The organism is Pseudomonas sp. NPDC089408 (assembly GCF_044749445.1).
Lineage (GTDB): Bacteria > Pseudomonadota > Gammaproteobacteria > Pseudomonadales > Pseudomonadaceae > Aquipseudomonas.
Genome location: NZ_JBIVHY010000005.1, coordinates 265,300 through 360,590, shown reverse-complemented (window position 1 = coordinate 360,590; position 95,291 = coordinate 265,300). Strand labels below are relative to the sequence as shown.

The 95,291-nt window shown below is 61.7% G+C and carries 85 protein-coding genes and 6 pseudogenes (1 of these 91 running past the window's edge); 45 read left to right on the top strand and 46 right to left on the bottom strand.

From position 1 onward, the window contains the following. Positions 1-129 precede the first annotated feature (129 nt). The gene (locus ACIP02_RS11635; protein WP_400616423.1) at positions 130-1,068 is read right to left on the bottom strand and encodes a LysR family transcriptional regulator; all 939 of its coding nucleotides are present in this window, start codon (positions 1,066-1,068) and stop codon (positions 130-132) included. 148 nt (positions 1,069-1,216) lie between these two features. On the opposite strand from ACIP02_RS11635, the gene ACIP02_RS11630 reads away from it, so the two are divergent. After that, complete coding sequence (locus ACIP02_RS11630) at positions 1,217-2,044, top strand: amidohydrolase family protein (protein ID WP_400616421.1); 828 nt, start codon at positions 1,217-1,219, stop codon at positions 2,042-2,044. Between the two features lie 32 nt (positions 2,045-2,076). Here ACIP02_RS11630 and ACIP02_RS11625 read toward each other — a convergent pair whose 3' ends face one another. Together ACIP02_RS11625 and ACIP02_RS11620 are read right to left on the bottom strand one after the other, a co-directional pair. Further along, positions 2,077-2,493 (bottom strand): RidA family protein, encoded by a 417-nt coding sequence (locus ACIP02_RS11625; protein WP_400616419.1) that lies wholly within the window; start codon positions 2,491-2,493, stop codon positions 2,077-2,079. Next, entirely contained in the window at positions 2,493-3,812 is a 1,320-nt protein-coding gene (locus tag ACIP02_RS11620) for a flavin-containing monooxygenase (protein ID WP_400616417.1), read from the bottom strand. The genes ACIP02_RS11625 and ACIP02_RS11620 overlap by 1 nt, the downstream gene beginning before the upstream one ends. A gap of 338 nt (positions 3,813-4,150) precedes the next feature. Here ACIP02_RS11620 and ACIP02_RS11615 point away from each other — a divergent pair, with 338 nt between their 5' ends. Continuing rightward, positions 4,151-4,828 carry a DUF1028 domain-containing protein gene (locus ACIP02_RS11615; RefSeq protein WP_400616415.1) on the top strand — a complete coding sequence of 226 codons (678 nt, stop codon included), beginning with the start codon at positions 4,151-4,153 and terminating at the stop codon, positions 4,826-4,828. Next, entirely contained in the window at positions 4,821-5,981 is a 1,161-nt protein-coding gene (argE, locus tag ACIP02_RS11610) for an acetylornithine deacetylase (RefSeq protein ID WP_400616413.1), read from the top strand. Before ACIP02_RS11615 ends, argE begins: the two co-directional genes overlap by 8 nt. Positions 5,982-6,095: 114 nt before the next feature. On the opposite strand, the gene ACIP02_RS11605 is transcribed toward argE, so the two are convergent. The 4 genes from ACIP02_RS11605 to ACIP02_RS11590 form a co-directional block, all read right to left on the bottom strand. Beyond that, positions 6,096-7,598, bottom strand: coding sequence for an amino acid permease (locus ACIP02_RS11605; protein ID WP_400616411.1), 1,503 nt, complete (start codon positions 7,596-7,598; stop codon positions 6,096-6,098). Positions 7,599-7,793: 195 nt separating this feature from the next. Continuing rightward, positions 7,794-9,062, bottom strand: a complete 1,269-nt coding sequence (locus tag ACIP02_RS11600; protein ID WP_400616409.1) for a carbohydrate porin — start codon at positions 9,060-9,062, stop codon at positions 7,794-7,796. Between the two features lie 111 nt (positions 9,063-9,173). Continuing rightward, positions 9,174-11,591 (bottom strand): glucose/quinate/shikimate family membrane-bound PQQ-dependent dehydrogenase, encoded by a 2,418-nt coding sequence (locus ACIP02_RS11595; RefSeq protein WP_400616407.1) that lies wholly within the window; start codon positions 11,589-11,591, stop codon positions 9,174-9,176. A 213-nt stretch (positions 11,592-11,804) separates the two neighbouring features. Beyond that, positions 11,805-12,155, bottom strand: a complete 351-nt coding sequence (locus ACIP02_RS11590; RefSeq protein WP_400616405.1) for a cupin domain-containing protein — start codon at positions 12,153-12,155, stop codon at positions 11,805-11,807. A gap of 116 nt (positions 12,156-12,271) precedes the next feature. Here ACIP02_RS11590 and ACIP02_RS11585 point away from each other — a divergent pair, with 116 nt between their 5' ends. Then, the gene (locus ACIP02_RS11585; protein WP_400616403.1) at positions 12,272-13,177 is read left to right on the top strand and encodes a LysR family transcriptional regulator; all 906 of its coding nucleotides are present in this window, start codon (positions 12,272-12,274) and stop codon (positions 13,175-13,177) included. Between the two features lie 104 nt (positions 13,178-13,281). Continuing rightward, the gene (locus tag ACIP02_RS11580; protein WP_400616401.1) at positions 13,282-14,481 is read left to right on the top strand and encodes an MFS transporter; all 1,200 of its coding nucleotides are present in this window, start codon (positions 13,282-13,284) and stop codon (positions 14,479-14,481) included. A 149-nt stretch (positions 14,482-14,630) separates the two neighbouring features. On the opposite strand, the gene ACIP02_RS11575 is transcribed toward ACIP02_RS11580, so the two are convergent. Next, positions 14,631-15,242 carry a LysE family translocator gene (locus tag ACIP02_RS11575; protein ID WP_400616399.1) on the bottom strand — a complete coding sequence of 204 codons (612 nt, stop codon included), beginning with the start codon at positions 15,240-15,242 and terminating at the stop codon, positions 14,631-14,633. Positions 15,243-15,345: 103 nt separating this feature from the next. Here ACIP02_RS11575 and ACIP02_RS11570 point away from each other — a divergent pair, with 103 nt between their 5' ends. Continuing rightward, a complete protein-coding gene (locus tag ACIP02_RS11570; RefSeq protein ID WP_400616397.1) occupies positions 15,346-16,320 on the top strand; it encodes a GlxA family transcriptional regulator in 975 nt (324 codons plus the stop codon). Between the two features lie 153 nt (positions 16,321-16,473). On the opposite strand, the gene ACIP02_RS11565 is transcribed toward ACIP02_RS11570, so the two are convergent. The 7 genes from ACIP02_RS11565 to ACIP02_RS11535 all read right to left on the bottom strand — a co-directional run bounded on the left by ACIP02_RS11565 (position 16,474) and on the right by ACIP02_RS11535 (position 24,567). Continuing rightward, the gene (locus ACIP02_RS11565; protein ID WP_400616395.1) at positions 16,474-17,325 is read right to left on the bottom strand and encodes a CAP domain-containing protein; all 852 of its coding nucleotides are present in this window, start codon (positions 17,323-17,325) and stop codon (positions 16,474-16,476) included. A gap of 238 nt (positions 17,326-17,563) precedes the next feature. Then, on the bottom strand, positions 17,564-18,175 hold the full coding sequence (locus tag ACIP02_RS11560) for a cell wall hydrolase (protein WP_400616393.1): 612 nt from the start codon (positions 18,173-18,175) through the stop codon (positions 17,564-17,566). A 34-nt stretch (positions 18,176-18,209) separates the two neighbouring features. Beyond that, positions 18,210-19,127 (bottom strand): AEC family transporter, encoded by a 918-nt coding sequence (locus tag ACIP02_RS11555; protein ID WP_400616391.1) that lies wholly within the window; start codon positions 19,125-19,127, stop codon positions 18,210-18,212. A 250-nt stretch (positions 19,128-19,377) separates the two neighbouring features. Then, a complete protein-coding gene (locus ACIP02_RS11550; RefSeq protein WP_400616388.1) occupies positions 19,378-20,241 on the bottom strand; it encodes a LysR family transcriptional regulator in 864 nt (287 codons plus the stop codon). A 229-nt stretch (positions 20,242-20,470) separates the two neighbouring features. Then, positions 20,471-21,325, bottom strand: coding sequence for an ABC transporter permease (locus ACIP02_RS11545; protein WP_400616386.1), 855 nt, complete (start codon positions 21,323-21,325; stop codon positions 20,471-20,473). Further along, positions 21,322-22,338, bottom strand: coding sequence for an ABC transporter substrate-binding protein (locus ACIP02_RS11540; RefSeq protein ID WP_400616384.1), 1,017 nt, complete (start codon positions 22,336-22,338; stop codon positions 21,322-21,324). The genes ACIP02_RS11545 and ACIP02_RS11540 overlap by 4 nt, the downstream gene beginning before the upstream one ends. A gap of 84 nt (positions 22,339-22,422) precedes the next feature. Beyond that, a complete protein-coding gene (locus ACIP02_RS11535) occupies positions 22,423-24,567 on the bottom strand; it encodes a methyl-accepting chemotaxis protein (RefSeq protein ID WP_400616381.1) in 2,145 nt (714 codons plus the stop codon). A gap of 543 nt (positions 24,568-25,110) precedes the next feature. On the opposite strand from ACIP02_RS11535, the gene ACIP02_RS11530 reads away from it, so the two are divergent. After that, complete coding sequence (locus ACIP02_RS11530) at positions 25,111-26,430, top strand: Na+/H+ antiporter family protein (RefSeq protein WP_400616379.1); 1,320 nt, start codon at positions 25,111-25,113, stop codon at positions 26,428-26,430. 13 nt (positions 26,431-26,443) lie between these two features. On the opposite strand, the gene ACIP02_RS11525 is transcribed toward ACIP02_RS11530, so the two are convergent. From ACIP02_RS11525 to ACIP02_RS11515, 3 genes are all read right to left on the bottom strand, one after another. Then, on the bottom strand, positions 26,444-27,451 hold the full coding sequence (locus ACIP02_RS11525; protein ID WP_400616377.1) for a FecR family protein: 1,008 nt from the start codon (positions 27,449-27,451) through the stop codon (positions 26,444-26,446). A 280-nt stretch (positions 27,452-27,731) separates the two neighbouring features. After that, positions 27,732-29,501 (bottom strand): acyl-CoA dehydrogenase C-terminal domain-containing protein, encoded by a 1,770-nt coding sequence (locus ACIP02_RS11520; RefSeq protein ID WP_400616375.1) that lies wholly within the window; start codon positions 29,499-29,501, stop codon positions 27,732-27,734. Between the two features lie 107 nt (positions 29,502-29,608). Beyond that, positions 29,609-31,231 carry an acyl-CoA synthetase gene (locus ACIP02_RS11515; RefSeq protein ID WP_400616373.1) on the bottom strand — a complete coding sequence of 541 codons (1,623 nt, stop codon included), beginning with the start codon at positions 31,229-31,231 and terminating at the stop codon, positions 29,609-29,611. A gap of 194 nt (positions 31,232-31,425) precedes the next feature. Between ACIP02_RS11515 and ACIP02_RS11510 the strand changes: the two genes are divergently transcribed. After that, on the top strand, positions 31,426-32,832 hold the full coding sequence (locus ACIP02_RS11510; protein WP_400616370.1) for a sensor histidine kinase: 1,407 nt from the start codon (positions 31,426-31,428) through the stop codon (positions 32,830-32,832). 12 nt (positions 32,833-32,844) lie between these two features. Beyond that, positions 32,845-33,474 (top strand): response regulator transcription factor, encoded by a 630-nt coding sequence (locus tag ACIP02_RS11505; protein ID WP_400616367.1) that lies wholly within the window; start codon positions 32,845-32,847, stop codon positions 33,472-33,474. 85 nt (positions 33,475-33,559) lie between these two features. On the opposite strand, the gene ACIP02_RS11500 is transcribed toward ACIP02_RS11505, so the two are convergent. After that, positions 33,560-34,219, bottom strand: coding sequence for a pentapeptide repeat-containing protein (locus ACIP02_RS11500; RefSeq protein WP_400616365.1), 660 nt, complete (start codon positions 34,217-34,219; stop codon positions 33,560-33,562). Between the two features lie 65 nt (positions 34,220-34,284). Further along, positions 34,285-36,180, bottom strand: a complete 1,896-nt coding sequence (gene exaA, locus ACIP02_RS11495; protein WP_400616363.1) for a quinoprotein ethanol dehydrogenase — start codon at positions 36,178-36,180, stop codon at positions 34,285-34,287. 254 nt (positions 36,181-36,434) lie between these two features. Here exaA and pedF point away from each other — a divergent pair, with 254 nt between their 5' ends. The 12 genes and pseudogenes from pedF to ACIP02_RS11435 form a co-directional block, all read left to right on the top strand. Next, positions 36,435-36,896 (top strand): cytochrome c-550 PedF, encoded by a 462-nt coding sequence (gene pedF, locus ACIP02_RS11490; protein WP_400616361.1) that lies wholly within the window; start codon positions 36,435-36,437, stop codon positions 36,894-36,896. Positions 36,897-36,901: 5 nt separating this feature from the next. After that, complete coding sequence (locus ACIP02_RS11485; protein WP_400616358.1) at positions 36,902-37,777, top strand: substrate-binding periplasmic protein; 876 nt, start codon at positions 36,902-36,904, stop codon at positions 37,775-37,777. Positions 37,778-37,954: 177 nt separating this feature from the next. Next, a complete protein-coding gene (locus tag ACIP02_RS11480; RefSeq protein WP_400616356.1) occupies positions 37,955-38,722 on the top strand; it encodes a quinoprotein dehydrogenase-associated SoxYZ-like carrier in 768 nt (255 codons plus the stop codon). Positions 38,723-38,760: 38 nt separating this feature from the next. Then, on the top strand, positions 38,761-39,684 hold the full coding sequence (locus ACIP02_RS11475) for a quinoprotein relay system zinc metallohydrolase 1 (protein ID WP_400616354.1): 924 nt from the start codon (positions 38,761-38,763) through the stop codon (positions 39,682-39,684). Positions 39,685-40,099: 415 nt separating this feature from the next. Beyond that, positions 40,100-41,887, top strand: coding sequence for a PQQ-dependent alcohol dehydrogenase PedH (gene pedH, locus ACIP02_RS11470; protein ID WP_400616352.1), 1,788 nt, complete (start codon positions 40,100-40,102; stop codon positions 41,885-41,887). Between the two features lie 160 nt (positions 41,888-42,047). Further along, on the top strand, positions 42,048-43,568 hold the full coding sequence (locus ACIP02_RS11465) for an aldehyde dehydrogenase family protein (RefSeq protein ID WP_400616350.1): 1,521 nt from the start codon (positions 42,048-42,050) through the stop codon (positions 43,566-43,568). Between the two features lie 250 nt (positions 43,569-43,818). Beyond that, positions 43,819-43,890 carry a pyrroloquinoline quinone precursor peptide PqqA gene (pqqA, locus tag ACIP02_RS11460; protein ID WP_400616459.1) on the top strand — a complete coding sequence of 24 codons (72 nt, stop codon included), beginning with the start codon at positions 43,819-43,821 and terminating at the stop codon, positions 43,888-43,890. Between the two features lie 126 nt (positions 43,891-44,016). Further along, a complete protein-coding gene (gene ercA / locus ACIP02_RS11455) occupies positions 44,017-45,180 on the top strand; it encodes an alcohol dehydrogenase-like regulatory protein ErcA (RefSeq protein WP_400616347.1) in 1,164 nt (387 codons plus the stop codon). Then, positions 45,164-46,828, top strand: coding sequence for a NahK/ErcS family hybrid sensor histidine kinase/response regulator (locus tag ACIP02_RS11450; RefSeq protein WP_400616345.1), 1,665 nt, complete (start codon positions 45,164-45,166; stop codon positions 46,826-46,828). Before ercA ends, ACIP02_RS11450 begins: the two co-directional genes overlap by 17 nt. 272 nt (positions 46,829-47,100) lie before the next feature. Further along, positions 47,101-47,514: an OsmC family protein gene (locus ACIP02_RS11445; protein WP_400616343.1), complete on the top strand. Its 414-nt coding sequence runs from the start codon at positions 47,101-47,103 to the stop codon at positions 47,512-47,514. Positions 47,515-48,007: 493 nt separating this feature from the next. Then, on the top strand, positions 48,008-48,622 hold the full coding sequence (locus ACIP02_RS11440) for a hypothetical protein (protein WP_400616457.1): 615 nt from the start codon (positions 48,008-48,010) through the stop codon (positions 48,620-48,622). A gap of 152 nt (positions 48,623-48,774) precedes the next feature. Then, positions 48,775-49,395 (top strand): annotated as a pseudogene (locus ACIP02_RS11435) (type II toxin-antitoxin system HipA family toxin); the annotation flags it as partial. Between the two features lie 153 nt (positions 49,396-49,548). On the opposite strand, the gene dsdC reads toward ACIP02_RS11435, so the two are convergent. After that, positions 49,549-50,487, bottom strand: a complete 939-nt coding sequence (dsdC, locus tag ACIP02_RS11430) for a DNA-binding transcriptional regulator DsdC (RefSeq protein WP_400616341.1) — start codon at positions 50,485-50,487, stop codon at positions 49,549-49,551. A gap of 21 nt (positions 50,488-50,508) precedes the next feature. Then, complete coding sequence (locus ACIP02_RS11425) at positions 50,509-51,858, bottom strand: D-serine ammonia-lyase (RefSeq protein ID WP_400616339.1); 1,350 nt, start codon at positions 51,856-51,858, stop codon at positions 50,509-50,511. 394 nt (positions 51,859-52,252) lie between these two features. Here ACIP02_RS11425 and ACIP02_RS11420 point away from each other — a divergent pair. Further along, positions 52,253-52,456: pseudogene (locus ACIP02_RS11420) on the top strand (DUF3077 domain-containing protein); the annotation flags it as partial. A gap of 398 nt (positions 52,457-52,854) precedes the next feature. Here ACIP02_RS11420 and ACIP02_RS11415 read toward each other — a convergent pair. Beyond that, a complete protein-coding gene (locus ACIP02_RS11415; protein ID WP_400616336.1) occupies positions 52,855-53,889 on the bottom strand; it encodes a methionine synthase in 1,035 nt (344 codons plus the stop codon). 27 nt (positions 53,890-53,916) lie between these two features. Further along, positions 53,917-54,897: a DUF1852 domain-containing protein gene (locus tag ACIP02_RS11410; RefSeq protein WP_400616333.1), complete on the bottom strand. Its 981-nt coding sequence runs from the start codon at positions 54,895-54,897 to the stop codon at positions 53,917-53,919. Positions 54,898-55,416: 519 nt separating this feature from the next. Here ACIP02_RS11410 and ACIP02_RS11405 point away from each other — a divergent pair. The 3 genes from ACIP02_RS11405 to ACIP02_RS11395 all read left to right on the top strand — a co-directional run bounded on the left by ACIP02_RS11405 (position 55,417) and on the right by ACIP02_RS11395 (position 56,832). Continuing rightward, on the top strand, positions 55,417-55,557 hold the full coding sequence (locus ACIP02_RS11405; protein WP_284353864.1) for a hypothetical protein: 141 nt from the start codon (positions 55,417-55,419) through the stop codon (positions 55,555-55,557). Between the two features lie 316 nt (positions 55,558-55,873). Beyond that, a complete protein-coding gene (locus tag ACIP02_RS11400) occupies positions 55,874-56,164 on the top strand; it encodes a hypothetical protein (RefSeq protein ID WP_201207558.1) in 291 nt (96 codons plus the stop codon). Positions 56,165-56,331: 167 nt separating this feature from the next. Beyond that, positions 56,332-56,832: a peroxiredoxin gene (locus ACIP02_RS11395; RefSeq protein ID WP_400616329.1), complete on the top strand. Its 501-nt coding sequence runs from the start codon at positions 56,332-56,334 to the stop codon at positions 56,830-56,832. A gap of 184 nt (positions 56,833-57,016) precedes the next feature. Here the strand turns inward: ACIP02_RS11395 and ACIP02_RS11390 are convergent, their stop codons facing one another. After that, entirely contained in the window at positions 57,017-57,922 is a 906-nt protein-coding gene (locus ACIP02_RS11390; RefSeq protein WP_400616327.1) for a LysR family transcriptional regulator, read from the bottom strand. Positions 57,923-58,078: 156 nt separating this feature from the next. Here ACIP02_RS11390 and ACIP02_RS11385 point away from each other — a divergent pair, with 156 nt between their 5' ends. Beyond that, positions 58,079-58,765 (top strand): hydrolase, encoded by a 687-nt coding sequence (locus ACIP02_RS11385; protein ID WP_400616325.1) that lies wholly within the window; start codon positions 58,079-58,081, stop codon positions 58,763-58,765. 102 nt (positions 58,766-58,867) lie between these two features. Continuing rightward, positions 58,868-59,998, top strand: a complete 1,131-nt coding sequence (locus ACIP02_RS11380; protein WP_400616322.1) for a sensor histidine kinase — start codon at positions 58,868-58,870, stop codon at positions 59,996-59,998. A gap of 42 nt (positions 59,999-60,040) precedes the next feature. Here ACIP02_RS11380 and ACIP02_RS11375 read toward each other — a convergent pair. Next, positions 60,041-60,644 (bottom strand): annotated as a pseudogene (locus ACIP02_RS11375) (OPT/YSL family transporter); the annotation flags it as partial. A gap of 200 nt (positions 60,645-60,844) precedes the next feature. Beyond that, positions 60,845-64,840 carry a DEAD/DEAH box helicase gene (locus tag ACIP02_RS11370; RefSeq protein ID WP_400616319.1) on the bottom strand — a complete coding sequence of 1,332 codons (3,996 nt, stop codon included), beginning with the start codon at positions 64,838-64,840 and terminating at the stop codon, positions 60,845-60,847. A 692-nt stretch (positions 64,841-65,532) separates the two neighbouring features. Between ACIP02_RS11370 and ACIP02_RS11365 the strand changes: the two genes are divergently transcribed. From ACIP02_RS11365 to ACIP02_RS11355, 3 genes are all read left to right on the top strand, one after another. Then, positions 65,533-65,775, top strand: coding sequence for a hypothetical protein (locus tag ACIP02_RS11365; RefSeq protein WP_400616455.1), 243 nt, complete (start codon positions 65,533-65,535; stop codon positions 65,773-65,775). After that, positions 65,772-66,566 carry an exodeoxyribonuclease III gene (xth, locus tag ACIP02_RS11360; protein WP_400616317.1) on the top strand — a complete coding sequence of 265 codons (795 nt, stop codon included), beginning with the start codon at positions 65,772-65,774 and terminating at the stop codon, positions 66,564-66,566. Before ACIP02_RS11365 ends, xth begins: the two co-directional genes overlap by 4 nt. A 295-nt stretch (positions 66,567-66,861) precedes the next feature. After that, positions 66,862-67,503 (top strand): DUF998 domain-containing protein, encoded by a 642-nt coding sequence (locus tag ACIP02_RS11355; protein WP_400616315.1) that lies wholly within the window; start codon positions 66,862-66,864, stop codon positions 67,501-67,503. 95 nt (positions 67,504-67,598) lie between these two features. Here the strand turns inward: ACIP02_RS11355 and ACIP02_RS11350 are convergent, their stop codons facing one another. After that, the gene (locus tag ACIP02_RS11350; protein ID WP_400616312.1) at positions 67,599-68,294 is read right to left on the bottom strand and encodes a type 1 glutamine amidotransferase domain-containing protein; all 696 of its coding nucleotides are present in this window, start codon (positions 68,292-68,294) and stop codon (positions 67,599-67,601) included. Between the two features lie 267 nt (positions 68,295-68,561). Here ACIP02_RS11350 and ACIP02_RS11345 point away from each other — a divergent pair, with 267 nt between their 5' ends. From ACIP02_RS11345 to ACIP02_RS11335, 3 genes are read left to right on the top strand one after another with little or no spacing between them, the layout of a single operon-like run. Then, positions 68,562-69,155, top strand: coding sequence for a hypothetical protein (locus ACIP02_RS11345; RefSeq protein WP_400616309.1), 594 nt, complete (start codon positions 68,562-68,564; stop codon positions 69,153-69,155). Then, positions 69,155-69,583 carry a phage holin family protein gene (locus ACIP02_RS11340; protein WP_400616306.1) on the top strand — a complete coding sequence of 143 codons (429 nt, stop codon included), beginning with the start codon at positions 69,155-69,157 and terminating at the stop codon, positions 69,581-69,583. The genes ACIP02_RS11345 and ACIP02_RS11340 overlap by 1 nt, the downstream gene beginning before the upstream one ends. After that, on the top strand, positions 69,580-70,572 hold the full coding sequence (locus ACIP02_RS11335) for a DUF3618 domain-containing protein (protein ID WP_400616304.1): 993 nt from the start codon (positions 69,580-69,582) through the stop codon (positions 70,570-70,572). The genes ACIP02_RS11340 and ACIP02_RS11335 overlap by 4 nt, the downstream gene beginning before the upstream one ends. 56 nt (positions 70,573-70,628) lie before the next feature. Here ACIP02_RS11335 and ACIP02_RS11330 read toward each other — a convergent pair whose 3' ends face one another. After that, positions 70,629-71,093, bottom strand: coding sequence for a hemerythrin domain-containing protein (locus tag ACIP02_RS11330; protein ID WP_400616302.1), 465 nt, complete (start codon positions 71,091-71,093; stop codon positions 70,629-70,631). A gap of 134 nt (positions 71,094-71,227) precedes the next feature. Then, on the bottom strand, positions 71,228-73,015 hold the full coding sequence (locus tag ACIP02_RS11325) for a thiamine pyrophosphate-requiring protein (protein WP_400616299.1): 1,788 nt from the start codon (positions 73,013-73,015) through the stop codon (positions 71,228-71,230). A 148-nt stretch (positions 73,016-73,163) separates the two neighbouring features. On the opposite strand from ACIP02_RS11325, the gene ACIP02_RS11320 reads away from it, so the two are divergent. After that, complete coding sequence (locus ACIP02_RS11320; RefSeq protein ID WP_400616297.1) at positions 73,164-73,688, top strand: cupin domain-containing protein; 525 nt, start codon at positions 73,164-73,166, stop codon at positions 73,686-73,688. 122 nt (positions 73,689-73,810) lie between these two features. Here ACIP02_RS11320 and ACIP02_RS11315 read toward each other — a convergent pair whose 3' ends face one another. From ACIP02_RS11315 to ACIP02_RS11300, 4 genes are read right to left on the bottom strand one after another with little or no spacing between them, the layout of a single operon-like run. After that, complete coding sequence (locus ACIP02_RS11315; protein ID WP_400616294.1) at positions 73,811-76,363, bottom strand: EAL domain-containing protein; 2,553 nt, start codon at positions 76,361-76,363, stop codon at positions 73,811-73,813. Between the two features lie 7 nt (positions 76,364-76,370). Continuing rightward, complete coding sequence (locus tag ACIP02_RS11310) at positions 76,371-77,699, bottom strand: SDR family oxidoreductase (protein ID WP_400616292.1); 1,329 nt, start codon at positions 77,697-77,699, stop codon at positions 76,371-76,373. Positions 77,700-77,733: 34 nt separating this feature from the next. Continuing rightward, positions 77,734-77,967 carry a PLD nuclease N-terminal domain-containing protein gene (locus ACIP02_RS11305; protein ID WP_400616290.1) on the bottom strand — a complete coding sequence of 78 codons (234 nt, stop codon included), beginning with the start codon at positions 77,965-77,967 and terminating at the stop codon, positions 77,734-77,736. 13 nt (positions 77,968-77,980) lie between these two features. After that, positions 77,981-79,183 carry a zinc-dependent alcohol dehydrogenase gene (locus ACIP02_RS11300; protein WP_400616288.1) on the bottom strand — a complete coding sequence of 401 codons (1,203 nt, stop codon included), beginning with the start codon at positions 79,181-79,183 and terminating at the stop codon, positions 77,981-77,983. Positions 79,184-79,489: 306 nt separating this feature from the next. Between ACIP02_RS11300 and ACIP02_RS11295 the strand changes: the two genes are divergently transcribed. The 3 genes from ACIP02_RS11295 to ACIP02_RS11285 all read left to right on the top strand — a co-directional run bounded on the left by ACIP02_RS11295 (position 79,490) and on the right by ACIP02_RS11285 (position 82,939). Beyond that, positions 79,490-80,368, top strand: coding sequence for a manganese catalase family protein (locus ACIP02_RS11295; protein WP_400616285.1), 879 nt, complete (start codon positions 79,490-79,492; stop codon positions 80,366-80,368). Positions 80,369-80,382: 14 nt separating this feature from the next. Next, complete coding sequence (locus ACIP02_RS11290) at positions 80,383-80,613, top strand: hypothetical protein (RefSeq protein ID WP_400616283.1); 231 nt, start codon at positions 80,383-80,385, stop codon at positions 80,611-80,613. Between the two features lie 265 nt (positions 80,614-80,878). Continuing rightward, a complete protein-coding gene (locus tag ACIP02_RS11285) occupies positions 80,879-82,939 on the top strand; it encodes a PAS domain-containing protein (protein ID WP_400616281.1) in 2,061 nt (686 codons plus the stop codon). Between the two features lie 11 nt (positions 82,940-82,950). On the opposite strand, the gene ACIP02_RS11280 is transcribed toward ACIP02_RS11285, so the two are convergent. From ACIP02_RS11280 to ACIP02_RS11240, 9 genes and pseudogenes are all read right to left on the bottom strand, one after another. Next, entirely contained in the window at positions 82,951-83,643 is a 693-nt protein-coding gene (locus ACIP02_RS11280; protein WP_400616279.1) for a DUF421 domain-containing protein, read from the bottom strand. A 138-nt stretch (positions 83,644-83,781) separates the two neighbouring features. Continuing rightward, positions 83,782-83,877: pseudogene (locus ACIP02_RS11275) on the bottom strand (general stress protein); the annotation flags it as partial. Next, positions 83,878-84,024 (bottom strand): annotated as a pseudogene (locus ACIP02_RS11270) (general stress protein); the annotation flags it as partial. It lies immediately after the preceding pseudogene. Next, positions 84,019-84,138, bottom strand: a pseudogene (locus tag ACIP02_RS11265) (KGG domain-containing protein); the annotation flags it as partial. The pseudogenes ACIP02_RS11270 and ACIP02_RS11265, both read right to left, overlap by 6 nt. Positions 84,139-84,392: 254 nt before the next feature. Continuing rightward, positions 84,393-84,638 (bottom strand): hypothetical protein, encoded by a 246-nt coding sequence (locus ACIP02_RS11260; RefSeq protein ID WP_400616277.1) that lies wholly within the window; start codon positions 84,636-84,638, stop codon positions 84,393-84,395. 79 nt (positions 84,639-84,717) lie between these two features. Continuing rightward, positions 84,718-86,574, bottom strand: a complete 1,857-nt coding sequence (locus ACIP02_RS11255; protein WP_400616274.1) for a glycoside hydrolase family 15 protein — start codon at positions 86,572-86,574, stop codon at positions 84,718-84,720. A 32-nt stretch (positions 86,575-86,606) separates the two neighbouring features. Next, positions 86,607-87,050: a DUF421 domain-containing protein gene (locus ACIP02_RS11250; protein ID WP_400616272.1), complete on the bottom strand. Its 444-nt coding sequence runs from the start codon at positions 87,048-87,050 to the stop codon at positions 86,607-86,609. A 9-nt stretch (positions 87,051-87,059) separates the two neighbouring features. Further along, positions 87,060-87,512 (bottom strand): hypothetical protein, encoded by a 453-nt coding sequence (locus ACIP02_RS11245; RefSeq protein ID WP_400616270.1) that lies wholly within the window; start codon positions 87,510-87,512, stop codon positions 87,060-87,062. A gap of 64 nt (positions 87,513-87,576) precedes the next feature. Continuing rightward, on the bottom strand, positions 87,577-88,080 hold the full coding sequence (locus ACIP02_RS11240) for a CinA family protein (protein WP_400616268.1): 504 nt from the start codon (positions 88,078-88,080) through the stop codon (positions 87,577-87,579). Between the two features lie 161 nt (positions 88,081-88,241). On the opposite strand from ACIP02_RS11240, the gene ACIP02_RS11235 reads away from it, so the two are divergent. Beyond that, on the top strand, positions 88,242-88,403 hold the full coding sequence (locus tag ACIP02_RS11235; protein WP_400616266.1) for a hypothetical protein: 162 nt from the start codon (positions 88,242-88,244) through the stop codon (positions 88,401-88,403). A gap of 295 nt (positions 88,404-88,698) precedes the next feature. Here ACIP02_RS11235 and ACIP02_RS11230 read toward each other — a convergent pair whose 3' ends face one another. Then, positions 88,699-89,556: an SDR family oxidoreductase gene (locus ACIP02_RS11230; protein ID WP_400616264.1), complete on the bottom strand. Its 858-nt coding sequence runs from the start codon at positions 89,554-89,556 to the stop codon at positions 88,699-88,701. Positions 89,557-89,751: 195 nt separating this feature from the next. Here ACIP02_RS11230 and ACIP02_RS11225 point away from each other — a divergent pair, with 195 nt between their 5' ends. Then, on the top strand, positions 89,752-90,276 hold the full coding sequence (locus ACIP02_RS11225; protein WP_400616261.1) for a hypothetical protein: 525 nt from the start codon (positions 89,752-89,754) through the stop codon (positions 90,274-90,276). 55 nt (positions 90,277-90,331) lie between these two features. Here the strand turns inward: ACIP02_RS11225 and ACIP02_RS11220 are convergent, their stop codons facing one another. Further along, the gene (locus ACIP02_RS11220) at positions 90,332-90,871 is read right to left on the bottom strand and encodes a type 1 glutamine amidotransferase domain-containing protein (protein ID WP_400616259.1); all 540 of its coding nucleotides are present in this window, start codon (positions 90,869-90,871) and stop codon (positions 90,332-90,334) included. Positions 90,872-91,094: 223 nt separating this feature from the next. Between ACIP02_RS11220 and ACIP02_RS11215 the strand changes: the two genes are divergently transcribed. Genes ACIP02_RS11215 through ACIP02_RS11205 form a run of 3 tightly spaced genes read left to right on the top strand, consistent with a single transcriptional unit; the run spans position 91,095 to position 91,825 of the window. Beyond that, entirely contained in the window at positions 91,095-91,388 is a 294-nt protein-coding gene (locus ACIP02_RS11215; RefSeq protein ID WP_400616257.1) for a DUF6555 family protein, read from the top strand. Between the two features lie 37 nt (positions 91,389-91,425). Then, positions 91,426-91,584 carry a hypothetical protein gene (locus tag ACIP02_RS11210; RefSeq protein WP_400616255.1) on the top strand — a complete coding sequence of 53 codons (159 nt, stop codon included), beginning with the start codon at positions 91,426-91,428 and terminating at the stop codon, positions 91,582-91,584. A gap of 16 nt (positions 91,585-91,600) precedes the next feature. Beyond that, positions 91,601-91,825: a DUF2188 domain-containing protein gene (locus ACIP02_RS11205; protein ID WP_400616253.1), complete on the top strand. Its 225-nt coding sequence runs from the start codon at positions 91,601-91,603 to the stop codon at positions 91,823-91,825. 51 nt (positions 91,826-91,876) lie between these two features. On the opposite strand, the gene ACIP02_RS11200 is transcribed toward ACIP02_RS11205, so the two are convergent. Continuing rightward, a complete protein-coding gene (locus tag ACIP02_RS11200) occupies positions 91,877-92,293 on the bottom strand; it encodes a low affinity iron permease family protein (protein WP_400616251.1) in 417 nt (138 codons plus the stop codon). 162 nt (positions 92,294-92,455) lie between these two features. Here ACIP02_RS11200 and ACIP02_RS11195 point away from each other — a divergent pair, with 162 nt between their 5' ends. The 3 genes from ACIP02_RS11195 to ACIP02_RS11185 form a co-directional block, all read left to right on the top strand. After that, positions 92,456-93,802 (top strand): cation:proton antiporter, encoded by a 1,347-nt coding sequence (locus ACIP02_RS11195; RefSeq protein WP_400616249.1) that lies wholly within the window; start codon positions 92,456-92,458, stop codon positions 93,800-93,802. A gap of 55 nt (positions 93,803-93,857) precedes the next feature. After that, entirely contained in the window at positions 93,858-94,934 is a 1,077-nt protein-coding gene (locus tag ACIP02_RS11190) for a M42 family peptidase (protein WP_400616247.1), read from the top strand. Between the two features lie 216 nt (positions 94,935-95,150). Beyond that, positions 95,151-95,291, top strand: the 5' end (the start) of a protein-coding gene (locus ACIP02_RS11185; RefSeq protein ID WP_400616245.1) for a CheR family methyltransferase. 4,008 nt of this gene lie beyond the right edge of the window; only the first 141 of its 4,149 coding nucleotides appear in the window; it begins with the start codon at positions 95,151-95,153; the stop codon falls past the right edge of the window.

Genomic DNA, 95,291 nt, shown 5'->3' with positions numbered 1-95,291 from the left:
GATGGGGCGCGAAGCGGCCCCAAATTTTCAGCTTCGCCGCGAAAATAGCCGGGGCCGCTTCGCGCCCCATCCGACCGGTCCGGCGCCCCGGCAAGGCCGCTCCTACAGGGATCGCGTCGGCTTGCAGAGTCAGCTTGGAGCAATCGCCCGGCCCAGCTTCCGCGCCTGCCCCTGCAACACCTTCATCAAATGCAGCGCTGCATGCGACGGAGGCTCGAAGCGCGAATGGACAAAGCTGATATCGAAGTGAATTTCATCGGCCAACGGCACCACCGCCAGCCCGCTGTCCTGCGCCACAAATTCGTCGATAATGCTGATGCCCATGCCTTGCCTGACCAGTGCCACCGCCTCGTTGGCATTGGTAAACGACAACAGTGATTTCAGTTGCAAGCCGCGCCGCTCGATGTGCCCGGCCAGCAGCTTGCCAAACGGCATGTCGGGCCTGAACAGCAGCAGGGCATAGCCTTCCAGCTGTTGCAAGGTCAGCGTTGTTTGCCCGGCCAGCGGGTGGTCGGGCGGCATTACCACCACCATGCGCCCGCGCATGAATGCCTGCGAATGCAGGTGGTCGTGCACCACCGGCAGCGCGGCAATCGACAGGTCGACCTTCTTCGACAGGATCTGGTTGGGCATCTCGCCCATCAGCGAGGTCTGCCATTCGATGTTCAGCGACGGTGATTCGCGCTTGAGCTGAACCAGGGCAATCGGGATCACCACCGTCGACAACGACGCACTGCACGAGATACGTAGCTTGCGTTGGCCACCGGCACCGAGTGCCAGGGCGCATTCGTTGACTTCCAGCGCGGCCTGGTACACCCGCTCGACTTCGCGGAACAGTACCTGCGCCTCGGCCGTGGGTACCAGGCGGTTGTTGATGCGTTCGAACAGCGGGTAGGCCAGCCGCCCTTCGATGTACTGGATCAGCTTGCTTACGGCCGGCTGGGACACATACAGCAGCTTGGCCGCAGCGCTGATCGAGCCGGTCAGCATCACCGCCCGGAACACTTCCATGTGGCGCAGTTTGAACAGCATGGGGCGGGTGTCTGCGCCTTCGTTGCCAAGCAGCATGAGTATTACCTTCGGTTATGGTCTTCGCCATCTGGGTATGAGCGCCAAACCCGGCCACGCAGTATCGTGAACCCCAGCCTAATCGCCCTTGCGGCCCACAACAACAAGATCTGCAGGCAAGCGCAGTGGCGCTTGAAGGGAGTGCTGCGTGAACATCTTTGATGAAGCGAAGATCGATTGCCATAACCATTTGTTTGACCCCGCACGTTTCCCTTACCACCCCGACGCGCCCTATGCGCCTTCGGGCCAGGAAGTCGCCACCCAGGAACAGTTCACCGGGGTGATGGACGCCTACGGGGTGCAACATGCCTTGTTGGTAGGCCCCAACAGCGGCTACCACACCGACAACCGCTGCCTGCTGCACGCCTTGGCCACCGGGCAGGGGCGGTTCAAGGGGGTGGCGGTGGTCGAGACGGATATCAGCCTCGACGCACTGGCGGCCTTGCAGGTGCAAGGGGTGGTCGGCATCGCCTTCAACCCCGCGCTGTACGGCGTAGCCAGCCTCAAGGGCATGGCCCCGTTATTCGGTAAGCTCGCCGAGCTTGGCCTGTTCGCCCAGGTACAGGTGTGCGAAGACCAGTTGCTGGACCTGCACGGTCTGCTGCAAGGCTCACAGGCACGCCTGCTGATCGACCATTGTGGCCGCCCGGATGCATCTGCCGGGGTGCAGCAAGCCGGCTTCCAGGCGTTGCTGCGGCTGGCCGACAGCGGCCGCGCCTGCGTGAAGCTGTCGGGCATGCAGAAGTTCGCCGCAGCGGATGCCTTGCTGGAGCAGAGCAGTGCTTATGTCCACACGCTGCTTGAAGCCTTCGGCGCCGAGGGCTGCGTGTGGGGTTCGGACTGGCCGTTCATTCGCCAGCGCTCGCGGGTGGACTATGGCCCGCTGCTGAAACTGGCCGAGCAGCTGATGCCCGATGCCCGGCAGCGCCGTGCGGTGATGTGGGATACCCCGCGCCGGCTGTTTGGATTCAACTGATTGGGGCCGCTTTGCGGCCCCAAGGGGCCGGATCATTCCTGATCCGGGACCACGGCGATCACGTCGATCTCCATCAGCCATTCGGCCTGGGCCAAGCCTGCGACCACCAGCCCGGTGGAAATCGGGAACACGCCCTTGAGCCACTTGCCCACTTCCTTGTACACCGGCTCGCGGAAGCGCGGGTCGGTGATGTAGGTGGTGGTCTTGACGATGTGCGACAGGTCGGAGCCTGCTTCTTCAAGCAGTTGCTTGACGTTTTTCATGGCTTGCTCGGTCTGCGCCTGCGGGTCACCCAGGCCCACCAGCTTGCCTTCGAAGTCGGTACCTACCTGGCCACGCACGTAGATGGTGTTGCCGGCCCGCACCGCCTGGCACAGGTCGTTGTCCAGGGTCTGGTTGGGATAGGTGGCCTTGGTGTTGAACATGCGGATGCGAGTATGGGTAGGCATCAGTGGGCTCCGAGGGTGCTGACGTTGCTGATCTTGGCGGGTTGCTGCTCATCCGCTGCGCGCTGGTCGCGGTCGCGGTAGGCGGTATAGGTGCGTTGCGTGGCAATGTGGCCGGCGACGTGCTTGGCGTCGTGCCACACGCCCCAGATGAACGACGAACCGCGGCGCGACAGCCATGGCAGGCCGAGGAAGTACACGCCTGGTTCGCGGGCCACGCCGCGCTGGTGCTGGGGCTTGCCGTTGGCGTCGAAGGTGTCGACCTGCAACCAGCTGAAGTCCACGCCGTAACCGGTGGCCCAGATGATGCTGGTGACGCCGGCCTGGGCCAGGTCCAGTTGCTGCAGCGGGTTGACCATGCACTCCGGGTCGGCCAGGCGCTGGCGGGCTTCGGGCTCTTCCGGCAGGTCCAGGCCGTTGCGCTCGATGTAGGCATCGGCGGCGTCCAGCAGGGCCAGATAGTTGTCGTCGCCACGCCGGATGTTGTCGACCAGGTTGTCCTGAAAGCGCGCCACGCCGTTGTCGAACGACTGGGTCAGGCCGACCAGGGTCATGCCCTGATGGGCGAGCGCGCGGAAGTCCACGGTGTGGCCGCCACGGGCGCCGCTCACGGCGATGGTCACGTGTTCACGGCCGGGCTTGGCGATTTCCGCGTCCCACTCACCCAGCACACCCAGCCACCAGCAGAAGTCGCGGTTGCGGTAGGCGCGTGGCGGGCGATCGTGGGCGCCGACCGACAGGTACACCTGGCGGCCTGCTCGCATCAGCTCTTCGGCGATCTGCACGCCGGAGGAACCGGCACCCACCACCAGTACTGCGCCCTCGGGCAGTTGCTCGGGGTTGAAGTAGGCGGCGGAGTGGATCTGGTGCAGGCTGGCGTCTTTCGGCGCAATCGCTGGGATGACCGGCTTCTGGAACGGGCCGGTGGCGGCGACTACGCGGTTGGCGCGGATCACGCCTTCGTTGGTCTCGATGGTAAAGCCAGGGCGGTCGCTGTTGCGCACCACTTTCTTCACTTCGATACCGGTGCGCACCGGCAGGTTGTACTTGCGTACGTACTGCTCGAAGTAGTCGGCTACCTGGTCCTTGCCGGCGAAGGCGTCAGCGTCGAGGTTGAATTCCAGCCCCGGGAAGCGGTCGTGCCAGACCGGGCCGTTGGCCACCAGCGAGTCCCAGCGGCCAGTGCGCCAGGCCTCGGCAATGCGGTTGCGCTCCAGCACCAGGTGCGGCACGCCAAGCTTGCTCAGGTGTTCGCTCATGGCCACGCCGGCCTGGCCGGCGCCGACCACGAGAGTGTCGATTTCGAGATTGTTCAGTGTCATGTCCGAGCCCTTGTTCAGGCGGTTTTTGTCAGGTCGGTTTGGAGGACCGCCGTTGCCTGGTGCCAGACTAGGGATGCTGTGGAAATGACGAAAATAGTATTTAGCTGGGGCTTGCCGATAAAACGGCGAAGGCCCCGGATTTTGTTGCATTGCACAGGAGATATTGACCCGAAACAAATGTAGGAGCGGCTTTAGCCGCGAAGCGCCGCGCGGGCGGCGCTCGATCTCTGCCCCAGCCTAGTTTTTTCCTGCTTACCCCCAAGGAAAAAGGTCGTTTCGCCAGCCCGAAGGTTCCACCCAGAATGCCGTATATCGCACAGCACAACAGGAACCTAGACATGACGTTCTCCATCATTGGTCGTTGCCAGGAAACCGGCCAGGTCGGTATCGCCATCAGCTCGTCGAGCATCGCCGTGGGCGCTCGTTGCCCATGGGTGCGTGCCGGCGTGGGCGCAGTCTCTACCCAGAACATCACCCTGCCGGCGCTGGGCCCGCAGATTCTCGATGCCATGGAGCAGGGTCAGTTGCCGCCCGCCGCAGCGCTGGACCGGGTGCTGAGCGCCAACGGCTGGAGCGAGTACCGCCAGGTAACGGTGATCGACAGCAATGGCCAGGTGGCCTTGTTCACTGGCCGCGAGGCGCTTGGCATGCACAATGCCGTGGCCGGCGAGCAATGCGCGGCAGCGGGCAACCTGCTGTCCTCGGCCCAGGTGATCGAAGCGATGGTGCTGGCCTTCGAACAGGCCGGCGGTCACCTGGCCGACCGCCTGCTGGCGGCCATGCACGCGGCGATGGCTGCTGGCGGGGAAGCGGGGCCGGTGCACTCTGCGGCCCTGAAAATTGCGGGCGAGCTGACCTGGCCGCTGGTGGACCTGCGCGTCGACTGGGCCGACAACGACCCGATCGGTGTGCTCGATGGCCTGTGGCAGGCGTACCGCCCACAAATGCAGGACTACGTCACCCGCGCCCTCAACCCGACCTCCGCGCCTAGCTACGGGGTGCCGGGTGATGAGTGAGTTTGCCAGCCGCGCGCTGCTGGCCCGGCTGATCGGCTTTGCCACGGTCAGCCGCGACTCCAACCTGGCGCTGATCGGCTTTATCCGCGATTACCTGGCCGAGCTGGGGGTGGCGTGCGAACTGTTCCATAACCCGGAGGGCACCAAGGCCAACCTGTTTGCCACCATCGGCCCCGAGGATGTTGGCGGCGTGGTGCTGTCCGGGCATACCGATGTGGTGCCGGTGGACGGCCAGGCCTGGACGGTCGAACCGTTTGCCCTCAGCGAACGCAATGGCCGCTTGTATGGCCGTGGTACAGCCGACATGAAAGGCTTCATCGCGTCGGTGCTGGCAGCGGTGCCCGCATTTCTCGCCCAGCCGTTGCGCATGCCGGTGCACCTGGCATTTTCCTATGACGAAGAAGTCGGCTGCCTGGGTGTACGCTCAATGCTCGCAGCGCTCCAACAGCGCCCGCACAAACCGCGGCTGTGCCTGATCGGCGAGCCCACCGAGCTCAAGCCCGTGCTGGGGCACAAGGGCAAGTTGGCGATGCGCTGCCAGGTGCAGGGGGCTGCTTGCCATTCGGCGTATGCACCGTATGGGATAAATGCCATCGAGTATGCCGCCAGGCTGATCGGCAAGCTGGGCGATATTGGCGACGCGCTGGCCTTGCCGCAGCATCGCGACCCACGCTTCGACCCGCCGTTCTCAACGGTGCAGACCGGGGTGATCAAAGGGGGCAGGGCGCTGAACATCGTGCCGGCCGAGTGCGAATTTGATTTCGAGGTGCGTGCCTTGCCGGGGTTCGAGGCACAGACGGTGGCTGACCAGCTGCAGACCTATGCCGAGGCTGAATTGCTGCCGCGCATGCGCAAGGTCAATGCCGACAGTGGCATTCGCCTGGAACCGTTAAGTGCTTATCCCGGACTGGCTACGCCAGAGGACAGCGAAGCAGCGCGGTTGGTGGCGTTGCTCAGTGGGTCGGATGAGTTCGGCACGGTGGCGTTTGGTACCGAAGGAGGGTTGTTTGACCAGGCGGGTATCCCGACCGTGGTGTGCGGGCCTGGCAGCATGGACCAGGGGCACAAGCCGGACGAGTTTGTCAGTGTCGAGCAGTTGCAGGGCTGTGATGCGATGCTGCTCAGGCTGGTGGATTACCTCAAGCAGGCTTGACGGGGTTGGCTTCTTCGCGGGCTTGCCCGCTCCCACAGGTACTGCACTGGATCTGAAAGTTGTGTTGTCACTGTGGGAGCGGGTTTACCCGCGAAAAGGTCATCAGCCCTCTACTCAGATTTCGATTGCACCACTGACCAACCCATAAACGGCAATCACCGCCCCCAGCAGCACAACCGCAAACACCACCCGCTCGAACCCGCTGAACACCTGCCGCTGCTGCTCCATCCTCGCCTTGATGTACAGCGCGGTTCCCGGCCCATAAATCACCGCCGACAGCAGCAGGTACTTCATCCCGCCGGCCCACACCATCAGTACCGCATAGGCGGTCGCCAGCAAGGCCACCAGCAGGTCCTTGCCACGCTCGGGCGCACCTTGCTGGTAGGTCTCCCGGCTTACCGCCAGTTTCAGCGCATAGGCTGCCACCAGCAGGTAGGGGATCAAGGTCAGCGAACTGGTCAGTTCCAGCGCCAGGGTAAAGGCGTATTCGGTAAACCAGGTCAGCAGCAGGAACAGTTGCACGAACAAGGTGGTCAGCCACAACGCCGCCGCAGGCACCTGGTGCGGGTTCTGCCGGGTGAGAAAGGCCGGCATGGCCTGGTCATGGGCGGCCGAGTACAGCACCTCGGCGGCCAGCAGTGTCCACGACAGGTAGGCGCCCAGCACCGAAATAATCAGGCCGATGCTGATGAAGATCGCCCCCCAGCGCCCGACAATGGCCTCCAGCACCCCGGCCATCGAGGGCTGGCGCAGCCCGGCCAGTTCCGGGCGCAGCATCACCCCGTAGCTGAGCAGGGTGATCAGCACCAGCAGGCACAGCACGCCGACAAAACCCAGCACGGTGGCGATGCCGACGTCGCGGCGGTTGCGGGCGTAGCGTGAATACACGCTGGCGCCTTCGATGCCGAGGAACACGAACACGGTCACCAGCATGGTGCTGCGTACCTGCTCGAACAGCGATTCACCGGGTGGCAGCAATTCGGCGGCGGCATGCCCGACCCGGCCATAGTCGTCGAGGTGGGCCAGGTCGGCGGCCGGGCCAGCTGCGGCGACGCCCCAGAAGTTCTGGCTGAACAGGTCGCTGTCGAACGCGGCGAAGATCACCACGATGAACACCACTATCGGGATCATCTTTGCCACTGTGGCGATGCTGTTGATCACCGCCGCTTGTTGCACGCCGCGCAGTACCAGAAAGTGAAAGGCCCACAGCAGCACCGAGGACGCAGCGATGGCGGCGACCGTGTTGCCGTCGCCGAACACCGGAAAGAACGCGCCGAGTGTCGACTTGATCAGGATGAAGTAGGAGACGTTGCCGATGCAGGTGCCGGCCCAGAACCCGAATGCCGAGGCAAAGCCCAGGTAGCTGCCGAAGCCAGCGCTGGCGTAAGCGTAGATGCCCGAGTCCAGGTCGGGGCGGCGGCGGGCGAGGGTCTGGAACACGAAGGCCAGCATCAGCATGCCGAGGCCGGCGATACACCAGGCGATGATTGCGCCGAGGCCGCCGGTGGCGCGGCCGAAGGTGGCCGGGAGGGAGAAGATACCGGCGCCGACCATGGAGCCGACAACCAGGGCAGTGAGCGCCCAGACGTTGAGTTTGCCTTCCGTTGCGCTGCTCATTGGCTTTGCCCTTCCTTGCAGTGAAGGGTTGAGTAAAGACCGGGGGGAAGGTGTATGCCAGTGACAGTACTATTTCAGCGCCGGCCTATTCGCGGGTAAACCCGCTCCTACACGGACCTCACCACCCTTGAGGCGTGCGCCATCCCTGTGGGAGCGGGCTCACCCGCGAATGGGCCGCAAGGCGGCCCCGGCGATTCAGAAGGTTGCCTTGACCTGCAGGCCTACCACCAGCGCGTTGTCGATGTCTTTCCCGGAAAACGCCCCTGGCTCGATGATGTATTGCACATCCGGGCGCAGGTTCAGCCACGGCGTGGCCTGGTAGCCGTAGCTCAGCTCGATCAACTGCTCGGCGCTGTCGATGTCAGGGAACTGCTGGCCTGCATTGAACGCGGCATCTTCCAGCACATCGCGGCTACGCGGGTTGGGCACGGCGCGGCCGTAACCCAGTGCCACGGTATCCTTCGGCCGACCTTGGAACGGCTTGTACAGCACCACACCGGCGCCGTACCACTTGGTAAACGGCGAGGCGGCCTTGCTCGACGCCGAGTATTGACCGAAAGCGTGCAAACTGCGGCCAGGCGAGGTCTGATCATTCCACACTGCCTGGTCGACCAGCAGGTAGTGACCACCGCGCCCCGACACTTCGTCATCGCTACCCATGCGTTTCACATCGGAGCTATCGTAGTAGTAGCCCAGCTTGTATTCGCCCGGCAGTTCACCCTGCAGCTTGTACACCAGCTCCACCGGGACCACGGTGCCAGTGGTGTGCTTGGGCCCTAGGTGCCAGGCGCGGCTGGAGTTGCCGTTGCTCTCGGGGTCGACGTTGAATGCCGCCACGCGCAGCTGCCAGGCTGGCGACAGGTCGTACTTTACCCGCACGCCGAGGTGGGCGTTGGGGTAGTTGGTCCAGCCGCTGCCACCGGACATGTTCAGCGGGTGGCCGCAGAAACCGGCGTTCATGAAGTTGCACAGGATGCCGCTGTCCAAGCCGCCGAGGTCGTTACCCATGGCCATGTAGCCGAGCTTGACGTTCAGCGCCGGGGTGAACAGGGTGCGCTCGTAGCTCAGCTCGGTCAGGCGTGTGTACAGGCCACCGTAGTTTTCCTGGATGGGCAGGCGGTTGCCGACCAGGTCTTCCGAGGCGCTGTTGCCGCGGCGGTCGTTGATGGTTAGCTGGACCTTGCCGCCGTTATCCAGGCCGTACAGTTTCGACAGGTCGAACTGCACGCCCAGCTTGACGTTCTGCGAATAGCGCGCCGAACGGTGCAGGCCGCCTTGGGCGTTGTAGGCGGTTTCACCGCTGTAGTCGCCGGTGATCTTCACGCCGTCTTCTTCCAGCTGATGGCGCAGGCCGCCCCAGTCACCGGTCAGGGTGCTGCGGGTCAGCAGGTCGTCGTTGGCGAGGGCAGTGGTGCTGGCCAGGGCCAGCACCAGGGCAGGGGTAATGCGGATTGCGGATGGCATTGCTGTGTCTCGTGTTGTCTGTTCGGGCCTATTCGCGGGTGAACCCGCTCCTACAACGACCGGTGTGGGTCCTGTGGGAGCGGGTTCACCCGCGAAGCAGGCGACGCGGTCTTACGGCAAGGCGTAAGAAATCACGTAATCGCCACGGTCAGTCGACTGGCGTGCACCGCCAGCAGTGATCACCACGTACTGCTTGCCGGTTTTCGGCGAGACGTAGGTCATCGGGCCGCCCTGGCTGCCCACTGGCAGGCGAGCCTTCCAGATTTCATTACCGTTGCTGCTGTCGTAGGCGCGCAGGTAGAAGTCTTGGGTACCGGCGATGAACACCAGGCCGCCTTGGGTCGACAGGGTGCCGCCCAGGGTTGGCAAGCCAATCTTGATCGGCAGGTGCATGCGGATACCGAGCGGGCCGGTGTCTTCAACAGTGCCCACCGGTACCTGCCAGGCTACCTGGCGGGTCTTCATGTCGATTGCGGTCAGGGTGCCGAAGGGTGGTGCCTGGCATGGAATACCGGCCACCGACAGGAAGCGGTTCTTGTTCACGGCATACGGGGTGCCCTTGAGCGGCACTGCGCCCATGCCGGTATTCAACGCTTCGCCACCGGCAGCGGCGTCACCTTTGTTTTGCGAAGGAATCATCTGGATCCACAGGCCCAGGCGCATGTCGTTGACGAAGATGAAGCCATGTACCGGGTCGGTAGAGAGGCTGCCCCAGTTCATGCCACCGAGCGAACCCGGGAAGCTCAGCGACAGGTCGGTGCCCGGCGCGGTGTACAGGCCGTCGTAGCGCATCTTCTTGAAGTCGATGCGGCACAGCAGCTGGTCATACGGGGTAGCGCCCCACATGTCCGATTCGGTCAAAGTCTGCGCGCCGATCTGCGGCATGCCCACCGATTTCGGCTGGGTTGGCGAGTACGGCTCGTTCGGGATGTTGCTTGGCTTGACCGGTACTTCGTCGACTTGGGTCAGCGGCTTGCCGGTGGCGCGGTCGAGCACGTAGATCTGCCCGGCCTTGGTGCCGATCACCACCGCAGGTACCGACTGGCCGTCGTCCTTGGTGAAGTCGATCAGGCTCGGCTGCATCGGCAGGTCGAAGTCCCACAGGTCATTGTGCACGGTCTGGTACACCCACTTCTGGTTGCCGGTGGAGGCGTCCAGGGCCAGCACCGAAGCGCCGTAGGTGTGGTCCAGCTTGTTGCGTTCAACACCATAGATGTCGGTGGACGACGAGCCCATCGGCAAGAACACGGTGTTCATCGCCGGGTCGTAGGACATCGGCGCCCAGCTGTTCGGGGTGCTGCGCACGTAGGTGCTGTCGCCTTGCGGTGCCTGGCGGTCCTCCGGGTTGCCCGGGTCGAAGGCCCAGCGCATTTCCCCGGTGATCACGTCGAAACCACGGATCACGCCGCCTGGCATGTCGGTCTGGACGTTGTCGGCAACACGGCCGCCAACTACCACGGTGGTGCCGGCCATCAGCGGTGCCGAGGACAGCTGGTAGTACGAGTCCGGCACATTACCCAGGCCGGCCATCAGGTTGACCTGGCCGTTGTTGCCGAAGCCCTGGCAGAACTCGCCGGTGTCGGCGTCGACGGCAATCAGGCGGCCATCGATGGTGTTGGTCAGCAGGCGACGCTGGCAGTTGGCACCGGCTGCCACGCTACCGCCGGTGATTGGCGAGCTGTTCGGCTGGGTCGGCTGGGCGATGGCGGCAGTGGCGTCGAAGTAGGCCATGCCACGGCAACGCTGCCAGACCTTGGACTGGGCGTTGATCGCGTTCTTCCACAGTTCTTTGCCGGTGTCGGCATCGAGGGCAATCAGGTTGTTGTGCGGGGTGCAGATGAACACCTTGTTGCCAACCTGCAGCGGGGTCAGCTGGTCTTCGGCACCGTTGCCGTCGCTGATGGCCACGTCGCCGGTGTGGTAGGTCCAGGCCACTTTCAGCTTGTTGACGTTGTCACGGTTGATCTGGTCCAGCGCGGCAAAGCGGCTGCCACCTTCGGTGTTGCCGTAGTGGGCCCAGTCTTTCTGTTCCTTGCCGGCTTCAACCGGGGTCATGCCCGGGCCTTTGCCGTTAGGGGCAACGCTTGGGTGGGCAACGAACATGTTGCCGGCGGCGATCACCAGCACCACCGCCATGACCGCGGCGATGCCGTAGGCACCCCGGCCGGCACTGGCGCCGTTGGCACGCGCCAGCAGCGGGTAGACCAGCGCCACCACCATGCCGATGGCACCGAACATGAACAGGCGCGAGAACAGCGGCCAGAATACCAGGCCAGCGTCGATCAGTGCCCAGACGGCAGTACCGACCAGGAACAGCGCGTACAGCCAGGCACCGGCCTGCTTGCGGCGAGCGATGAGAATACCGGCGATGGCCATGGCCAGGCCGCCGATCAGGAAGTACCAGGAACCGCCTAGGCCGGCGAGCTTGATGCCGCCAGCAGCCAGGAGAAGACCGAGCAGGGCGATGACCACGCCCAGGCCGATCAGGATGATGTTTGTGGCGCCAGAGGCGCGCGGTGTTTCGTTCATGCCAGGGATCTCAGCAGGTGGAATGCGCGCAGTTTAAGCCCTTAGCTTGCTAATTAACAAGTTGGTACATAATTTTGTGGGGCTGATTGTCGCAGGGCTGAACTTGCTCCGGTGTGGCTAAAAGTCTAGATCGTGCGCCGAAAATTGCACTAAACGAGGAGTTCATGGCGGCTGAGAAATTTGCATTGCGACTTTGGTTGTAGAGGGGCCAGCTCACGCCGGCCACGGCGTGGCGCTGCTGTAGAACACTGCCAGCCAGACGGTGGACAGGCCGGGTGCGGTCCATTCAACGCGGTGGCGGCAGTGCGGCGGGATGTCGAGGCAGTCGCCGGGTGCCAGCAGGCGGGTGTGGTTTTCGTGTTCTAAACGCAGGCCGGCCGCGCCGCTAAGCAAGACGATCCACTCGCCTTCAGCCTGGTCATACCAGAAGTCGGGCGGGCTGGCCTGGCCACTGGAGACGATACGTTCCACGCGCACGCCCGGGCGGCTGAGCAGCTGGTCGACACGTTCGGCGCGGGTGGGGTCGCAGGGGGGCAGGGCGGTCAGCAGGTTGTTCGGTGTCATGGTACGTCTCGTTTGAAGGGGGTAATTTCACTATGGACGCAATCACCGCGCAGTGCGCTTCTTGACCTGCCCGGCTGTTTGTAAGAACTTTCCGAGTTTTGGAAGACGGCTAGCCAATGGACAAACTCTTGGCGATGAAAATGTTCGTGACCACCGTCGATGCCCAGGGCTTTTCGGCGGCCGCGCGCAGGCTGGGGCTGGCGACATCGTCAGTGACACGCCTGGTCGATGCCCTGGAAGCGGCGTTGGGTGCCACCTTGCTCAACCGCTCGACGCGCCAGGTCAGCCTGACCGAGGCGGGCGCCCGTTACTATGAGCGTGCAAGAGGCATTTTCGAGGCGCTGGACGAGGCCGACGCCAGCGTCGCCGACCGGGGCGAGGAGCCCGTTGGGGTATTGCGCCTGTGCCTGCCGGTGGAGTTCGGCAGGCGCGTCATCGCCCCGCACCTGGCGCCTTTTCTGGCGCGGCACCCGGCGCTGGAGCTGGACATCGACCTCAGTGATCGCCTCGATGACCTGCTCGACGGGCGCTACGACCTGTCGATTCGCCTGGGCGACCCTTCGCCGCATGTTGAACTGGTGTGCCGCCCGCTAGGGCGCTTCCAGCGCTGGTTGGTGGCCAGCCCCGCCTACCTGGCCGAGCATGAACCGCTGCAGCACCCCCGGCAGTTGCTTGAGCATGCCTGCCTGCGTTTTCGCTATGGGCAGAAAGCGCGACCCTGGCGCCTGACCCGCGACCAGGAAAGCCTTGATCTGGACGTCAGCGGGCCTCTGCGCAGCGCCAATGCTGACATGTTGCGTGAAACCGCGCTGGGCGGGAGCGGTATTGCGCTGTTGGCCGACTGGCTGGTGCGTGAAGATGTTGAGGGCGGGCGCTTGCAGCGGCTATTCCCCGACTGGCAGGCCAGCCCAGGCACTGCCAATGACAGCATCAATGCGCTGTACCTGCCCAACCATCGGGGCTCAAGGCGGGTGAACGCGTTTATCGGCTTTTGCGAAGCATTGTTGCAGTGCAGTCGCTAGCGTTGCGTATGGCGCAAAGGCGCATTGCGCCGAGGCCGGATTCTCGGCGCTGACGTGTATGGGTAAGGTGGCCGACATAAACCACTCTTGTCGAGGAACCTCGCATGAACCCTTCCCTTGCCGCAGCGCAACCGGCAGCCGCCGGCCTGAGCCGGACCCTGGTCGTGCTGCTGGCGTTCTGCTGCGGCGCAATCGTTGCCAACATTTACTACGCCCAGCCCATCGTCGGGCTGATCGCCCCGGACCTGGGGTTGTCCACCGAGCACGCCAGCCTGATCGTCTCCCTCACTCAGCTGGGTTATGCCTTGGGCCTGTTGCTGCTGGTGCCGCTGGCCGACCTGCTGGAAAACCGCCGGCTGATGGTGGCAACCGCGGTATTGGCCTGTGTCAGCCTGCTACTGGCAGGGACCAGCAGCAGCGGCCAGGGCCAATTGTTCCTGGGTTATGCCTTGCTGATCGGTTTCAGCTCGGTGGCGGTGCAGATGCTTATCCCGCTGGCGGCGCACCTGGCGCCAGAGCAACAGCGTGGCCGGGTAGTGGGCAACATCATGGGTGGCCTGTTGCTGGGCATCCTGCTGGCGCGACCCCTGTCAAGCCTGGTAGCCGACCATTTTGGCTGGCGCGCGGTGTTCATTGGCGCTGCCGCGGTCATGCTGGCGATCATCCTGCTGCTAGCCCTGACCCTGCCGCAACGTCGGCCCGAACACAAGGCCAGTTATGCCGAGCTCATGCTGTCGCTGCTGACCTTGTTGCGCCGCTACCCGTTGCTGCGCCAGCGCTCGCTGTACCAGGCCATGATGTTTGCCGCATTCAGCCTTTACTGGACAGCGGTGCCAATGGCGCTGGCGGGTGAGCATGGTTTGTCGCAAAGCCAGATTGCCGTGTTCGCCCTGGTTGGCGCGGTAGGGGCGGTCGCCGCACCCATGGCCGGCCGCCTGGCTGATGCCGGGCATGCCCGGGCGGGCTCGCTGCTGGCGCTGCTGCTGGCGCCGGCTGCCTTGTTGCTGGGGCTGACGGTGCCGGGTTACAGCGTGATTGGCCTGGGCCTCACCGGTGTACTGCTGGACTTTGCCGTGCAGATGAACATGGTTATCGGCCAGCGCGAAGTGTACGCACTGGACCCGGCCAGCCGCGGGCGGCTGAATGCGGTGTACATGACCAGCATCTTCCTCGGTGGCGCCCTGGGGTCGGCGGTGGCCAGTGCGCTGTTCAGCCAGTTTGGCTGGCAGGGCGTGGCGCTGGTGGGGGCTGCATTGCCGGGTGTTGCCTTGCTGATTTTCTTGGCCAAAGCACGCCGAGCCTGAAGGCTAACGCGGTCTTGTAGGAGCGGCCTCGTGTCGCGATCGGGGTGCGAAGCGCCCCACGGTTCACGTTCCAACACAGATCGCCGGGGCCGCTTTGCGGCCCATCGCGACACGAGGCCGCTCCTACAGGGGGCGCGCCAGCCTGGGTATTATCGGCTTAGCGGCAACGCCAAACCAATCAAGGCAAACAGGCTGCCGCAGCAACGATTGAAGCCCTTGCCGCCCTTGGCCAACCAAGGTCGAACGCGGAACGCCAACCGCGCCAGCAGGTACTCGACCAGGAACTCGACGCTGGCAAAGGTCGCCGCCATCACCACGAACTGCAGCGCCAGCCCGCGCTGCGGGTCGATGAACTGCGGCAGGAACGCGCCATAGAACAGCAGCACCTTGGGGTTGGCGATGGCCGACAGCAGGCCTTGGCGAAACAGCCCCGCATGACTTAGCCGTGCGCTACGTTCGGTCAGTTCCAGGTGCAGCCCCGGGCTGCGCCACAGCTGAATGCCCAGCCAGATCAGGTAAGCACCACCCACCCACTTCAATACGCCCAGCACCGAGGCCGAGGTTTGCAGCAGGGCGCTGAGGCCAAACATGGCCAGGGCGATCAGGGCACTGAAGCCGAACACCCCGCCTACAATGGTGAACAACGTTCGTCGCGCGCCGTACAAGGCGCCGTGGGTCAACGCCAACAGGCTGTTGGGGCCCGGGGTCAGCGACAGGCCGATGCTGGCCAGCAGGTAGATAAGCCAGGTGTCGAGTGCCATATCAGGAATGCCTTGTGCTGTGGAGGGCGCCAGTCTATGGCGCAATGCGTGATCTGCAAGGGTATGATCTGGACATTGAATAGTCACGTTTGGACGCTGCCTCGTGCAACCCGATATCCGCCTGCTGATCCTGCCGTTACCGGATTTTGCCCTCTTGCCGCTTGGTGCCTTTCTCGACAAGTTGCGCTTCAGTGCAGACGACGAGGACTACAGCCAGCAACGTTATTGCCGCTGGACTGTCGCAGGGCTCAACCTCGACCCGGTGCCGTCCAGCAGTGGCGCGGTGCTGCAGGTCGAAGCTGTCGCTGGCGAGCTTGACATGGCCGGTTTCGACTACCTGGTGCTGTTCGGCGGGCGCAATGCCATGGCGACTGCCGCGCTGGCGCCCCGCTACCAGGCGTTGCTCAGGCAGGCCGACAGGGCCGGGGTCAAGCTGGTGGGGGTCGACAATGGCGCTTTCCTGCTGGCCGCCTGCGGCCTGCTGCGGGGGCACAAGGTGGTGGTGCACTGGCGTCACGAAGCCGAGTTTCGTGCGGCCTTCCCGCATTTGCAGGTGTTGCGTGAGCAGCTGTATTGCATCGACGGCAATCGCATTACATGCGCAGGTGGCACTGCGGCCATCGACCTGGCCGTTGCGCTATTGTCCCGCGCCTGCGGCCGCACCCGGGCACTCAAGGGGTTGGCCGACATGCTGGTGGACGAAACGCGCGACAGCCGCCATGCCTTGCGTTCGTTGGCATTGGGGGTGGGCCAGGGGCGCCAGGTGCAGCGGGCGCAGGCGCTGATGCGTCATCACCTGGGGGCGCCGTTGGCGGTGGAGCAATTGGCTGTCGAACTGGGCATCAGCCGCCGCCAGCTGGACCGGCAGTTTCAGGCCAGCCATGGCATGAGTGCCAAGGCCTGGTGGCTGGAGATGCGCTTGCAGCAGGCGCGCTGGCGCTTGCTTAACTCCAGCCACAGCCTGGCGCAGATTGCCGATGAAGTCGGGATGGCGGATGCCAGTTACCTGGGCAAGTGTGTGCGGCGGCGGTTTGGGTGTACGGCCCTTGAATTACGATCAGGCACAACCCCCCTCTAAAGCCGCGCCCGGTTCCTTGTAGGAGCGGCCTTGTGTCGCGATGGGGTGCGCAGCGCCCCTCAGAAACTCGGCTTCGCTGCGGACAATGCTGGGGCTGCTTTGCAGCCCGTTCGCGACACAAGGCCGCTCCTACAGGGACCGCGTCAGCCGGGCTTACTGCGGTGTACCGAACAACCCTGTCCAGTAAATCCCGGCATCGCTCTTCGGGTCTACCGCATACGCAGCCCCCAGCTCACGGAAGTCCGGGTTCATCAGTGTGGCGCAGTGCCCCGGGCTGTCCAGCCAGCCCTCGACCACCTTGTGTGCGGTGTCACGCCCGGCTGCAATGTTTTCCCCAACTTGCTGGTACAGGTAGCCGGCCAGCTCTGCCCGGTCACCGGGGGTGCGGCCATCCTTGTCGATGTGGTCGAAGAAGTTCTGGTTGGCCATGGCCCGCGTGTGGTTGGCGGCAACCCCGGCCAGCACCGTGCTCCAGCTTAATGGCGGGGCGGCGGCGAACGGCTGGCCGCCGCATTGGCGCGGCACCTTGCGTGCGGCGTTGATTTCCTGCAACACCTTCTGCCCCTCGGCCTGCCAGTCGCCCAGGCGGCCGCTGAGCAGCGGCCGGGCCAGCACGATACGCCAGTCACGGCCTTCCTGGCTGACGCCGATATCGACGAATTGCGGGTCGAGCACCACCTGGCAGAAGCTTTCTTCGATGGCATGCATGGCCGAGCGCGCATCACGCGGCCCCGACAGGCTGATGGCCTGTACATTGACCATGGGGTAGGCAGCGCGGGTCATGGCCTGCTGCAGGTCGCGGGTGCCCTCTGGCGAAAGCGCCAGGCGGGTATCGCTGTTCAGCGGCGGTAGCTCCAGCGACGCCTCGCCGCCGCAGGGTTGGGCCTTGCTGCGGTAGACATTGATCGAATCGATCAGTTGCGCCTCTTCGCCGGTGGCAGCCAATGCCCCGGTCGAAACCAGCAGGCCCAGCGACAAGGCAGCAACGGATGACAGGACGCGCATATGGATCTCCCTATGACTGGCAGCGTCGTGGTATGCGCTGCTCATCCTACACAAGCCCACGGCTTTTGGCCCGGGAACGTGCGATGCAATGAAAACGCCGACAATCGATGTTGTCGGCAAAAGAGGGAGTAGACCATCGGCCCGCGGAAAAGTGCGATCACTTGGTATCGCCCTCAGTGCAGGCACCGGCGTTGCCGGTGTTCGCTACAAGGATCGCGTTACCCCGGTTGAAGGCAGTTCACCGCGCCAGCGCCTGGTTCGGCTTGTAAAACAGGAAGTGTGTCGTCTGCGCAGTGCGGCGGTAGGCCTTGGCCCAACTGGGGTGCACATTGCGGTCATGGAAGTACAGCGCGCCACCGGTGGGGTCCTTCAATTGCTGGTTCAGCGCCTTGCGCGCAATCTCCTTGGCGACGTCGTAGCGCTGCGCTTCCTCGACCTGGTCGGAGCGCCCGTCGCACCACCAGGAAAACTGGCAGGCCTTGCTCTCCACGCCCTGCTTGACCACGCCGCAGATGGTGTCGGGGAACCCGTCATGGCCCAGGCGGTTGAGCACCACGCTGGCCACGGCGCTCATGTCTTCGGCGTCGGCGCCCTTGGCTTCCCAGTAGAGGGTGCGGGCCAGGCAGGTGAGGCTGTCGTCCAGCGGCGCCTGGCCGGCCGGGTCGACCGCCTGGGCTTCGCTCGGGGTCAGTTTCTCTGCCTTCTTCGGCGGCGAGGCGTCTTCGACCACCTTTTCCTCAAGCACTTCAGCCTTGTCTTCAGCGACTGCGGCCTTGGCCGGGTCGGCCGCATTCAGTGGGCCTGCGAGCAGGGCCGAGGTCAAGCCGATCACCATCCACGAAAAGCGCATGGGCAAGCGTCCGAACTGTGGGCTGAGGCTCAGTCTAGTCAAGCGTAAGCATTAATACCAAAGGCAGGGTGGCGGCAGCGACAACGGTCTGCAAGGCGATGATGGTCGCCATCAGTGGAGCATTGCCACCCATTTGCCGGGCCATCACATAGGACGACGAAGCAGTGGGCAGCGCCTGGAACAACACCGCCACCACGGCCGCTTGGCCACTCAGGCCCAGCAGGCGGCACAGGCCCCAGGTGGTCAGTGGCATGACCAGAAACTTGAACGCCGATGCGGCCATCAATGGGCGCACCTGCTGGCCCAGGCTGGCGCCACCGAGTGCCGCGCCGACGCACAGCAGGCCCAGCGGCAGGGCGGCCTGGCCCAGGGCTTTGACCGTAGGCTCGATACCCGCTGGCAAGCCCAGCCCTGTCACCCGCAGCAGCAGCCCGCCCGCGCAGCCGACAATCAGCGGGTTGGCGAAGATAGCCCGCAGCACGGTGACGGGTGAACTGTGGCGGGCGCTGAAGCGGGCGAATATCAGCACGCAAAGCAGGTTCACCAGGGGCACGATGGCCGCATTGGCCACCGCCGCCAGGGCGATACCGGCACTGCCGTAGATGCCGGCGGCCAGGGTGGCACCGATGTAGTTGTTGAAGCGGATACCGCCTTGAAACACCGAGGTGAAGTCGGCACCGTCGTGGCTCACCACGCCCTGGTACAGCACCAGCAATACTGCGCCGGCCAGGGTGGAGAGCATCAGTGCGCCGACCATGCCCAGTATTGGCACGCCATCGAGGTTGGCGGTGGCGAGGCCATGCAGGAACAGCGACGGCAGCAGCACGTAGTAGCTCAGGCGCTCGGCGCCGGGCCAGAAGCTTTCGGCAAGAAAGCCCCGCAGGCGCAGGAACGTGCCCAGGGCAATCAGCAGGATGATCGGCAGCAGGGTGGTCAGCAGCAAATGCAGCATGGTCAGCGTTCCGTGGACGGGTACGGGCACAGACTAGCTACACGGATTGATTTGTAAAAACGTTGTTTTCTGCACTGACTGTTGAGGAAAAATGAATGATTGCACTCAGTACTGCCACTTGCGGCTGCACTTTACCTGTGGGAGCGGGCTTACGCGCGAAGAAGCTCACGCGGTGGATGGCACCGGCTTTGCCGGTGTTCGCGGCTAAAGCCGCTCCTACAGGGACCGCGACAGCTTTCGTGATGAGGGCTCAAACCTCCAGCGCAGTCTTCAACACCGCACTCAAGTGCCGGCGCTGGCTTTTTTGATGCTCCAGCAACACCACCCGCCGGGTCAGTTGCGGCTCGCCAAACGGCAGGCAGGTGGCCGGCGGCAGGCGCAGCAGGTCGTCATCCGCCATGGGAATGATCGCCACCCCTAGGCCCATCACTGCCATGCGCGCCAAGGCCTCCTGGCTGTCCAGTTCCATCTGCTCGCTTACCTGCATATGCTGGCGGCGCAGTTCCTGCTCGATCTGCCGCCCGGCCCAGGCCCGCTTGTCGAAGCGCAGGAATGGCTGGCTGGCCAGCAATTGCGCCACGCTATGCCCGGCCAGTTCGGGGCTGGCAATGGCCCAGAAGCGGTCTTCGAACAAGGGCGTGAAGTCGAGGTTTTGCGGGTAGGGGCTGACCGGCTCAGTGGTGATCGCCGCATCCAGCTCACCATCCTCCACGCGTCGTGCCAGCTCCGCCGACATGCCCGACGCCACGCTGATGTGCAACTGCGGGTGGTGCGCCTTGATCCACACCAGTGCCTTGGGCAGGCGCCGCGCCAGTACCGTGTGGATCGCCCCCAGGCGCAGGCGGCCGCGCAGGCTCGGGCCGCTGGCCAGGGCATCGGCCAGTTCGTCGTAGGCCGCCAGTATGCTTTCGGCGCGGGCCACCGCCAGCTGGCCGGCTTCGGTCAGCACCACCTGCCTGCGGCTGCGGTCGAACAAGGTGACCTGCAGTTCGTCTTCGAGGGTCTTGATGTGCAGGCTCACTGCCGAGGGGGTGAGGCTGAGCAGGTCGGCGGCACGGGCGAAGGTGCCATGACGGGCGATGGTCACCAGGGTGCGCAGGGCTTTGAGGGACATGCCGAAGAGATCCGGTTGCAGCTGACAGGGTTGCATTGTCAGGCCCGGACCTATCGCCAGCAATAAATATCGTGCCTCGCGCCAACCCCTGTAGGAGCGGCCTTGTGTCGCGATCGGGCTGCAAAGCAGCCCCGGCAATATCTGCGGCGAAGCTGAAATCAAGGGGCCGCTGCGCGCCCCATCCGACCGGTCCGGCGCCCCGGCAAGGCCGCTCCTACAGCGGATGGTGTCAGCCGTTGCGTGCAGCACGCCCATAGGCCTGGCTGATCCGGTCGATCACCATGGCCAGGGCAACAATTGCCAGCCCGGCCTCCACGCCCTGGCCAACATTCAGGGTCTGGATCCCCGCCAGCACATCCTCGCCCAGCCCGCGGGCACCGATCATCGACGCCACCACCACCATCGACAGGGCCATCATCACCGACTGGTTGAGCCCGGCCATGATGCTCGGCAGCGCCAGCGGCAACGCGATGCGGCGCAAGCGCTGCCAGCGGCTGGCGCCCAGACCATGTGCGGCCTGCAGCAACGAAGGGTCGATCTGGCTCAGGCCCAGTTCGGTCAGCCGCACCAGGGGTGGCAGGGCATAGATCAGCGTGGCGAACACCGCCGGCACCTTGCCCAGGCCGAACAACATCAGCACCGGGATCAGGTACACAAATGCCGGCAGCGTCTGCATCACATCCAGCACCGGTAGCAGCAGCCGCCTGGCCATCGGACGGGACGCGAGCAAGATGCCCAGCGGTACGCCTACCAGCACACACAAGCCGGTACTGACCAGCACCAGCGCCAGGGTCTGCAGCAGTTTGTCCCACAAGCCGAGCATGCCGATCAGTGCCAGCAGCGCCACCAGCACCACGCTACGCAGCAGGCTGCGGCTGGCATGCCAGGCCAGCAGCCCGACCAGCAACAGCAGCAGCCACCAGGGCAGCAGGCGCAGCAGGTTCTCCAGGCCGACCAGCAGCTGCAGCAACCGATCGGAGACGCTGCGCAAGTGGTCGCCGTAGTTCATCACCAGCCAGTCGACCAGGCGGTTGACGCTGTCGGCAAAGGAAAACTGCAGGGCTTGCGGAAAACCGTCGCTCACAGGCTGCCCTCGACCTTGGCGGCGATGTCGGCAGGCAGCCAGGCCTTCCACACATCGCGGTTATCGCGTAGGAAGGTGAGCGCAGCGTCACGCGGCGGGGTGCGTTTTTCGCTCATTTTGGCCAGCGCCTTGTTCAGGCGATCGATCGGCAGGTCGACTTTTTCGAACGCGCTGACCAGGTCCGGGTAGCGTTCACGAAAGACCTTGGATACGCCAATCGACAGCTTCGCCGGTAGCGAACTGCTGCCCTTGGGGTTAGGGTTGGCGGCATCGGTCAGGGTAGCCCAGGCCTGGGCGTCGAAGGGCGGCTCTTCCAGCCGGATAAGCTTGTATCGGCCCATCAGCGGGGTCGGGTTCCAGTAGTAGAACAGCACCGGTTGACCACGGCGGATGGCCGAACCGATTTCTGCATCCATCGCCGCACCGGAGCCACTGCGGAAATTGCTATACAGCTCATTCAGGCCATAGGCCTTGAGCTTCTGGCTGTTGACGGTTTCGGAAGTCCAGCCGCTGGGGCTGTTGAGAAAACGCCCCTTGTCGGGCGACTCCGGGTCGCGGAACACCTGTGGGTAGCGCTTGAGGTCTTCGACCTTGCGCAGCTCGGGCGCCATGGGCTTCAGGTTGCGTGACGCGTCGCCTTCAATCACATAGGCCGGCACCCACCAGCCTTCTTCAGCGTTCTTGACCGTGTCGCCCAGGGCGAACACCTGGCCGGCCTGTTCGGCCTTGACCCACGCAGGGCTGCGCCCGGCCCATTCTTCGGCGATTACCTGCAGGTCGTTACGGGCCAGCGCCACTTCCATGCTGACGGTGCTGCCGGGCAGGGTGTCGGTGGGGTAGCCGTAGCCGCGCTCCACGATCAGCCGCAAAATCTCGGTGGTGAGTGCGCCGCTTTCCCAGCCAATGGCACCAAAGTGGATGGGCGCGGGCTGCTCTGCAGAGGCGGCGCTATCGGTGCTGGCCAGGCCCGCAGTCAACAGCAGCCCGGCCAGCAGCGCTGGAATTCTTTTCATGGACACCTCGTCGTCGACAGTGGGGCAAGTGTAGACGACGCGGTTTTGCCAGTTTTCGGGGCCACTGGCATGGCCCCGTTGGCCTCAGACGCGGAACTGGTCCATCAGCGCCTGCTGCTGGTTGGCCAGGCTGTTCAGCGACTGGCTGACCCGCGCCGATTCGTTGGCCTGGCCCGACAGCGATTCGGTGACATCGCGGATGGTCGCCACGTTGCTGTTGATTTCCTCGGCGACCGCGCTTTGCTCTTCGGCAGCGGAGGCAATCTGCAGGTTCATGTCGGTGATCACCGTGACGGCCTGGCCAATGCGCTGCAGCGCGGTAACCGCCTGGCCAACCTGCTGGACACCACCCTGTGCCTGGCGGTGGCTGTGGTCCATGGCGCCGACCACTTCGCGGGTGCCGTTTTGCAGTGCTTCGATCACCTGGCGGGTTTCTTCCACCGATTCCTGGGTGCGCTGGGCCAGGTTGCGTACCTCGTCGGCGACTACGGCAAAGCCACGACCGGCCTCACCGGCGCGGGCGGCCTCGATGGCGGCGTTGAGTGCCAGCAAGTTGGTCTGCTCGGCGATCGAGCGGATCACCTCCAGCACCGAGCCGATCTTCTCGCTGTTTTGCGCAAGGCCCTCGACTTCGGCCATGGCGTCGCTCATGTTGGCGGCCAGGGCATCGATGCTGGTGGTGGTGCGCTCGATCACCGCCAGGCCTTCGCGGGTGGCCTGGTCGGCATCGCGCGCGGCCTGCGCAGCCTGGGCAGCGCTACGGGCGACGTCCTGGGCAGTGGCGCTCATTTCATGCGAGGCGGTGGCCACCTGGTCGACCTGGCGGTACTGCTGCTCCATGCCGGCACTGGTTTCGGTGGCAATTGCCGAGGACTGGTCGGCAGTGCCACGGGCGGCCTGCACCGAGCGTTTGACCTCGGCGATGGTCGGCTGCAGCTTGTCGAGGAAGCGGTTGAACCAGCCGGCCAGTTCACCCAGCTCGTCCTGCTTCTGGTAGGTCAGGCGGCGGGTCAGGTCGCCTTCGCCGCTGGCGATGTCCTTGAGCATGGCGGCCACGCCCAGGATCGGCCGGGTAACCCCGCGGGCCATCAGCCACACCATCAGCAGGCCGGCAATCGCGGCAGCCAGGCCCAGGCCCAGCTCCAGCAGGGTGCCGCTGGTGTTCAGGGCGTCCAGCTCCTGCTTCAGCGTTTCGGCCGGCCCGGTCAGGGCGCTTTCCGGTACATCCAGCAATACGCCCCAGGGTTGTGCGTCGGGGATCGGCGGGAACGCCGCCAGTACCTTCAGGCGCTGCTGGTCGTGGAGGATGCTCAGTTTGCCGTCGGCCAGCTTGCGCACCAGCTCGGCGCCGTTGGCCGGGTCGACCTGGTCGAAGCGCTGGGCAAGCTTGCTGGCGTCGGCGCTGTAGCCCGCCAGCAGGCCGACCGGGCTAAGGATGCCGACCGTGGTGCGGCCTTCGTACAGGCTGCGGCTGGCCTCCTGGCTCAGCGCCTGCAGGCTGTTGAGGTTGATGTCGATGGACAGGGTGGCAATGATCTTACCGTTGACCGCCAGCGGAAAGACGATGCTGGTCATCAGCACTTGCTGGCCGTCGATGTTGTAGAAGTAGGGCTCCACCACGCACACCTTGCCGGTGTTGCGCGGGCACACCCACCAGGTGTTGGCCGGCTGACCGCTGGGGCCAATCTCACTGTTGGCCATATCGTGTTCGGGCAGGGCCATCGAGGTCAACTGGCCGGCACGCGGTTGTGACCAGTACAGGGCGAAGCGCCCGGTTTCGTTGCTGCCCAGTTCCGCCTTGCCGGCAAACAGGCTGTCCTTGTTGTCCAGTGCGTTGGGTTCGAATACCAGCGACAGGCCGAGCAGGTCGGGGTTGGCTTGCAGGGCTGCGCGCACCTGGCGGGTCATGTCCTCGCGCAGGTCGAAGGCATCGAGAAAGCGTTTTTCTGCCTGTTCACGCAAGAACAGCACCTGGCGGGCGAACCCGGCGCCGTACTGGTAGGCGTCCATGAACTGGCGGCGGATGTTCAGCGCCTGCACTTCACCTTGCGACTCGATGCGCGACTGCGCGGCTTCGGTCAGCATCTGCATGCTGCTGGCCTTGACCAGGTCCGAGCTGTGGTCCATGCGGTACAGCGACAGGCCGACGAGCAAGGTGACGATGCCGGCCAGACAGAGACCGGCGAGCAGGGTGATTTTCCACTGGATGGAAAGTTGTCGCAAAGGCATGGGGTGGGTCCCTTTTTTGGGCAGTAAGGGTTATGGCTTTGGGGCTGGGTTGGGGCTGAGAGGAGCCTGCCTTGAGGTATTTGGTGCCTGCGAGATCGAGCGCCGCCCGCGCGGCGCTTCGCGGGACAAGCCCGCTCCCACAGTCTGTTTCGGGCCAATCTGTCCTGTGCAATTACCGCTGCCCGCCTTGGTGCATGATTGAAGATCAATGCAAAGCAGTTGCGTCCCCTTCAGATATCGAAGGGGACAAACAAGGCGGACAGTGGTGACCTCACAGGAGTGACTGGCCCGAAACAGACTGTGGGAGCGGGCTTGCCCCGCGAAGCGCCGCGCGGGCGGCGCTCGATCTCACAGGCACCAGAAATCTCCAGCCAGGCACCCCAAACCCCACCCTGTATCGGCCCACGCCCTTTTTTCTTTATTCAAACATTCAATTTAAAATCCAGCCCCCTGTGAAACCCGCCGCAACATGGCATTTTTGACATCTGCCCCCCACTGCTTCAGAGTTCGCGCTTTTTTCTGTCGTAATGAGGTAAGCCAACCATGAATGCAGTGATCGCCGCGGTCGGCATCATGCTGATACTCAGCCTGTCCCGCGTGCACGTGGTCATCGCCCTGATCATCGGTGCGCTGGTCGGTGGGCTGGTCGGTGGCCTGGGCATCGAAGGCACGCTCAAGGCCTTCAACGGTGGCCTGGGTGGCGGGGCTACGGTGGCGTTGTCCTACGCACTGCTCGGCGCCTTTGCCGTGGCCATCGCCAAGTCCGGGCTGGCCCATGCCTTGGCCGACCGCGCCCTGGCCATGATCGACCGTCAAGGCCACGCCAACGGCGGCAAGGTCAAATGGCTGATGATCGGCCTGATGCTGACGGTGGCCGTGTCGTCGCAGAACATCCTGCCCATCCACATTGCCTTCATCCCGCTGCTGGTGCCGCCGCTGCTGTACGTGCTGACCCGTCTGCGCATTGACCGCCGGCTGATCGCCTGTGTGATTACCTTCGGCCTGATCACCCCGTACATGTTCCTGCCGGTGGGCTTTGGCAATATCTTCCTCAACGAGATCCTGCTGGCCAACGTTGCCCGCGCGGGTGTCGACGTGAGCGGTGTCAACGTCACCCACGCCATGGCCATTCCGGCTGCCGGCATGCTCGTCGGCCTGTTGCTGGCCGTGTTCATCAGCTACCGCAAGAAGCGTGACTACGACCTGGCGCGCATCGAACAGGTAGAGCAGGTGAGCGTGCAGTACAACCCGCTGACCCTGATGGTGGCCGGGCTGGCAATTGCTGCCGCCTTCATCGTCCAGTTGCTGCTGGACTCGATGATCATCGGCGCCATGGTCGGCTTCCTGATCTTCTCGTTGTCGGGCATCGTCAAGTGGAAGGACACCGACGACCTGTTCACCGAAGGCATGAAGATGATGGCCATGATCGGCTTCATCATGATTGCCGCGTCCGGCTTTGCCGACGTAATGAAAGCCACCGGTGAAGTGAAGAGCCTGGTGGAAACCTCGGCGCAGTGGATCGACCACAGCAAGGGTGTCGGCGCCTTGCTGATGCTGCTGGTGGGCCTGCTGGTGACCATGGGCATTGGCTCGTCGTTCTCCACCGTGCCGATCCTGGCCGCGATCTTCGTGCCACTGTGCGTGCAACTGGGCTTCGACCCGCTGGCCACGGTGTGCATCGTCGGTACTGCCGGTGCCTTGGGGGATGCGGGGTCGCCAGCGTCGGACTCGACCCTGGGCCCGACCTCGGGCCTGAACGTGGATGGCCAGCACCACCACATCTGGGACACCGTGGTCCCGACATTCATCCATTACAACCTGCCGCTGCTGGCGTTCGGCTGGCTGGCGGCGATGACCTTGTAAGGCGGGGAGGGCGTTAGCCCTTGCCGGGCGGCGGCGAGATGCGGTTGAGCACGGTGCTGCCGTCCTTGCTGCGGGTCAGGTAGACCGGCAGCACCTTGGGCAGGTTGTTGACCAGGCGCGCCACTTCACGGGTGTTGTAGATGCCGCTGATGCGGATGCGCCCGGTGCTGGCATCGGCCAGCAGCAAGGGCGCGTCGAGGTAGCGGTTGATCACCGGCAACGCCTGTTCCAGGCTCAGGTTGTCGAGCACCAGCTTGCCGTTGCGCCACGCCAGGCTGTTACCGTAGTCGTCGTTTTGCTCCAGCTGTGGCTCGAAGTCACCTTTGTGGTAGCTGGCCTGCATGCCAGGGCCAAGGCGGTAACCGCCGGCGCTGCCATCACTGGAAACCAGTACCGAGCCTTCCACCAGGGTGACCTTGACCTGGTCCTGGTACTTCCACACGTTGAACTGGGTGCCGGTCACCCGCGTCTGGCCGCGGCCGGCATGCACGATGAACGGGTGGCTGCTGTCGTGCTGGACCTTGAAGAACGCCTCGCCACGCTTGAGCGTGACCTGGCGCTGGTCCTTGTAGTTGAGGTAGGTAAGCTCGGTATTGAGGTTGAGCTGTACCGTGCTGCCGTCGCTCAGCTCCACCGTTTGCATGCGGTCGCCGGCTTCGAAATGCTGGTAGTGGTTAGGCAGCCATCCTTGCTCCCAGCCCACCCAGCCGGCCAGCGGCAGCACCGCCAGGGCGATGGCGGCGGCCGAAGCCAGCGGCCGCCAGCTACGCGGGCGCCTGGCTGGCTTGGCCGTAGGGTTGAAGTCGATGACTGTGGCCGTGCGCGGCAGCAGGTCGGCGGTTTGCCAGATTTCCAGCATCGCCTGGTATTCCTCGGCATGCCGCGGGTCGGCCGCCAGCCAGCGGGCGAACGCCTCACGCTCGGCTGCCGTGCAATCTTCGGCATGCAGGCGCATGCACCAGTGCGCGGCGGCGTCGGTGATGGCATCGTCTGGGCTGGGATTGAGGCGGTCGTGGTTCATTGCGGCTCCGGGTTTTGCGCATTCTACCCTTGCTGAAGGGCCCCCGAGAACCGGCGTAATGGCGAATGACTATCAGTTGTGCCGGTTTTTCGTCGGATTTGCAACGGTTTTTCGGCGTTTGAGAACCTTTCGCGCACGCGATCGTATGGGGCTGCTTTGCAGCCCTATCGCGACACAAGGCCGCTCCTACAGGGGCAACGCCCAGCCGCGAGGTTGTCGCGTTCCTCTGTAGGAGCGGCCTTGTGTCGCGAAAGGGGCGCAAAGCGCCCCCGGCGGTCCATCAGAACTGCGCCGCCTCCAGCCCATAAAGGCTGCCACTACCCGCCCGAATGCTGGCCTCCAGCCCCAACCCCCGCGGCAACACCCGCTGGAAGAAGAACGCCGCACACGCAAGCTTCGCCCCATAAAACGCCGCATCTTCATCACGCCTGGCCAACGCCACCGCAGCCATCCGCGCCCACATATAGGCATACGCAGTCAGCCCGAACAGCTGCAGGTACTCCACCGCCACCGCACTGACCAGGTTGGCGTCTTCAGCCGCCCGCGCCCGCAGCCAGGCGCTGGTCGCCTCCAGCCGCGCCAGGCTGGCCTGCAAGGCCTCGCGGTGCAGAGGCGCGCCCACGCTGAACGCCCGCACTTCGGCAGCAAAGCTGGCCAGCGCCTGGCCGCCGTCGGCCAGCACCTTGCGCCCGAGCAGGTCCAGGGCCTGGATACCATTGGTGCCTTCATAGATCTGCGCAATGCGCACATCACGCACCCGTTGCTCCTGGCCCCATTCACGAATGTAGCCATGGCCGCCATACACCTGCTGGCCGAGTACACAGCTTTCCAGGCCATTGTCGGTGAAGAACGCCTTGGCCACCGGGGTCAGCAGCGCCACCAGGCGCTGGGCATGCTCGCGCTCACCGGCATCTTCGGCATAGCGCGCCAGGTCCAGTTGCTGGCCGACGTAGGCGGCAAACGCCCGGCCACCTTCGGTGAGGGTGCGCATGGTCAGCAGCATGCGCCGAACATCGCCGTGCTGGATGATCGGGTCGGCTGCCTTGTCCTGTGCCTGCGGGCCACTGGCGGCGCGGCTTTGCAGGCGCTCGTTGGCGTAACGGGCGGCGCTCTGGTAGGAGGCTTCGGCACAACCGATGCCCTGGATGCCGATGGACAGGCGCTCGTAGTTCATCATGGTGAACATCGCTGCCAGGCCTTTGTTCGGTTCGCCGACCAGGTAACCGGTGGCACCGTCGAAGTTCATCACGCAGGTGGCCGAGGCCTTGATACCCATCTTGTGCTCGATCGAACCGCAATGGGCGGCGTTGCGTGCGCCCAGGCGGCCATCGGCCTCGACCAGGTACTTGGGCACCAGAAACAGCGAGATGCCTTTGGCGCCGGCAGGCGCATCCGGTAGCTTGGCCAGCACCAGGTGGACGATGTTCTCGGTCAGGTCCTGTTCGCCGCCGGTAATGAAGATTTTGCTGCCACTGATGCGGTAGCTGCCATCGGCCTGGGGTTCGGCGCGGCTGCGGATCAGCCCTAGGTCGGTACCGGCCTGGGGTTCGGTCAGGCACATGGTGCCGGCCCAGCGGCCCTCGTACAGCGGCGGCAGGTACGTGGCCTTGAGCGCCTCGCTGGCATGGGCATCGATTGCCAGGCAGCTGCCGGCGCTCAGCGCCGAATACAGGCTGAAGCTGCAGTCGGCGGCGTAGAGCATTTCTTCGAACAGCACGCCGAGCATTTTTGGCATGCCCATGCCGCCATGTTCGGGGTTGCCGCCCAGGCCGACCCAGCCGCCTTCGCGGTAAGTGTGCCAGGCCTCTCGGAAGCCGTCGGGGGTGGTGACTGAGCCGGCGTCGAAGTGCACGCCTTGTTCGTCGCCGTTGCGGCTGAGTGGGGCGATCAGCTGGGCGGTAACCTTGGCCGCTTCTTCAAGGATGGCGTCGGCGGTGTCGGCGTCGATGCGCTCGGCCAGGGCGGGCAAGCGGGCCCACAGGGCCGGGGCGTTGAAGACGTCGTGCAGGATGAAGCGCATGTCGCGCAGGGGGGCGGAGTAGGTGGTCATGGGTGGCTCTTGAAAGGGGAAATCAGGATTGGCCCTTTCGCGGGTGAACCCGCTCCTACAACGGTCTGTGTAGGAGCGGGTTTACCCGCGAAAGGGCCGCTACAGGATCAGAGGGCTTTGGCCCGATCGCGCAACACGTACTTCTGGATCTTGCCGGTCGAGGTCTTGGGCAGCTCGCCGAACACCACGGTCTTGGGCACCTTGAACCCGGCCAGGTGTTCGCGACACCACCCGGTGATGTCGGCCTCGCGGGTGTCTTCACGCCCCGATTTCAGGGCAATGAAGGCGCACGGCGTTTCCCCCCATTTCTCATCCGGGCGTGCCACCACGGCGGCTTCAAGCACTGCCGGGTGCTTGTACAGGGCGTCCTCGACCTCGATGGTGGAAATGTTCTCGCCACCGGAAATGATGATGTCCTTGAGCCGGTCCTTGATCTCGACATAACCGTCGGCATGCCACACCGCCAGGTCGCCGGTGTGGAACCAGCCGCCACGGAAGGCTTCGGCGGTGGCTTCGGGGTTTTTCAGGTAGCCCTTCATCACCGTGTTGCCGCGCATGAAGATCTCGCCCAGGGTATTACCATCGCGTGGCACCGGCTCGAGGGTTTGCGGGTCGGCGACCATCAGGCCGTCCAGGGTCGGGTAGCGCACACCCTGGCGCGACTTGATCCGCGCGCGCTCTTCCAGCGTCAGCTCGTCCCATTCATCGTGCCAGGCGCACACGGTCACCGGGCCGTAGACTTCGGTCAGGCCATAGGTATGGGTAACCTTGATGCCCATTTCCTCGACGGCGCCAATCACCTTGGCCGGTGGCGCGGCGCCGGCGACCATGGCCTGTACCGGGTGCTCGATGGCCGCCTTGGCTGCCTCGGGCATGTTGACCAGGGCGTTGAGCACGATCGGCGCGCCGCACAGGTGGCTAACCCGGTGTTCGCGGATCAGGGTCAGGATTTTCTGCGGGTCGACCCGCCGCAGGAACACATGGGTGCCGGCCAACGCGGTGATGGTCCAGGGGTAGCACCAGCCGTTGCAGTGGAACATCGGCAAGGTCCACAGGTACACCGGGCGGTGGCCCATGGCCCAGGTGATCTGGTTGCCCAAGGCGTTCAGGTAGGCGCCACGGTGGTGGTAGACCACGCCCTTGGGGTTGCCGGTGGTGCCGGAGGTGTAGTTCAGCGAAATTGCCTGCCACTCGTCATCCGGCCATTCCCAGGCAAAGTCCGGGTCGCCTTCGGCAAGCAGGGCCTCGTAGTCCAGTTCGCTGACCGCACGGCCTTCGCCGTACTCCGGGTCATCCACATCGACCACCAGCGGCGGGTGTTCGAGCAGCGCCAGGGCGGCCTCGACCACCGCGTGGAACTCGCGGTCGGTGATCAGCACCTTGGCCTCGCCATGCTGCAGCATGAAGGCAATGGCCTCGGCGTCCAGGCGTACGTTAAGGGTATTGAGCACAGCGCCGGTCATGGGCACGCCGAAGTGGGCTTCGAGCATGGCCGGGGTGTTTGGCAGCATCACTGCCACGGTGTCGCCACGGCCAATGCCGCGGCCAACCAAGGCGCTGGCCAGGCGTCGGCAGCGTTGGTAGGTATGCTGCCAGTTGCGGCGGATGGCGCCGTGGATGACCGCCGGGTAGTTGCCGTACACGGCAGCGGTGCGTTCGATGAAGCTCAGCGGGGTAAGGGCGACATGGTTGACGGCAGCGGGCATCAGGCCCTGGGCATAGATCGACATGCGGTAATCCTGTAGGGGAGGCAGGCGCAACCTGTGCTGCCTGGCCCCCGATGGCTGATTGTTAGCTCTGTTCAGGGTGCAGAGAGGCGGACGGTGGGCCGCTCCCTCTGTCGCAGTTTTACGCGATTCGCTATATTAGTAGGAATATCGACTATAGCAATATAGTAAAACTACTATAAGAAGGGCCGCCTGCCGTGGACAAGACTGTTTCCCCCTTGCTCGCCAGGGACCCACAACCCAGCCTGCTGCTGGCCAACGATGCCCGCCCGCTGGCCCTGAACCCGGCGTTGCAGGCCTGGGTCGCCGAGGGGCCGACGCTGGCCGCCTGGCTGCCCGCCAACTGCGCAGCGCTGGTACGTGCCTGCCTGCGCCAGCAGCGGGCGATCAGCGATGTCGAAGTACAGGTCGGCGAGCGCATCGTGTTGTGGACCTTCGTGCCGGACGACCACGGCCAGCAGGTTGTGGGTCGCTGCCGTGACGCCAGCGAAGAGCGCCGAGGTGCACGCGAGGCCAGCCGCGCCCGGCGCCTGTACCGGCTGATCATCGAAAACACCACCGACCTGATCTCGCGGCACAGCCCCGATGGCCGCTTTCTCGATGCTTCACCGGCCGCCTACCGCCTGTTGGGGCTATGGCCCGAGCAATTGCGTGGCATGCCGGTGTACAGCCTGCTGCACCCGCGCGAGCGGCGCCAGGTACTGCGCCAGGCGGCCGCGGCACTGGACCAGGATGGCTACCACACCATGACCTGCCGGGTACGCCAGGCCACTGGCGGCTACCGCTGGTTCGAGATCGCCAGCCGGGCGATCCGCGAGACCTACACTGGCGCGGTGGTGGAGGTGGTCAGCGTGTCCCGCGACATCACCTTGCGCATCGAAGCCCAGGAAAGTTTGGCCCACAGCGCCCGCCTGGCCACCTTGGGCGAACTGGCCTCGGGCATTGCCCATGAAATCAACCAGCCATTGGCAGCCGTGGTCAACTATGCCAACGCCAGCCAGCGCTACCTGCACAGCCTGGCGCGCGACCCACAGGCCCGCGAGCGGGTTGGCCAGGGCCTGCAGCGCATCAGCGAGCAGGCCACCCATGCCGCCGAAGTGATCCGCCGTCTGCGCGCCTTCCTGCGCAAGGGGCCACGCCGCCTGCAGGCGCTGGACGTGGCTGAAGTGGCCGGCGAAGCCATGCGCCTGTGCGCCTGGGAGGCTGCGCGTGACCAGGTGCAGGTCGAGTTGCGCATGAGCGCGCAACTGCCTTGGGTGTATGCCGACCGGGTGTTGCTGGAGCAGGTACTGCTCAACTTGCTGCGTAACGCCATCGATGCCAACCGCGAGCAGCATGGCGAGCGGCCGTCACGTATCCTGCTCGGCGCCGCACGCGAGGGCGACGGCGTGCTGGTCGAGGTGGCCGACCAGGGGCCGGGCGTGGCGCCCGAGCGCCTGGATGAAATATTCACGCCGTTCACCACCAGCAAGGCCGACGGCCTGGGCCTGGGCTTGAGCATGAGCCGCAGCCTGATCGAAGGTTTTGGTGGCAGCCTGTGGGCACGGGCGGGGGATGACGGCGGTCTGGTACTGTGCTGCCGGTTGGCGGTCAGCAGGGGATAAGGGGAAGCTGCGGTGCAAGCGAAAGTGTATGTGGTCGATGACGACCAGGGGATGCGCGACTCGACGGTCTGGCTGCTGCAGTCGGTGGGCTTGCAGGCCCTGCCGTTTGCCACCGGGCAAGCATTTCTCGATGCCTGTGTCGATGACGGGCCTGCCTGTGTGCTATTGGATGTGCGCATGCCGGGGCTGGGCGGGTTGGCAGTGCAGCAGGCGATGCGCGAGCGCGGCCTGACGCTGCCGGTGATCTTTGTCAGCGGCCATGCCGATGTGCCGATCGTGGTGCGGGCGTTCAAGGCCGGTGCCTGCGACTTTATCGAAAAGCCCTACAACGACCAGTTGCTGCTCGACAGCGTGCAGGCAGCACTGGAACACGCCGGGCGGGCCAGGCAGGGTGACCAGGCGCAGGCACGGGTACAGGCGCGTATCGACGGCCTGACGCCGCGTGAGCGGGATGTGTTCGTGCCGTTGGCCCAGGGCTTGAGCAACCGCGAGATTGCCGAGCAGCTGGGTATCAGCGTGAAAACCGTCGACCTGTACCGCGGGCGGGTGATGAAGCGGCTGCAGGCCACCAGCCTGGCAGAGCTGGTGGGCATGGCCATTGCCTGCGGGGCGGTCGAGGCGTTGGGCCTGCGAGCCCTGTAATTGCAACCTGTGCGGGTTATGTGGGCAGAACGGGCTTGCTCAAATTCACGCACAGGGGAAATGAGCGGCTTGGACAGCGATGGGTTCATTTGTCCCAGGTTTCAGGGCAGCCCGTGCACCCCTCCATGTTGGCCTCCTGAAAATTCCCATAGTGCTGTCGCGCCCCACGCAAGTCAGCGCGTGCCAGGTTGCTCTGGCCGAACTTGGCCTCCTGCAGGTTGGCATCGCCCAGGTTGGCCCCTTGCAGGTCGGCCTTGCTCAGCCAGGCCATTTCCAGGTCCGCCGCCTGCAGGTTGGCCTGCTGCAGCTTGGCCCCGGGCAACCGGGCGAACTGCAGGTAGGCCGCGCTGAGGTCGGCTTTCTCGAACTGCGCTCCCTGGGCGAACAAGCCCCAGCCCTGAATGGCCACCAGGCGGCTACGGCTCAGGTCGGCCAGACGCAGGTTGCTTTGCTGCAGGCTGGCGCGGGTCAGGTTGGCGCCTTGCAGGCGGGCTTTCTCCAGGTTGGCCAAGTCCAGCTGGGCGTGACGCAGGTCGGCATCGCGCAGGTCGGCGCCGGCCAGGTTCATCTTGCGCAGGTCCTGGTTGGCCAGGTTGGCACCGCGCAGGTTGGCGCCCGGGCACTGGCTGGCTTCGGCAATGATGCAGCCATTGATGGCCAGGGGTGTATCGTTGCCATCTTCATCAGTAGTTGCCGCCAGGGCCGGGGTGAGTACCAACAACAGGGCGAAGGGCAGGTAGTTCATCGCGAAAGGCTCTCGACAGGAAAAGGGCAAAACGGGGAGGGGCACAGGCCGCTCCCCGCTGCAGGTCACCGCTGTGCGGTCTTGTTGTCCCAGCTCGGGATCTTGAACACCCAGAACGAGCCACCCTGGGCCACCGGCTTGGTCAGCTCGGCCATGTCGCCACCCCACAGCGGCACCGCGCCGCCGTAGCCGACCGTCACGCCGATGTACTGCTCGCCGTCCTGTTCCCAGGTTATCGGCGGCGAGACGATGCCGCTGCCGGTCTGGAACTTCCACAGCTCCTTGCCCGTCTTGGCGTCGAAGGCCTTGAAGAAACCATCGCCGGTGCCGGTAAACACCAGGTTGCCCTTGGTTGCCAGCACGCCAGCCCACAACGGCAGGTGCTCCTTGTGTTCCCACACCAGTTTGCCGGTGGACGGGTTCATGGCGCGCAGGGTGCCGACGTGGTCGTCGTACATGCGCTTGATGCGGAAGCCCATGCCCAGGTACGCCGAGCCTTTCTTGTAGTTCACTTCCTCGGTCCAGTACTCCTCCTTCCACTGGTTGCCAGGGATATAGAACAGGCCGGTGTCCTGGCTGTAGGCCATGGGGTTCCAGTTCTTGCCCCCGAGGAACGGCGGCGACACCTCGACCGGCTTGCCCTTGGTTTCACCCGGTAGCGGCTTGGCCGGGCGCTGGCCAGGGTTTTCCACCGGGCGCCCGGTCTTCAGGTCGATATGGCTGGCCCAGGTGATGTTGTCGACAAAGGGGAAGGCGTTCTGCAACTTGCCGTTGTTGCGGTCGACCACGTAGAAGAAGCCGTTGCGGTCGGCGTGGCCGGTGGCCTTGACCACCTTGCCGTCCTTGTCCTTGTAGTCGAACAGCACCAGCTCGTTGTTGCCAGAGAAGTCCCAGGCATCGTTGGGGGTGTGCTGGTAGAACCATTTGACTTCGCCGGTACTCGGGTCGACGCCGACCTGGCCAGAGGTGTACAGGCTGTCGAAGTCATGCGGGTTGCCGTCTTTCGAGGTGCGCGCCCAGGTGTTCCACGGGCCCGGGTTGCCCGCACCGACAATGATGGTGTTGGTCTCGGGGTCAAAGCTGGCGCTCTGCCATGGGGCGCCTCCGCCGTGGCTCCAGGCTTCGACCTTACCGGTTTCGGTGGTCGGGTCATCCGGCCAGGAGGGGGCCTTTACGTCGCCGGTCGGGCTGCTGTCCTTGCCGTTGAGGCGGCCCATGTGGCCTTCGACAAAGGGCCGCATCCACACTTCTTCGCCGGTGTCCGGGTCGCGCGCGAACAGCTGGCCGACCACGCCGAACTCATCCCCGGAGCTGCCGTGAATCAGCAACACCTTGCCACTGGTCTTGTCCTTGATCAGCACGGGCGCGCCGGTCATGGTGTAGCCGGCGCTGTGGTCGCCGAACTTCTTGTTCCACACTACCTTGCCGGTGTGCTTGTCGAGGGCGATGAGCCGCGCATCGAGGGTGCCGAAGTAGATCTTGTCGCCATAGATGGCCGCGCCACGGTTGACCACATCACAGCACGGGCGAATGTTGTCGGGCAGGCGGTGGTTGTAGGTCCACAGGCGCTTGCCGGTTTTGGCATCGAGGGCGAATACCCGCGAGTACGAGCCGGTGACATAGACCACGCCATCGCTGACGATGGCCTGGGATTCCTGGCCGCGCTGCTTCTCGTCGCCAAACGAGTAGGACCAGGCCGGCGTCAGCTTGAACACGTTCTGGTCATTGACCTGGGCCAACGGGCTCCAGCGCTGAGCATTGGTGCCCATGCCGTACTGCAGCACGTCGTGGGTGGTGAGGTGATCGTTGGCGATGTCTTCCCAGGTGACGTTCTTGCCGGCAGGTGCCGCAGGGGGGGTGGCCGCTGTTGCCACGCTGCCCAGGGCCAGGCTACCGGCCATCAGCAGCACGCGCACGCTCAGGGCCAGAGGGGAAAGGGCGGGTAGCGATCTTATTGTCATGGTTGCAGTTCCCAGTGGAGGTTTTGGCCTGCACAGGGTGGGCTGCAGCGACAGTTGCGGGATACGGAAAAAGTCCCGCCCTTGCCGGGAAGAGTTCCCGGCCGGCACCTCATTTGGCCCTTCGCCACAAGCCCTACTACCAAGGGAGTAAGGCCCGGCCACCAAAGCAGCATTCGGCCGCCTGCGGGGTGTTTTTAAGATGGCGGCACGGCCTCTGTGGTTGAGGCTCTGCGTGCAATGGTGAGGGCATAACAATGACAAAAAAACGCAATGTGTTGCTTGCTGCAGGTCTGCTGGCCGGGGCGGTGTTGACCGGTACGGCCTGGGCCCATGGCAACGTGGTCCCGCAGGCTGTGGAGACCAAGGGCCTGACCCCGATCAAGGACGCTGGCGTGAGCCTGGACGCTGACGGCTGGGCGGCGGTCAACCCTTACCGCAGTTCACCTGAACACGACAAGGCGGTGGAAATCGGCGCCTCGGCCTACAACCAGAATTGCGCGGCCTGCCACGGCCTGGAAGCCAAGTCGGGCGGCATTGCCCCCGACTTGCGCATGCTCGATGAAGGCGACGCTGGCGATGAATGGTTCGTCGAGCGCGTGCGTCACGGCGCGGTGCGTGACGGCCGCGTGTACATGCCGAAAATGGCCGACTACCTGAGCCAGGAAGCCCTGTGGGCGGTACGCACCTATCTGGACAGCGTCCACGTCGAGGAGTAACGGCCATGCGTCTGTGGGCGGTGCTGTTGAGTAGCCTGCTGCTGTGCTGCGCAGCAGCCCAGGCGCAGGTGCGCAACTACGACGCGATCATCGCCGCCGGCGAGCTGAAGGTGGCGGTGTACAAGGATTTTGCGCCTTACAGTTTCCAGGACCACGGCCAGCCGCGTGGCGTCGATGTGGAACTGGCGCAGGCGTTGGCCGAGGCCATGGGCGTGCGCCTGCAACTGATCTGGGCGCCGCCCGGGGAAAAGCTCGACGACGACCTGCGTGACTACATCTGGCGCGGTAGCCCGCTGCGCCATCAGCAGTTGGCCGACCTGATGATGCGGGTGCCGTACGACCACGATTACGCACAGAAGCGCAACGAGCTGGGTGAACTGGAAAACGCCCAGGTGGTGATGTTCGGCCCCTATCAGGAAGAGCGCTGGCAAGTGGCCTATGACCGTCGCCGGCTGGCCTCGGTGGCCAGTGTCGCGGTGTTCCAGCAGCACCCGATCGGCGTCGAGGTGGACAGCGTGCCATCGTTCTACCTGACCTCGGTGTTCAACGGCATGCTCAGCGCCAGGGCCCACCATTACCCCAGCGTGCAGCAGGCGTTTGCGGCCATGCAGGCTGGCCAGGTGGACGCGGTGATGGCCATGCGCGGCGAAGTCGACTGGCAACTGCACCAGGCCGCCGACCCGCAATGGGCCCTGGCGGAAAACGCCTACCCGAACCTTGGCAAGCAAGCCTGGGAGATCGGCATGGCGGTGCATGAAAGCAACCGGCAGCTGGCGTATGCCGTGGAAGAGGCGCTGGAGGGGTTGATACGGGATGGGCGGTTGAAGGCGATCTATAGCCGTTACGGACTGCGCTATCAAACCCCGGAAATGTATCAATAGCTGATCCAGCAGGCCTTGATATCAAATGGGCGACACAACTCCCTGTGGGAGCGGATTCACCCGCGAAGAATGCGACACGGTGTATCGCACCGGCATAGCCGGTGTTCGCGGCTAAAGCCGCTCCTACAGGGGGCCAGGCAAGGCTGAAAGCCATTTGTTGATCCATGGGAGCGGATCATGAAACTGAGAGCAACTGTCTTGCTGGCCTGCTGGCTACCCTGGGCCGCCCAGGCCTTGGCCAGCGCGCCAACTGCCAACAACGACCCGGTACCCTCGGTTATGTGGGACTTCTACCACAAGCAACTGCTGGGCCAGGCACCCTTCGTCTTCGATGACCGGGTCAAGCTGCTGGCGCCGCCGTTTGCCGAGGATGCCCGCCAGGTGCCGCTGGAGATCGATGCCCGGGCATTCACCGGCGAGGTGGTGCGTATCATCGCCTGGGCCGAACTCAACCCGCTGCCACGCATTGTCGACTTCCAGCCCGGCGAGCGCGTGCTGCCCTGGCTGTCGATCCGCATCCGCATTGAACAGGCCACGCCCCTGCGTGCGGCCGTGCTTACCCGCGACGGCCTGTGGCATGTTGGTTCGACCTTGATCGATGCCGCCGGTGGCGGCTGTACCGCCCCCAGCGTGGTGCGCACCCAGCCTGGCTGGGAAGAGCACCTTGGCGAGGTCCTGGGTGGGCGCTACCCGCGTGGCGACAGTAGCCGTTTGCGCCTGCAAGTAGCCCACCCGATGGACAACGGCCTGGTCAGCGGCATTCCCGAATTCTTCCTCAACCATGCCGAACTGCAAGGCGCCGACGGCCAGCGCCTGGCCAGCCTTGAGCTATACCCGGCCGTTAGCGAAAACCCCAACCTGGGCTTTGATATCCAGGGCGCCGGGCCGACCCGGCTGCTGTTGCAGGACAACAGCGGCAACCAGTTCGAGGCGGCGTTGCCCTGAGCGTGCAGCCTGACCAAACCCCTGACCGGAGCGCTTACATGCGTTGGATACTGCTATTGCTGCTGTGCCTGGGGCTGCCGGCCCAGGCCGATCTGGAATACCGGCTCGCGCCCAGGCAGATCGCCGAGGGCACCTGGTTGCTGGAAGGCAGTACCGACAATTTTGCCAAGGCCAATGGCGGCAATGTGGTCAACACCGCGTTCATCGTGACCGACAGCGGCGTGGTGGTGATCGACAGCGGGCCGTCGAAGCGTTATGGCGAGGCGTTGCGCCAGGCCATTGCCGCCATAACCGACAAGCCGGTGCTGGAAGTGCTGCTGACCCATCATCACCCGGACCATGTGCTGGGCAACCAGGCTTTCGCCGATGTGCCCATTGGTGCCTTGGCCGGTACCGCTGAGCTGCTGCGCCAACAGGGCGATGCCATGGCCGAGAACATGTACCGCCTGGTTGGCGACTGGATGCGCGGCACCGAGGTGGTACTACCGACCCGGGTGGTGGAGCCAGGTGTGACTGAGGTAGGCGGGCACCGGCTGCGCTTGCTGGGGCTGGGCGGGCATACCGGTGCCGACCTGGCGATTTTCGACGAAAAGACAGGCGTACTGTTCGCGGGCGACCTGGTCTTCTACCAACGTGCCCTGACCACGCCCAACAGCCCCGGGCTGGACGTTTGGCTCAACGACCTCGACACCTTGCAGGCGCTGCCGTGGAAGCAGCTGGTGCCCGGGCATGGCCCGGTGGCCAGCGATGCGCAGCCATTTGTGCAGATGCGCGACTACCTGGGCTGGCTGGATGCCCTGATGCGTCAGGGCGCCGCGCGTGGCGACGACATGGCCGAGATGATCCGCAGCCCGATCCCCGAGCGGTTTGCCGGTATCAGCCTGACCCGGTATGAGCTGATTCGCAGTGTCAGCCACTTGTATCCCCGTTACGAACGCCAGCAACTTCAGCGCTTGCCGTGAGACTTTCTGTGCCTGCGAGATCGAGCGCCGCCCGCGCGGCGCTTCGCGGGGCAAGCCCGCTCCCACAGTCTGTTTCGGGCCAATCACTCCTGTGAGTTCACCGCTGGCCGCCTTGTTTGTTCCATTCGATATCGGCTGCGCCACTTCTCTTCATCAATCTCCAGCCATGCACCCAGGGTGCGCGCGCCAAAGGCACAGGAATAATTGGCCCGAAATAGATGTGGGAGCGGCCTTGTGCCGCGAAGCGCCGCGCGGGCGGCGCTCGATTTCCGCACCAGCCCATGTCCCCAGCCGATACCAAGGAACTAGAAAACTCCGCACTCCTGGCAATTGTTGGCGAGCAGGCCGCGACCAAGAATTCTCGGCACACCGGGAAATTTTCCCGGACACAACAAAAAAACCAAAGGTAGCCGACATGACCCGATCTCCACGTCGTCCCGCGTTCGCTGTGAGCCTGGTGCTCAGCGCCATGCTGCTTGCCGGCGCGGCCCACGCCGCCGTCAGCAATGACGAAATCCTTCAGGACCCGAAGAACCCGCAGCAGATCGTGACCAACGGCCTGGGCGTGCAGGGCCAGCGCTACAGCCCGCTGGACATGCTCAACAGCAACAACGTCAAGGAACTGCGCCCGGTCTGGGCGTTTTCCTTCGGCGGCGAAAAACAGCGCGGCCAGCAGGCACAGCCGCTGATCAAGGACGGGGTAATGTACCTGACCGGCTCCTACTCGCGGGTGTTTGCCGTGGACGCGCGCACCGGCAAGAAGCTGTGGCAGTACGATGCCCGCCTGCCCGACGACATCCGCCCGTGCTGCGACGTGATCAACCGTGGCGTGGCGCTGTACGGCGACCTGGTGTTCTTCGGCACCCTCGACGCCAAGTTGGTGGCACTGAACAAGGACACCGGCAAGGTGGTGTGGAGCAAGAAAGTCGCCGACCACAAGGAAGGCTACTCGATCAGCGCTGCGCCAATGATCGTCAACGGCAAGCTGATTACCGGTGTCGCCGGCGGCGAATTTGGCGTGGTGGGCAAGATCCAGGCCTATAACCCGGAAAACGGCGAGCTGCTGTGGATGCGCCCCACCGTCGAAGGGCACATGGGCTATGTGTACAAGGACGGCAAGGCCATCGAAAACGGCATATCCGGTGGCGAAGCCGGCAAGACCTGGCCCGGCGACCTGTGGAAGACCGGCGGTGCCGCGCCGTGGCTGGGCGGCTACTACGACCCGGAAACCAACCTGATCCTGTTCGGCACCGGGAACCCGGCGCCATGGAACTCGCACCTGCGCCCGGGTGACAACCTGTATTCCTCGTCGCGCCTGGCGCTGAACCCGGACGACGGCACCATCAAGTGGCACTTCCAGAGTACGCCGCATGACGGCTGGGACTTCGACGGCGTCAACGAGCTGATCTCGTTCAACTACAAGGACGGCGGCAAAGAGGTCAAAGCGGCCGCCACCGCTGACCGCAACGGCTTCTTCTATGTGCTTGACCGCACCAACGGCAAGTTCATCCGTGGCTTCCCCTTCGTCGACAAGATCACCTGGGCCACCGGCCTGGACAAGGATGGCCGGCCGATCTACAACGAAGCCAGCCGCCCGGGCGCCCCGGGTAGCGAAGCCAAGGGCAGCTCGGTGTTCGTCGCGCCAGCCTTCCTCGGTGCCAAGAACTGGATGCCGATGGCCTACAACAAGGACACCGGGTTGTTCTACGTGCCGTCCAACGAGTGGGGCATGGACATCTGGAACGAAGGCATTGCCTACAAGAAGGGCGCGGCGTTCCTGGGTGCCGGTTTCACCATCAAGCCACTCAACGAAGACTACATCGGTGTACTGCGCGCCATCGACCCGATCAGCGGCAAGGAAGTGTGGCGCCACAAGAACTACGCGCCACTGTGGGGTGGGGTGCTGACCACCAAGGGCAACCTGGTGTTCACCGGCACCCCGGAAGGCTACTTGCAGGCGTTCAACGCCAAGACTGGCGACAAGGTCTGGGAGTTCCAGACCGGCTCCGGCGTGCTTGGCTCGCCCGTTACCTGGGAAATGGACGGCGAGCAATACGTTTCGGTGGTTTCCGGCTGGGGCGGCGCGGTACCACTGTGGGGCGGTGAAGTGGCCAAGCGGGTCAAGGACTTCAACCAGGGCGGCATGCTCTGGACCTTCAAGCTGCCCAAGCAGCTGCAGCAAACCGCAAGCACCCAGCCGTAACGCAACCCTGCCGCCTGCTGCCGGTGCCCTGGCGGTAAGCGGCCCTACTACCAAATGACGAGAGCCCCGCTGCCAACGATGCATTCGCCCGGCAGGCGGGGCTTTTTACCATCGGTCCATCGCCTGTCGCCGGACAGGCATCGACCCGCAGAGGCTCAGCATGATCTACGCACAACCCGGAACTCCAGGCGCCGTCGTGTCCTTCAAGCCACGTTATGGCAACTTCATCAATGGCAAATTCGTGGCGCCCCTGGCTGGCCAATACTTCACCAACAGCTCGCCGGTCAATGGCCAGCCAATTGCCGAATTCCCCCGTTCCACCGCCCAGGACATCGAACGTGCACTGGACGCCGCGCATGCCGCCGCCGATGCCTGGGGCAAGACTTCGGTGCAGGACCGTGCCCTGGCACTGCTGAAAATTGCCGACCGCATCGAGCAGAACCTGGAAGTGCTGGCGGTTACCGAAAGCTGGGACAACGGCAAGGCCGTGCGCGAGACCCTGAATGCCGACGTGCCGCTGGCGGCGGACCACTTCCGCTACTTTGCCGGGTGCATCCGCGCGCAGGAAGGCGGTGCCGCCGAAATCAACGAAGGCACCGTGGCCTATCACATCCATGAACCCCTGGGCGTGGTGGGGCAGATCATTCCGTGGAACTTCCCGTTGCTGATGGCGGCCTGGAAGCTGGCCCCGGCTCTGGCCGCCGGCAACTGCGTGGTGCTCAAACCGGCGGAGCAGACGCCGCTGTCGATCACCGTGTTTGCCGAACTGATCGCCGACCTGTTGCCGGCGGGTGTGCTGAACATCGTCCAGGGCTTCGGCCGTGAGGCCGGCGAGGCGCTGGCGACCAGCAAACGTATCGCCAAGATCGCCTTCACCGGTTCTACCCCGGTGGGCTCGCACATCATGAAATGCGCGGCCGAGAACATCATTCCGTCGACCGTGGAGCTGGGCGGCAAGTCGCCGAACATCTTCTTCGAAGACATCATGCAGGCGGAACCGGCGTTCATCGAGAAGGCTGCCGAAGGCCTGGTGCTGGCGTTCTTCAACCAGGGCGAAGTGTGCACCTGCCCGTCCCGGGCGCTGATTCAGGAGTCGATCTACGAGCCGTTCATGGCCGAGGTGATGAAGAAAATCGGCAAAATCACCCGCGGCAACCCGCTGGACACCGCGACCATGGTGGGTGCCCAGGCTTCGGAGCAGCAGTACGACAAGATTCTCTCGTACCTGCAAATTGCCAGGGAGGAGGGCGCACAGCTACTCACCGGCGGCGCTGCCGAGCGCCTGCAGGGTGACCTGGCCAGCGGTTATTACATCCAGCCGACCCTGCTCAAGGGCCACAACCAGATGCGGGTGTTCCAGGAAGAAATCTTCGGCCCGGTGGTGGGGGTGACCACGTTCAAGGACGAAGCCGAAGCCCTGGCGATTGCCAACGACAGCGAGTTCGGCCTGGGTGCCGGCCTGTGGACCCGCGACATCAACCGTGCCTACCGCATGGGCCGCGGGATCAAGGCCGGGCGCGTGTGGACCAACTGCTACCACCTGTACCCGGCGCATGCGGCATTTGGCGGCTACAAGAAGTCGGGCGTGGGGCGTGAGACGCACAAGATGATGCTGGACCATTATCAGCAGACCAAGAACCTGCTGGTGAGCTACGACATCAATCCGTTGGGCTTCTTCTAAACCGCGTCGCCTTCTTCGCGGGTAAACCCGCTCCCACAGGTTGCTGCGCAGGTTTCAAGATCTGCGCAGTACCTGTGGGAGCGGGTTCACCCGCGAAGAGGCCGGCACTGCAATAGACAAATCCGCAGTGATTCGCTGCCTCCTACCAACGCCCCCCGCAAATTCGTTCCAAAGTAGCATTCGCCCCCGCCGCCCCCCATGCATTAATGCCTCTACCGGAATCACCCGGCAGAAGAAGAGGACTTGCCCTATGTGGACCAAACCCGCCTACGCCGACCTGCGCATTGGCTTCGAAGTGACGATGTATTTCGCCAATCGCTGATGTCTGTCCGGCCACCCTTGCGGTGGCCGGGTCTTTAACCCGGATGCCGCTTTGGTCTGGTTGCTTTCGCGGCGGGATGCTTTACGCTGGCGGTTACCTTCCAGAACAATAAGAACAGGCTTCCCGATGAGCCAGAGTTTCAGCCCGCTTCGCAAGTTTGTATCGCCTGAAATCATCTTCGGTGCCGGCTGCCGGCACAATGTCGCCAATTACGCCAAAACCTTTGGTGCGCGCAAGGTGCTGGTGGTCAGCGACCCCGGCGTGATCGCCGCTGGCTGGGTGGCCGATGTCGAGGCCAGCTTGCAGGCCCAGGGCATCGATTACTGCCTGTATAGCGCCGTGTCACCCAACCCACGGGTCGAAGAGGTGATGCTCGGTGCCGAGATCTACCGGCAGAACCACTGTGACGTGATCGTTGCCGTCGGTGGCGGGAGCCCGATGGATTGCGGCAAGGCCATCGGCATTGTGGTCGCCCACGGGCGCAGCATCCTCGAATTCGAAGGCGTGGACATGATCCGCGTGCCCAGCCCGCCGCTGATCCTGATCCCGACCACCGCCGGCACCTCGGCGGACGTGTCCCAGTTCGTGATCATCTCCAACCAGCAGGAGCGCATGAAGTTCTCCATCGTCAGCAAGGCGGTGGTGCCGGATGTGTCGCTGATCGACCCGCAAACCACCCTGAGCATGGACCCGTTCCTGTCGGCCTGTACCGGCATCGATGCGCTGGTGCATGCCATCGAAGCCTTCGTTTCCACCGGCCACGGCCCGTTGACCGACCCTCATGCGCTGGAAGCCATGCGCCTGATCAATGGCAACCTGGTGGAGATGATCGCCAACCCTGGCGACATTGCCCTGCGCGAAAAGATCATGCTCGGCAGCATGCAGGCGGGGCTGGCGTTCTCCAACGCTATCCTCGGCGCAGTGCATGCCATGTCGCACAGCCTGGGGGGGTTTCTCGACCTGCCGCACGGCTTGTGCAACGCGGTGCTGGTGGAGCATGTGGTGGCGTTCAACTACAGCTCGGCACCGGAGCGTTTCAAGGTGATTGCCGAAGTGTTCGGCATCGATTGCCGTGGCCTCAACCACCGGCAGATCTGCGGGCGCCTGGTGGAGCACCTGATTGCCCTGAAGCATGCCATCGGCTTCCATGAAACCCTGGGCCTGCACGGGGTACGCACCTCCGATATCCCGTTCCTGTCGCAACATGCGATGGACGACCCGTGCATCCTCACCAATCCACGCGCGTCGAGCCAGCGAGATGTCGAGGTGGTCTATGGCGAGGCCCTCTGACGAGCAGCAACGGGCGCTGGCCGGGCTGCTGGGGCTGGGCGACCACTCGGCGCGCAAAAGCCATTACCCGGAGCTTTCTGCCCGCCTGGATGAACTGGAGGCCGAGCGCAACCGCTACAAATGGCTGTTCGAAAACGCCGTGCACGGGATTTTCCAGGCCAGCCTGCAAGACGGCATGCGTGCTGCCAACCCGGCGCTGGCGCGTATGCTGGGTTATGACGACCCGCAAGCACTGCTGTTTTCCCTGACCGACCTGGCCACCCACTTGTTCGATGGGGGGGCTGAAGAGCTGCAGGCAATTACCACGATCCTTGCCCGTGAGCACAGCCTGAACGGTTATGAAACCCGCCTGCGGCGCAAGGACGGCAGCCACCTCGATGTGTTGATGAACCTGCTGCTCAAGCCCGGCCAGGAAGGGCTGGTGGAGGGGTTTGTTGCCGATATCACCGAGCGCAAGCAGGCCCAGCAGCGCCTGCAGCAGCTCAATGACGAACTCGAGCAACGGGTCGCTGCGCGTACCGATGAGTTACTTGAGGCGCGTGATGCCGCCGAAGCCGCCAACCGCAGCAAAGACAAGTACCTCGCTGCCGCCAGCCACGACCTGCTGCAACCACTGAACGCCGCGCGCCTGCTGATTTCGACGTTGCGCGAGCGGCGATTGCCCGAGGCCGAACAGGTGTTGGTGGAGCGTACTCACCAGGCCCTGGAGGGGGCCGAGGACTTGCTGACCGACCTGCTGGACATCTCCCGCCTGGACCAGTCAGCGGTCAAACCGGACGTGGCCGTGTACCACCTGGACGAACTGCTTGCGCCGCTGGTGTCGGAGTTCCGCTCGGTGGCCGATGCGGCGGGCTTGAACCTGCACGCGCGCATTGCTGACTACGCGATCAGCACTGACCTGCGGTTGCTGACGCGGATCCTGCGCAACTTCCTCAGCAACGCCTGCCGTTACACCGACGAGGGTCGAGTCCTGTTGGGCGCGCGGCGTCGCGGCGATCACCTGCGCCTGGAAGTGTGGGATACCGGGCGGGGCATTGCGCAAGACCGGTTACAGGCTATCTTCCTGGAGTTCAACCAGCTGGACGTTGGCCGCGCGGCGGATCGCAAGGGCGTGGGCCTGGGCCTGGCCATCGTCGAGCGGATCGCCAAGATTCTCGGCTACCGGATCGAAGTCCGCTCGTGGCCGGGGCGCGGTTCGATGTTCAGCATCGAAGTGCCGCTTGGCAAAGCGTTGCCGCAGCCCATTCAACACGCCATGCCACAGCCAAGTGCCGGTAACCCGCTACCGGGCCGTCGCCTGCTGGTGCTGGACAACGAAGTGAGCATCCTCGAAAGCATGGGCGCGCTATTGGGGCAGTGGGGCTGCGAGGTGGTCACCGCGACCGACCAGGAGGGTGCCTTGCGGGCGTTACAGGGGCGCGCACCGGAGCTGATCCTGGCGGACTTCCACCTGGATCATGGCGTGGTCGGCTGCGAGGTGGTGCGGCACTTGCGCGAGCATTTTGCCTCGGCCATTCCGGCCGTGATCATTACTGCCGACCGCACTGACCAGTGCCGGCGTTCGTTGCAGGAAATAGGGGCGCCGCTGCTGAACAAACCCGTAAAACCCGGAAAGCTGCGCGCAGTGTTGAGCCAGTTGTTGGGATAGAGCAAGTTTGCGCGGTCCCCTGTAGGAGCGGCCTTGTGTCGCGATCGGGCTGCGCAGCAGCACCAGCAATTTGTGCATTTACGCTGGCATCCTGGGGCTGCTGCGCAGCCCGATCGCGACACAAGGCCGCTCCTACAAAGGTCCGCGTTCACCAGGCGGAACGCTGGGACCCGTTTTCATTGTCTGCCGCTAATCATGTCGTGCTTCTATCATTCAACCCCCACAGCCCTCGCAACGGGGCCTTTCAGAACAATCATCAATCAGGAGTTTCCATGGCAGAGCGAGCAATCCGCGCGTCTTACGCAGGCGTGGCGTACCAGGTGAACATCACCGATGGCCAGCACCAGTGGGCCAGTGACGTTGACACGCAGGCAGGTGGCAGCGATGCAGGGCCGTCGCCGCATGCGCTGTTGCTCTCATCGTTGGGGGCCTGCACTTCGATCACTGTTGCCATGTATGCCCAGCGCAAGGAAATGCCACTGCAAGCCATCAATGTGGACATCAACATCGAGCAGGAACAACTGGGGCGTGAACCCAAGCTCCAGATCTCTCGCGAAATCAGCCTGCACGGGGCGCTAAATGACGAACAACGCGCGCGCTTGCTCGAGATTGCCAATGCCTGCCCCATTCACAAGGTATTGAGCGGCGAAATCTTCATTACCAGCAAACTCCGCGCCGCGAACTAGAGCAATCAAAGCCGGCCAGGAAGTTTGGATCCAGTCGTCACTAAAAACTTCCTATTCGGTCAGCTTGCAGGAAGTTAGTTAACTAACTAATGCGGCTTTAAATACCGCTGGTCGGTGGTCTTGTTCGAAAAATGAACGATTTGCTTGCGGCTCGTTCATATTGGCCAGCGGGTGTATTCCTCCAGAACTGCACCTTGCGCCTTTGCTCAGAAAGTAATGGACGTTCGACCTCATCTGCATCGTCGGGATGCACGTGGGGCTTTTTTTTACCTGAATATTGGAGCAATGCCATGCCCAATCGAGGCTCATCGGGTGAGCCATTGCCTGTGTGAAATAACAGTCTGCACTTTAACTTAACGATATGAATTTGGTCTTGCTGTTGCGATCAAGGCGTTCGCCTGTTTATAACAAGACCCTCTGGTTTCAAGTATTGCGTGGAGAATTCGACGTGGAGATCAATACAATTATTAGCCTGTTCGGGCAGAAAGAATCCATGGAAATGGTGCGGATGTCGGTGATTTATATTCATTTGCTGGCGTGCTGCATCGCGATAGGCCTCGTGTTTGCGAGTGATGTTGAAATGGTCAAGGATTTATTGAAAGGGCATAAACAAGGCGGGCACGACAGTACCCATATGGCGCGTTTGCAGAAGTCTGTGGCCAATGCCTTGATATTCTTGTGGCTGAGCGGTATCGCTGTCATTGGTCTCGATTACCTGGAAAAAGGCATGAACTATTTCGCCAATCCTAAACTTCAGGCGAAAATCATTATTGTCTTGTTACTGACCTTCAATGGCATGTTGTTGCATCGTTATGTATTGCCTGCCCTGCTCAAAGCGGGCTCGTTACTCGACCTGAATGTTGGCGTGCGCACGTTCGCCCTGTTCTCCGGCGCCTTGTCGGGTGTGTCTTGGTTATATGCGGCAATGCTTGGCGTGTGCCGCCCGCTGGCCTGGAAGTACTCGTTGACCGAATTGCTGATGGCCTATCCGGTGTTGATCCTGCTTGGCTTTGCCATGATGGCCACATTGACCCAATGGGCGCGAAAACGCCGTCTGGCCAAAGCGACACAAGCGCCAGCCTGGCCACTGGCGGGTATTCCCTGCTGATTGCCTGAGGTACGCCTTGCGCGAAAACGCCGCGAACCGGTAGCCCGGTTCGCGGCGTTGTTGATCTCACGGGGGAGTGAGGTGGGGAGATAAATCAACAATACTGTGGGCTATCCACTGTTTAAGCCTTTAAGCACCAGTAAAATGGGGCCTACGCCGAATGCCTGCGCAAATGCGCCATCGCCACACCAGAAACGCAGTACTTCAGCCTGCCCAATGGGATGGCAGGGTTTGCCAGCAAGCGCTTCGACCGGCAGCAGGGCATGCGTGTACCCATGCAGAGCCTTGCGGCTTTCACGGGGGCTGACTTCCAGTCACCGGGTGTTCTTGATTACGTAAATTTCGTGCGGGCAACGCAGATGTGTACCAACGATGTACGTGAAATGGCGGTGGCGTTCGAGCGTGCAGTCTTCAACATTGCGTTCAATAACAGAGACGATCATCCGAAGAACTTTGCCTTCCTGATGTCGCCAGAAGGTCGCTGGCAATTGGCACCGGCCTACGACGTGACGTTCTGTGAAGGGCCAGGTGGCTACCACCAGATGGATGTGATGGGCGAGGCGCTGGCAGTTTCCCGCGCACAAGTGCTAAGGCTTGCTGAAGAAGCCGAAGTACCTCTGGACGTTGCCTGCAAACTGATTGACCGCATCTGCGATGTGGCCGGTCAGTTTGCAAGCATTGCCGGGCAACTGTGCCCAGGGGCTATCACCCGTGATACCTTGCAGACAGTTCAAGGGCGGATTGATCAGAACGTTGCCTTGCTGCGCCAGTGACAGCCTGAAGTCTGCACCATACCTGTGGGAGCGGCCTTGCGCCGCGATGGGCTGCAGAGCAGCCCCACGATTTCAGCATCACCGTATATATCGACGGGGCCGCTTTGCGGCCCATCGCGACACAAGGCCGCTCCCACAGAGGCTGTTGATTTCCTAAAATTCAGCCTGAGCGGCTTTCACCAGCCAGTCAATCAACACCTGCAGCCGCTTGGGCATGCCGTCATGGTGCGGGTGAACCAGGTAATAACCGTGATTGGACGTGTCGCGAAAGCCACCAAAAGGCAACACCAGTTCACCCTTGCCTATGCGCTCGCGCACCAGTTGTTCCCGGCCAATGGCGATGCCGGCATGGTTCAGCGCGGCAAGCGTGCAAAGGTCGGAGCGATCGAAGGTCAGGAACCTGCGCGGGAGGTGCACGTCGGTGGCCGTGGCGTTGGCCCACTGCTGCCATTCTGCATCGAATGCAGCGTTGTCCCAGGCCGCCACATCATGCAAGGCGGTGCAGCGCCCCAGCTGCTGCAGCTCGCCGGTCAAACCATGGCTTTCTGCGTATTGGGCAGAACACACTGGGGCAATCCGTTCGCCCATCAAGTGAATGCTGGTAAGCCCTGGGTGGTGGCCATCCGAATAACACAAGACCAGGTCGATCTTGCGGGTTCGGTAATCGATGCTCTCGTTACCCACCCTGATATCCAGCTGGATATCAGGGTAACGGGAGGTGAACCGGGCAAGGCGTGGCACCAGCCAGCACTGCGCGACCGACGGGCGAACGTACAGGGTCAGCTGGCCGGCAATCTCGCCATGCGCGCGTTCCTGAACGGCTTCGTTGATCTCGTCCATCGAGCGCTGCATGACCGCGAACAGGCGTTCGCCGTCCTCGGTCAGGCTTACCTTGCGCGGCATGCGGTTGAACAGTTTCAACGCCAGCTCACGCTCGAGCCGGTTGATGCGGTGGCTCACGGCGCTTGCGCTCAGGCACAGCTCATCGGCCGCACGCGCAAAGCTCAGGTAGCGCGCAGCGACCAGAAACACATGCAGGCTGCCCAGATGGGCACCATTGAGCTTGATTGCGCCGCGGCCGGGCTTGTTCACTCAGCAGTCCTTGTTCACAGGTTACGGACGCGTCAGCAGGGCACGGCCTTTGGCCAGGTAAGCGTCAAACTCGGTTGCTGGCACCATGCTACCGCCCGTTCCCCATACAAGATGCGTGGCATTTTGCAGCTGGGTTGGGGTGTAGCCCAGGCGCGCCAGGTATTCGCCGGATTGTAATACACGGGCCATGCCGGGCACGCCCGCCAGCGCAGAAGGTTCCAGCTTGACCTCGTCCTGCTCGAAGGCAATGACCATCAGGCGGTACAGCGCTTCGTCAGTAACGGTGTAGTAGCCATCGATCAGCCGCTGCATGGCCTTGCCGACAAACCCCGATGGGCGCCCGACCGCCAGGCCATCGGCGGCGGTAATGTTGTCGATGCCGAAGTCCTGCACACTGGTTTCATCGTGCAGGCCGGTGTACACCCCCAGCAGCATGCAGGGGGAGTGGGTGGGCTCGGCAAAGATGCAATGCACGGCGTCACCGAACACCAGCTTCAAACCGAATGCGACGCCACCAGGGCCGCCGCCGACACCGCAGGGCAGGTAAACAAACAGCGGGTGATCGGCGTCCACCTTGATGCCGGCCTGGCCGAATTGCCGCGCCAGGCGCTCGGCCGCTACGGCATAGCCCAGAAACAGTTGCGGGGAGTTCTCGTCGTCAACGAAGTAACAGCTGGGGTCGGATGCGGCCTGCTGGCGGCCTTGTTCGACGGCAACGCTGTAATCCGACGCGTGTTCAACGACCGTTACACCGTTGGCGCGCAGCTTGTCCTTTTTCCACTGCCGGGCGTCGGACGACATATGCACGCTTACCTGAAAGCCCAGCTTCGCGCTCATGATGCCAATCGACAACCCCAGGTTACCGGTCGAACCCACGGCGATCTTGTACTGGCTGAAGAACGCACGCGCCTGCTCACTGGCCAGTGCCACATAGTCATCGGTGGGCGTGATCAGGCCGGTCGCCAAGGCCAGGTCTTCAGCGTGCTTGAGCACCTCATGGATGCCGCCGCGGGCCTTGATGGAGCCTGAGATAGGCAGGTCACTGTCTGCCTTGAGCCACAGGCTCCCCACGTTCTGCAGTGCGCTCTCTTCGAGCAGTTGCTGGCGAAGCTTTGGCAGTGGGGCGATGTGCGACTCGATAACCCCGCCAGTGGCTGCCGTTTCGGGGAACACGGTGGCGAGGTAAGGCGCGAACCGCCGTAGCCGCTCGCTGGTGGCCTGCACGTCTTCAGCCGTCAGGCCCACGTCGCTCAACGCGTCTGACGCGTTGGCGATGCCCGGGTTGAACCAGCTGGTTTCCTTCAAGGTAACCAGGTCGGTGATGATCGGGTGGCTTTGTTGCCAGGCTTCCAGGGTTTTTCCGTGGATCATGATTTCACCTGTAGTGTAGTGTTCACCCAATTAACGTCATGTAGCCTGTTCGACTCAAACGATCATTCCTCACCCTTCGGGTGAGCCTGTGTCATGCATGGCGACAATGCTGAAAATGGCTCAACAGTGCGCCGACCAGGTACAGTTCAAGGCTGCCAGGGCAATCTCGTGCCGGGGTGGGAAAGAGGCAGGATAACGCAGCGGGCGTCGGATATTGCGCTTGGACGCTATTGAAGTGTTGACTGAGCTGGCCTCTTCGCGGGTGAACTCGCTCCCACAGGTGCAGCGACTGCCTCGCGGCATGTGGGTTTCCTGTAGGAGCGGGTTCACCCGCGAAGAGGCCAGCACAGGCATCAGATCTTGTGCAGGGAACGGCCAGTGACCACAGTATTGGCAAGCCGGACCGCTGTTCCGTATCGAAGCCGGTATCCCTTGCCAGAGCGCCCGCGAGCAAGCTTCGGAGCTGATGGGCTACGCACGGGACATGACCCTGAATGGACTGATGGAAGACAAGCCCCGACTGATCTGGGCCTCGCACTACCTTTGTGCTTTGGCCAAGGCGCTTATGGATGATGCTGAGTTAGGCATGATGAAGTGATTTGAACAGCGTGCCTTGGCTTGCCTGATTTATTGCCTGTACCGGCCTCTTCGCGGGCACGCCCGCTCCCACAGGATCTTCGTAGTCCTCAAGAGTTGCACGGTACCTGTGGGAGCGGGCGCGCCCGCGAAGAGGCCAGCACAATGCGCGCAGTACTAACGGCAGCGTCGTGCATTTGCGTCCAAGGTAGCAGCAGGCGCTATAGCGGGCTTTCAGTGGGCTGGGCCAGAAGCCACGCTGACACCTGCCAGCGTGGTGAAGGAGATGTCCTTGGCAGTGAGCAGGAAATCGCTCACCGACGCGATGATGCGGCGTTTGCCGCATGATTGCGTGATCCTGACAATCCTTTTCAGGCGGTACCAGAAATCAACATGCTAGGCCCTGTGGCTGCGTTTGCTTCAGCGGGCGTTTGCCAGTTCCTGGCGAACGATGGCTGCACCTGCACTCAGCGCTTTAAGCTTGCCGTTGGCAACCCGGCGAGGCAGGGGGGCCATGCCGCAGTTGGTGCAAGGGTAGAGTTTGTCGGCATCGACGAACTGCAGGGCCTTGCGCAGGGTGTTGGCGACCTCTTCGGGCGTTTCGATGGCATGGTCGGCCACATCGATGGCGCCGACCATGACTTTCTTGCCGCGAATCAGCTCGATCAGGTCCATTGGCACATGCGCGTTGTGGCACTCCAGCGAAATGATATCGATGCTGGACTGCTGCAACTTGGGGAAGGCTTCTTCATATTGCCGCCATTCCGAGCCCAAGGTCTTTTTCCAGTCGGTATTGGCCTTGATGCCATAGCCGTAGCAGATGTGCACGGCCGTTTCGCACTTAAGGCCCTGGACAGCCCTTTCCAGGGCGGCGACACCCCAGTCGTTCACGTCGTCAAAGAACACATTGAACGCGGGTTCGTCGAACTGAATGATATCGACACCGGCAGCTTCCAGTTCCAGGGCTTCCTGGTTAAGAATCTTGGCGAATTCCCAGGCGAGCTTTTCCCGGCTTTTATAGTGGCTGTCATACAGCGTGTCGATCATGGTCATGGGGCCTGGCAGCGCCCACTTGATCGGCTGGTTAGTTTGCTGGCGAAGGAACCGGGCATCGTCGACAAACACCGGTTTTTGCCGGGCGACAGCACCGACTACAGTCGGTACGCTGGCATCGTAGCGATCGCGAATACGCACGGTTTCACGCTTTTCAAAGTCGACACCGCTGAGGTGCTCGATAAACGTGGTAACGAAATGCTGGCGCGTCTGTTCGCCGTCACTGACGATATCGATACCGGCGTGCTGTTGTTCCAGCAAGGCCAGGCGCAGGGCGTCCTGTTTACCTTCAAGCAGTTGCTCGCCTTGCAACTTCCAGGGTGACCAGAGCTTTTCCGGCTCGGCAAGCCAGGATGGTTTAGGCAAGCTGCCGGCGGTGGACGTTGGAAGCAGAGTGTTCATGAACGGTAACCTTGTACTTTAAATAGATCAGAGGTATTGAGCGGACCATTGGGCAAGCGTGGCCTGGTACGGTTTGACAAATTGCTCTTCGGCAAACTTGCCCTGCTCGATTGCCAGCCGGCTGCGTTCTTCGCGGTCGTAGACAATGCGCGTGAGCGAGTAGTCCTGGTGCTTGAGGCTGGGCTGGTAGGACTTGCCGGCTGCGGAGTTGGCGTTGTAGATCTCGGGGCGGTAGATTTTCTGGAAGGTATCCATGGTGCTGATGGTGCTGATCAGCTCGAGGTTGCTGTAGTCGGCCAGCAGGTCACCGGAAAAGTAGAATGCCAAGGGGGCAACACTGTTCGGCGGCATGAAGTACCGCACCTTCAGCCCCATCTTGTTGAAGTACTCGTCGGTCAGGGAGTATTCGTCCTGCTGGTATTCAACGCCCAGCACCGGGTGCTGGTTTTCGGTGCGGTGGTAGGTCTTGCTGCTCGACACGCTCAGGCAGATAACCGGCGGCTTGTTGAAATGCGCTTTGTAGGTTGACGAGTTGATGAAGCACTTGAACAGGTTGCCGTGCAGCACGCCAAAGTTTTCAGGCGTGCTGAAAGTTGGCAGGCCTTTGTTGTGCTCCAGCAGCAGGACACTGAAATCGTAATCGCGCACGTACGATGAAAAGTTGTTGCCGACCATGCCCTCGAAACGGGTATTGGTCTTGTGGTCGACAATATGGGTTTTCAAAATTTCAATCAGCGGTAAGGCATTGCCATGCGCTTCGGCATCCAGGTGCATTTCAACCGAAATGATTTCCAGCTCGACGCTGTAACGATCATTTTCGGCGTTGTCCCAGTGCGCCAGGGCATTGAAGCGGTTGTTGATCATCGTCAAGGTGTTGCGCAGGTTTTCCTTGCGATTGGCACCCCGCGCCAGGTTGGCGAAGTTGGTCGTGATGCGGGTGTTTTCGGCGGGGTGATAGTGTTCGTCAAAGGCAATGCGCTTGACGGTGAATACAGGTTCTTTGTTCATGGCGTACGGCTGTCCTGATGCTTGACTCACGCGGTGCGGTGCGTCCCTGCTGGGTGGTCAGGGCGGCGCTTGGTAGTCTTTAAGTTGTCCTGGAATGAGGGCCATTCTAGGCAGGGCGCTGCATGAATGATATTGAAGATGATTCAAAGTTTTTTTAGTTTTGCTCATGATGCGGTTGGCTAATCAGTACTGGAGAGGGTGCTGGGGCTTCAGTGATCTTGCGCCTGTGCTGGCCTCTTCGCGGGTGAACCCGCTCCTACAGGGGCCCGGTTGCAGGGGAAATGGTGTGGCGGCGGTGGCCTCTTGCGTGCTCTGGGTAAGTAGCGGCTTCGAAGTTGGCATGAAAATCTCATGGTCAGCCGAAAACATACGATCTTCGTAACCTTGCACCCACCCTTCATGGAAGAAAAATAAAAGGGGGCTTACATGAGCTGTCTAATTTGCGCAGGGCAGGCCGAATCCGTTGAATGCGCCCACGGCTGGGAAGAGCGGTGTTGTGCCCGATGTGGTTGTTACCGAATGTCCCAAACACTCATTCTGGTGATGATGGAAGAGGGGCAGATTTTCGATACCGCGCGAATGCGCGAATGGCTGACGGCACGACGTGTTCAGGTGCCTGTTCCTTCCATTGACCATCACCAGGCGATACTGGCGCGTTAAACGGCAATCCGGGTTGATGTCATAATAATATTACCGGTTGCCTGGCGCAGGCCAAGCTTTATCAGAGCGTTCCCGGCTCAATGAGTTCCCTGTTTCAGGGGATATTCCTGTGCCTGCTTTTCGGGCCCGATAAATGATTGAAGTAGCGCACTTCAACATGGTTAAATCGCGCCGGTCCAAACGCCTGCAAAGGCCTTGGCCATGCGAGATACACGGACGGCTCGCAGCGAATGGCTAGTCGAGCCCCGTGATAGTTCAACAGCGCAAAGGTTGCTGTGGCGTAATTCACACACTCACTAAAGGGAATTGGAAAGCCATGCTGTTTTCGAACGAGCGGGAAATCATTGGCGGTTACAAGATGCTGCCAACCAAAGACGCCGACGCTATCTACACGCAAAAGAACATGCTGCTGAAGGCTGCCAAGTTCCTCAAGCTGGTGGGCTGGTTCTGCATTATCCTCGGCTTGCCCATGCTGTTCCTGCTGGTGCCCGGCATCATCATGATTGCGCTGGGCGTTTTCCTGCTGGTACGTGCTAACAAGAATATCCAGGTGATCGAGCGGGCAACCCAGAGCTATTGCGCTGAGATTGGTGTAGCAGCAGTCTGAAGCTGGCTGCGACAGCCGCGCAAACACCAAAGCCGCAGCCTTTTGTTACGGGAAGAGGTTGCGGTTTTTGCTTTTCAGCCGTCGATGACTGGCAGGCCTGCACGGACATTTCGACCGGACTGCGGCATCATGTGCCGCTCAATCATCACCTCACCCAGGAGACAGCGATGATCAAGGCGGGCGATCAATTACCGGATAGCACCCTTTACCAATACAACAACGATGCCGACGCCTGCGCGATCGGCCCGGTTGCCTTTTCCATTCGCGAGCGCTGCAAGCAGAAGAAGGTGTTGATTTTCGCGTTGCCAGGGGCGTTCACGCCGACCTGTTCCGAGCGTCATGTGCCCGGCTATGTGGCTGCGGCAGCCGAACTGTTCGCAGCGGGCATTGACGAAATTCTCTGTGTCTCGGTGAACGATGCCTTTGTCATGAACGCCTGGGGCAATAGCCTGCAGGTGGGTGACGCAGTAAAGATGATCGGCGATGGCAATGGCGATTTCAGCGAGGCACTGGGCCTGATCCAGGACCTCTCGGCACGCGGCATGGGGCGCCGCTCGCTGCGCTATGCCATGGTGGTCGACGACCAGATTGTCAAACACATTGCACTCGAAGCCCCGGGCAAATTCGAAGTCAGCGATGCGGCTAGCATGCTGGCGGTGTTGCGTTAGGGTCATGGCCCAGGCCTTGCGGTCGACGACTGCGGGGCTAAAACCGGTGCCATCCACCGCGTCGCCTGTTTCGCGGGTGAACCCGCTCCTACATTGGGCGGTGTTTGGCTGAAAGCTTGCGCTGTCCCTTGTAGGAGCGGCTTTAGCCGCGAACACCGGCGTAGCCGGTGCCATACCACCCGCATTAGCTGATCCCGCTGCTGGCAAACGCGTCGCCAAGAAAGTCGAGCAGCGCCCGCACCGATGGCAACAGCCCACGGCGTGAGGCATAAACCGCGTGCACAACCCCGGTACGCGGTGCCCAGCCCGGTAGCAGGTTGACCAGCTTGCCGGCATTCAGGTCTTCACACACCACCACGGCGGGTATATGCACTGCTCCCGCGCCTGCCAGCGCGGCCTGGCGCAGGGCTACCAGGTCGTCGGTGACCATGCGAGGCTGGTAGCGTACGTGCGCACTGGTGCCTTGGGGGCCTTCCAGTTGCCAGTAGTAATCGCGCTGTACCGCGCCCCAGTGCAGCGTCGGCAGGGCGGCGACATCGGCGGGCGTCGGCTTTGCCGGCAATCGTTCGCGCAAGGCTGGCGCGCCTACCACCTGCTGGCGGCTCTCGCCCAGCACCTTCATCACCAGGTCACTGCTTTCCAGTGGCGGAAAACGAACCCGCAGGGCGATGTCGATGCCTTCCTGGATCAGGTCTACCTGGCGGTTGGTACTCTGCACATGCAGTTCAACCTGCGGGTATTGCACCATGAACCGCGCCAGCATCGGACCGACCCAGAAGTTCAGCAGCGCCGTCGGGCAGCTCAGGTTTACCACGCCGCGCGGCTCCGAGCGGTGCTGTTCGACGGCTTCGGTGGCTGCCGCTGCTTCCACCAGCATCGCCACGCAGTGCCGGTAGAACACCTGGCCGATCTCGGTGACCGAAAAATGCCGGGTAGAGCGCTGGATCAGCCGCACACCCAGGCGCTCTTCAAGCCCGGCAATGCGCCGGCTCAGCTTTGATTTGGGCTCGTCCAGGGCGCGACCGGCCGGGGTGAAGCCGCCGTGCTCCACCACCTGGGCGAAATAGTAAAGGTCATTGAGATCATCCATTGCAGTGTTCCTCTGGTGGAACACAGATAGTAATTTTTGCTGGCTACCGGGGCAATTGTTCTGCCCGTATCGTTTCCTCCATGCACTTCAGCCAGGCAACAGCAGCCCGGCATCTATAGCCCTTCACGGCTGAATGCCCTACCAGGAGAAACCGATATGACGCAATTTACCCAGACTGCCAACTTCAACGGCCAACGCCCGGTGATCGACCCCGATGACACCGCCATGCTGCTGATCGACCACCAGAGCGGGTTGTTCCAGACGGTCAAGGACATGCCCATGACCGAACTGCGCAACAACGCCATTACCCTCGCCAGGATCGCCACCTTGGCGAAGATCCCGGTGATTACCACCGCGTCGGTGCCGCAAGGCCCCAACGGCCCGCTGATCCCCGAGATCCATGAGGCAGCCCCCCATGCGCAGTACGTGGCGCGCAAGGGTGAGATCAACGCGTGGGACAACCCTGAGTTCGTCGCTGCCGTAGAGGCCACTGGCAAGAAGACCTTGGTAATTGCCGGCACCATCACCAGTGTATGCATGGCCTTTCCGGCAATCGCTGCGGTCAACGCCGGGTACCGGGTGTTTGCCGTGATCGATGCATCCGGGACCTATTCCAAGGCCGCGCAGGAAATTACCCTGGCCCGCGTCGTTCAGGCGGGTGTGGTACCCATGGATACTGCGGCTGTAGCCTCGGAAATCCAGCGCACCTGGAACCGCCCGGACGCTGCGCAGTGGGCCGAAGCCTACAGCCTGATCTTCCCGCATTACCGCCTGCTGATCGAAAGCTACGTCAAGGCCCAGCAGGTTGTAACCCAGCACGAAGTGCTTGATTCACAACGTTGAGGCCCTGCAGCCCGGTAGTGTGTTGCCGGGCTTTTGCTCGGCTGGAGACTTCCACTTGATGGGCTAACCTGTACGGACGGCTTTTTAAGAGTGGGGATAGAGATGCAGCTGTCCGACTTCATTGAGAACAGCATGGAAGCGATTCTCCAGGCTTGGGAGAACTATGCGCGCTCGGTGGAGACAGACCTGCCGAAGCAGGATTCCGTGGGTTTACGCGATCACGCCGAAAAGATCTTGCGTACTGCCGCCCTGGACATGCGAACGGCACAAACCGGCTATCAGCAAGCTGAAAAGGCTCAGGGAAGAGGGCCGAGGAGCTCCAGTGATACCGCCGCGGAAACTCACGCGGTTGCACGCCTGGTAGCGGGGTTCTCCATGGATCAGATGGTTTCCGAGTATCGGGCACTGCGTGCAAGCGTGCTGTCTCTCTGGCTTACTCACGGTTCGCATGCCGAGAGCCATTACGTTCAAGACATGATTCGCTTTAATGAAGCCATAGACCAGGCGCTGGCAGAATCGGTTGCTGCGTATGGCACGGCGGTCGAATCGACCCGAAAAATGGTGCTCGCCGTACTTGGCCATGACTTGCGATCGCCGCTCGGCGCGATACTCATGGCGGGCGACCTGATCCAGCGTCAGCAAAGCCTGGATGAGAAGGGCAAGGTGCTGGCCAACCAGGTCTGCACCAGCGCCCGCCGTGCGAACGTGATGATCAACGACCTGCTGGACCTGGCCCGCTGCAACCTCGGTACCGGCATTCCGGTGAACCTGCAAAGGGCCAATTTGAACACCATCTGCCGCGCTGTTGTTGACGAGCTGCGTACGGGGTACCCTCAAGCAACGATTCTCCTGGATGAGCAGGCGCGCATCACCGGCCAGTTCGACCCTGACCGTATCGCCCAGGTGTTCAGCAACCTGATTGGCAATGCCCTGCGCCATGGCGATGCAACGGCGCCGATCAAGGTGAAGGTGGCCAACGTGGAAGGCGCCGCACGGGTAAGCGTGCAGAACTCGGGTGAACCTATCCCCGCCGAAGTGATGCCTTTCATCTTCCGGCCGGAGGGGCGCTATTCGAGCTATTCATCGGGCGAGCGGGGCTCGGCAGCGGGGCTAGGCCTTGGGCTGTTCATCGCCTCGGAGATCGTGGCAAGCCATGGTGGCAGGATTGACGTGGAGTCCAGTAAAGAGGCCGGGACCACATTCGAGGTCATTCTGCTGGGTTCAGCCGGCTGATCATAGTGTGCGCAGCATTTCCCAGAACGATGCCCCCCCATGACCGATGCATTGCGCCAGCAACTGCTTGTGCGGCGTGGCGCCTATCGCCAGGCCAACCTTGAAGTCGTTCATCAGGTCGGTGGACTGCCCGGCCGCGCCACCCGCCGTGTTGGCACTCATCAGGTTGATGGCCACCTGGCCGGGGGCGGCCAGGCCGAAGCTGGCCGCTGGCGTTCGGGGCCAGCACCACCAGGGCGTGGTCGACCAGCCATGGCGCCAGGCCGCCCCATGCCAGTGCAGCGCCAAGCAGCAGGGTGAGGCCGACGCGAATGCCGATGATGCCGCCGAAACCGACCAGCAGCAGCGAAGGGTCTAAGGTGAAGGTCATGCGCTCGAAGGCAGGCGTGGGTGCCCAGCGCGGTATCGCCCAGACGAACCCGTCAATCCATTTCACTAGCCCCGACAGCAGCGCGGCGCTGCACAGCACGAAGCCGACCAGCAGGGCGATGATCGACATGTTGAATGACCAGCCGATCTTGAGCCCGGCGTACACATTGGAGGGTGTAAGCAAAATGCCCAGTACCGCACCGGTGAGCACTGCCCGCAGGCTCAGTTCACGCTCGACGCGAACCTGGGGCAGGGCGGAGGCTGGAGTATGTCCCATGGCAATCCTTTGTGGCTGTGGCAAGCGCTCTGGACAACTGAGCCCCGTCAGCCATGAAGGCTCCCCTTCGCCAGGGTTTGTACGCTTGACCTCCTCGGCTTCGCTGCGCTTGCGGGCCACGCGCGGCGCTCGATCGAATAGACGCTGCATAAGGCACGGAGAACACTTGCCAACCCTATGTAATCGCTATGGGCGCAGCATCAATGCGCTCCGCCAGCGAGCAGTGCCAGCAGCGCGTCGGCATCCAGCTTGGCGCTGGTTTCGCCGCCCTCCAGCAAGCTGTCGGCCAGGTCTCTTTTACGCGCGTGCAAGCCGACGATCTGCTCTTCAATGCTGTTTTCGGCGACCAGTCGGTAAATGGTCACCGGACGCTGCTGGCCAATGCGATAGGCGCGGTCGCTGGCTTGGTCCTCTACGGCAGGGTTCCACCACGGGTCGAGATGGATCACATAGTCGGCGGCGGTCAGGTTAAGGCCACTGCCCCCGGCCTTCAGGCTGATTAGGAAGATTTCACCCTGGCCAGCCTGGAAAGCGTTCACGCGGCGCTCGCGCTCTCTGGCGGGTACGCTACCGTCGAGGTACTGGTAAGCGATGCGTTTTTCATTGAGCAGCGTGCGCACGATGCTCAAGTGGTCGACGTACTGGCTGAATACCAGAGCTTTATGGCCATTGTCCAAAAGCTCTTCGACGAGTGCCGCAAAGGCCTGAAGCTTGCTGCCTGGTAGTACAGAATCCGCAATCACCAGGCTCGGATGGCAGCAAAAACGGCGCAGTCGGGTGATTTCAGTCAGTATCTTGAAGGACCTGCCGGCTCCGGGAGCCGCGTCCGCAACGTTGTCCATCGCTTGCTGGCGAAGGGCTTCGTAGAGGTGAGCCTCCTCATCGGAGAGCGGTACTTTGTACGTGATTTCTGTCCGCGCGGGCAGTTCGTCGAGTACCTGGCTCTTGAGACGACGCAAGATGAAGGGCTGGATAAGGGTTTTCAGGGTCCGTCGGGCTGCCGCATCGCCTTGTTCAATTGGCGTAGCGAAGCGGCTGTTAAAGCTTTCCTGGCTGCCGAGCAGGCCCGGGTTGATAAAGCGGAACAGGCTCCACAGTTCGCCCAAGTGGTTTTCCAATGGGGTGCCAGTGGCGACCACGCGGAAATCCGCCTGCAATGCCATGACAGCCTGGGCGCGCTTGGTCTGGGCATTCTTGATTGCCTGCGCTTCGTCCAGCACGACGCTGTTCCAGGAGCAGGCGGCGAATGCGGCACTGTCTTGCTGCAACAGGCCGTAGCTGGTGATAACCAGGTCGCCGGGGCCTAGCTCATTCAGGTTGCGTTCCTGATGATACAGGTGCAGTTTCAGTTGCGGGGCGAACCGCCTGCATTCCGCTTGCCAATTGAGCGTAACCGATGTCGGGGCAACAACCAGTTGTGGGCCGTTGGCAGCTCGCTGCAGAAGTAGGGCCAGTATCTGTACCGTCTTGCCCAAGCCCATGTCGTCGGCCAGGCAGGCACCGACGCCCCATTCAGCCAGGCGTGCCAGCCAGATGAAGCCCTCATGCTGGTAGCCACGTAAGTCGGCTTGCAGGGTGCGGGGCAGCTGAGGCTGGTAGTCGCGCAGCGACTGCAGTTTTTGCAGATGTGCCTGCCAGCTTTTGTCAGCAGTGAATTCGCCAACTTCGGCTGCCAACCCGGCCAGCAACGGTGCGGTCAACGGGCTGAGACGCAGGCCTTGGTCGGTGACCCGATCGGCCAGGTGTGCCAGCTCGTCCAGGCGCTTGCGCAATGTTTCGTCAAGTGCCAACCAGTCGCGCTCGCCAAGCTTGAGGAAGCGCCCGGGGCTGGCCTTGTGCAGCTCCAGAAGCTGGCGCAGACGCAGCACCTTGCCATCATCGAGCGCAATCTCGCCCTGCAGCACGAACCAATCGCCCTGTTTGCGCAGGCCCAGCTGGAGTTCATTCAGCTTCAGGCGGCCTTTCAAGCGCATGCGTTCGCCTTCTGGCCAAACACAGTGCAACTGGTCGCCATCCAGCGCATGCAATTCGGCGAGTACCTGCAAGGCATCCTGCGGCTGGTCCAACTGCCATTCCTGACCATCGCTATCGGCGTTGGCCAAACCGGGACAGGCCTGTAGCACCTGTTGCAGTGCCTGGCGCTCGCCCGCGAGGTCGCGGCACACCTGCAGGGGCTTGCCATCGCGCTCGCCAAGCACGTTTTGCGCGCCTTGGCCCGGGCGGAACCAGCTACTCTCGGCCAACGGCCGCACCAGCAACTGCAGGCGCAAACCTTCGGCAAGTGGAAGCAAATGGGCGTAAAGGCGTGTATCTGCCGGTTCGTGGTCGAGCTGCGCCGCAAATTCGGGGAGGTCTGAATGGATGGGCAGCAGCGGCGCGATGGCGCTGATCGCTTCGATCAGTTCCGCTTTACCTGATTGCGGTATGCGCAAGCCTTTGTCGATGATCTTGCCGATCTGGCGCAGGTCGCTGTTGATCGAATAGATCAGCAGGCGGGTCGGCGTTTGCTGGTGCAGGTAGTAGGTGTCTTCGGTGACGATGCCTTGCGGGTCAAGGCGCAGATGAGTCTGCCCATCGACAGCCTCAAGGTGCAGGCTGGCGTGGCCTGCCTCGAGCTCGACGCGTACGTCCGGGGCATCGTGCCAGAACAGCGCCGGGTGGCCGATCAGCCTGGGCAGGGCCAGACCGGGAAGGAGCTCGAATTCGACATTGGAATAATACGTATGGCCAGCCTGGATCGTGCTGATGGCTTGCCGGTCTTGCTCGCAAAGAAAGTCCAGCCGGTCAACTTCATCTACCAGGCGCTTAAGGGCTACTGGGCGGCCTTTGCTCCATTGCCCCTTTGCCCCGAGCTTTTGCTCGCGCGGCTCCAGATGACTGGAGTAGCGACTGGTTTTCAGCAGCCAGGCCAGGCGAGTCGTCTTCTTGCTGGCGGGGCTGGTCGGCGCGCTGGACGGCTTCAATTGGCACAATGCACTGAGGGCGTGCTGCCAGGCTTCCTGACGCTGGAGCAACGCGGCCAGTGGTTTTAACCCGGCATCGTGATGCAGATCGTGCAGCTGCCTGGGCACGCCAAACTGTGCTGCAATCAAGGCATCGAACTCTGCCGCCAGCCAGGCGTAACCCTGTTGATCGAGTTCAGCTCTGTAATCTTGCAGTGTCGTGCGCCAATCCTGCCCCTGCGCGATCGGCGCATCCAGCCAGTACAGGGCGAGCGCGAGCAGAAGGCCATCAAAACCTTTGAGTGCTGAAGGGCGCAGGTACGAGAGGTCTGGTTTGTTGCCCTGTAATTGCTCGAGCAGCTTGGAGAGCGCCGGGTAGGTGGTGCCGTAGTTCTGCTTGTCGCCCTGAGCCAGGGCCTGCTTGAGCGCCGTGTGGTGCTGGCTATCGTTTTCAGCGATGAGTGCCAGGCAGTACAGGCCGTTAAGCAGTGATGGCAGGTCGATCTTGCGCTTTTTGGTTTCCCTGCGCTGATCGGTAAGCCAGGCCCGTATCACTTTCAGGGTGTCGCTAACCTGGCCGCGCAGCAAAAAATGCAGGCTTGCGAAGGTTATAGGGGTGCATGGCTCACCGTAAAGTTGCAGCGCTTTCCAGTCGCCTCGCCACAGGGCCTGGTGCATCAACTGCACCCCCAGCGCAGGGGATGGGGAGTGCGCCATTTCAAGTTGAGCCAAGGCATAGCTACGCGATGCCGGCCCGAACAGGCTGTTGTTCAAGCACAGGTAGTCTTCCAGCAGCAGCCCGCGCACGGTGTCGTCCAGGTGGGCGAACACTTTCAGGCCGGCCGCATCGGCCTGCAGAAGATGCATAGGGTGGTGACTGGCCCAGTCCTTCGCGTTGAACAGCCTTCCCGCCCAATTCATCGAGTGTTGCAATCGCTGGCCGCTACCACTCAGCAGGTCCAGCCAGAGCTCTTGCAATGCGCGAGGCTTGCCAGGGGCTTGACTCTGCCCAAGTGCTGGCAGGCTGTCGTCGATCTGCTGCAATCGCGCTGCACCGTCAGCGGCATTTAGCAGGCTGAGCAGCACACTGTTGCGCCGCTGTGCAGGCACGACGAAGTATTGCCCTTCGTTACGCTGCTCCACTTCAACCCAGCCTTGGTCCTGGAGCAATTCCAGCAGGCCGGGCAAGGTGGAGACATCAAGCAGCTTGCCGCCCGGGTCACAGATACCCATGATGCGAAGCAACTTGAGCAATGAGGTTTTCCCTTTACCAGGGAACGAGGTTGCCAGGGCGTAGAGGATGCCCCTGCAGTTATCGGGGAGAGAATCCGGGCTAAGCGTTTGCAAGGACATCCTGGGCCTCAACGAAATCGGTAGGCGATTGTACGATACGCCGATCCAGTTAGGGCCAACGGTTTTTTCATTGTCGGTCGTTCACCAAAGCGCGTTGCCCATCAGCTATCTGGGTAACGCCGTGTTCTTTCCTCGGCCAAGGCAGCCTGCGCCGCCTTGGCTCGCTGACAGTGAATCAGTGGTCCTTGCCCTTGTGCTGCTGATCATCGCGGGCTTGCTTGCCGCCCGTTGCGTGCCCGTCAAGGGCTGACGCCCCAGGGATGGGGCCAGCAGCGCGTACTCCCGGGAGCAAGCCCGTAGCGAGGGGACCCCGGAGCGAAGCGCAGGGGCCGGATGATGGGAGCGGGCGCCTTTGGTTACTTTGGGCAAGACCAAAGTAACCCGCCGGAAGGGCGGAAAGGTGATTCAGCGCCACCTGCGCGAACGAATGCCTATGCTGTGTTGAGGCCCACATCTCGAAATCTCAAGCGTTGGTTTCGATACAGTGAAAACGCTGTCTGCGATGGCGACGTTCACTCTGACGATCCAATTGAATTTTCAGCGTGCCTCTGCCCTCAGTAAAGGACCAGCAACGGCAACGTGAGGGCGACGCCATGAGTATCGAACGCAGCATTCCTGAGCTTGAGGCCTGGTACGCGCAGTACGACGACATCAGTTACAGGCGCGAGTCACCAGATGCCTACCACCATGAGCTCGTCCGCACGGCCGAGGCCCTGCGCGACGATGGTGCCATCGAGTGGGACGACTGGCTGGCACTCAAGGCGCTGGCCGACCAGGCGCATGTGCGGGCGCTGGAGGATGCCGTCAATGCGCATGTTAGCGATCCGGACGCATGAAAAAGCTTAAGATCGCCACGTTCAACATCAATGGCATCCGTAGCCGGCTGCCGGCCTTGCTGGCCTGGCTGGAGCGGGAACAGCCCGATATCGCCTGCCTGCAGGAACTGAAGGCAGCCGACCAGCAGTTTCCGCGTCAGGCAATCGAAGCGGCGGGGTACGGCTGCCTTTACATGGGGCAGCCTGCGTGGAACGGCGTGGCGATCCTGGCCAAGGGCAGTGAGCCGCTTGAGGTGCGCCGTGGCTTGCCCGGCATGCAGGACGACGATCAGAGCCGTTACCTGGAAGCGGCAGTGCATGGTGTGCTGGTGGGGTGCCTTTACCTGCCGAACGGCAACCCCCAGCCAGGGCCGAAGTTCGCCTACAAGTTGCGCTGGTTCCAGAGCCTGATTACCCATGCGCAGGCGCTGTACGACAGTGGCCATCCTACGGTGCTGGCAGGGGACTTCAACGTCGTGCCTACCGATCTGGATATCTATGACCCACGTTCATGGCGCAAGGATGCATTGCTGCAGCCAGAGTCGCGGGCGTGTTTCGAACAGTTACTGGCGCAAGGCTGGGTGGATGCCCTTCGCTCTCTGTACCCGGACGAGCGCATCTACACCTTTTGGGACTATTTCCGTAATCATTGGGCACGCAACGCTGGATTGCGCATCGATCACCTGTTGCTCAACCCTGATCTGGCCCCATACCTGAAGCAGGCAGGTGTCGATGCATGGGTACGCAATGAAGCCAAGGCCAGCGACCATGCGCCTGTCTGGATCGAGTTGGGTGGGCAGCGCCGGCGGTAATACTGATCGGCTGATGGGCGTTGGTTATCAGGCCCGGCCCTTTCGCGGGTGAACCCGCTCCTACAACGAGCGTACCGTCCATGTAGGAGCGGGTTTACCCGCGAATGCGGTAGCGGCGGCAATGCTGTACGGCGGGTGGTAATGGGTTAGTAGACTCGGCCCTTTTAGCCCCTTCGCGAAGCGACCATCTGCCTTGCAAAAAAATCGGTAGCGCACGGATGCAAAGGCTTACTAGCATGGTGCCTGTTCGTCACGAACGGAGGCGTTGATTGCCATGACAAGGGAGTGCTGTAGCGTGAAGTCCATTGACCGAAACCTGTTGTACTTGGGGTTATTGATCCCCGTTTGGCTCTTCGTTGGCGTATGGCTTACGTCACTGGGTTATCCGGGTTACAGCCACTTCGATCAGGCAATGAGCCAGTTGGGCGCAGTAGGCGCTCCCACGCACCCGTACTCTGCATGGGTGAACAACTTTCCCCTTGGTGTATTGTTCATGCTGTTCGCACTGGGGTTGGCGCGACGCTTCAGCACGTCACGCCTGGCCATGATCAGCGCCGCCCTGATAGCGCTTCACGGGCTGGCGAGTTTCATGACCGGCTTTTTTCCTTGTGACGAGGGATGCGCGCCGCCACAGCCATCCACTGCTCAGCAGATACATAACCTTGCAGGGCTGGTGATGTTTCTTTCACTGACGACGGCGAGCGCGCTTTGGGTTTTTTTGAGTAAGCGTTTGCTGCCCTCACCGATGTTTGGGTGGTTCTCGCTGCTTTGCTTGCTCTTGGCCCTGGCAACGGTAGGGTTGATGGCCAAGGCATTCGTTGACGGGCATGGGTTTGGCCTCTATCAGCGCCTGAACTACGGCATTTCGGTGGTCTGGGCCGCGGTTTTGGCGTGGTCTGAACGTTTTGTCGACCCAACCGTGCCCAGCGTCCGTTGATACCTGAGACCGTCTGCGAAGTGCTCGTGCTGCAGCCGCGCGCGAGCACTTTCGACGCCGTAACAGCGCCAGCTTGCCGTGGTGTGCCGCTTGCGTCAGGCGCCTGGCTCTTGCGCCAGACGCTTGAGCAGTGCCTTGGCCGTTGCTTCGGAAGAGGCCGGGTTCTGGCCGGTGATCAAGTGGCCGTCCTCGATCACATGGCTTGCCCAGTCTGCCGCCTTGGCGTATTCGGCGCCGTTGGCTTTCAGCATGTCCTCCACTAGAAATGGCACCACCTGGGTCAACCCAACCGCCTCTTCCTCACTGTTGCTGAACCCGGTTACCCGCTTGCCTTTGACCACGGCATGGCCGTCTGGCGCCTTGACATGCCTCAGCACGCCGGGCGCATGGCAAACCGCAGCAATCGGCTTGTTGGATGCATAGAACGCTTCGAGCAAGGTGATCGAGTCTTTGGCTTCAGCCAAGTCCCACAGCGGCCCGTGGCCACCAGGGTAGAACACCGCATCGAAGTGGTAGGGGTCGATTTCGCCCAGCGGCACCGTGTCAGCCAAGGCCATCTGCCCCTCGGTGTCGCTGGCAAAGCGCCGGGTGGCGTCGGTCTGGGTGTCCGGTTCATCGCTTTTCGGGTCCAGCGGTGGCTGGCCACCTTTGGGCGAGGCGAGGGTGACGTCGGCATTGGCGTCGACGAACACGTAGTAGGGCGCGGCGAACTCTTCGAGCCAGAAGCCGGTCTTTTTGCCGGTGTTGCCCAATTGGTCATGCGACGTGAGCACCATCAGAATCTTTTTCATGCGAGCCAAATCCTCCAGGTTGAGGGCGCAGAGCGCTGTTTGCCCTGCATGAAGGTGGGAGGGCTGGGCGCCGCAGTCGTTCCATGAAAGTCTGAAGCACGCGCCCCGTTTACAGGGGCGGTGTTTGATCGTGTGAATATTTTTTGATCCCCAACCAAATGTCACGCGTCATCAGCGCTGAACTCCTTTCGACATGAATGCGTCCCTCGAAATGAATGCCCGTCACAAACCGGCATTCACTCCCTAATCAGCTTCGAGGGCAGGAAGATGGAAAAGACTGATCAAAGCTCAACGTCGCCACCCGGTACCGCCCAGGACCCTGTGCATGCCATCAGCCAAGAGGCCGGGGCGCTGCTTGGCGAGGTCAAGCACCAAGGCAGCGAGCAGTTCGAACATTATCGCGATAGCGCAGCCGACCAGCTCGATTCGCTGAAGCAGGGCGCACGCTCGGCGGCGTCGGCCCTGGAAGGCAACGACAGTCTGGGCCTCTCGCACTACCTTAGCCAGGCGGCAGAATGTGTAGGCGAGTTTGCCGAACAGGTACGCCATGAAAGCGCTGAAAGCCTGCTGCAACGTGGCGGCCAGCTTGCCCGCAGCACCCCGGCATTGTTTTTGGCCGGTAGCGTCGCGGTCGGCTTTGCCTTGTCGCGTTTCCTGCGCGCCAGCGCCACCCATGAATCAAACCGCGCGGCGTCTGATGATTTCAGCCAGCCGCATCCTGCGCAGCCAATGACGCCCGACAAAGGCAGCGACGTATCCACCGGCTCACTCTACACCCCGAATGACCCTATTGGGCCAGGGGCCGGTACGCCGGTCAGTGGCGGCCCGCTCGAGCGCGACCCGCTCAAAGGAGGTGAGTGATGAACAAAGATCCCTTGCATACCCCCTCAAGCGTGCACACCCCTGAAAACGATCCGGTCGGAGTCGGCGGCCTGCTGCGGCAGTTGATGCGTGAAGTGCCCGAGCTGTTTACCAAGGAACTGGCACTGGCCAAAGCTGAGTTGCAGCACAACCTGGCCACCCTGAAGGCGGGTACGGCGGCGGTGGCAGCCGGGGCGATCGTAGTGCTGGCAGGCTTCATCATTCTCTTGTTGGCGGCGGTCTACGGTTTGGCGCTGGTGGTCGCGCCATGGTTGGCAGCATTGATCGTTGGTGCGGTCACGGTGGTGATCGGCTTCATCATGCTGCAGTCGGGCAAGAAGCAGTTCGAGCCTTCCCATCTGACCCCAGATCGTACCTTGCATGCCATGGAACAAGACAAGGACACCCTGAAGAGGAAACTCTCATGACCACTTCCTTCGAACATGACTCGCAAAAGGACCCGGATTTGCTCGAACAGGAAATCAATGCCAAGCGCGAGCATATCAGCGACCTGGTAGATGCCCTCGAACAACGCTTGAGCCCAGGTCAGATGGTCGACCGCGTGCTGGCTTATGCCAAGGGCAATGGCGGCGAGTTCTTCCAGAACCTCGGTACCACGCTCAAGAACAACCCCGTGCCCACGACCTTGACGGTGTTCGGCCTGGCTTGGCTGGGCCTGAACCAGAACCGCCCATTCAACCCCGGGCCAGCGCATCAGGGCCCCGGCTTGGGCGAGAAGCTTGGGGGCGCGGTGAACACGGTGCAAGATGCCTTCGCCCATGCCGGGGAGGTGCTACACGATGCAAGCCAGAAAGCACGTATGAAGGCCCATGACGTGCGCGATCGGGCAAGTGAGCTGGGTAGCGGTGTACACGATTCCGTGGGCGCCTCGGCCGATAGCCTGCGCAACAGCGCGCACAAGGTCGCGGACCAGACCACGGCGCTGAAAGGGCAGTTCGAACACTTGCTACAAGAACAGCCGTTGGTAGTGGCGGCTTTAGGCATAGCCCTGGGCGCGGCGCTAGGTGCGGCGTTGCCGGGTACCCGCAAGGAGGATGAGCTGATGGGTGCCAGCAGCGATCGGTTGACCGACACCCTCAAGGCCAAAGGCAGCGAGGTAAAAACGTCGGTCGAGCAGTCCATGGATGATGCAGGCTCTTCTGAAAGACTTCACTCGCACGAGGATAAGCCCATGAACCACCCAGATGGCAAGACCGGGGACAAAGTCCCGAACCCCATTTCCTCTGAACAGGCACAACGCGGCGAATCTGCGCCCAATCAGGTGCTGGAGCGGCCGGAGCCGAATACCGAGGCGGTGGACAAGGTCATCACACCGACGTCTATCAAGGAGCAGGAAGAGCAGACGCGGGAGATCAAGCGTCGGCTGGACGATGTTGGTGACAAGGCCAGTCACTAGAGTCGCCCGCTATCAGGCATGAACCAGCGCGCCCTGGGCGGGCGCGCCGGTGACCATCAGGCGGCGCGCTGTTCACCTTTTAACAGTTTCTTCTGGGCTTCCATGGCCTGGCCCATGTCTTCCAGTGCCTGCTTGCCCAACAGCTTGCGGGCAGTCGGGAACAGCTCGCTTTCTTCTTCCTCGATATGGTGTTCCAGCAGCTCCTTCATCACTTTGACCCGTCCGGCAAATTCCACGGTACCGGTGTCGGTTTGCAGCAGGTCCGGAATGACCAGCGAGTCGACAGTACGGTGCTCTTCCTTGGCTTCGTAATACATCTTCGCTTCTTCTTTGCCGCCGGCCTGCTTGATCGCCGGGTAGAGGATTTCCTCTTCAAGGGCTGTATGAATGCTCACTTCCTGCTTGATGCGCTCGAGCAGTTCGGCCCGTTTTTTCACGGCGCGTTCGGTGGTTGACGACAGTTCCTCGAGCAGTTTTTTCACCAGCTGATGGTCCTGGATAAGCAATTCGATTGCGTTCATGAGTCACCTCTCAAGGGGCAGAAAAAATCACGGTTGCCTTGGATGGAGTGGGCTGTAAGCGCCAGGGTTCAATGCAGATGATCAACGTAACGTTGCGCTGCCACCGACAGTGCGGTTACAGCTTTCGTCTCTGCTTATTTCTTGCCAGGCAATACCGAACTGAGGACCTGCTTGGCGGTTTGCACGATAACGCCGGACTGGTCCGGGTCGCCCTTGAGCAAGGTGCTGGCGAACTTCTTTGCCTGCTCCAGCTTGATATGCGGCGGCAGGGGTGGCACGTCTGGGTCGGTCTTGAATTCGATCAACACCGGCCGGTCAGCCCCCAGGGCGCGCTCCCAGGCGCCGGCAATGTCTTCTTCACGCTCCACGTAGATGCCTTCCAGGCCAATGGAAATGGCAAACAGGTGGTAGGGCACATCCGGGATCGACTGCGAAGCCTCGAACTTGGGATCACCTTCCATGACCCGTTGTTCCCAGGTCACCTGGTTGAGGTCTTCGTTGTTGAACACTGCGCAAATCCACTGCGGGTTGTCCCACTGCCGCCAGTACTTGGCCACGGTGATAAGCTCGGCCAGGTTATTCATCTGCATCGCACCATCCCCGACCAGCGCCACTACGCTGCGCTGCGGGTAGGCGAACTTGGCGGCAATGGCATAGGGCACCGCCGCGCCCATGCTGGCCAGGCCGCCGGACAACGAACACTGCATGCCCTGGCGGATCTGCAGGTCGCGGGCAAACCAGTTGGCGCATGACCCCGAGTCGCTGGTGATGATGGCGTGATCGGGCAGGCGAGGGGAAAGCTCGTGCACCACGCGTTGCGGGTTGATTGGGTCGGCCTTGACCAACGCGCGCTTTTCCAGGGTCTTGTCCCAGTGCGTGCGCCAGTTTTCGACCTTTTCTCGCCAGCGCCGCTCCGCCTTGTGCTCCAGCAGTGGCAGCAGTGCGCGCAGGGTTTCGCTGGCATCGCCCACCAGGTTGACCTCCATCGGGTAGCGCAGGCTGAGCATGTCCGGTTGCAAGTCGATCTGCACGCCACGCGCCTGACCTTCCTTGGGCAAAAACTCGGCGTAGGGGAAGCCGGAGCCGATCATCAGCAAGGTGTCGCATTCGTTCATCAGCCTGTAGCTCGGCTCGGTGCCGAGCAGGCCGATGGCGCCAGTGACCCAAGGCAGGTCATCGGGTAGCGCAGCCTTGCCCAGTAGCGCCTTGGCCACGCCGGCACCGAGTATTTCAGCCACTGCGATCACCTGCTCAGTGGCGTGAAGGGCGCCGGCGCCAACCAGGATGGCCACCTTTCGGCCAGCGTTCAGTACCTCGGCGGCCCGCTGCAAGTCATGCTCGAAGGGCACCACCCGGGGCTTGCTGTAGCCAATGCCGGAGTGCAGCGTGCCATGGGCTCTGGCGGGTTCTTGGTAGGGAAGGTCCTGCAGGTCGTTGGGCAAGATGATGGCGGTGACCCGACGTTCACCGACGGCAGTACGCACTGCGCGATCGAGCAGGTGACGCACCTGTTCGGGCGTCGACGCCTGCTGGACGAAGGCACCGGCGACATCCTTGAACATCGACAGCAGGTCGAGCTCCTGCTGATAGTGCCCGCCTAGCGCTGCGCGCGCCTGCTGGCCGACAATGGCCAGCACCGGCTGCTGGTCCATGCGTGCGTCGTACAGGCCCGTCAACAGGTGCGAGGCGCCGGGGCCGGAGGTGGCGATGCAGACACCCAGTTCACCCGTGAATTTGGCATGGGCACTGGCCATGAATGCGGCCATTTCCTCGTGCCGTGCTTGTACGAACTCGATCTTGCCCTCGGCCCGGTTCAGCGCGCCGAACACGCCATTGATGCCGTCGCCGGGGTAGCCGAAGATGCGTCGCACACCCCACTGATACAAGCGCTCAACCAGAAAGTCACCTACCGTGTTGCTCATCATGCTCTCCCGTCCTGTGATGGATAGGCGTCTGGACTTGGCCCGGCGCGTGAAAGTTTCACGCGTGTGCACGCAGGTCTTCCGAGTGGAACCACTGACCGGTCTCAACGTTCGCAACTGAAGGGACCTCAGCACCTGGAGACGACACATGAAGGCCATCGACACTGCCGATGTCAGCGTACAGACCCTGTATTTCCAAGATGACGGCGCAACGCCCAACAGCCGTTTCCCGGTCGTGCTCTATCATCTGCAGATCGCGCCAACACAGGATGCCGCCAGTGCCTTCGAAGTGCAGTTCTCGGCGCACCACTGGACGCCACTCTGGCGCGGCGGGATATTCGATTACCACCACTTCCACCCCAATGCCCACGAAGCCTTGGGGGTCGCCAGCGGGTGGGCGCGGGTGACACTGGGCGGGGCGTCAGGTCAAACCTTGAGTGTAAAGCGGGGCGATGTGCTGGTGCTGCCGGCGGGTACGGGGCACCGCTGCGTCGAGAGCAGCGAGGACTTCCAGGTGGTCGGTGCTTATCCTCATGGGCAGGAAGACTACGACATCCAGCGGCCAGACAGTGCAGCGCACAGGCAGGCGCTGGCGCGAATTGCCGCAGTGCCGGGCCCTGGGCAAGACCCGGTCAGCGGCGCCGGGGGCGTCGTGATGAGCTATTGGCGCTGAGCGTAAATTTGCGAGCGGGGTCATCTCGAGGTGTTCGCAGTGCCGTTAGCATCGCCTATGCGATCGAGCGCCGCGCGGGCGGTGCCGAGCCACCTACGCCACCGATTACCGTAGGGGCGGGGTTAATGCGTTGGCCCTATCTGCTCGCTCATCATCGCCATCAGCACTTCGTTTTCCAGCGGTTTGCTAAGCAGGAAACCTTGCACTTCATGGCATTGGTCAGCGCTAAGCAGGGCGAGTTGCTCGGCGGTCTCGACACCTTCGGCTGTTACCGTCATGCCCATCGCGTTGCCAAGATTGATAATGGCCTGTACCACGCTACGGTCGCTGCCGCTCTTGCCCAGATGCTGGACGAAGCGCTTGTCAATCTTGATGCTGTCGAACGGGTAGGTACGCAGGTAGCCCAGCGAGGAGTAACCGGTCCCGAAGTCGTCCATGTTCAGGCGCACGCCTAGCTCCTTCAGTGCCTGCAGGGTGTGCAGAGCGCCTTCAATGTCGTTGAGCATGACGTTTTCGGTAATTTCCAGTTCCAGACGATGGGCTGGCAGGCCGGTGGTGCGCAATGCGTCGCCGACGTCGCGAACGACATCGCTGCGGCTGAACTGGGCAGGCGACATGTTTACCGACACCATTACCGCCTGTGGCCAACCGAGCGCCTTGATGCAGGCTTCCTGCAGCACCCAGTTGCCAAGCAGCACGATCAGGTCAGACTCTTCGGCAAGCGGGATGAAACGATCGGGGCGCAGCAGGCCCTGGCGTGGGTGTTGCCAGCGTACCAGGGCCTCCGCCGATGCGATCGACACCCCGTCGACCTTGAAGCGCGGCTGAAAATGCAACACCAGCTCGCCACGCGGTATGCCCTCGCGCAGTTCCCTTTCCAGCACACGCTTGTCCATCAATGCTGCATTGAGTTGTGCCGAAAAAAAACGCCAGGTGTTTTTGCCCGCTTGCTTGGCGCTGTAAAGGGCCACGTCAGCGTAACGGATCAGGTCGCTTGGCGTGCCGGGGTATTCGGCCGACAGCACTACACCAAGACTCACACCGACGTGAACAACATGCCCCTCGACCTGCATGGGGCGTTTGATCGCCTCGATCAGGCGCATGCAAAATCGGTCCATATCCCCGCGATCGCCTGGCCGTGTCACTACGACGATGAACTCATCGCCCCCCAGACGGGCGACCAGGTCACTGTCGCGAGTAGCTTGACCGAGGCGGCCCGCTACCTCGAGCAACACCGCATCGCCGGCCGGGTGCCCAAGGCTGTCGTTGATCGGCTTGAAGTTATCAAGATCCAGCATCAGCACCGCTACTTGCAGCGGCTCAGTGCCAGGCATGGTCTGTTCGAGGAACCGGAACAGCTTGTTACGGTTCGGCAAGCCGGTAAGGGCATCATGCAGAGAGAGATGCTGGACCTGTGCATGTGCGGCCACTTCGTCGGTGATGTCGCTACACGTGCCACGAAACCCGGTACAGACGCTCTGATCCACGATCGCGCGCGCAGCGATCCTGCAAATACGCTGTTGGCCTAGCTGATCCTGGTACTGACAGCGCAGGGTGCCGGAAGCGCCTGTCGCCGCCAGACTGTGCAGCCAGGTCTGGAGGAGGCTGGTATCACAAGACAGCAGCTCGGTAATCGGGCGCTGCCGCCACGTTTCGACGGGGTGCCCGGTGAGTTCGCTGAAACGGTCCGACAAATAGGTTAGCCGCAGGAACACATCGGTTTCCCATATCCAGTCCGAGGCAGCTTCAGCCACGGCCTTGAAGCGCTCTTCACTCGATTGCAAGGCAGCCCGGGAGATCATCAGCGCACGGTGGCTACGATCAATCCCGGTGCTGGCCCGCATTGCATAGCGTGCAAACAATGCAATGGTCAGCGCAATCAGGAACACGGCGACTGCCAGTGGCGCGATTACAGTCTGGATCAATTGCGTACCAGGCTGTGGCAGATCCCAGGTCAGGGCGCGACCGATGCCGTCCAGGGCAAGCGCACCGCGTCCTCGATGCAGATCAGCCGAATCGGCCACTGCCAGGCCGGACAACCCCGCCGACTCGCCCAGCGCCAAGAGTACAGGGGGTGAAAGAACGCGAATGAACACCATCACTGCAGTTGGGCCCGGCAGGTGATGGGGCTGGGCCTGCGGTCGTATCAGCGCAGCGGCGTACACCGCCGGCTGGCCACGAAATACGATATATCCGGAAGACGCCTGGTCATGCTTCGCAGCTTCGCGAGCCAGGTGCAAAAGGTTGCCAGCACGGTCGGTATGCTGCTCCAGGCCTTGCTCGCTGAGCCTACCTTCCAGCATAGCGTAGCGGGTACCGTCATCATCCAGCACGTACACCCCCTCGTAGCCATCGGAGGTGTAGAGCGTGGCCCCTACGTTGTCCTCGACATATGCCCAGTGCGCGTCGACCTGTTTCCCCAAGTGGTCGTAGGCGGCCTGCCAGTCGGCGTGGGTCAGCAGGAACGTCCTGTCGTTTTTCTGCAACTGGGTAATGGCCGAGTTGGCGTGAAAGCGGCTTTGCTCCACCTGGCGAACGTCTAGCGCCTCGGCCAGGCGGTAGAGGGAGAACAGCCCCAGCAACAAGGCTACCAAGAGAATCAGGGAGAACACCACGATGAGTTGCCCCACCACATGACTACGGCTCGACATTTCTTTGTCAGCAAGCACGTCCATTCGACTTTCAGCCCTTCCTGCGTCTTGAGTGGGCAATGGCAAAGCCGGCAATTATTCCTGCAGCGGCGGCCCCAATCAGCAACGGCGCTTTGTTTTTTGACCCCCTCCAGCCTCCGTCGATGGACCTCCTGCCAGTGGGAGGCTCAAACAGGTTGCCGGAGGACACTTCGGCCTTGGGACTGCGATTTATTCCCCAACGCGTCAGCCACCCTGACAATAAAGGCAACCCAGGTACAAGATAGCTGGCCAGGTGCGCGATGCGAGCAGCAGCGCCGACCGTTGTGTGGGCTTGAGGTGAGAGTGCGCAGGCCACCATCGCCTTCGCTACCCGTTCCGGATCGTATACAGGGCCTGGCGGTGTCAGCGTATGCCCGGTGTAGTTGCCGCCATCCCTGAAGCCGGGTGTATCCATGACTGCTGGATAGACATCGCATACATGGATATGGGGAAACGCCGTTAATTCGCCCCGCAGCGCCTCGGTCAGCCCACGCAAGCCAAACTTGCTTGCCGAGTACGCGGCAGCATAGGGTTGGGCCACCCAGCTGCCTAGCGACAGCGTGTTGATGAGAATGCCGCTACCTTGCGCCTTGAAGTAGGGTAGGGCGACGTAGGCACCGCGCAGGTAACCGATCAAGTCGGTCTGGATAACCTGCTCATGCGCTTCCAGTGGCGTCTCGTCGAAGCTGCCGACCGCCCCAACCCCGGCGTTGTTGACCCAGATATCGATCCGTCCGTGGCCAAATGCTGCGGCCTGCGCGGCCAGCGCTTGGACCTGCTCGCTGTGGGTGACATCGGTGGTAATCGCCATGGCATCCGTACCGCACTCGGTACATTCATCCAGGACATCGAACAACGCTTCCTCGTCGCGGGCCGCCAGTACCAGGCGTGCACCCTTGCAAGCGAATGCGTGTGCGGCGGCGCGACCGATGCCGCTGGATGCGCCCGTGATGACCACTACCTTGCCGTGCAAAGGCCCTTTGGCCGAAGTACCCGTGTCAGCCGCTTCTTGGTGCGAGCCAGAGGTAGTTGCAGCGTCGAGCGGCGCGATGATTTCGGCCGCCTCGACCAGGGAAAGCTCAAGAGCGGTGCCATCGACCAGGGTTAACGTCAGGCCTTCGACCGTGCCTGCCTCGCGGTCTGGAAATAGCGGTTCACCTTCAGCATCCAGGCTGTCGTAGATGAAGCGTGTACCTTCGAGCCACCCCACGGCGGTCAGAAGCTCAGGGCCCAGGTAATATTTTCCGTCCTGAAAGAAGCCTGCAAACTGATGCGTGCGCTCCACGTTTTCCACGCGATAGCGTTCACCTGATTTCATTCCTGTCGCTTGATCGATCATGTTGCAAACCCCCTGTAGGTGCAGCTAGCAGATGTCAGCCTTTGCTGTGCTCGTCGGAAGTGGGGCCCGTGCCTCGTTTGATGCCCCGAGGGCCAGCAACGCCCCATATACCCAGGCCAACAAGAGGTAACGCCACGATCAGCAGGGCCCAGCCCGCTTTCACGGCATCCGTCTTGTCGCTTCGAAACACACTGACGATGGCCCACAGGTCAACGAGCAGAAGAATTGCCGCTACGGCAATCCAGAAGTAGCTGGGGAGACCATTCATGTGTTTGCCTCCTCTACACGAAGTCAGGGCCCAAAGTGCCCGCTGCAGCGCCTGGTACGAGGATCACCTTGCGACAGTCGTCCTGCTTCTGATCGAACATCTTGTAGCCCATGGCCGCCTCTTCAAGGGCCAGGCGGTGGGTGACAATCAGTTCCGGTTGCAGGCGTCCTGCTTCAATGTGCTCAAGGAGTTCAGGCAGGTACTTCTGGACATGGGTCTGGCCCATCTTGAAGGTGAGGCCCTTGTCGAAGGCATCGCCGAACATGAAGGCATGGATGAAACCAGCGTACACACCGGGTACGCTGACAACGCCTCCACGACGCACCGCAGCAATGCTCTGGCGCAGCGCCTTGCCACTGCTGCCTTCGATCTTCAGCGCCGTCATGACTGTTTCGGCAGTGCTGCCTTTGGCCTCGAAGCCGACCGCGTCGATCACTGCATCGACCCCGCGCATACCTGGGGTCTGGCGGATGATGCTGTCCGCGGGATCGTCGTCCTGCTCAAAGTTGATCGGTATGACGCCGTACGCCTCCTGGGCGTACGCCAGGCGATAGTCGTTGTCATCGACCATGAAAATGGTCTGCGCGCCAAGCATTCGCGCACAAGCGGCGCTCAGCAAGCCCACCGGCCCGGCGCCGTAGATCGCCACCGATGAACCCTGGCCGACTTGGGCATTGATAACGGCTTGCCAAGCGGTCGGCAGAATATCGGAGAGGAACAGCACCTTGTCATCGGCCAGTTCGGTGGGCACTTTGAACGGGCCGACGTTGCCTTTAGGCACCCTGACGTAATCTGCTTGGCCGCCTGGGATACCTCCGTAAAGGTGACTGTATCCAAATAGCGCCGCGCCAGGTGGGATACCCTTCTTGTTAATGATCGCGCCCCGCCCGGTATTGGTGGTTTCGCAGGCAGCGAACAGGTCGTGCTGACAGAAGAAGCAACTGCCACACGCAATCACGAAGGGAATCACTACGCGGTCGCCGACCTGCAGGTTGGTGACGGCACTGCCGGTGTCTTCGACGATGCCCATGAACTCGTGGCCGAAGATATCGCCCGCTTCGGTTTCCGGGATTTTGCCGTGGTAGAGGTGCAAGTCAGAGCCGCATATGGCGGTGGCGGTTACCTTGAGGATGATGTCGTCTGCTTGCTCGATGATGGGATCAGGGACGTTATCGACCCTGACGTCATGTGCTCCGTGGTAGGTCAGTGCTCTCATGAAGGTCAGCTCCTGCAATTGCTGTTTCAGTGATAGGTATGCAGGGGAAGCCAAGACAGAGGGCAAAGTTCAGACTAATAACGCCGGCGGTAGTTGAAATCGGGCTGCGTTACAGGATGTTGTGCACTAACAATTGGTGTGCATTCATTTATAACCAGCCACGCCATTACATTGAACGATTGCTGCCTTTCCGTTCGTCCTGAATGTGGCGCGTTATTTAGCACGATGCACGCGGGCGTTCACTCCCAGCCATAGACGGCGCCCTTAACTAACCCTGGGCGTTCGACTAGCCGCGAGGAGACAACCATGTTTATCCATAACAAGCGTTTGCAATATACCGTGCGGGTAGCGCAGCCCAATCCAGGGCTGGCAAATCTGTTGCTCGAACAATTCGGTGGTGCGCAGGGTGAGTTGGCGGCTGCTGGCCGCTATTTCACCCAGGCATTGGCGGAGGACGATCCGGGGCGTAAAGACCTGCTCATGGATATTGCGACCGAGGAGCTGAGCCATCTGGAGATTGTCGGCTCCATCATCGTCATGCTCAACAAGGGCGCAAAGGGGCGCCTGGCCGAGGGCGTCGAAGAGGAAGGCGAGCTGTATCGAGCGATCAATGGAGCGGGCAACGACTCACACATCACCAGTATCTTGTACGGTGCCGGTGCCCCGCTCACCAATTCGGCTGGCGTACCCTGGAGCGCTGCGTATGTCGATACCATCGGCGAGCCTACAGCAGACTTTCGCTCAAACATCGCTGCTGAAGCGCGGGCCAAGATCGTTTACGAGCGTTTGATGAACGTGACCGATGACCCAGGCGTTAAAGAGGCACTGGGCTTTCTCATGACGCGGGAGATCGCCCATCAGCTTTCCTTTGAGAAGGCGCTTCATGCGATTCAGCCGAACTTCCCGCAAGGGAAGCTACCCGGCATGCCAGAGTTCACCAACACCTACTTCAACATGTCCGGTGAACCCAATGTGCGTGGCCCCTGGAACGAGGGGAGCGAGTGGGAATACGTGGAAAATCCATCCGCCGCTGTCGATGGAGGGGATGGCACCGCTTCGGTGACGCTTACGCCTGCCGAGGCTGAAACATTGGAGGCAATGAAGCTTCGGACCATGTCCGATCCAGCTACCAACCCGGTCACCGGCGCAGATCTGGGCTCTGGCCTGATCAACGGCAAAGACTGAGCCGCGGAGGCGTCATGAACACGCTACGCAAAAAAGACTCGCCCCATAGGCTGGTCGGCGTCGAGCACCTGATGAGCCAGGCGTTAGCCGAATTCGAAGCGGAATCACGTTTGGCCTGCCGGGCGCTGCGGGTACGCATGGCCGTGATGACATTTGGAGTCGGCTCGCTTCTCCCCAATGACCTACCCGGCGATACGCCGGAAAGAGAGCAACCTGAAATCTTTCTGAGCCACACCGTGCACTGACAACGGCCCGGAGCAGGATGCTCCGGGCTTGTTCGGCTCGCCCTGGGCCAATATCCCTGCCAACAAACCCTCATCAACAAAAGATCAGAGTACTTTGCGCCAGAGCGCATCCGTAGATTGCGAACTGCCCCAACTCCCTGTACACCTCTAGCATCCACTTCGTGGTCATGATGAAGCTAATGCTGAAGCGCGGGTGTCACGAGGCGTGGTGCGGAAACTTTTCGCTTTTACCGTCTGTCTCGATGACGACGATATAAGGTGATCTATGGATAAAGACACGTCTGACCTTTCTCTCGCTGGCGGCGACCCTGCTCAGCCTGGTGAAAAATTGCGCCTGGTGCTCGAGGCTGCCGCTGTGATGGGTACCTGGGTATGGGATATCCCGAACGACCGCGTCATAGCAGACGAGCGGTTTTCAAAAGCGTTTGGTATCCCCTCGCAGAAGTGTAAAGCGGGTATTTCCATTGCCGAAGCGTTCACATCCATTTACCCCGAAGACCGGGATCGTGTCTCCCGGGAAATCGCTGCCGCTATGGCCCATGGAGGCCCGTTCCGCTGCGAGTACAGGGTTCGCCAGGATGATGGTGAATATCATTGGGTCGAGGCCAACGGTCGCGCAGAGTTGAATGCAACCGGGCATGCGATTCGCTTTCCGGGTGTCCTCATGGACATCGAACCGCGGCGGGCGGCGGAAGCCGAGCGGGACCGCGTCTCTGCCCTGTTGCGAACCTTTGCAGCCGCCGTACCTGGGGTTGTGTACGCAAAGGATCTTGAGGGACGGCTTCTGGTTGCAAACCACGGGACGACGGAGTTGATTGGCAAACCGCCTGAATTTTATCTGGGGAAAACTGACCTCGAGTTTCTCGATGACAAGGCCCAGGCGCTGCAAATCATGCAAACCGACCAGGAAGTCATGCGAGGAGGCAAAGCTGTTCAGATTGAAGAGCGGGTCGATATGCCCGACGGCTCTGCGACCACATGGCTGTCGGTAAAAGCCCCGCTCCTTGACGAAGCTGGAGAGGTTATAGGGCTGATTGGGTCCTCGATCGATGTGTCCGCACGAAAACAGGCCGAAGCCGCGCTTTTGGAGCTGAACCGGACACTGGAAGGTCGCGTTAGCGAAGCCATAGCCCAGCGTGAGGCCGCTCAGGAAGCGCTGCGCCAATCGCAGAAAATGGAAGCGATAGGTCAGCTCACCGGGGGCATCGCTCATGACTTCAATAACCTCCTGGCAGGCATTACCGGCAGTCTGGATTTGGCCAGGCGGCGGGTAAGGGAAGGGCGGTCGGCGGACGTCGAACGTTACCTCGACATCGCGCACCGGGCCGCCCAAAAGGCGGCGTCACTCACGCACCGATTGTTGGCATTTTCACGCCGTCAGCCTTTGCAGCCCATTCGCACGGACATCAATGATTTGATCGGCGGGCTGACGGATCTCATACGACGTACCGTAGGGCCATCGATTCAGCTGCAGGTCGATTTGACCGCAGAAATTGCCACTTGCCTGGTTGACCCCGTACAGGTCGAGAATTCACTGCTCAACCTGTGTATCAACTCGCGGGATGCCATCGGCAAAAGGGCTGGCAAGATCATCATCACTACAGCCAACATCACACTTGAGGAGGGCCCCGATCTGGATTCGGAGCTGAATGCGGGTTCATACCTGACGATCAGCGTAATCGACAATGGGATGGGGATGTCTGCCGAAACGCTATTGAAAGCGTGTGAGCCGTTCTTCACGACCAAGTCCCTCGGTGAAGGCACGGGGCTTGGGCTGTCGATGGTTTACGGATTTGCCAAGCAGTCGGGGGGGCAGGTCAGGATTGTTTCGGAGGAAAAAGTAGGCACCAGGGTTTACCTTGCTCTGCCTATCGCTCCGGGAAAGCCAGCGCCTATTGCCAGCGCACAGACCCTTTGCGATTTCGAACCTCAATGGTCAGACCGTACTGTCCTGATAGTCGATGACGAGCCATCCGTTCGCCTGTTCGTCAGTGACGTTCTCAGTGGTTTAGGGTGCACGGTTATCGAGGCTACCGACAGCCAGGCCGGCCTGCAACTGCTCGCATCTGATACCCGCATCGATCTACTGGTGACCGATATAGGCTTGCCCGGTGGGATCGATGGCCGGGAAATGGCCACGTTCGGACGACAAGCTCGTGACGGCTTGCCAGTCATTTTCATGACCGGCTACGCGAGCCCCTCGGTGTTCGAGGATGACGTATGGCGGGATACATCGGCCGTGTTGATCAAGCCATTCGCGATGGATGACCTGGTCGCCAATGTCCACAAGATGCTTGGGATGCCTGGCCAAACCATGCACGCTTGAGTGCAGGTTGCCTAACGGCTGCGCAAGCTAACCAATGCCGGTGACCAGATGTCATGGCCACAGCGTTCACACGCGCCTGATTCCTTAGCTTCATGGAAGGTCGGGAAGCCGCAATTGACGCAACAGTGCAGGCCTGCGTTCGGCGGTGCCTGGTATTCAGGACGATGTTCCACAGGCAGCACTGACAGCCCTGGCCGAGTGTCATCCGGCCCATAGAAATACAGGCTGAGATCGCCATCGGTTTCCAACAGGCCGAGTCGAACCTGGCCCAGGTGCTCTACCCCTTGTTGGCGCATTTCCATGAACAACTCATTGGACGAGATGTTCAAGTTGCGCAGCGAATGGATCTCGTACATCCCGTCCTTTACCACCGTGATGGGCAAGCCATCTATCCAGGCCTCCCAGGTTCTGCTGCGCCTCATCATGTAGACGGTTCCGCGATAAAGCAGCAGAAGCGTGAGAAACACCAACGCGACCGGGAGGAGGGGGACATCTTCGTAAAACGTAACATCGCCTGCGGCTGAGCCCAAGGTGAGAATTACCACGAGCTCGAAGCGGGACAGCTGCCTGATTCCCCGCCGACCGCTGAATTTCAGAAAGAAAAACACCGCGAGAAAAGCCGCTGAAACGCGCAGGGCGACCTCCAGGAGAAAGGTCAGCGGGAACTCGCCAATGAGCATCCTTTGCAGATCAAATGAAACCATTCGCTTCTTCTCTGTCGTGGCTATCTCCTATCGATTGACCGGCTCGTCTCGACGCTAGTTCATGCCCAACGCTTTGCCACAGGTCATACCCCGAGCGGAAACGCAGGGGCAGCTGGGCTGCCCCAACGCTTTTACGGATTACTCACGATTGTCGTCACTCTTACGACCGCCTCCATGACTATGCTGGCCTCCTACTCGACCGGCTTCAGAGGCTTTTTCGCGGTCATTGGCGAAATTACCCCCGGAAGCCTGGCCACCTTTCTGGCCCGCCTCGGAAGCCCGTTCGGGGTCGTTCTTGAAATTTCCCCCCGAAGCCTGTCCGCCTTTCTGCCCTGCCTCAGAAGCGCGTTCCGGATCGTTCTTGAAGTTGCCACCGGACATCTGGCCACCTTTCTGCCCGGCCTCGGAAGCTTTTTCCCGGTCGTTGGCGAAGTTGCCCGGATTGGTGTTTGCGTTGCCACCTTGGTTACCGCGGTTGTCCTGATTGCTAGCCATGATTGACACCTCATATCGGTAGTTACACAGGAAGATCTGTGTTCTTCAGTGACCGGGGACAAGCGCCGCATCATGCAACGGATTTTGAAAAGCCGGACGAAACACCTTAATGAATGGTGAGCTCTATTCTTGCGGTGAGGCTCCTGGCGCATGAGTATTCAAGTGGCCGTTCAAAGCCTCACTGAAAGCAGTAACCCTTATGTTCCGGCGGACGACAAGGCCCGGCACGGAATGCCGGTGATAAGGCTGGGCATTCAGCCAGGCTCCAGCGCAGTGTTTTTCTTCCAGCCCCGCAGGTTCAAGATGCACAGGCAAACCTGCAGGATGATCAGCGCCCAGGCCTGCGCCTGCCACCCCCAGACCGCCCATAACACGTTGCTGGCGATGAAGCAGCAGAACCCCAGTTTGCGCCGGCCAGGGCGTTGTGAACCGATACACCAGGCGGCAAGCACGGTCAGCAACATGGCAGGCCATTCAAGAAAGTCGATCCATTCATGCATCAGGCAGTCCTCAATTGACCGTGTTTTGATTTGGGACTGTGTAGCGCCGATTCGGGTTCAGCATGCATGCCGGGCAGATTTACGGAACCGTGCGAGGATTTCGCGGCGCTGCTCGGCTCGAGTGAAGTGGGTGCGGTGCGCCGATGGCAAGCGCTGCACGAAGCGCAGCCAAATGGGTCAGGCCCTGCGGGAGGTTGCCAAGGTACTGTCCGTTCTCGGGGTCGATCATTTCCGAGTAGATACCCACCCCCTGCGATAGCCGGCCCAGTGCTTCGGCATAGGCCGCCTCGGCTCGCGCTTGCTGGCCCAGAAGTGCCCAGGCTTCGATCAGCCAGAACGTGCAAGCCAGAAAACAGCCCTCTTCACCCTGAACCTGGCTGTAGCGATAGTGGAACGCGCCAGCCCCAAGCTCCTTATGAACAGCTTCCAGGGTGCTGCGTAGCCGCTCCACGCTGGGATATCCGAATCGGACCGCGAGCGCCACCGACGCGTCCAGCCGGTTGCTGCCTGGGTAAAACAGGTAAGCCTGATGTGTCTCGCTCCAGCAGTTGCCCTCAATCCATTCCTGAACGCGTTGCCGCTCGCGGTCCCAGCGTTCTCGACAAGTGGTCGGAAGGTGACCGCCGTCGGCCAGTTCGATGGCCCGGCTCAAGGCTTGCCAGCAGCTGATTTTGGACATCGTGTAATGCTGCTTTTGCGGCAACTCCCAGATGCCAGCATCTGCCTGCCTCCAGCAATCGGCGCACTGGTCGGCAAGGCCAGACAAAATCATGGCGCTTGGCGAATCCAGAATGTTGCCGCTGTTGATGAAACAGCGGGCCGTTTCGAAAATATCGCCGAACACGCCATGTTGCAGCTGATCACGTGCATCATTGCCGACAACGGGAGGCGAGTTCTTGTAGCCAGGAAGATCGAGTGGGCGAAGGCAATCGCCCATCAACCCGTCCAGGGTATAGAACACCCGTGGCCCGTGCTCATCCAGCCGACGCAGCAACCAGGTAAAGGCGGCCTTGGCCTCTGGCTGCGCGCCGATACTCAGGAACGCTTCGATGGTGTAGCCGGCATCGCGAATCCAGGCGAATCGATAGTCATAGTTCTTGTCGCCACCGATGCGTTCAGGAAGCGATGAAGTTGCCGCCGCCATGATCGATCCACTGGGCGAGGACAGCAGCAGCTTAAGGGCCAAAGCGTTCCGAACGACCTGATGCTTGTAGGGGCCGTCGTAGACAAGGCTCCTTGACCACTGGCACCACTCCCGGTGTGAGCCATCGATGCGTTCATCGATCAAGGCCAGGGGCGGTACCACCAGCGGCTCATCACGTCCTGCGACGATCGCGACCACTGAGCGCTGCCCAGCGGCAACGCTCAGGGAAGCACGCACGCCCATATCGTTCTTGCGCGCGATGCGTACCTGGTCGTCGTGCAGGAACATGCCAAGTATGCGGCCGGCGTGAAACACGCAGGCGTTGTCGTTCGGCGCTATGTAAGGGCTGACCGTATCGGCCTGGGTGCCGAAATCGATGGCGATTTGAAAATCCACCTGTCCTTCGACGCCTTCGATGCGCCTGGCAAGCTCGGCCCAAGGCAACCGGCCAGCAGGGCCGCTGTTCAAGGACTCTGTAAGCCGGGCGCGACCATCATCGGTGATGAAAGTCGTTTCGAGAACGTTGCTGTCGGGGAGGTAGCGGCGCTCGGCAACGAACGGCTCTTTGGGGGTAATAGAGAAGCAGCCCCCGGTTCGAGGGGCCAGCAGTTTGTCGAACAGGGGGGGTGAGTCCATGTGCGGCACGCACCACCAGTCGATGGACCCGTCCAGGCCAATCAGCGCAACGGAGCGTCCATCACCTAACGCGCCATATTCCTCCAGTGGTAGCCAGCCACCTTCATCTCGCTGAGGCACTCCGTATTGCGTTCCATCGACCGGCTGTTTTTCCATCGGCATGCCTCCCTGATGGCTGATGAGGTGCTCTAATCGGCAGGAATGATCGAGATCTTGCCATTTCGTTCTACGATGGCGAATTTGACCTGGTCGATCTTTTCGATACCTTGGCTATTCCGTGCCGACTCCAGAATGTCGTCTTCCGTGAGTCGCGCCCGGCGCATTCGGTGATGCAGAAAGTGCCCGTTTTCAACGACCAAGGTAGCGTGCCCGTCCAGAAGCCGCGCCAAGGGCCTGGCGTTGAGCTTCGCCAACGATAGCCCTACGTCGAGGACGATCAGCGTGGCGATCACCAGCATGGCGTTGGTGAAGGAAAAATCCTCACCCAGCAGTGCCTGCTGAGTTGCCTCCCCAATAATCAGCAGCAGAACGAAGTCGAACGTGGTCAGGTCGGCCAGTGAGCGTCGGCCCGCTACGCGGAACAGCAGCATGAGCGCCACGTACATCCCGGCTGCGCGGAGGATCGAATCCATGACGCACTCCTACGGAAACAGAAAGGTGGAAAAGTGGACAGTGCTCTGGGGGCCAGCGTTGACGATACCCTCCAGGGTGCCCACGTGATCACTTCGAAGGGTCAGGTACAAAGTGGCCACGCCGTCTTCGCCGGTACCCAGTTGCAGTGACAGGGCAGGGCCACGCGACATCGAACGTTGCGGTTCAGGTTGCATCGTCTCGATGCTGGCTGCGCGAAGTAACGAGCCCTCAAGCTCGACCTTCACCGGCTGGCCAGGCTGGCCTTGTACCGTTATAAAGAGGTTGTCGGTAGTGCCACTGCGACTGAGGCGCTGATACTCGACCTTCACCCGGCCATCCTGGCTCACCTTTTCGGCATCGCTCAAAGGGCCATTGCCAAATAGCCCAGCCAAGGCCATCAGCACGATGATTACGAGTACGTACCACCCAACGCGCTCGAAACGCCAGACACGCTGTTGCATGGGCATATTTTCCCGTACGGGATAACGTCGGGACACCACCTCGTCTTCCGGCATTTGCTCGCCCTCAGGCCCGCTCACCTCGTAGCCAGCGTTGGTGATAGTGGGCAATGCGAGTCAGCCCAAAGAGCGCCCCTTGTCGCATCACCTCAGACCGCTCGCCGAAGAACCGTTGAGTGCGCGTGAAAACGGCTACGGGCTCACCGGCAAATGCCCAGGCGAAGCACAGGGTGCCAGGTGGAATACCGGATTCGGGAGCAGGACCCGCCACACCTGTGGTGGCAATCACGACGTTGGCATCACTGTCTCTCAAGGCACCCAAGGCCATTTCCCACGCCACCGCTTCGCTGGTGAGGCCATAGCGTTCGATGGTCTCGGCGCTGACACCCAGCAACCGTTTCTTGGCGCTGGGGGAGTAGACCACATAACCACTTTCCAACACCTCTCCAGTGCCGGGCTCCGCTGCCAGGAGCGCCACTATGCAGCCTGCAGTGCACGATTCCGCCGTTGTGAGGATCAACTTATTGTCTTTGAGATAGCCGAGCGCGGCCAGCACGGGTTCGTTTGTCATGGAGAATCGACTCGCGTGTTCTTGTGCAGTGGACGCGCTCCGTCGCTGATTGGTTCAGCACATCTTTGCCCGCCCGTCCTATGCAGCTCGGCCGGCGTGAACTTTGCGCTGGCTATGGATTCCCTTCTTCATCCGGACACAGCAATCTGCAGGAGAACATCATGAAAAGCGGACGCCATCAGCACAAGCCAGGCTCGCAAACGAAGTCAAACGGCGAGGAAGAGCGGGATAACGATGCACAACGTCCGGACGGCTCGTCCGGTACACCTCATGACTCTACGGCGCAAAAAACAGCCCGTGAGCACGACCAGCAAAAACGCTGAAACGGGTGCGAGCATCAGGCGTGAGGCTAATGTCGTGAATATCTCTTCTGGCCAGCGCTGGCCCTTGTAGGAGCGGCCTTGTGTCGCGATGGGCTGCGCAGCAGCCCCAGGGTTTCCGCGCAGATGCACTAATTACCGGGGCTGCTGCGCAGCCCATCGCGACGCAAGGCCGCTCCTACAGGTTCTATGCCTGCCTGGAGGTGATGCAGGCAAGGTGGGGCCTTGTGCCGCGAAGCGCCGCGCGGGCGGCGCTCGATCGCATAGGCGATGCTAAAGGCACGGTGAGCTTTTTTCCTCAAAGTATCGGTTTACCGCCGGTAACAGCATACCGTGACCCACTGATGTAGCTGGCCTCATCAGAGCCAAGCAGCACGTAGATAGGCGCGACCTCCACGGGCTGCCCGGGACGTCCCATGGGGTAGCTGGCGCCGAAGTTCTTGACAGCTTCATCGGGCATGGTAGCCGGTATCAAAGGCGTCCAGATGGGGCCAGGCGCAACGCTGTTGACCCGAATTCCCTTCTTGCCTAGCAACTGGGCCAAACCCGCCGTGAAGTTGGCAATGGCACCTTTGGTCGCGGCATAGGGCAACAGGCTTGGTGAAGGATCGTCGGAGTTGACCGAACTGGTGTTGATGATCGAGCTGCCTTTTGGCATGGAAGGCAGTGCCGCCTTGCAGATCCTGAAGATAGCGGTGATGTTGATATCGAAGGTTTTCACCCATTCATCGTCGTCGATCTCCTCCAGGGTTTCATGGGCCATCTGGAAGGCTGCGTTGTTGACCAGAATGTCGATGCGGCCGAACTGTTCGACGGTTTTCTCGACGATGTCATGGCAGTGTTGTTTCTGCGCCAGGTCGCCGGGCAACAGGAGGCATTGCTTACCCGCAGCTTCGACCCAGCGCGCGGTCTCCTGCGCGTCTTCATGCTCATTGAGGTAGGCGATGGCAACGTCAGCACCCTCGCGTGCATAGGCGATGGCAACCGCTCGCCCGATACCGCTGTCAGCACCGGTGATGAGCGCAACCTTGCCTTCCAGGCGGTTATGGCCGATATAAGACTCCTCACCGCAGTCTGGATAGGGCTCCATCTTGCGTTGTGAACCAGGGACGCTTTGCGGCTGTGAGGGAAAGGGCGGGGTAGGGAAGTCTCGCATGGTAGAAGCTCCTGCAGTTGAGAATACTCATAGCGTTTCGAAGCTTTGGATTGCTGTGCGTTGGGTTGGATGTGCACGTGGTGCGACGAGCGGTGCGGGGTCGAATGCAAATTGAATTTCGGGTTGCATCGTTTGTTCTACCGAACTGAACGCCTGGCGCTCTTTTCGCCGGGAGCCGCATTCCAGGAGTCACAAGTGCCTCGAATCATTACCCCCGGGACCCCGGAGCATGAAGTCAGCGAACATAACGCCAGGATGTTCGGCTCTCCTAAAGAACGCCTGGACTTCTACCGGCGGGAGATCCAGTACGAAACCAGCATTCTGGCCAATCGTACCGATGCCTACCTCGCAGCTCAGTCCTTTCTGGTCATTGCGTTTGTGTCCTCCATGGGCAACCTCAACCAGGGATGGGGCGAAATGTTTACGCTGATCGTGCCAGCGTTCCTCGCTTTGCTGGGTGTGCTCAGCTCGCTTAATGCCTGGCCTGGGATCCGAGCGGCGTACAACATCATTGATCACTGGCAACTGAAGCAAAGGCACTTGCTACAGAGCGAGCCCCTCATGGGGTTGGCTTACGATGAGTCGCCTTTGTTCAGCGAAGCTGAAACTTCCCGCGCCGGCCATCGAAAGTCACTGCTGTTTTCGCTACGCACACCTTGGATCTTCCTGGTGTTCTGGTTGCTGCTGGGATGCTATTCGGTGTACATCCAGTTGGCGTGAGAAGGCCTCATCGGGCGAAAATACGGCCCCCTGGAGGGGGCCAGAGAAGACAGGCTCAGCCAGCCAGAGCCCTGATCAATTGCTCATTGAAGGCAGGAATATCGTCCGGCTTGCGGCTGGTAATCAGGTTGCCGTCCACTACCACCTCTTCATCAACCCAGTCACCGCCAGCGTTGCGAATATCGTCCTGCAGCGATTTGTAACTGGTCATCCGCTTGCCCTTGGCCAGGCCGGTCGACACCAGCAGCCAGCCACCGTGGCAAATGACCGCCAATGGCTTGCCTGCCGAGTTATGGCTTTTCACCAGCTTCTGAGCGCCGGGTATCAGCCTGATGGTGTCGGAATTCTGTACGCCGCCAGGCAGCACAAGGGCGTCGTAAAGATCCAGGTGGGCACTGTCGAATGTTGCATCCACGGCGAATTCGTCGGCGGGCTTGTCATGGTTCCAGCCGCGCACAGTGCCTTCCTTGTCACCCAGGATGTCGACCACGGCGCCGTTTTTCTCCAAGGCTTCACGCGGGCCGGTCAGCTCTATCTGTTCAAAACCGTCGGTGACCAGAAAGGCCACACGTTTGCCGTTCAGTTGTGCACTCATTGTTGAATCTCCTTTCTTGATAGGCATAAAAGGGGAGGCCATCGATGGCGTGCGAAGTTCAAAGACGATGCTGCGAATTCCGAAAGGCGGACCATCGGGCAAGTCATCCTCATTCGCAGGTGTGCAGGCTTCTTTCACGTCGCATTTTGCCGCCTGGCTTTTCAATTGAATTTTTTTGCCCTCAACGCCTCACACACGCATGAGTAAAAAGGGAGAGGCTCACGTGGCAGCACAGCAACTGTACGTAATCGAATACACACTCCATGGTGAAGCGCGCACGTTCATCATCCGCCTGGAGAAAATGGACAATGCCCTTGCCTGGCATTGGGCAAGCTGTGACGCAGGGGTTGGCATCATTCCCAGATTTTGTCAGCAGAAAATCAAAATGGTCAGCAGGCCTATGGCCGAGCGCTACGGCATCGCGCAGGTGAAGTGGCGTTTGGCAGGAGATGGCCCAGCGTTCACGGCGCAGCCTGTAGCTGTCGAAACGTTTTCGGAGACCGGCGTGGGCGGTTAGCGGCCTGCAGCTGAATCAATTGCCTGGAGGCTTTGCTATGCAACCAAAAACTGAAGGTCTTGAAGAGCACGGCCCAAGTGGTGTGCCTTTTATCAACGATCCGGAAAAGCCAACCTCACCGCCTCTGAATGACGCGGATGCTACCGATGCGGCAGAGGCTGATGAAAACATAGAGGACGATGGTGAATCTCTCTGATAAAAAGGAGCACGTGATGGATAACTACCACCTCAACCCGACTTCCGATGGATGGGAATTGAAGAAAGAGGGCGCAGACCGGGCAACCAGGCGAGCTGCAACCAAACAGGAACTGGTTAGCGCGTTGCGGGACTTCTTTGACGGCAAAACCGCATCGGTAAAGATTCATAAAGCCGACGGTACTATCGAGGAGGAACGTACCTATCCACGCGCAGATGACCCGCGCCGTACAAAAGGTTGAACAGGGTTAGTGCTCGTGAACTCGGCTCGATGTCGCGAGCACTATCGGCCTTCATTTCAGCGGGTAATCACGCGCTTCATCCTCTCCCGGTTGATCGTCGGGCTTTCCGGGGTGAGCTTCGCACTGGCTGCCCATCGCTCGGTATTCCTTGCGTAGTTTATGAATTTGACGGTTGTCGAGCGCCTCCAGATCGAGTACCGATTGGTGTGCTGATTTAGTGGCCCTGATGAGCTCGTCCAGCTTCACATGAATGATGTCATTGTCACGATTCTGGGTGTTCTGAATAAGGAAAACCATCAGGAACGTGATTATGGTTGTCGACGTGTTGACGATGAGCTGCCAGGTGTCGTTGTAGTGAAACCAAGGCCCGGATGCTGCCCACATGGCAATCAACACGACCGCAATCAGGAATGAGCTCGGTTTGCCCGCGTGAGTGGATAACCATTGGCAAAACTGCGCGAATTTCATTTTCCATCTCCATCTTCATAGCGCTGTAAAGACTCTGACCACAGCGGAGCGCTGAAATCTTTTTTTACATTTCGTCAGCCTATGCGGCGAGCGGAACATGCCCAGCGGAACGACGTGAAGCGAGGAAACGTCAAACTTCATATTTCCCAGGCCTTTGCGCAAATGACCTTCATCGTCTGGTTCGCCATGCTGGGCGCAGTCTTGTTGCTACTCGCGCTCTTATCTTCCTACTTACGTTGGATACCCGTGACGTCCTCGGTGGTGTGCCTAGGTCTTGGCATAGCGCTAGGCTCGCCCGGGCTGAACTTCCTGCAGCTTGATGTCGCCCAGTCGAGCGCCTGGCTGGAGCATCTGACTGAAGTCGCCGTGTTGTTTTCGCTGTTCTTCAGCGGCTTGAAGTTGCGCCTGCCCTTGGGCAACCGCAGTTGGTGGGGCGCCTTTTACCTGGCGGGGCCAGTCATGGTGGTCTGCATCGCTGGAGTGGCACTGGTGGCGCATTACTGGCTGAGCCTGGGTTGGGGGTTATCGGTGACGATCGGCGCCATTCTCGCGCCTACCGACCCTGTCCTTGCCACCCTCGTACAGGTAGTCGATGCGCAGGACGACGACCCTGTCCGTTTCAGCTTGTCCGGTGAGGCTGGGCTGAATGACGGGGTGGCTTTTCCTTTCGTCCTTCTCGGGTTGTTCCTGCAACAGAACACAGGGCAGGCGTGGTTGAGCGATTGGTTACTCAAGGACATGTTGTGGGCAGTGGCTGCGGGCTTGCTCTGTGGCTACTGGATGGGGCGCGGCCTGGGCAAGCTCACGCTGTTTCTGCGCTTGCGCAATGACGACAGCACCGTGTCGCCCAATGACTACCTGGCCCTGGCGTTGATCGCGCTCGCCTATGTAGTCGCAGAGTCGATCCAGGCTTATGGGTTCCTGGCGGTCTTCGCCGCCGGGTTGGGCTTGCGCCAGGCTGAAGTGCAGACGTCCACCCGTCCGGATGATCCCGCTGCCGAGCACCTGGTGCAGCCGGTGGTGGGGCATCAGCACGTGGCACCCGAGTTGGCCGTGAAAGGGGATGTGGAAGGGCTCGAGGACTCCCAGGTTGCTGCAGGCATCATGTTGGGCGATATGCTGGCATTTGGCAGCCTGGTGGAACGGGCGCTGGAGGTCTTTCTGGTGACCTTGCTCGGCGTCGTGTTGATCGTGCACTGGGACTGGCGGGCAATGATCATTGCTGCAGCGCTGTTCTTGGTGATCCGGCCCCTAAGCGTTGTTTTCATACCGCTCGGGGGAATGCTGAATTCAAGACAGCGTGGGCTGCTGGGATGGTTCGGCATCCGCGGCATCGGTAGCTTCTATTACCTTTTCTATGCACTCAATCACGGCCTGCAGGCAGATTCTGCAGTGGAAATCACCAATCTCGTGCTGTCGGTTGTCGCATTGAGCATTTTGTTGCACGGCCTCAGCGTGCAACCCTTGCTTGCGCGTTATGAGGCGTGGAAGAGAGGCCCATGCAACTGAACGTGGGGCACCAGGCTTCGGTCAACCGCTAGCCATCAGGAAGGGAGGATGACCATTGGACATTGAGGCGTTGCTCACTGAGTTGCTGAACGCTCGTGGCCCAGGCGGCCAGGAAGATGAGGTGCGGGCCATCTGTCTGCGCGAGCTGAAAGAGGTCTGCGATGACACACACATCGACAGCGCCGGGAACGTGGTCGGCGTCATTCGTGCTTGCGGTGCCCGCGATCCTGACACAGCCATACGGGTCATGGCGCACCTTGATGAGATCGCAATGATCGTCAAGAACGTTCGCGATAACGGGACATTGGAGGTCTTGGCCCTGGGTGGGGCGCAGCCCATCAGTTTTGGTGTCTGCCCTGTCGATATCCTGGGCGATGAAAAGTGTCTGCCAGGGGTCTTGTCTTACGGCTCGATGCATAACAGCGGTCGAACTTCGAATGAGCGGGATGTCCTTGCCGGCAATGTTCAGTGGAAGGATGTCTACATCGTTACCCGCAAAGCCAAAGTCGAGCTCGAACAAGACGGCGTGCGGCCTGGCACGCGTGTAGTGCTCAGCCAGCATTGGCGCAAGCCCTTTTACGTTCATGACTGTGTCGCTGCTCATTTTCTCGACGACCGGGCGCCATTGACTGCTGTGATCCACTGCGCATGGCTGCTCCAGGCGCAAAAGAAAGCGCTGCAGCAAGACGTGTGGTTTGTCCTGACCACGTTGGAGGAGGAATCCAATGCTGGTGCGCTGTACGCCGCTTCCAGATTGCCAGGCGAAACCACCGTCGCGGTCGAAGTGGGGCCGGTGCTGGAAGAGTACGGTACGGAGCTGTCGGTCAACCCGATCATCAATACCGGCGATCAGAAAGGTTACTACAGCCGCCCTGTAGTGCAGGCTTTGATCGCAGCCACCCGGCGAGCAGGTTATGCCCCACAATCGGCACTGCTAGTTGATTTTGCCTCCGACGCGAGCGCGGTATTGAGCACAGGTATTGATGCTCAGGCGGGATGCATCGCGATTCCGACTGAAAACACTCACGGTTTCGAGATGGTACTTCTGGATGGCATTTCGGCGTGCGCCGCGACGCTGGTCGAGTATCTGACAAGCCCGGCGTCTGGCGGGCCAGACGGGAAAAAGGAATAGTCCCGTTCAACGCCATTAGCCACTTCGCACGGTGTTGGCACTATACTCTGGGGAACATGCTTTTCAGATCAACATGATGGCGTTAAGCAATCGTCTTTCAGCGCCTTCACTTGATCTCGCAGGCCAGTATCGCTTGGCATCACTAGAGCCAGAGCAGAACTGGACATCAGAGCGTGACTGCCAACGCTCAGATCACGAATTGAATCGGAATTCACGATGAAACCGACAACACCACGTCCTTCCTCGCTGCCGGAACGAGAAGGCATCCTGCCCAGCCACCTCCGGTTCCCGGTGGTTGGCATAGGTGCATCGGCGGGCGGCCTGGCTGCGCTGAAAACATTCTTCGAGCACATGCCC

Bases quoted from the DNA above. Each gene is read 5' to 3' on its own strand.
- ACIP02_RS11280 (WP_400616279.1), bottom strand. From the start codon at position 83,643: ATGGTTTCATTTGATCTGCAAAGGATGCTCATTGGCGAGTTCCCGCTG.
- ACIP02_RS11340 (WP_400616306.1), top strand. From the start codon at position 69,155: ATGAACAAAGATCCCTTGCATACCCCCTCAAGCGTGCACACCCCTGAA.
- ercA (WP_400616347.1), top strand. From the start codon at position 44,017: ATGAGCCAGAGTTTCAGCCCGCTTCGCAAGTTTGTATCGCCTGAAATC.
- ACIP02_RS11415 (WP_400616336.1), bottom strand. From the start codon at position 53,889: ATGAACACTCTGCTTCCAACGTCCACCGCCGGCAGCTTGCCTAAACCA.
- ACIP02_RS11260 (WP_400616277.1), bottom strand. From the start codon at position 84,638: ATGCATGAATGGATCGACTTTCTTGAATGGCCTGCCATGTTGCTGACC.
- ACIP02_RS11410 (WP_400616333.1), bottom strand. From the start codon at position 54,897: ATGAACAAAGAACCTGTATTCACCGTCAAGCGCATTGCCTTTGACGAA.
- ACIP02_RS11425 (WP_400616339.1), bottom strand. From the start codon at position 51,858: ATGATCCACGGAAAAACCCTGGAAGCCTGGCAACAAAGCCACCCGATC.
- ACIP02_RS11335 (WP_400616304.1), top strand. From the start codon at position 69,580: ATGACCACTTCCTTCGAACATGACTCGCAAAAGGACCCGGATTTGCTC.
- ACIP02_RS11205 (WP_400616253.1), top strand. From the start codon at position 91,601: ATGGATAACTACCACCTCAACCCGACTTCCGATGGATGGGAATTGAAG.
- ACIP02_RS11305 (WP_400616290.1), bottom strand. From the start codon at position 77,967: ATGAATGGTCTCCCCAGCTACTTCTGGATTGCCGTAGCGGCAATTCTT.
- ACIP02_RS11235 (WP_400616266.1), top strand. From the start codon at position 88,242: ATGAAAAGCGGACGCCATCAGCACAAGCCAGGCTCGCAAACGAAGTCA.
- ACIP02_RS11565 (WP_400616395.1), bottom strand. From the start codon at position 17,325: ATGCGCGTCCTGTCATCCGTTGCTGCCTTGTCGCTGGGCCTGCTGGTT.
- ACIP02_RS11500 (WP_400616365.1), bottom strand. From the start codon at position 34,219: ATGAACTACCTGCCCTTCGCCCTGTTGTTGGTACTCACCCCGGCCCTG.
- ACIP02_RS11515 (WP_400616373.1), bottom strand. From the start codon at position 31,231: ATGTCGATCTATGCCCAGGGCCTGATGCCCGCTGCCGTCAACCATGTC.
- ACIP02_RS11345 (WP_400616309.1), top strand. From the start codon at position 68,562: ATGGAAAAGACTGATCAAAGCTCAACGTCGCCACCCGGTACCGCCCAG.
- ACIP02_RS11450 (WP_400616345.1), top strand. From the start codon at position 45,164: ATGGCGAGGCCCTCTGACGAGCAGCAACGGGCGCTGGCCGGGCTGCTG.
- ACIP02_RS11250 (WP_400616272.1), bottom strand. From the start codon at position 87,050: ATGGATTCGATCCTCCGCGCAGCCGGGATGTACGTGGCGCTCATGCTG.
- ACIP02_RS11580 (WP_400616401.1), top strand. From the start codon at position 13,282: ATGAACCCTTCCCTTGCCGCAGCGCAACCGGCAGCCGCCGGCCTGAGC.
- ACIP02_RS11525 (WP_400616377.1), bottom strand. From the start codon at position 27,451: ATGAACCACGACCGCCTCAATCCCAGCCCAGACGATGCCATCACCGAC.
- ACIP02_RS11395 (WP_400616329.1), top strand. From the start codon at position 56,332: ATGATCAAGGCGGGCGATCAATTACCGGATAGCACCCTTTACCAATAC.
- pedH (WP_400616352.1), top strand. From the start codon at position 40,100: ATGACCCGATCTCCACGTCGTCCCGCGTTCGCTGTGAGCCTGGTGCTC.
- argE (WP_400616413.1), top strand. From the start codon at position 4,821: ATGAGTGAGTTTGCCAGCCGCGCGCTGCTGGCCCGGCTGATCGGCTTT.
- ACIP02_RS11475 (WP_400616354.1), top strand. From the start codon at position 38,761: ATGCGTTGGATACTGCTATTGCTGCTGTGCCTGGGGCTGCCGGCCCAG.
- ACIP02_RS11230 (WP_400616264.1), bottom strand. From the start codon at position 89,556: ATGCGAGACTTCCCTACCCCGCCCTTTCCCTCACAGCCGCAAAGCGTC.
- ACIP02_RS11350 (WP_400616312.1), bottom strand. From the start codon at position 68,294: ATGAAAAAGATTCTGATGGTGCTCACGTCGCATGACCAATTGGGCAAC.
- ACIP02_RS11240 (WP_400616268.1), bottom strand. From the start codon at position 88,080: ATGACAAACGAACCCGTGCTGGCCGCGCTCGGCTATCTCAAAGACAAT.
- ACIP02_RS11320 (WP_400616297.1), top strand. From the start codon at position 73,164: ATGAAGGCCATCGACACTGCCGATGTCAGCGTACAGACCCTGTATTTC.
- ACIP02_RS11390 (WP_400616327.1), bottom strand. From the start codon at position 57,922: ATGGATGATCTCAATGACCTTTACTATTTCGCCCAGGTGGTGGAGCAC.
- xth (WP_400616317.1), top strand. From the start codon at position 65,772: ATGAAAAAGCTTAAGATCGCCACGTTCAACATCAATGGCATCCGTAGC.
- ACIP02_RS11315 (WP_400616294.1), bottom strand. From the start codon at position 76,363: ATGGACGTGCTTGCTGACAAAGAAATGTCGAGCCGTAGTCATGTGGTG.
- ACIP02_RS11585 (WP_400616403.1), top strand. From the start codon at position 12,272: ATGGACAAACTCTTGGCGATGAAAATGTTCGTGACCACCGTCGATGCC.
- pedF (WP_400616361.1), top strand. From the start codon at position 36,435: ATGACAAAAAAACGCAATGTGTTGCTTGCTGCAGGTCTGCTGGCCGGG.
- ACIP02_RS11600 (WP_400616409.1), bottom strand. From the start codon at position 9,062: ATGCCATCCGCAATCCGCATTACCCCTGCCCTGGTGCTGGCCCTGGCC.
- ACIP02_RS11635 (WP_400616423.1), bottom strand. From the start codon at position 1,068: ATGCTGCTTGGCAACGAAGGCGCAGACACCCGCCCCATGCTGTTCAAA.
- ACIP02_RS11520 (WP_400616375.1), bottom strand. From the start codon at position 29,501: ATGACCACCTACTCCGCCCCCCTGCGCGACATGCGCTTCATCCTGCAC.
- ACIP02_RS11295 (WP_400616285.1), top strand. From the start codon at position 79,490: ATGTTTATCCATAACAAGCGTTTGCAATATACCGTGCGGGTAGCGCAG.
- ACIP02_RS11465 (WP_400616350.1), top strand. From the start codon at position 42,048: ATGATCTACGCACAACCCGGAACTCCAGGCGCCGTCGTGTCCTTCAAG.
- ACIP02_RS11405 (WP_284353864.1), top strand. From the start codon at position 55,417: ATGTCCCAAACACTCATTCTGGTGATGATGGAAGAGGGGCAGATTTTC.
- ACIP02_RS11560 (WP_400616393.1), bottom strand. From the start codon at position 18,175: ATGCGCTTTTCGTGGATGGTGATCGGCTTGACCTCGGCCCTGCTCGCA.
- ACIP02_RS11210 (WP_400616255.1), top strand. From the start codon at position 91,426: ATGCAACCAAAAACTGAAGGTCTTGAAGAGCACGGCCCAAGTGGTGTG.
- ACIP02_RS11285 (WP_400616281.1), top strand. From the start codon at position 80,879: ATGGATAAAGACACGTCTGACCTTTCTCTCGCTGGCGGCGACCCTGCT.
- ACIP02_RS11590 (WP_400616405.1), bottom strand. From the start codon at position 12,155: ATGACACCGAACAACCTGCTGACCGCCCTGCCCCCCTGCGACCCCACC.
- ACIP02_RS11380 (WP_400616322.1), top strand. From the start codon at position 58,868: ATGCAGCTGTCCGACTTCATTGAGAACAGCATGGAAGCGATTCTCCAG.
- ACIP02_RS11625 (WP_400616419.1), bottom strand. From the start codon at position 2,493: ATGCCTACCCATACTCGCATCCGCATGTTCAACACCAAGGCCACCTAT.
- ACIP02_RS11195 (WP_400616249.1), top strand. From the start codon at position 92,456: ATGACCTTCATCGTCTGGTTCGCCATGCTGGGCGCAGTCTTGTTGCTA.
- ACIP02_RS11615 (WP_400616415.1), top strand. From the start codon at position 4,151: ATGACGTTCTCCATCATTGGTCGTTGCCAGGAAACCGGCCAGGTCGGT.
- ACIP02_RS11365 (WP_400616455.1), top strand. From the start codon at position 65,533: ATGAGTATCGAACGCAGCATTCCTGAGCTTGAGGCCTGGTACGCGCAG.
- ACIP02_RS11555 (WP_400616391.1), bottom strand. From the start codon at position 19,127: ATGCTGCATTTGCTGCTGACCACCCTGCTGCCGATCATCCTGCTGATT.
- ACIP02_RS11300 (WP_400616288.1), bottom strand. From the start codon at position 79,183: ATGAGAGCACTGACCTACCACGGAGCACATGACGTCAGGGTCGATAAC.
- ACIP02_RS11535 (WP_400616381.1), bottom strand. From the start codon at position 24,567: ATGCCTTTGCGACAACTTTCCATCCAGTGGAAAATCACCCTGCTCGCC.
- ACIP02_RS11245 (WP_400616270.1), bottom strand. From the start codon at position 87,512: ATGCAACAGCGTGTCTGGCGTTTCGAGCGCGTTGGGTGGTACGTACTC.
- ACIP02_RS11255 (WP_400616274.1), bottom strand. From the start codon at position 86,574: ATGGAAAAACAGCCGGTCGATGGAACGCAATACGGAGTGCCTCAGCGA.
- ACIP02_RS11440 (WP_400616457.1), top strand. From the start codon at position 48,008: ATGGAAATGGTGCGGATGTCGGTGATTTATATTCATTTGCTGGCGTGC.
- ACIP02_RS11530 (WP_400616379.1), top strand. From the start codon at position 25,111: ATGAATGCAGTGATCGCCGCGGTCGGCATCATGCTGATACTCAGCCTG.
- ACIP02_RS11400 (WP_201207558.1), top strand. From the start codon at position 55,874: ATGCTGTTTTCGAACGAGCGGGAAATCATTGGCGGTTACAAGATGCTG.
- ACIP02_RS11485 (WP_400616358.1), top strand. From the start codon at position 36,902: ATGCGTCTGTGGGCGGTGCTGTTGAGTAGCCTGCTGCTGTGCTGCGCA.
- ACIP02_RS11550 (WP_400616388.1), bottom strand. From the start codon at position 20,241: ATGTCCCTCAAAGCCCTGCGCACCCTGGTGACCATCGCCCGTCATGGC.
- ACIP02_RS11575 (WP_400616399.1), bottom strand. From the start codon at position 15,242: ATGGCACTCGACACCTGGCTTATCTACCTGCTGGCCAGCATCGGCCTG.
- ACIP02_RS11330 (WP_400616302.1), bottom strand. From the start codon at position 71,093: ATGAACGCAATCGAATTGCTTATCCAGGACCATCAGCTGGTGAAAAAA.
- ACIP02_RS11445 (WP_400616343.1), top strand. From the start codon at position 47,101: ATGGCAGAGCGAGCAATCCGCGCGTCTTACGCAGGCGTGGCGTACCAG.
- ACIP02_RS11290 (WP_400616283.1), top strand. From the start codon at position 80,383: ATGAACACGCTACGCAAAAAAGACTCGCCCCATAGGCTGGTCGGCGTC.
- exaA (WP_400616363.1), bottom strand. From the start codon at position 36,180: ATGACAATAAGATCGCTACCCGCCCTTTCCCCTCTGGCCCTGAGCGTG.
- ACIP02_RS11480 (WP_400616356.1), top strand. From the start codon at position 37,955: ATGAAACTGAGAGCAACTGTCTTGCTGGCCTGCTGGCTACCCTGGGCC.
- ACIP02_RS11540 (WP_400616384.1), bottom strand. From the start codon at position 22,338: ATGAAAAGAATTCCAGCGCTGCTGGCCGGGCTGCTGTTGACTGCGGGC.
- ACIP02_RS11605 (WP_400616411.1), bottom strand. From the start codon at position 7,598: ATGAGCAGCGCAACGGAAGGCAAACTCAACGTCTGGGCGCTCACTGCC.
- ACIP02_RS11310 (WP_400616292.1), bottom strand. From the start codon at position 77,699: ATGATCGATCAAGCGACAGGAATGAAATCAGGTGAACGCTATCGCGTG.
- ACIP02_RS11325 (WP_400616299.1), bottom strand. From the start codon at position 73,015: ATGAGCAACACGGTAGGTGACTTTCTGGTTGAGCGCTTGTATCAGTGG.
- ACIP02_RS11220 (WP_400616259.1), bottom strand. From the start codon at position 90,871: ATGAGTGCACAACTGAACGGCAAACGTGTGGCCTTTCTGGTCACCGAC.
- ACIP02_RS11620 (WP_400616417.1), bottom strand. From the start codon at position 3,812: ATGACACTGAACAATCTCGAAATCGACACTCTCGTGGTCGGCGCCGGC.
- ACIP02_RS11200 (WP_400616251.1), bottom strand. From the start codon at position 92,293: ATGAAATTCGCGCAGTTTTGCCAATGGTTATCCACTCACGCGGGCAAA.
- ACIP02_RS11385 (WP_400616325.1), top strand. From the start codon at position 58,079: ATGACGCAATTTACCCAGACTGCCAACTTCAACGGCCAACGCCCGGTG.
- ACIP02_RS11595 (WP_400616407.1), bottom strand. From the start codon at position 11,591: ATGAACGAAACACCGCGCGCCTCTGGCGCCACAAACATCATCCTGATC.